The organism is Pseudomonas sp. R19M (assembly GCF_050312585.1).
GTDB lineage: Bacteria > Pseudomonadota > Gammaproteobacteria > Pseudomonadales > Pseudomonadaceae > Aquipseudomonas > Aquipseudomonas palleroniana.
The window spans coordinates 1-97034 of sequence record NZ_JBNPJV010000076.1 but is presented as its reverse complement, the minus strand read 5'-3'; the positions used below and the strand labels follow the sequence as shown (position 1 = coordinate 97034).

82 protein-coding genes are annotated in these 97034 nt (G+C 61.6%); 19 read left to right on the top strand and 63 right to left on the bottom strand.

Going from position 1 to position 97034, the window contains the following annotated elements:
- The first annotated feature begins 138 nt into the window (after positions 1 to 138).
- From ACQRBT_RS16580 to ACQRBT_RS16565, 4 genes are all read left to right on the top strand, one after another.
- Positions 139 to 1428 carry a M18 family aminopeptidase gene (locus ACQRBT_RS16580; RefSeq protein WP_060755982.1) on the top strand — a complete coding sequence of 430 codons (1290 nt, stop codon included), beginning with the start codon at positions 139 to 141 and terminating at the stop codon, positions 1426 to 1428.
- 232 nt (positions 1429 to 1660) lie between these two features.
- The gene (locus ACQRBT_RS16575; RefSeq protein ID WP_162492707.1) at positions 1661 to 1828 is read left to right on the top strand and encodes a hypothetical protein; all 168 of its coding nucleotides are present in this window, start codon (positions 1661 to 1663) and stop codon (positions 1826 to 1828) included.
- A gap of 72 nt (positions 1829 to 1900) precedes the next feature.
- Positions 1901 to 4066: a mechanosensitive ion channel family protein gene (locus ACQRBT_RS16570; protein WP_161549152.1), complete on the top strand. Its 2166-nt coding sequence runs from the start codon at positions 1901 to 1903 to the stop codon at positions 4064 to 4066.
- 16 nt (positions 4067 to 4082) lie between these two features.
- Positions 4083 to 5420, top strand: a complete 1338-nt coding sequence (locus ACQRBT_RS16565) for an amidohydrolase (protein WP_412047548.1) — start codon at positions 4083 to 4085, stop codon at positions 5418 to 5420.
- 68 nt (positions 5421 to 5488) lie between these two features.
- Here ACQRBT_RS16565 and ACQRBT_RS16560 read toward each other — a convergent pair whose 3' ends face one another.
- The 5 genes from ACQRBT_RS16560 to ACQRBT_RS16540 form a co-directional block, all read right to left on the bottom strand.
- A complete protein-coding gene (locus tag ACQRBT_RS16560; RefSeq protein WP_028617283.1) occupies positions 5489 to 5713 on the bottom strand; it encodes an MbtH family protein in 225 nt (74 codons plus the stop codon).
- A gap of 82 nt (positions 5714 to 5795) precedes the next feature.
- The gene (locus ACQRBT_RS16555; protein ID WP_412047547.1) at positions 5796 to 7190 is read right to left on the bottom strand and encodes an aspartate aminotransferase family protein; all 1395 of its coding nucleotides are present in this window, start codon (positions 7188 to 7190) and stop codon (positions 5796 to 5798) included.
- 145 nt (positions 7191 to 7335) lie between these two features.
- On the bottom strand, positions 7336 to 8103 hold the full coding sequence (locus tag ACQRBT_RS16550; RefSeq protein WP_104994401.1) for an N-acetylmuramoyl-L-alanine amidase: 768 nt from the start codon (positions 8101 to 8103) through the stop codon (positions 7336 to 7338).
- Between the two features lie 125 nt (positions 8104 to 8228).
- On the bottom strand, positions 8229 to 9548 hold the full coding sequence (locus tag ACQRBT_RS16545; protein ID WP_060755986.1) for an ATP-binding protein: 1320 nt from the start codon (positions 9546 to 9548) through the stop codon (positions 8229 to 8231).
- Positions 9548 to 10240 (bottom strand): response regulator, encoded by a 693-nt coding sequence (locus ACQRBT_RS16540; protein ID WP_060755987.1) that lies wholly within the window; start codon positions 10238 to 10240, stop codon positions 9548 to 9550. Before ACQRBT_RS16540 ends, ACQRBT_RS16545 begins: the two co-directional genes overlap by 1 nt.
- 175 nt (positions 10241 to 10415) lie before the next feature.
- Here ACQRBT_RS16540 and dsbD point away from each other — a divergent pair, with 175 nt between their 5' ends.
- The 3 genes from dsbD to dsbG are packed head-to-tail and all read left to right on the top strand — an operon-like array spanning position 10416 to position 13734.
- Positions 10416 to 12146 carry a protein-disulfide reductase DsbD gene (gene dsbD, locus ACQRBT_RS16535; RefSeq protein WP_412047546.1) on the top strand — a complete coding sequence of 577 codons (1731 nt, stop codon included), beginning with the start codon at positions 10416 to 10418 and terminating at the stop codon, positions 12144 to 12146.
- Complete coding sequence (locus ACQRBT_RS16530) at positions 12146 to 12997, top strand: TlpA disulfide reductase family protein (protein WP_060755989.1); 852 nt, start codon at positions 12146 to 12148, stop codon at positions 12995 to 12997. The genes dsbD and ACQRBT_RS16530 overlap by 1 nt, the downstream gene beginning before the upstream one ends.
- Positions 12973 to 13734, top strand: a complete 762-nt coding sequence (dsbG, locus tag ACQRBT_RS16525) for a thiol:disulfide interchange protein DsbG (protein WP_161549147.1) — start codon at positions 12973 to 12975, stop codon at positions 13732 to 13734. Before ACQRBT_RS16530 ends, dsbG begins: the two co-directional genes overlap by 25 nt.
- A 75-nt stretch (positions 13735 to 13809) precedes the next feature.
- Here the strand turns inward: dsbG and ACQRBT_RS16520 are convergent, their stop codons facing one another.
- From ACQRBT_RS16520 to ACQRBT_RS16510, 3 genes are all read right to left on the bottom strand, one after another.
- The gene (locus tag ACQRBT_RS16520) at positions 13810 to 16482 is read right to left on the bottom strand and encodes a hypothetical protein (RefSeq protein WP_412047545.1); all 2673 of its coding nucleotides are present in this window, start codon (positions 16480 to 16482) and stop codon (positions 13810 to 13812) included.
- Positions 16483 to 16627: 145 nt separating this feature from the next.
- Positions 16628 to 29515 carry a non-ribosomal peptide synthetase gene (locus ACQRBT_RS16515; protein ID WP_412047544.1) on the bottom strand — a complete coding sequence of 4296 codons (12888 nt, stop codon included), beginning with the start codon at positions 29513 to 29515 and terminating at the stop codon, positions 16628 to 16630.
- 51 nt (positions 29516 to 29566) lie between these two features.
- Complete coding sequence (locus ACQRBT_RS16510; RefSeq protein ID WP_104994406.1) at positions 29567 to 30319, bottom strand: thioesterase II family protein; 753 nt, start codon at positions 30317 to 30319, stop codon at positions 29567 to 29569.
- Positions 30320 to 30622: 303 nt separating this feature from the next.
- Between ACQRBT_RS16510 and ACQRBT_RS16505 the strand changes: the two genes are divergently transcribed.
- Positions 30623 to 31174 carry an RNA polymerase factor sigma-70 gene (locus ACQRBT_RS16505; RefSeq protein WP_060755994.1) on the top strand — a complete coding sequence of 184 codons (552 nt, stop codon included), beginning with the start codon at positions 30623 to 30625 and terminating at the stop codon, positions 31172 to 31174.
- 2 nt (positions 31175 to 31176) lie between these two features.
- Here ACQRBT_RS16505 and ACQRBT_RS16500 read toward each other — a convergent pair whose 3' ends face one another.
- Complete coding sequence (locus ACQRBT_RS16500) at positions 31177 to 31965, bottom strand: substrate-binding periplasmic protein (protein ID WP_090369562.1); 789 nt, start codon at positions 31963 to 31965, stop codon at positions 31177 to 31179.
- Between the two features lie 91 nt (positions 31966 to 32056).
- Positions 32057 to 32680, bottom strand: a complete 624-nt coding sequence (locus ACQRBT_RS16495) for a TetR/AcrR family transcriptional regulator (protein WP_060755996.1) — start codon at positions 32678 to 32680, stop codon at positions 32057 to 32059.
- 152 nt (positions 32681 to 32832) lie between these two features.
- Between ACQRBT_RS16495 and ACQRBT_RS16490 the strand changes: the two genes are divergently transcribed.
- The 8 genes from ACQRBT_RS16490 to ACQRBT_RS16455 all read left to right on the top strand — a co-directional run bounded on the left by ACQRBT_RS16490 (position 32833) and on the right by ACQRBT_RS16455 (position 41924).
- Complete coding sequence (locus ACQRBT_RS16490; RefSeq protein ID WP_412047543.1) at positions 32833 to 34611, top strand: acyclic terpene utilization AtuA family protein; 1779 nt, start codon at positions 32833 to 32835, stop codon at positions 34609 to 34611.
- Between the two features lie 12 nt (positions 34612 to 34623).
- Complete coding sequence (locus tag ACQRBT_RS16485) at positions 34624 to 35496, top strand: SDR family oxidoreductase (RefSeq protein WP_244385368.1); 873 nt, start codon at positions 34624 to 34626, stop codon at positions 35494 to 35496.
- Between the two features lie 4 nt (positions 35497 to 35500).
- Positions 35501 to 37117: an acyl-CoA carboxylase subunit beta gene (locus ACQRBT_RS16480; RefSeq protein WP_412047542.1), complete on the top strand. Its 1617-nt coding sequence runs from the start codon at positions 35501 to 35503 to the stop codon at positions 37115 to 37117.
- Positions 37118 to 37133: 16 nt separating this feature from the next.
- Positions 37134 to 38291: a citronellyl-CoA dehydrogenase gene (gene atuD / locus ACQRBT_RS16475; protein ID WP_412047541.1), complete on the top strand. Its 1158-nt coding sequence runs from the start codon at positions 37134 to 37136 to the stop codon at positions 38289 to 38291.
- Complete coding sequence (locus ACQRBT_RS16470) at positions 38288 to 39049, top strand: enoyl-CoA hydratase/isomerase family protein (protein WP_412047540.1); 762 nt, start codon at positions 38288 to 38290, stop codon at positions 39047 to 39049. Before atuD ends, ACQRBT_RS16470 begins: the two co-directional genes overlap by 4 nt.
- On the top strand, positions 39046 to 40935 hold the full coding sequence (locus ACQRBT_RS16465; protein ID WP_412047539.1) for an acetyl-CoA carboxylase biotin carboxylase subunit: 1890 nt from the start codon (positions 39046 to 39048) through the stop codon (positions 40933 to 40935). The genes ACQRBT_RS16470 and ACQRBT_RS16465 overlap by 4 nt, the downstream gene beginning before the upstream one ends.
- Before the next feature lie 97 nt (positions 40936 to 41032).
- On the top strand, positions 41033 to 41575 hold the full coding sequence (locus tag ACQRBT_RS16460) for an exonuclease domain-containing protein (RefSeq protein ID WP_060756003.1): 543 nt from the start codon (positions 41033 to 41035) through the stop codon (positions 41573 to 41575).
- A gap of 64 nt (positions 41576 to 41639) precedes the next feature.
- Positions 41640 to 41924: a pyrimidine/purine nucleoside phosphorylase gene (locus tag ACQRBT_RS16455; RefSeq protein WP_060756004.1), complete on the top strand. Its 285-nt coding sequence runs from the start codon at positions 41640 to 41642 to the stop codon at positions 41922 to 41924.
- Positions 41925 to 41972: 48 nt separating this feature from the next.
- Here the strand turns inward: ACQRBT_RS16455 and ACQRBT_RS16450 are convergent, their stop codons facing one another.
- Positions 41973 to 42779, bottom strand: coding sequence for an MOSC domain-containing protein (locus ACQRBT_RS16450; RefSeq protein ID WP_244385364.1), 807 nt, complete (start codon positions 42777 to 42779; stop codon positions 41973 to 41975).
- A gap of 195 nt (positions 42780 to 42974) precedes the next feature.
- Positions 42975 to 43901 (bottom strand): chemotaxis protein CheV, encoded by a 927-nt coding sequence (locus tag ACQRBT_RS16445; RefSeq protein ID WP_060756006.1) that lies wholly within the window; start codon positions 43899 to 43901, stop codon positions 42975 to 42977.
- Between the two features lie 554 nt (positions 43902 to 44455).
- Between ACQRBT_RS16445 and ACQRBT_RS16440 the strand changes: the two genes are divergently transcribed.
- From ACQRBT_RS16440 to ACQRBT_RS16430, 3 genes are all read left to right on the top strand, one after another.
- A complete protein-coding gene (locus ACQRBT_RS16440) occupies positions 44456 to 44905 on the top strand; it encodes a hypothetical protein (protein WP_178126874.1) in 450 nt (149 codons plus the stop codon).
- Between the two features lie 355 nt (positions 44906 to 45260).
- Entirely contained in the window at positions 45261 to 46154 is an 894-nt protein-coding gene (locus ACQRBT_RS16435) for a sensor histidine kinase (protein WP_060756007.1), read from the top strand.
- Positions 46151 to 46810, top strand: coding sequence for a response regulator transcription factor (locus tag ACQRBT_RS16430; RefSeq protein WP_244699900.1), 660 nt, complete (start codon positions 46151 to 46153; stop codon positions 46808 to 46810). Before ACQRBT_RS16435 ends, ACQRBT_RS16430 begins: the two co-directional genes overlap by 4 nt.
- Here the strand turns inward: ACQRBT_RS16430 and yegS are convergent.
- The 51 genes from yegS to ACQRBT_RS16175 all read right to left on the bottom strand — a co-directional run bounded on the left by yegS (position 46769) and on the right by ACQRBT_RS16175 (position 96761).
- The gene (gene yegS, locus ACQRBT_RS16425; RefSeq protein WP_090369542.1) at positions 46769 to 47689 is read right to left on the bottom strand and encodes a lipid kinase YegS; all 921 of its coding nucleotides are present in this window, start codon (positions 47687 to 47689) and stop codon (positions 46769 to 46771) included. The genes ACQRBT_RS16430 and yegS overlap by 42 nt on opposite strands.
- 200 nt (positions 47690 to 47889) lie before the next feature.
- Entirely contained in the window at positions 47890 to 48282 is a 393-nt protein-coding gene (locus tag ACQRBT_RS16420) for a DUF2802 domain-containing protein (RefSeq protein ID WP_060756010.1), read from the bottom strand.
- Positions 48283 to 48765 carry a chemotaxis protein CheW gene (locus ACQRBT_RS16415; RefSeq protein WP_060756011.1) on the bottom strand — a complete coding sequence of 161 codons (483 nt, stop codon included), beginning with the start codon at positions 48763 to 48765 and terminating at the stop codon, positions 48283 to 48285. It abuts the gene before it with no gap.
- Between the two features lie 79 nt (positions 48766 to 48844).
- Positions 48845 to 49651, bottom strand: a complete 807-nt coding sequence (locus ACQRBT_RS16410; protein WP_412047538.1) for a CheW domain-containing protein — start codon at positions 49649 to 49651, stop codon at positions 48845 to 48847.
- On the bottom strand, positions 49651 to 50439 hold the full coding sequence (locus ACQRBT_RS16405; RefSeq protein ID WP_060756013.1) for a ParA family protein: 789 nt from the start codon (positions 50437 to 50439) through the stop codon (positions 49651 to 49653). Before ACQRBT_RS16405 ends, ACQRBT_RS16410 begins: the two co-directional genes overlap by 1 nt.
- A gap of 50 nt (positions 50440 to 50489) precedes the next feature.
- Positions 50490 to 51377, bottom strand: coding sequence for a flagellar motor protein MotD (motD, locus tag ACQRBT_RS16400; protein WP_060756014.1), 888 nt, complete (start codon positions 51375 to 51377; stop codon positions 50490 to 50492).
- 193 nt (positions 51378 to 51570) lie between these two features.
- Positions 51571 to 52311: a flagellar motor protein gene (locus tag ACQRBT_RS16395; RefSeq protein WP_060756015.1), complete on the bottom strand. Its 741-nt coding sequence runs from the start codon at positions 52309 to 52311 to the stop codon at positions 51571 to 51573.
- Positions 52311 to 53438, bottom strand: a complete 1128-nt coding sequence (locus ACQRBT_RS16390) for a protein-glutamate methylesterase/protein-glutamine glutaminase (protein ID WP_060756016.1) — start codon at positions 53436 to 53438, stop codon at positions 52311 to 52313. Before ACQRBT_RS16390 ends, ACQRBT_RS16395 begins: the two co-directional genes overlap by 1 nt.
- A 49-nt stretch (positions 53439 to 53487) precedes the next feature.
- Complete coding sequence (locus tag ACQRBT_RS16385; protein WP_090369536.1) at positions 53488 to 55722, bottom strand: chemotaxis protein CheA; 2235 nt, start codon at positions 55720 to 55722, stop codon at positions 53488 to 53490.
- Positions 55723 to 55733: 11 nt separating this feature from the next.
- Positions 55734 to 56522 carry a protein phosphatase CheZ gene (locus tag ACQRBT_RS16380; protein WP_060756018.1) on the bottom strand — a complete coding sequence of 263 codons (789 nt, stop codon included), beginning with the start codon at positions 56520 to 56522 and terminating at the stop codon, positions 55734 to 55736.
- 19 nt (positions 56523 to 56541) lie between these two features.
- A complete protein-coding gene (locus ACQRBT_RS16375; protein WP_160385018.1) occupies positions 56542 to 56916 on the bottom strand; it encodes a chemotaxis response regulator CheY in 375 nt (124 codons plus the stop codon).
- 168 nt (positions 56917 to 57084) lie between these two features.
- Complete coding sequence (gene fliA / locus ACQRBT_RS16370) at positions 57085 to 57825, bottom strand: RNA polymerase sigma factor FliA (RefSeq protein WP_060756019.1); 741 nt, start codon at positions 57823 to 57825, stop codon at positions 57085 to 57087.
- Positions 57822 to 58655, bottom strand: a complete 834-nt coding sequence (gene fleN / locus ACQRBT_RS16365; RefSeq protein ID WP_003192912.1) for a flagellar synthesis regulator FleN — start codon at positions 58653 to 58655, stop codon at positions 57822 to 57824. The genes fliA and fleN overlap by 4 nt, the downstream gene beginning before the upstream one ends.
- 105 nt (positions 58656 to 58760) lie before the next feature.
- Positions 58761 to 60077, bottom strand: coding sequence for a flagellar biosynthesis protein FlhF (gene flhF, locus ACQRBT_RS16360; protein WP_161549132.1), 1317 nt, complete (start codon positions 60075 to 60077; stop codon positions 58761 to 58763).
- Between the two features lie 12 nt (positions 60078 to 60089).
- The gene (gene flhA / locus ACQRBT_RS16355) at positions 60090 to 62204 is read right to left on the bottom strand and encodes a flagellar biosynthesis protein FlhA (RefSeq protein ID WP_218580543.1); all 2115 of its coding nucleotides are present in this window, start codon (positions 62202 to 62204) and stop codon (positions 60090 to 60092) included.
- A 143-nt stretch (positions 62205 to 62347) separates the two neighbouring features.
- Entirely contained in the window at positions 62348 to 62551 is a 204-nt protein-coding gene (locus tag ACQRBT_RS16350; protein ID WP_244385359.1) for a cold-shock protein, read from the bottom strand.
- Positions 62552 to 62569: 18 nt separating this feature from the next.
- Complete coding sequence (locus tag ACQRBT_RS16345; RefSeq protein WP_372241678.1) at positions 62570 to 62782, bottom strand: cold-shock protein; 213 nt, start codon at positions 62780 to 62782, stop codon at positions 62570 to 62572.
- A 260-nt stretch (positions 62783 to 63042) separates the two neighbouring features.
- Positions 63043 to 64179 (bottom strand): flagellar biosynthesis protein FlhB, encoded by a 1137-nt coding sequence (gene flhB / locus ACQRBT_RS16340; protein WP_060756024.1) that lies wholly within the window; start codon positions 64177 to 64179, stop codon positions 63043 to 63045.
- Between the two features lie 3 nt (positions 64180 to 64182).
- Positions 64183 to 64968, bottom strand: coding sequence for a flagellar biosynthetic protein FliR (fliR, locus tag ACQRBT_RS16335; RefSeq protein WP_060756025.1), 786 nt, complete (start codon positions 64966 to 64968; stop codon positions 64183 to 64185).
- 7 nt (positions 64969 to 64975) lie between these two features.
- The gene (gene fliQ / locus ACQRBT_RS16330; protein ID WP_060756026.1) at positions 64976 to 65245 is read right to left on the bottom strand and encodes a flagellar biosynthesis protein FliQ; all 270 of its coding nucleotides are present in this window, start codon (positions 65243 to 65245) and stop codon (positions 64976 to 64978) included.
- A gap of 4 nt (positions 65246 to 65249) precedes the next feature.
- Positions 65250 to 65993: a flagellar type III secretion system pore protein FliP gene (gene fliP, locus ACQRBT_RS16325; RefSeq protein ID WP_060756027.1), complete on the bottom strand. Its 744-nt coding sequence runs from the start codon at positions 65991 to 65993 to the stop codon at positions 65250 to 65252.
- Positions 65993 to 66430 (bottom strand): flagellar biosynthetic protein FliO, encoded by a 438-nt coding sequence (gene fliO, locus ACQRBT_RS16320; protein WP_412047537.1) that lies wholly within the window; start codon positions 66428 to 66430, stop codon positions 65993 to 65995. Before fliO ends, fliP begins: the two co-directional genes overlap by 1 nt.
- Position 66431: 1 nt before the next feature.
- Complete coding sequence (gene fliN, locus ACQRBT_RS16315; RefSeq protein WP_104994424.1) at positions 66432 to 66899, bottom strand: flagellar motor switch protein FliN; 468 nt, start codon at positions 66897 to 66899, stop codon at positions 66432 to 66434.
- A 46-nt stretch (positions 66900 to 66945) separates the two neighbouring features.
- Entirely contained in the window at positions 66946 to 67914 is a 969-nt protein-coding gene (gene fliM / locus ACQRBT_RS16310; protein WP_090369530.1) for a flagellar motor switch protein FliM, read from the bottom strand.
- Between the two features lie 9 nt (positions 67915 to 67923).
- Positions 67924 to 68424, bottom strand: coding sequence for a flagellar basal body-associated protein FliL (gene fliL, locus ACQRBT_RS16305; RefSeq protein WP_060756031.1), 501 nt, complete (start codon positions 68422 to 68424; stop codon positions 67924 to 67926).
- A 133-nt stretch (positions 68425 to 68557) separates the two neighbouring features.
- Complete coding sequence (locus ACQRBT_RS16300) at positions 68558 to 69904, bottom strand: flagellar hook-length control protein FliK (protein WP_412047536.1); 1347 nt, start codon at positions 69902 to 69904, stop codon at positions 68558 to 68560.
- 116 nt (positions 69905 to 70020) lie between these two features.
- The gene (locus ACQRBT_RS16295) at positions 70021 to 70365 is read right to left on the bottom strand and encodes an Hpt domain-containing protein (protein ID WP_060756033.1); all 345 of its coding nucleotides are present in this window, start codon (positions 70363 to 70365) and stop codon (positions 70021 to 70023) included.
- 30 nt (positions 70366 to 70395) lie between these two features.
- On the bottom strand, positions 70396 to 72114 hold the full coding sequence (locus ACQRBT_RS16290) for an ATP-binding SpoIIE family protein phosphatase (RefSeq protein ID WP_412047535.1): 1719 nt from the start codon (positions 72112 to 72114) through the stop codon (positions 70396 to 70398).
- A complete protein-coding gene (locus ACQRBT_RS16285; protein ID WP_060756035.1) occupies positions 72111 to 72416 on the bottom strand; it encodes an STAS domain-containing protein in 306 nt (101 codons plus the stop codon). Before ACQRBT_RS16285 ends, ACQRBT_RS16290 begins: the two co-directional genes overlap by 4 nt.
- A gap of 84 nt (positions 72417 to 72500) precedes the next feature.
- Positions 72501 to 72950, bottom strand: coding sequence for a flagellar export protein FliJ (fliJ, locus tag ACQRBT_RS16280; protein ID WP_060756036.1), 450 nt, complete (start codon positions 72948 to 72950; stop codon positions 72501 to 72503).
- A gap of 3 nt (positions 72951 to 72953) precedes the next feature.
- The gene (gene fliI, locus ACQRBT_RS16275) at positions 72954 to 74312 is read right to left on the bottom strand and encodes a flagellar protein export ATPase FliI (protein WP_060756037.1); all 1359 of its coding nucleotides are present in this window, start codon (positions 74310 to 74312) and stop codon (positions 72954 to 72956) included.
- Positions 74302 to 75066, bottom strand: coding sequence for a flagellar assembly protein FliH (gene fliH, locus ACQRBT_RS16270; RefSeq protein ID WP_060756038.1), 765 nt, complete (start codon positions 75064 to 75066; stop codon positions 74302 to 74304). Before fliH ends, fliI begins: the two co-directional genes overlap by 11 nt.
- Before the next feature lie 10 nt (positions 75067 to 75076).
- Entirely contained in the window at positions 75077 to 76096 is a 1020-nt protein-coding gene (fliG, locus tag ACQRBT_RS16265; protein ID WP_060756039.1) for a flagellar motor switch protein FliG, read from the bottom strand.
- Entirely contained in the window at positions 76089 to 77867 is a 1779-nt protein-coding gene (gene fliF / locus ACQRBT_RS16260; RefSeq protein WP_060756040.1) for a flagellar basal-body MS-ring/collar protein FliF, read from the bottom strand. The genes fliG and fliF overlap by 8 nt, the downstream gene beginning before the upstream one ends.
- A gap of 16 nt (positions 77868 to 77883) precedes the next feature.
- Positions 77884 to 78213: a flagellar hook-basal body complex protein FliE gene (fliE, locus tag ACQRBT_RS16255; RefSeq protein WP_016972029.1), complete on the bottom strand. Its 330-nt coding sequence runs from the start codon at positions 78211 to 78213 to the stop codon at positions 77884 to 77886.
- Between the two features lie 131 nt (positions 78214 to 78344).
- Positions 78345 to 79721 carry a sigma-54-dependent transcriptional regulator gene (locus tag ACQRBT_RS16250; protein ID WP_161549127.1) on the bottom strand — a complete coding sequence of 459 codons (1377 nt, stop codon included), beginning with the start codon at positions 79719 to 79721 and terminating at the stop codon, positions 78345 to 78347.
- Positions 79722 to 79728: 7 nt separating this feature from the next.
- Positions 79729 to 80940: a sensor histidine kinase gene (locus tag ACQRBT_RS16245; protein WP_412047549.1), complete on the bottom strand. Its 1212-nt coding sequence runs from the start codon at positions 80938 to 80940 to the stop codon at positions 79729 to 79731.
- Between the two features lie 109 nt (positions 80941 to 81049).
- The gene (locus ACQRBT_RS16240) at positions 81050 to 82525 is read right to left on the bottom strand and encodes a sigma-54 dependent transcriptional regulator (protein ID WP_412047534.1); all 1476 of its coding nucleotides are present in this window, start codon (positions 82523 to 82525) and stop codon (positions 81050 to 81052) included.
- A gap of 169 nt (positions 82526 to 82694) precedes the next feature.
- Positions 82695 to 82991 (bottom strand): hypothetical protein, encoded by a 297-nt coding sequence (locus tag ACQRBT_RS16235; RefSeq protein WP_060756044.1) that lies wholly within the window; start codon positions 82989 to 82991, stop codon positions 82695 to 82697.
- 24 nt (positions 82992 to 83015) lie between these two features.
- Entirely contained in the window at positions 83016 to 83405 is a 390-nt protein-coding gene (gene fliS / locus ACQRBT_RS16230; RefSeq protein ID WP_106576450.1) for a flagellar export chaperone FliS, read from the bottom strand.
- A 144-nt stretch (positions 83406 to 83549) separates the two neighbouring features.
- Positions 83550 to 84956, bottom strand: a complete 1407-nt coding sequence (gene fliD / locus ACQRBT_RS16225; protein ID WP_412047533.1) for a flagellar filament capping protein FliD — start codon at positions 84954 to 84956, stop codon at positions 83550 to 83552.
- Between the two features lie 81 nt (positions 84957 to 85037).
- Positions 85038 to 85397, bottom strand: a complete 360-nt coding sequence (locus tag ACQRBT_RS16220; protein WP_060756047.1) for a flagellar protein FlaG — start codon at positions 85395 to 85397, stop codon at positions 85038 to 85040.
- Between the two features lie 75 nt (positions 85398 to 85472).
- Positions 85473 to 86915, bottom strand: a complete 1443-nt coding sequence (locus ACQRBT_RS16215; RefSeq protein ID WP_412047532.1) for a flagellin — start codon at positions 86913 to 86915, stop codon at positions 85473 to 85475.
- A 267-nt stretch (positions 86916 to 87182) separates the two neighbouring features.
- Entirely contained in the window at positions 87183 to 88112 is a 930-nt protein-coding gene (locus tag ACQRBT_RS16210) for a ketoacyl-ACP synthase III (protein WP_104994433.1), read from the bottom strand.
- A 277-nt stretch (positions 88113 to 88389) separates the two neighbouring features.
- Positions 88390 to 89973: a flagellar hook-associated protein 3 gene (locus ACQRBT_RS16205; protein ID WP_412047531.1), complete on the bottom strand. Its 1584-nt coding sequence runs from the start codon at positions 89971 to 89973 to the stop codon at positions 88390 to 88392.
- A gap of 14 nt (positions 89974 to 89987) precedes the next feature.
- The gene (gene flgK, locus ACQRBT_RS16200) at positions 89988 to 92024 is read right to left on the bottom strand and encodes a flagellar hook-associated protein FlgK (protein ID WP_198762719.1); all 2037 of its coding nucleotides are present in this window, start codon (positions 92022 to 92024) and stop codon (positions 89988 to 89990) included.
- A 10-nt stretch (positions 92025 to 92034) separates the two neighbouring features.
- Entirely contained in the window at positions 92035 to 93297 is a 1263-nt protein-coding gene (gene flgJ, locus ACQRBT_RS16195) for a flagellar assembly peptidoglycan hydrolase FlgJ (protein ID WP_412047530.1), read from the bottom strand.
- A gap of 4 nt (positions 93298 to 93301) precedes the next feature.
- Positions 93302 to 94411, bottom strand: coding sequence for a flagellar basal body P-ring protein FlgI (locus tag ACQRBT_RS16190; protein ID WP_161549168.1), 1110 nt, complete (start codon positions 94409 to 94411; stop codon positions 93302 to 93304).
- A 6-nt stretch (positions 94412 to 94417) separates the two neighbouring features.
- Positions 94418 to 95113, bottom strand: a complete 696-nt coding sequence (flgH, locus tag ACQRBT_RS16185; protein ID WP_060756053.1) for a flagellar basal body L-ring protein FlgH — start codon at positions 95111 to 95113, stop codon at positions 94418 to 94420.
- A 53-nt stretch (positions 95114 to 95166) separates the two neighbouring features.
- Positions 95167 to 95952: a flagellar basal-body rod protein FlgG gene (gene flgG, locus ACQRBT_RS16180; protein ID WP_060756054.1), complete on the bottom strand. Its 786-nt coding sequence runs from the start codon at positions 95950 to 95952 to the stop codon at positions 95167 to 95169.
- A 68-nt stretch (positions 95953 to 96020) separates the two neighbouring features.
- On the bottom strand, positions 96021 to 96761 hold the full coding sequence (locus ACQRBT_RS16175) for a flagellar basal body rod protein FlgF (RefSeq protein ID WP_060756055.1): 741 nt from the start codon (positions 96759 to 96761) through the stop codon (positions 96021 to 96023).
- Between the last annotated feature and the right edge of the window lie 273 nt (positions 96762 to 97034).

Sequence of the window (97034 nt, the reverse complement as noted above, 5' to 3'; positions counted from 1 at the left end):
AGTGTGTCAGTCACAGTTGAGTTAACTGAACCACCGCATTCGCGAGCAAGCCCGCTCCCACATTTAGTTCTGTGTCAGTTCTAGACACCGAGTCAAACCAATACGGTAAACTCCGCGCATTGCTGTCTGGAGCTATTTATGCGCGAAGCGTTGAATCAAGGCCTGATCGACTTCCTCAAGGCCTCCCCTACTCCTTTTCATGCCACTGCCGCCCTCGCCCAGCGTCTGGAAGCGGCCGGCTATCAGCGTCTCGACGAGCGCGAAACCTGGGCTACCGAAGCCAACGGCCGCTATTACGTCACTCGTAACGATTCCTCGATCATTGCCTTCAAGCTCGGCCGTCATTCGCCGCTGCAGGGCGGGATCCGCCTGGTCGGCGCCCACACCGACAGCCCGTGCCTGCGGGTCAAGCCCCAGCCTGAGCTGCAGCGCCAGGGCTTCTGGCAACTGGGCGTAGAAGTCTATGGCGGCGCCCTGCTCGCACCGTGGTTCGACCGCGACCTGTCCCTGGCCGGCCGCGTCACCTTCCGCCGTGACGGCAAAGTCGAAAGCCAGTTGATCGACTTCAAGCTGCCTATCGCCATCATCCCCAACCTGGCCATTCACCTGAACCGTGAAGCCAACCAGGGCTGGGCGATCAATGCCCAGACCGAGCTGCCGCCGATCCTCGCGCAATTCGCCGGTGACGAGCGCGTGGACTTCCGCGCCGTGCTCACCGAGCAACTGGCACGGGAACATGGGTTGAATGCCGATGTGGTGCTCGACTACGAGCTGAGCTTCTACGACACACAAAGTGCAGCGGTGATCGGCCTCAATGGCGACTTCATCGCCGGCGCGCGCCTCGACAACCTGCTGTCGTGCTACGCCGGCCTGCAAGCCTTGCTCACCAGTGACAGCGACGAAACCTGCGTGCTGGTGTGCAACGACCACGAAGAAGTCGGTTCCTGCTCCGCGTGCGGCGCCGATGGCCCGATGCTGGAACAGACCTTGCGCCGCCTGTTGCCCGAAGGTGATGAATTCGTACGCACTATTCAGAAATCACTGTTGGTGTCGGCAGACAACGCCCACGGCGTGCACCCGAACTACGCCGAGAAACACGACGCCAACCATGGCCCGAAACTCAACGCCGGCCCGGTAATCAAGGTCAACAGCAACCAGCGCTACGCCACCAACAGCGAAACCGCCGGCTTCTTCCGCCATCTGTGCATGGCCCAGGAAGTCCCGGTGCAAAGCTTTGTGGTGCGCAGCGACATGGGCTGCGGCTCGACCATCGGCCCGATCACCGCCAGCCACCTGGGTGTGCGTACCGTGGACATCGGCCTGCCGACGTTTGCCATGCATTCCATTCGCGAGCTGTGCGGCAGCCACGACCTGGCGCATCTGGTGAAAGTGCTGGGTGCGTTCTATGCGAGCCACGACTTGCCCTGATGCCTGATACTGGGGAAATGTGGGAGGGGGCGCGGTCACTGTGGGAGGGGGCTTGCTCCCGATAGGCCGCGCAGCGGCCTCAAAAATGGGCCTGCTATGCAGGCCATCGGGAGCAAGCCCCCTCCCACATTTTGATTTGGGTGAACCTGACCTGCATCATCTGCACTTTCTGCAATCCGACCTAGACTTGTCAGTATTCCCACTCCGACAAGGCCGTCGCCCCATGATCTCCATGTCCTCTTTCCACGCCATGCTTATCCCGATTCTGATCGGCATGATCATGCTGGCCGTGGGTTTCAACTTTCGTGACAAGCCCCTCGGCGTATTCGGCATGTGGATCGGCATGCTGCTGATCCTGGGTACCGTGGTGTACAAGATCCTCGCCAAACTGGCGGAATGACAAATGCACTCGCATTGGGCATAGCGGCCTCGTACACTCGGTCAATTCGTCGTTTCCAAGGTTGACCGCCTCGTGTTCTCCCGTCTGTTCGCCCTGCCCTGCTCTATCCTGATCGCCCTGCTCACGCTGTTGCCGCTGGCGCCTGCCCAAGCCGTGAGCTTGCCCGGCCTGCTGGGCAGCACCACCAAACCGCAACCCCAGGCCGAAGTGCCCCTGGGGCAGTCGCTGGATGAGGTGATCAAGACCCTGGAAAACGACCAGCAGCGCACTCAGCTGCTGAGCGACCTGAAGAAGCTGCGCGAAGCCACCCAAAAGGCTCAACCCGCCGCCGAACAAGGCGTACTCGGGCTGATCGGCGGCACCCTGGCGGGTCTTGAATCGCAGTTTTCCGGGGCCGACAGCCCGTTGGGGCGCTGGTCCAATGAAGTCGACCAGGCCAAGGATGAACTCGGCGCCCTGATGCTGCCGGCCAGCGAGTGGCTGCCGATCATTTTCGGCTTTGCCGTGATCCTGGCGGTCTGGAGCCTGCTGGCGGCGGCGCTCATCTGGCTCAGCCACCGCGTACGCGAACGTTTCGGCCTGCCGGAAGAACTGCCGCAACACCCGCGCACCTGGGACATGGTGCGTTTCGCCCTGCGCAAGCTGGGCCCCTGGATGATCGCCTTGATCATCACGGTTTACCTCAGCTACGCCCTGCCCTCGTCCCTGGGCAAATCCCTGGCGATGGTGCTGGCCTATGCGCTGGTGGTCGGCACCTGTTTCTCGGCGATCTGTGTGATTGCGTTCTCCGTGCTCGACGGTCCGCACCGCCACCGCGCCCTGTATATCCTGCGCCACCAGGCTTTCCGCCCGCTGTGGTGGATCGGCAGCTTTGCCGCGTTCGGCGAAGCCTTGAGCGACCCACGGCTGGTCCAGGCCCTGGGGCAGCACCTGGCTCATACCGCCGCGACCGTCGCCAATGTGATGGCGGCGCTCTCCACCGGCGTGTTTATCCTGCGTTTCCGTCGCCCCATCGCGCACCTGATTCGCAACCAACCGCTCTCGCGCCGCCTCACCCGCCGCGCCCTCACCGATACCCTGTCCATCATCGGCACCTTCTGGTATTTGCCGGCGCTGCTGCTGGTGGGCATTTCGCTGTTCGCCACCTTCCTGTCGGCGGGCGACACCAGCACGGCGCTGCGCCAGTCACTGTTGTGCACGGTGTTGCTGGTGCTGTGCATGGTGATCAACGGCCTGGTACGCCGCCACGCCCTCAAGCCGCAACGCGGGCACAAGCGTCATGCCTTGTACTCCGAACGCCTGAAAAGCTTCGTCTACACCCTGGCCCATCTGCTGGTGTGGCTGGTGTTCATTGAACTGGGCCTTCGTGTGTGGGGCCTGTCGCTGATCCGCTTTACCGAAGGCGACGGCCATGAGATCAGCGTCAAGCTGTTCGGCCTGGGCGGCACACTGCTGTTTGCCTGGCTGATCTGGATCCTCAGCGACACGGCCATTCACCACGCCCTGACCCGCTCGCGCAAAGGCCTGGCCAACGCCCGTGCGCAAACCATGATGCCGTTGATCCGCAACGTGCTGTTCGTGACCATCTTCATCATCGCCGCTATCGTCGCCCTGGCGAACATGGGCATGAACGTCACGCCACTGTTGGCAGGTGCCGGTGTGATCGGTCTGGCCATCGGTTTTGGTGCTCAGTCGCTGGTGGCGGACTTGATCACCGGCCTGTTCATCATCATCGAAGACTCCCTGGCCATCGATGACTACGTGGACGTCGGCGGCCACCTCGGCACCGTCGAGGGTCTGACTATTCGTACCGTGCGCCTGCGCGATATCGACGGCATCGTGCACACCATCCCGTTCAGTGAAATCAAGAGCATCAAGAACTACTCGCGGGAGTTCGGCTATGCGATTTTCCGGGTGGCGATCCCCTACAACATGGAAATCGACGACGCGATCAAACTGATGCGCGACGTCGGCCAAAAAATGCGCAACGACCCGCTGCAACGCCGCAATATCTGGTCACCGCTGGAGATTCAGGGGGTAGAAAGCTTCGAATCCGGCAGCGCCATCCTGCGGGCACGCTTCAAAACCGCGCCAATCAAGCAGTGGGAAGTGTCGCGGGCGTTCAACCTGTCGCTCAAGCGTCATCTGGATGAAGCCGGGCTCGATCTGGCGACACCGCGCCTGAGTGTGCAGGTGGTCACTGCCGGCAGCGTGCAGGAGAAAGATCCACAACAATAAAGAGGGAGAGCTCCTTATGCGTTTAACCGGTCTGACACACCCATGGGTTTTCGGCGTGTTGTGCGGGGTCGCCAGCAGTGCGGTGATTGCCGCCAGCGGCGGCCAGGAAAGTGCCCGGGAAGAAATCGCCGCCCAAGCCAAAATACTCGAACCGGTGTTGCTGGAAACCCGCCGCGATCTCCACGCCCATCCCGAGCTGGGCAATACTGAACAGCGCACCGCCGAACTCGTCGCCGGGCAACTGCGCGACTTGGGCCTTGAGGTCAAGACGGGCGTGGCGCGCACCGGTGTCGTCGGCATCTTGAAAGGCGCCCTGCCCGGCCCGACCGTGGCGTTGCGCGCCGACATGGATGCGTTGCCGGTCAAGGAAGTCGCCGACCTGCCGTTCGCCTCCAAGGCCAAGGGCACCTACCTGGGCAAGGAAGTCGACGTGATGCACGCCTGCGGCCACGACGCCCACACCGCCATCTTGCTGAGCACGGCGAAAATCCTCAGCGGTATGCGCGACCGCCTGCCCGGCACCGTTGTGTTCTATTTCCAACCCGCTGAAGAAGGCCCGAGCGACTTCATCCCCGACGGCAAAAACACCTGGGGCGCGAAGATGATGGTGCAGGAAGGCGTGATGAAGGCCCCCAAGCCGGACGCGGTGTTCGGCCTGCACGTGTGGGCCGGCGTGCCCGCCGGGCAGATCGCCTACCGTCCCGGCCCGACCCTGGCCAGTTCCGATGACCTGCGCATCAAGATCCTCGGCAAACAGACCCACGCCGGCCGCCCGTGGGACGGCATCGACCCGATCACCGTCGGCGCGCAGACCATCGTCGGCCTGCAAACCGTGGTCAGCCGCCGTACCGACATCTCGTCATTCCCGTCGGTGGTCAGCATCGGCACCATCAATGGGGGGACGCGCTATAACATCATTCCCGAATCGGTGGACATGAGCGGCACGATTCGCTCCTACGACTACGGCATTCGCCGGAAGCTGCACGCGGATGTGCGTCAGACGGTGGAGAAAATCGCTGAAAGCGGGGGCGCCAAGGCCGAAGTCACGATCATCGAGAAATACGACCCCACCATCAACAACCGGGCCCTGACCGAAAAGATGCTGCCAAGCCTGCGCTGGGCGGCCAAGGATGATGTGGTGCAAGGCCCGTTGGTGGGCGGTGCCGAAGACTTCTCGTTTTATGCCAAGGAGGCACCGGGGCTGTTTGTGTTCCTGGGAGTGACGCCACGGGATCAGGACATGAGCAAGGCTGCGCCGAACCATAACCCGGGGTTCTTTGTGGATGAATCAGCGTTGGTGGTGGGCGTGAGGACGCTGGCGTCGTTGGCAACAGACTACCTGTACACCCGCTGAAACACTGCTGTGGCAAGGGAGCTTGCTCCCTTGCCACAAAAGCCACTTCCCACAGGGGATGCGCTGGATCAGCCGGCCAGCGCCGCACCGTCCATCTTCTGGCGCAGGCTCAGCGGGCGCATGTCGGTCCAGACCTCCTCGATGTAGGCCAGGCACTCTTTCTTCATGCCGCTCTTGCCCACGGTGCGCCAGCCTTCCGGCACGGCCTTGTAGTCGGGCCAGATGGAATACTGCTCTTCATGGTTGACCACAACCTGGAAGAGGATGTCGTCGCGGTCGAATACTGAGGTCATTGCTGTTCTCCATCGCTCAAAGGCTGGCTGCGCACCACGCGCAGCGCTGATATCTGTAGAAACGTACCAGGCGTACGAAAAATTAGACGCCGGCGAGCGCTGCCACCACGGCACGCCCGAAGATCTCGGCCACACGGTCGATCTCGGCAGCGGTGATCACCAGGGGTGGCAGGAAACGCACCACGCCGCCATGACGGCCACCCAGCTCCAGGATCAGACCGCGCTTGAGGCACTCGCGTTGTACCAGCGGTGCCAATTGACGGTGTACCGGTGGATGGCCCTGGATATCGAGTGTGCCGTTCGGGTCCACCAGTTCCACCCCGAGCATCAACCCACGCCCACGAATGTCACCCAATTGCGGCACATCCCGTTGCAGGATGCGCAGGTGTTCAGCCAGGCGTTCGCCCATGGCGGCGGCGTGGCCGGCCAGGTCGTTTTGCTTGAGATGGCGCATCACTGCCGAACCTGCCGCCATCGCCATCTGGTTGCCACGGAAGGTCCCGGCATGGGCGCCCGGCAGCCACGTGTCGAGCCAGTCGCGATACACCACCACCGCCAACGGCAGGCTGCCACCGATGGCCTTGGACATCACCACCACGTCCGGAATGATGCCGGCGTGCTCGAAGGCAAACATCTTGCCGGTACGGCCGAAGCCGCTCTGGATCTCATCGACGATCAGGGCCACCCCGGCCCGTTCGGTGATGCGCCGCAGGCCGCGCAGCCAGTCGAGATCGGCGGGAATCACCCCGCCTTCGCCCTGCACCACTTCGACAATCACCGCGGCCGGCAGCGCTACGCCGGCTTCCGGATCATTGAGCAGGTTTTCCAGGTAATGCAGGTTGACCCGCACGCCTTGCGCACCGCCCAGGCCGAACGGGCAGCGGTAATCGTAGGGGTATGGCAGAAACTGCACGCCATTGGCCAGCAAGGCGCTCAACGGTTTCTTTGGCCCCAGGCTGCCCATCAGGCTCAGTGCGCCCTGGCTCATGCCGTGATAACCACCCTGGAATGACAACACCGTATTGCGGCCGGTGGCGGTGCGTACCAGTTTCAGCGCGGCTTCCACCGCATCCGTGCCGGTCGGCCCGCAGAACTGGATTTTCGCTTCCCGCGCCAGCGCCGGCGGCAGCAGGCCGAACAGGTCCTGCACGAATTGGTCTTTGACCGGGGTGGTCAGGTCGAGGGTGTGCAGCGGCAGTTCATCGCTGAGTACCTGTTGAATGGCCTCGATCACCACCGGGTGGTTATGGCCCAGTGCCAGGGTGCCGGCACCGGCCAGGCAATCGATGAAACGCCGCCCCTCCACGTCCTCCACATAGATGCCCTTGGCGCGCTTGAGTGCCAGCGGGATACGGCGTGGGTAACTGCGGGCGTTGGATTCCTGTTGGCGTTGGCGGGCCAGCAGTGGCGTTTCCTCGAAGTGGTAGAGGGTTTCGTGCAGTTGGGTGTCTTCGGTGCGAATGGTGGCGACGGACATTTCTCGATCCCTCAATACGCGGGTGGGGTGAGCAGACGGGTGATCCGTGGGTCTACGGATGGCATGTTCTGAAGACGCACCAGCGGCGGGGGGATTTAGGGGAACGCAGTGCTTATCCGTTTTTCGGTAACGCCCGTCCCGACCATCAGATCCCCCGGTACCGCTCATTCAACGCATACAGAACCGCACACGTTTCCCCATCCAGCTCCCCGCGATAATCCCGCGACCGAAAGTGCATCTGAAATGCCCGGGTGCGCTGTTCAAATGCCTGGCGATTCTTCGCCGGCGCATAGCCATAGCGCTGGAAAGCCCGTTCCACCTCGACCTCCGGCGGCAGCCCGAGGCAAAACCGGCGTTGGTACATGGCCCGCGTCGCCTCATCGAACCAGGCGCCGATCCCCGCTTCATACAAGCACCGCCAAGGCAGTTGCGGCCCCGGGTCACGCTTGCGCCAATATGCCACATCCGAATGGCCCAGCACGTCGGCCGGCCCGATCTGTGGGTAGCGCCCCAGAATGTCACCCAACAAGGCAATCAACATATCGACCTGCGCCGCCGGGTATGCCGGAAAAGTAAACACGCCGCCGTCATCGCGCGCCAGGTTGACGATCTCGATGCCAATCGCCCGGCTGTTGAGATTATCCCGCCCTCCCCAGTGGCTTGCACCGGCATGCCAGGCGCGCTTGTCTTCGGGTACCAGGCGAAATACGCGCAACTCGTCATAACCGCTGGCGCGATAGCCGGGCTCATTCGGGTCGGGCAACAAATAGTGCGCGCTGACACCGCCCTGGGTCAGCGTATTCAGGGATGAGCCGAACGGCGCCGCGGTGTAATGCAGCACCACCTGCCGCACGGGCTCGCCGTGACGTTCATTGAAATCCTTGGAAGGGAAACTGCTATCGATGATCAACATAAGGACCGTCCTTTTTCACTACAGGCCGAATCATTCAGCCCGTTCGAGCACAAAAAAATTACCGCCATCCTGAAGCGCTCAAGCTCAGGCGGGCGGTAACTATTTGGCACTTGAAAAAGAACGGCTCAGCGCCGCAGTGGCATCCCCAAGTCGACGCGCAGGCCATCCGGCCGGCTGTCGAACTTCAACGAGCAGGAACAACGCTGGACGATGGCCTGCACAATTGCCAGGCCCAGGCCGCAGCCCTCGCTGTTGCCGTTGCGCCAGAAACGTTGCGTCAGGTATTGCAGGTCCTCGCTGGAGATCTGTTTGCCATGGTCACGCACCCGGAAGATCACGTTATCGGTCGCGGTCAGCACGCTCAGCTCCACCCGCGTATCCGCAGGCGTGTGACGCAGGGCGTTATCCAGCAGGTTGCGCAGCGCCGCAACCGCCAGGCCCACCGGCATTTCAACCGGGGTGGCCGAGAGGTTGTCGGGCAGGATCAGGTCGATACGCCGGTTGTCACCCGCATTGGCGTCCTGGATCGCCAGGCGTGCGACTTCCTCGGCACTGGAGTGCATGCCGTCATCGAACGACAGGTTGCCCTCCACCCGCGCCAACAGCAGCAGTTGCTCCAGGGTACGGTGCAGGCGGTCAGCGCCTTCCTCGGCATGGGCCAGGGACTGGTCGCGGGCCGCGCCTTCGGTCATGCGCGCCACCTGCAGGTGGGTCTTGATCGCCGTGAGCGGGCTGCGCAGCTCATGGGCGGCGTCGCCGGTCAGACGGCGTTCGCGCTCGATGGTCTTGGCGATGCGTTGCAGCAGTTGGTTCTGGGTGTCGAGCAGCGGCTTGAGTTCGCTGGGCAACGGGTGGATCTGCAGCGGTTCAAGGGAGTCGACACTGCGGCGCATCAAGGCATCACGCATGCGATTGAGCGGCACCAGGCTCTGGCCGATGCCCAGCCACAGCAGGCACAGGCAACCCAGCAAGGCCACACCGACCGGCACGGACGCCGCCAGCAGGATCGACAGGTTCAACGCCTCGCGCTCCACCTGGCGGTCGGCGGTGGTGATCAGCAGGTCGCCACGGGACAGGGTGAAACTGCGCCAGCTCACACCGTCGATGACCTGGTCGCGAAAGCCGCTCTGGCGCGACTCCAGCCCTTCATCCGGGGTGGTATGGCTGCGTGCGAGGATCTCGCCCCGCAACGAGCTGACCTGGCAGGCCATGCCGCCCGGTACATTCAGTTGTTCGGTGCGCAAATGTGCACCGCCACTCACACTGGCCAGGCCCGGCATCTGCTCGGTCAGCCCCGCCACCATGCGGGCCGATGCCACCAGGCGTTGGTCGAGGGAGAACATCATCTGGTTGCGCAGATCGTTGAGCATCCAGGCGGCCGCCAAGGCCCAGATCAACACAAAAGCGGCGCCCAGCTTGAACGTCAGGCGCAGGCGCAGGCTCATCACGAAGCGTTGTCTCCCGCCGCCGGGCCGTCATCCGCCGTGCCCAGGCGATAGCCCAGGCCGCGCACGGTCTCGACGATACCGTTACCCAATTTGCGCCGCAGGTGATGGATATGCACGTTCAACGCGTTGCTTTCCAGTTCATCGTTGAAGCCGTAGACGCTGTCCTTGAGCTGTTCGCTGGAGAGCACGCGGCCCTTGTTGTGCAACAAGGCTTGCAACAGCGCCTGTTCGCGACGGGACAGGTCCACCGGCTGGCCGCCCAGGAAGGTCTCGCGACTGCTCGGGTCATACGCCAGCCGGCCATGTTCGATCAGGTTGACGCTGCGCCCCGCCACACGCCGCAACAGGGTTTGCAGACGGGCGGCGAGTTCGCGCAGGTCGAAGGGCTTGAGCAGGTAGTCATCGGCGCCGGCTTGCAGGCCGTCGACGCGGTTGGTCACCGAATCGCGCGCGGTGAGGATCAGCACCGGGATTTCCAGGCCCTGGCTGCGCTGTTGCTGCAACAGCTTGAGGCCGTCTTCATCGGGCAGGCCGAGGTCGAGCACCATGATGTCGAACGTCGCCGCCTTGAGCATCGCCCGCGCCGCCGCGGCCGAAGCGACGCGCTCGACGGTGAAACCCTGGGCGGTCAGGCCGGCCACGATACCGCTGGCGATCAGTTCGTCGTCTTCACAGACCAGTACGTGCATGCTGAACCCTTCATAAAAGATGGGGAGATTAAAGGCTGGGCGGATTAAGCGCAGATTATGCCGTGAAAAGAGGCGCGCTCAGACTTTCCCTACACTCTAGAATAGCGCCGGTTAATCATCGGTTAATCAACGCCACACATTGTGTGCCTCACTTGCATCGAACTAAGGCTTGACCATGCGGCATCTGTTTACCTTTTTGCTGGTGTTGTTCGCGGGGTTCGCCCAGGCTGCGCCGGGCAGTAATCCTTTCGAGACCAAACCCGACTTCCTCCCGGTGGGCAAAGCCTTCACGTTTACCTCCGAGCGCCTGGAAACTGGCGAGACCCAGCTATATTGGCAGATTGCCGACGGTTATTACCTGTACAAGCAGCGCATGAAGTTCGACGGCCTGGCCGACAAGCCCGCGCTGCCGCAGGGTGAAGCCCATAGCGATGAGTTTTTTGGCGAGCAGGAAGTGTATCGCCAAGGCCTGGAAGTGAAGATCCCGGCGGGTGTCACCGGCCAGGTCAAACTCGGTTGGCAGGGCTGTGCCGATGCCGGCCTGTGCTATCCGCCGCAGTCGATCACCGTGGATCTGGGCGGTAACCCTGCCGTTGCCGCCACCACCCAGGCCCAGGACCAGAGCCTGGCCAGCGGCCTGCAACAACGCAGTCTGGGCTGGAGCCTGCTGGTGTTCTTTGGCTTGGGCCTGCTGCTGGCGTTTGCGCCGTGTTCGTTGCCGATGTTGCCGATCCTCGCCGGCCTGGTCGTCGGCAGCGGCGCCAGCCCGCGCCGGGGTTTTGCCCTGGCCAGCAGTTATGTGGTGTGCATGGCCCTGGTGTATGCAGCGCTCGGCGTGTTGGCTGCGCTGCTTGGCGGCAACCTTGCCGCGTTGCTGCAAACCCCGTGGATCCTGGGCAGTTTTGCCGCGCTGTTTGTGATCCTCGCCCTGCCGATGTTCGGTTTCTTCGAGCTGCAACTGCCGGCCTTCCTGCGTGACCGCCTGGACAACGTCAGCCGCCAGCAAAGCGGTGGCAGCCTGGTGGGCGCGGGCATGCTCGGTGCGCTGTCCGGCCTGCTGGTGGGGCCGTGCATGACCGCGCCGCTGGCCGGCGCCCTGCTGTATATCGCCCAGAGCGGCAATGCGCTGCACGGTGGCCTGATTCTGTTCGCCATGGGCATCGGCATCGGCGTGCCGCTGTTGCTGCTGGTGACGGTGGGCAACCGCTTCCTGCCCAAGCCAGGCACCTGGATGAATGTGCTCAAGGGCATCTTCGGCTTCCTGTTCCTGGGCACCGCCGTGCTGATGATCCGCCCGGTCATCAACGAAAGCCTGTGGCTCGGCCTGTGGGGCGCACTGGCGCTGGTCATGGCCTACTGCGGCTGGATATTGGCCCGCGAATACGGGCTGGCCGCCAAGGTATTGGGTGCAGGCTCGCTGGTGCTGGGCCTGTGGGGCGCGGTGCTGGTGGTCGGCGCGGCCGGTGGCAGCGATGACCTGTGGCAACCGCTGAAGGTCTATAGCGGCTCGCGTGCCGCCGCCGCAACGACTGGCCATGATACGTTCATGACCATTAACGACCCGGCCGTGCTGCAAAGCCAGCTCGACGCCGCCAAGGCTCAAGGCCAATGGGTGCTGGTGGACTACTACGCCGACTGGTGCGTGTCGTGCAAGATCATGGAAAAACAGGTGTTCGGCAAACCTGAAGTCATGGATGCCCTGAAAGACGTACGCCTGCTGCGCCTGGACGTCACTGCCGATAACGCGGCGAGCCGCGCCCTGCTCGGCCGCTACCAGGTGCCGGGGCCACCCAGCTTCGTGTGGATCGGCCCGGACGGTGAAGAACGCCGCGCCCAACGCATCACAGGCGAAGTGGATGCCGCCGGCTTCCTGCAACGTTGGACACACACCCGGGACGCGCTCTGATGCTGACCCTGACCATCGGCACCTTCGCCATTGCCCTGAATCACATCCTGTTGATCAGCGCGCTGATTCTCGCCACTTTGGTGGGTTGGCGCGTGGCCAAGCGTGGCGGGGAAAACCCGGAATCCGTGCTGTTCAGCCTGTTCCTGCTGGGCATGCTGGTGGCACGCGCCAGCTTTGTGCTGATGTACTGGAACGAGTACCGCAACGACTGGTTGCAGATGGTCGACCTGCGCGATGGCGGCTTTCTCGCCTGGCCCGGCGTGATCGCGCTGGTGCTCGGCGCGCTGGCCTACGGTTGGCGTCGCCCGCCCCTGCGTAAACCACTGAGCGCCGGGGTTATCACCGGGCTGGTGTTCTGGGGCATGGGCAGTATGTCCTTGAGCCTGTACGACAAAGGCGCGCAGTTGCCGGACATCACCTTGCGCAATGCCAATGGCGATGTGGTGCAACTGGCTGATTACAAAGGCGGCCCGCTGGTGATCAACCTGTGGGCCACCTGGTGCCCACCGTGTCGCCGCGAAATGCCGGTGCTGGAACGCGCCCAACACCAACGGCCCGACGTGACCTTCCTGTTCGTCAACCAGGCCGAAAGCATGCAAAGCGTCAGCACCTTCCTCGCCACCCAGGGCCTGACCCTCGACAACGTGTTGTTTGACGCCAGTGGCCGCCTCGGCCAAGCCGTAGGCTCCATGGCGTTGCCGACCACCCTGTTTTATCAAGCCGATGGGCGGCTGATCAACAGCCACCTGGGCGAGCTGTCCCAGGCCAGCCTGGCCCGCGCCATGGAACCCTTCGACTCAGCCCCTGCCGCCACAAGGAAACCGACATGCCAAGCCTCCGCCACCTGCTGACCCTGCTGCCATTGACCCTGGCCGCCGCCATGGCCCAGGCCGAAGACTGGCCGGCGCCGATCAAACAGATCGAAGCCAAGGGCGCCAAGATCCTCGGCAAGTTCGACGCCCCCAGCGGGCTCACCGGCTACGCCGCGCAATACCAGAACCGCGGCATGGCGCTGTACCTGACCGCCGACGGCAAAAGCGTGCTCGCCGGCAACCTGTACGACGCCCAAGGCAACGACCTGAGCAGCGCGCCCCTGGAAAAACTCGTATACGCGCCGATGGCCAAGGAAGTCTGGGCCAAGATGGAACACAGCAACTGGATTCAGGACGGCGATAAAAACGCGCCGCGTATTGTCTACCTGTTCAGCGACCCCAACTGCCCCTACTGCAACATGTTCTGGGAACAGGCCCGCCCGTGGGTAAAAGCCGGCAAGGTGCAGCTGCGCCACATCATGGTCGGCATCATCCGCGAAGACAGCCCCGGCAAGTCGGCCGCCCTGTTCGCCGCCCAGGACCCGCAAAAAGCCCTGGCCGAACACGAAGCCGCCGGCAAGGGCAGCAAGTTGCAGGCGCTGGACAAGATCCCGGCGGCGATCGAGGCCAAGCTGGATGCCAATATGAAATTGATGGATGAGTTGGAGTTGTCGGCCACTCCGGCGATTTTTTATCTGGATGACAAGGGCGGGTTGCAGCAACAGCAAGGGGCACCTTCGCCGGAGAAGTTGGGGAAGATTTTGGGTAGCAAATAATCGTCCCATCCCCCCAATGCAAAACGCTCCTGCCAATGACAGGAGCGTTTTCTCCTTCAGTACTTGATCGCAGCCCTATAGGTACTCCACCTTGAGTTCCGTCATACCAAAGTCGTTACCGTCCGCCCCTGAGGCAACCAACGTATGAACTTGCAATACCATTGATGAGCCAGTGGCTACAAAGGTCCCCTCTATTTTTTTCCAAGACATTGAGAAGGTACTTGACGCAAGGTAGTTTCCATTAACCACCAGTGCCAATACTGGCAGTGGCGCTGCCCCGTTATAGGAACAGCCGAGCATGCTGAAACGGTAACTGCGCCCGACCTCAAGTCCAGTGAAGTTTTTATATAAAACGACGCCAGAACTGCCTGAACTGAGTGTGCCGTTGGCTATGCAATACTTACCAAGTTGGTATGAGAGTTGGTTTTCGCCTTGACTCGCAGGCCCGTCAAGCCAGCCATTGCGGCCGTTGCTGAACGGCGTGAAATCGTAGTACGACGATTGGAATATCAAACTCAACGACGGGAAAATTACCGTGTTACTTTCACTCGCACTACCGTCTGGAGTGCTATTGAACGTGAAGGTTAATCGAGAGCCGTGCTTCAAGACCGCCAAGTGCGATCTTGGCACTATATCTTTCATCCCCTCACTGACGTTTGTCACTGCTTTTGCCAGATACACATTGAAAGCGTAAGGACTGCCATTTTGGCGTGTCCCGACACCGCGCATCCAGCCTTTTTGACCAAGCAGAATGAACCACCATTTCTCTACCTCAATATCTGCGTTCCCGACGAACGTACCCAAGCTCAGGATGCCGTCCTGAGTCGCAACGGGTACTGCCTGTCGTACCACGGGAGTCGGTAACCGGTGGGGAATACCGACTTTCAGCCGCAAATCTTCCGAAGTGGCCAACTTGCAGGCACTGCTAACCGTGTAATTGATTGTGACCGTGGTACCGATAGCTTCAATCACTGCTTCACGCGGTAAATGGAAGTTTACAGGCCCTGGTCTGGTGCCCGGCTTGGGCACCACTGGCCAACAGCTGCCATCCTTTTTCAACCAGCAAAGGCTGATTTCCTGCCGGTGGCTCATACGCTGAAAATCGACGACGACATCTACACCTTCGCGGCCATTGTAGGGTTCCAAGTCATCCTCCACCGCCTGCACGACTTTGGGCTTGCCTAATTGCAGGTCCTCTTGAGTAATATTGAACGTTGTCGTCGGCGCGTCGATGGCCTGTGCGCGATCAGTGACACCACAAAAGCTCGCCGCAAAGTGCAATTTAAAATCGCTGCAATCTGCGAGCTCTTGTAGCGCTGCCCTCAGGATGGGTGTATCAACCCCATGCATCTTCCAATCATCCGTGACAGGCGCTCCCATCAGTATGTCGATACGATGGTCGTTGCCGTCTTCATCTTCACCTGTGATCCACATCCAGCAGCATTCCGAGCATGCAGCGTAGCCCCAGACAGGTACAAAAGCTGTCGCGTCACCCGCGAAGGTATTCAGATCCAACGTGGCAAGGGTTGCGTCTTCAATCTCCGCCGCAGATAGCAGAGGGGCCATTACGTTGACCACCCTTTCAGGTGATGATTGTACTGCCTCACTATTGGGGAACTGAATGGTGTAGGACAGCGTCATCGGTTTGTTGAAGAAACAGGCGACAACACAGGATGGCAACTTGGCGGACGCCAGCTCCCCACCTTCATCAATCGTGACACAGCCGAGCGGCTCCGGTCCGTAACCGACCCCACTCGCATAGAAACAAACCTTATCCTGCGCATATGTATCCAGGTTAGCGGCGTCTATATCACCACCCCCCTTGGTGAGTTCGGGGTTAAGGCACCATTCTTCGTTGTAGGGCACCGACTGCCGAAGATGTGGAGGCGGCAAGTTTTTAAGCACATTATCCACAATGAAAGCAGCAGTTCGGCGCTTTTGGATTTCGAGAGCGTTTTCGGGCAGGAGCGTCTCCAAGTGAGGAGGAACAGGAGCAGGAGGCTTGGCCGCAAGTTTACTGGTGAGCCAGCCACACTGGAGGGTTAGCGACCGCCATGGCTTACGTCGTGCCAGCCAGCCACGCGCTATGGGAAATTGGAGTATGTAGCCCGGAGTTGCCTCTTCAGGAGTCAATTCATGGCCATTAGTCACAGTGTAGAAAACGTGCTTGAGGGCGTCCTGCTCGGTGGCAGCGGTGCAGTAAACTCTATCGCCCGCTTTGGCAAGAGGGGGCACCGGCACGAGGACGGTTTCATCGTCTGGGTGATCGTGCATGTCATAGGTAGGCGTGTTATTTACATTTTTTTCGTGTAGCAAATATGGAGCGAGTGCCTCACTTTCACTGGCTGAGTAAAACGATATTCCCACTTCCTTGACCGACGATGTAGCCGCCTGCCCTTGCGACTTCCCTTCATAGGAAATGAGAGCCGTGAACCCCATGAGTGGCGTCAGGTAATCTAGAGGGATGTCTATCTTCCTGGCGCCCGCCTCACCGCTTGAATCTACAAGATCCTCCAGCACCAACTCAGGCGCCTCCTTTGCGCGGAACTTGACGGTGATAGTCGAACTGTCCATTCGCAAATCAACGGTCAGATATGAACCCGGCATATTGGGGGGCGTAACGGTGCTATCCACCTCACTGGAAATGAGTGGGGCATCCACTTCCAGAGCCTTGGGTTTGACCGATTTGGACGTTTTCACAACGACCGGATCTGAAGGGACTTCGTGCGTTGTTTTTTCTTTTGTCATGACAAGAACTCCTTGTTCCATGGGAAATCCCCTCAAGTCAGAGACCGAGGGGTTTCCTCAAGTGAGCCCTTTTGACATCCGCCTGCCTACTGTCAGAATTGACAGTTCCGACACAACGTCACGCTATATCCGACTAACGGCCGCCTCACAATCCCTCCAATTCCGCCATCAGGTCACTCAACCGATCCACCTTCTCGGCACTGATCTCATTGGCCGCCAACCCGTCGATATATTCAGCCAACTCCGCAACCGTACTGCACTCGAACATCGCCCGCAGCGGCACATCGCGCTGCAAGGTCTTCTGCACCCGCGAGGCAATTTGCGTGGCCAGCAATGAATGCCCGCCCAGTTCGAAGAAGTTGTCCTGCACCCCCACCCGCTCAACCTTGAGGACCTCGGCCCAGATCCCGGCCAGGGTGGTTTCCAGTGCGTTGCGCGGTGCCAGGTAGTCCTGGCTGTGCAACTGGCCGATGTCCAGCGCCGGCAGGGCCTTGCGGTCGAGTTTGCCGTTGGCGTTGAGCGGCAGGCGGTCGAGCCAGAGCCAGTGCAGCGGCACCATATATTCCGGCAGTTCGGCGCGCAGGCGCTGCTTGATGCGGTCCAGGCGCTCGCTGGGGTTGAGGCTTTCGTCAGCCGCCACCAGATAGCCGACCAGATGCTTGCCGTTGACCCCTTCCTGCACGCCGACGGCCGCGTCGCGCACTTCGGGTTGCTCATGCAGGCGGGCTTCGATTTCACCCAGTTCGATGCGGTAGCCGCGAATTTTCACTTGATGGTCGATACGCCCGACGTACTCCAGCACGCCGTCACTGCGACGGCGCGCCAGGTCGCCGGTGCGGTACAGCCGCTCGCCCGGTGCGCCGAAGGGGTTCGGCACAAATACCGGGGCCGTGCGCAGCGGATCGCCGACATACCCACGCCCGACCCCCGTACCCGCCACGCACAACTCACCGACCGCGCCCTGCGGCACCAACTCCAGCGCACCATCCAGCAGGTACAAACGATTGTTGTCGGTCGGCGTGCCTATCGGCAGATAGGTGCCACGGGTCGACGCCAGGTCGACGCGGAAAAACGCGACGTCATCCGAACACTCCGCCGGGCCATAGGCGTTCACCAGCGCAATCTCGGGATAACGCTGCAACCACTGGTGCGCCAGCTCCGGTGGCATCGCTTCGCCGGTCGGCAGCATCCAGCGCAGGCCGTCGAGGCTGATGCGATCCTGGGCGAGCATGCCCTGGATCAGTGACGGCACGCTCTCCAGCACCGTGATGCCTTGCGCCTGGACATGCTCCAGCAAACCGTGCGGATCATGGGCCAGCGTGTTCGGCACGATGTCCACCCGTGCGCCAAACAGCGGCGCGGTGAGGAACTGCCATACAGAAATATCGAAGCTTTGCGAGGCGGTCTGGGCGATCACGTCCGCCTCACTCAGTTGCAGGTACGGCACCTTGCTCAACTGGTTATTGAGCATGCCGCGCTGTTCGACCATCACGCCTTTGGGCAGGCCGGTGGAACCTGAGGTGTAGATCACATACGCGAGGCTGTCCGGGCCGCTGTAGACACCTGGGTTTTCTCCACGGCCCGGAACGTCCTCCCATACCAGCAACGCGCAATCGGTGCCCTCCAGCAGTTCGATGGCCAGTTCGCGACACGCCTCGGTGCACACCAGCAGCGGTGTGCGGCTCAAGTCGATAATGCTGCGCAGACGCTGGCCCGGCAGCCCGGGGTCCAGCGGCAGGTAACCGGCACCGGCCTTGAAGCTGCCGATGATCATGCCCAGCAGGTCAAGGCTGCGTTCGGCCAGCAACGCCACCGGTTGATCCAGGCCGACACCCGCCGCGATCAGCGCGTGCCCCAAGCCATTGCCGCGACGGTTCAACTCGGCATAGGTCCAGCGCTGCGCCAGGCAACTGGCGACAATGCGTTGTGGATGGGCTGCCACCTGTTCTTCGAACAGCTCGATATAGCTGCGTTCCAGCGGGTAAGCCTGCTCGCTCTGGTTACAGCCCTGCACCAGGAACTCGCGCTCTTGCGCGCCGATCAGGGGCAGCTCGGCCATGTCGCCATGGAAGCCCTGCACCAGCGCCAGCAGCAAGCGCTTGAACTCGCCAAGCATGCCTTGCACGGTGGTTTCATCGAAATAACGCTGGTCATAGGACAGGTGCAAACCGAGGTCATCGCCGGGGTAGCACACGGCGGTCAGCGGGAAGTTGGTGTGGGTGCGGCCGGAGTCCGACGTGGCGTTCAGGCTTTGCGCATGGTCCAGCACCGAGACTTCCACCGGGGCGTTTTCGAACACGAACAGGCTGTCGAACAGCGGCTGGCCCTTGGGCAGCTCGCTGTGTTCCTGGATCGTCACCAGCGGCAAGTACTCGTACTCACGCAGTTGCATGTTGCTGTCGAGCAGGTCGGTCAACCATTGGCGCACGCTGCAAGGCTGGTCGTCCTCGGGCAGTTTCACGCGCAACGCAATGCTGTTGATGAACAGGCCGACAGTGCGTTGCATCTCGGGCATTGCCACCGGGCGGCCGGCCACGGTGACGCCGAACAGCACGTCACGCTCACCGCTCAGACGCCGCAACACCAAGGCCCATGCCGCCTGGGCGAAGGTATTGACGGTGAGCTGGTGGGCCTGGGCCAGTTCGCGCAATTGCGCGCCGTCGCGAGCCTCCAGGCGGGTGTAGCAATCGCCGACCACCATGCCGCCGCTGTGGCCCGCGTGTTCACGCAGGAAGGGGCGGTCGCTAGGGATCGGCGTGGTGCGTTCAAACCCCTTAAGGTTCTGCTGCCACCACTGGCGCGCCTGGTTGAGGTTCTGGCGTTGCAGCCAGGCAATGTAGTCGCGGTAGCGCGGTGGCGTCGCCAGTTGCGCGTCGCGGTGCTCGCCCAAGGCCGTATAGATCTCGAAGAAGTCATTCATCAATAGCGAACGGCACCAGGCATCGATGAGGATGTGGTGGTTGCTCATCATGAACCAGTAGTGCGCTTCACCCACGCGGATCAGGCGCAGGTGGAACGGCGCCTGGTTGAGCAGATCGAAACCGGCTTCGCGTTCGGCCTTGAGCAAGGTTTGCAGACGCGGTTCCTGTTGCTCTTCGGCATCGTGGCTCCAGTCCAGGTATTCAATCGGTGTGCTACCCGGCTTGTGGATCACTTGCAGCATGTCTTCGCCGACGTTCCAGCAGAACGACGCGCGCAAGGCTTCGTGACGGGCGATCACCGCCTGCCAGGCCTGGGCGAAACGCTGCGGGTCCAGGGCGCTGTTGATACGGTAGCGGTCCTGCATGTAGTAGAGACCGGTGCCCGGCTCCAGTAGGGTGTGCAGCAACAGGCCCTCCTGCATCGGCGTCAGCGGGTAGACATCCTCGATGGCGTTGGCTGGCACCGGCAAGCCATCCAGTTGCGCCTGGGTCAGGTGCGCCAGGGGGAAGTCGGACGGCGTGAAGCCACCGGCATCGTCCTTGAGGCAGTGCACGATCAGGCGTTGCAATTCGGCCAGGTAGCCCTCGGCCAATTCGCGGATGGTCTGGCGGTCGTGACGCTCGCGGCTGAAGGTCCAGCGCAGGACCAGTTCCCCGCCATACACCTGGCTGTCGACGCTCAACAGGTTGGGCAGCGGCGCATCCGGGTCATGGGCAACACCTGCCGACTCGTCCAGTGGGTGGAACAGTGCATCGGCACCAAAGCTCTGGTCGAACTGGCCGAGGTAGTTGAAAGTGATCTCGGCGCTCGGCAGCGCAGCCATGGCCTGCTTGCACAGGTCGTCCGCCAGGTAGCGCAGCACGCCGTAACCCAGACCTTTGTGCGGCACGCCGCGCAGTTGCTCTTTGATGGCCTTGATCGAAGCACCCGGCTCTTCAAGTGGCGTCAGGCGCAACGGATAGGCACTGGTGAACCAACCGACACTGCGGGTCAGGTCGATCTCATCGAACAGGCTTTCGCGGCCGTGGCCCTCCAGTTGGATCAGCGCCGAGGCGTGGCCGCTCCAGCGGCACAGCACGCGGGCCAGGGCGGTCAGCAACAGGTCGTTGACCTGGGTGCGGTAGGCGCTCGGGGCCTGTTGCAGCAATTGAAGCGTGTGCTCGGCATTCAGGCGCACACTGACGGTATCGGCATCGCGATTACGCAGCGAGCCGTGTGCTCGATCCACCGGCAACGCCACCTCCGGGCCTGCCAGCCGGGCCTGCCAAGTGCCCAGTTCTTCACGCAACGATTCGCTGCCGGCATACGCTTGCAGGCGTGCCGCCCAATCCCTTAGCGCACTGGTCTTGGCCGGCAGGCCGACGGACTGGCCATCGCTCAGTTGGCGATAGACCGTTTGCAGGTCTTCAAGCACGACGCGCCACGACACACCATCCACCACCAGGTGGTGAATCGCGATCAGCAGGCGCTGTTGACCTTGCGGACCATCCACCAGCAAGGCACGCAGCAGCGGCCCATGGGCCAGGTCGAGGCTGCGCTGGGTGTCGGTGAACAGCGCCGTGCATTGGTCCATATCACGCACGTGCGCCTGCATCAGTACGCCGCCTTCGGGCACCGCCAAGTGCTCGGCGTGCCATTGGGCATCGCGCGCGGTGAAGCTCAGGCGCAGGGCATCGTGGTGTTCCAGTACTGCCAACAGCGCTTGCTCCAGGCGGTGCGGATCGAGCAATTGCTGCGGCGCAAGCAACAACGCCTGGTTCCAGTGCTGGCGATTGGGGATATCGGTATCGAAGAACCAGTGCTGGATCGGCGTGAGCCCGGAACTGCCGGTCAATACGCCCTGCTCCGCCTTGACCTGCTGCGAACGCGTGGCGATGGCGGCCAGGGTGCGGACCGTCTGATGCTGGAACAGGTCGCGAGGGCTGAAATGAATGCCCGCCTGCCGCGCACGGCTGACCACCTGGATCGACAGGATCGAATCGCCGCCCAGCTCGAAGAAGTTATCGTCCAGCCCGACCTGTTGCACGTTCAATACCGCGCACCAGATCGCCGCCAGGGTTTGCTCCAACTCGCTGCATGGCGCGACATACTGTTGGCGGTTGGCCTCGGGGTCCGGTTGCGGCAAGGCCCGACGGTCGAGCTTGCCATTGGCGGTCAACGGCATGCTGTCGAGCACGATCAGGTGCGCGGGCACCATGTAGTCCGGCAATTGCGCCTTGAGGTGAGCCTTGAGCGCGTCACGCAAGCTGGCGTGCTCGGCGTCGCTGACCAGATACGCCACCAGTTGCTTGCCGCTCGGCGAATCCAGCGCCAGCACCACGGCTTCGCGCACGGCCTCGTGCTCCAGCAGGCGGGTTTCGATCTCGCCCAGCTCGATACGAAAGCCTCGCACCTTGACCTGATGGTCGATACGCCCCAGATACTCCACCTCGCCATCGGCGCGTTGGCGTACCAGGTCACCCGTGCGATACAGGCGGCCACCACGACCAGCAAACGGATCGGCCACAAACCGCTCCGCGGTCATGCCCGCGCGCTGGTGGTACCCCAGGGCCAGGCCGGCACCGCCGACGTACAACTCGCCCGTCGCACCTTGCGGCACCAGGGCCAGGTCGGCGTCGAGAATGTACGCCAGGCGGTCACCGATGATGCTGCCGATCGGCACACTGCCGGCGCCCGCCTCCAACTGCTGCGGCGCCAGGCTGGCCAGCGGCATCACCACGGTTTCGGTCGGGCCATAGGCGTTGAAGAATACCTGCGGCTGGAACGCCGCCCGAATGCGCTGCAAGTGCTCGCCGGTGAGCGCCTCGCCGCCGGTGATGCACATGCGCACCGGCAAGGTCTGCTGCTGGGTGGCCAGCCATTGCGCCAACTGGCTGCCGTAACTCGGCGTGAAGCCCAGGATGTTGATGCGATGGGTGCGGATCAGTGCGCAGATTTCCTCGGCGTCCCACTGGCCCTGGGCGCGCAACACCACCTGTGCACCGCTGAGCAGCGGCACCAGCAGACGCTCGGTGGCGGCGTCGAAGTTGATCGAATAGAAGTGCAGCTCGCAGTCATCCGCACGCATCCCGAAACGCTCGATCACCGCCCGGCAATGCATGGCGATTTCACCATGGCACACCACCACACCTTTGGGTTTGCCGGTGGAGCCGGAGGTGTAGATCAGGTACGCCTGATGCTGTGGCAGGTTGAGCAATGGCGGCTCGGTCGCCGGATAGTTGGCCAGTACCGGCAAGTCCTCTTCCAGGCACCAGCACGCCAGCGTGGCCGGCAACTCGCCAAGGGCTTCGAACATCGCCGCATCGCTGAGCAACAGGCCAATGCCGCTGTCTTCGATCATGTAGTGCAAACGGTCGAGCGGGTATTCCGGGTCCAGCGGCACATAGGCGCCGCCGGCCTTGAGAATTGCCAGCAGGCCGATGACCATTTCCAGCGAGCGCGGCAGCGCCAGGCCCACGCGCACCTGTGGGCCGACACCGCGCTCGCGCAGCATCCAGGCCAGGCGATTGGCGCGTTCGTCCAGTTCGCGGTAGCTGAGGGTCACCCCGGCAAAGGTCAACGCGGGCGCATCGCCCCGCTTCGCCGCTTGCTGGCTGAACAGCGTGTGCAGGCACTGGTCGAGACGATGTTCACCCGCCGCAACGCCCAGGCTGTGCTGCAATGCACGTTGCTCAGCAGCGCTGAGCAGCGGCAGTTCGCTGAGGCGTTGTTGCGGATCGCCGATCAAGGCTTCCAGCAGGTTGCGCCAGTGCTCGGCCATGCGCGCGATACGCGGCTCGTCGAACAGGTCGGTGCTGTAGGTCAGGCAGCAACCCAGGCGCTGGTCGAGGTCGGTGACTTCCAGGTTCAAGTCAAACTTGGTGGCGCGGGCATCGTTGGCCAGGTACTCGACGGTCATGCCGGCCAGTTGGCGGCTTTGCTGGAACTCCCAGCGCTGCACGTTGCACATCACCTGGAACAACGGGTTGTACGCCGCGCTACGCGTAGGTTGCAGGGCTTCCACCAGATGGTCGAACGGCAGGTCCTGATGGGACTGGCCCTCGATCACCGTATGGCGCACCTGCTCGAACAACTCGCCGACACGCATTTGCCCGTCGAGTTGGCAACGCAAGACTTGGGTGTTGAGGAACGCACCGATCAGCCCTTCGCTTTCCGGGCGGATACGGTTGGCTACCGGCGCGCCGATGCGCAGGTCGGTCTGGCCGCTGTAGCGGTAAAGCAGCACGGCCAGGGTGGCGGTCATGGTCATGAACAGGGTCAGGCCGCGCTCGGCATTGAAGGCACGCACGCGAGCGGCCAACGCATCGCTCAGGTCGAAGCGGTACAACTCACCCTGGTGGCTTTGCACCGGTGGCCGTGGACAGTCGGCGGGCAGTTCGAGCAAGGGGTGCTCATGGCCCAGTTGCGCCGTCCAGTAATCCAGTTGACGCTGGCGCTCACCGGATTCCAGCCACTGGCGCTGCCAGACGCTGTAGTCCAGGTATTGCACCGGCAACGGCGCCAGCGGCGAATCGCGCTCGTCGATGAAGGCTTCATAGAGCGCGCTGAGTTCACGGGCGAAGATGTCCATGGCCCAGCCTTCGGTGACGATGTGGTGCAGGGTCAGCACCAGGTAGTGTTCCTGCTCACCGGCCTTGACCAGGCAGGCACGCAGCAACGGCCCGGTTTCCAGGTTGAAGGGCGTGTGGGCTTCATGCTCGGCCAGTTGTTGCAGGCGTTGCTGGCAATCGGCTGGAGTAAGCGCAGAGAAATCCCGCCAGTCCATGCGCAGGCCGGTCTGGCGCGAGACCTTCTGATACGCCACGCCATCGACACTCGGGAAGGTGGTGCGCAGGGTTTCATGGCGCATGATCAGGGCTTGCAACGCCGCCTCGAAACGCCCCACATCCAGCACACCGCGCAGGCGCGCCATGCCGCCGACGTTGTAGGCCGGGCTGTCCGGTTCCATCTGCCAGAGGAACCACATGCGTTGCTGGGAATAGGACAACGGCACCGGCACGCTGCGGTCGACCCGGGCGATGGGAGCTTGCTGGTTGCGATGGCCCGCCGCCTGGATCAGCCCCACCTGCTCGGCGAAAGCGCCCAACTCGCTGGCTTCGAACAAGGTGCGCAGCGGCAGTTCGACGTCACACGCCTGGCGGGTGCGGGAAATGATTTGCGTGGCCAGCAACGAATGCCCGCCGAGGGCGAAAAAGTCATCGCGCAGGCCGATACGGGGCAGGCCCAGCACTTCGCGCCAGATCGCTGCTATCTGCTGCTGCAACGGGGTCTCGGGTTCGATGTGTTCACGCAGCTGCCACACCGGCTCCGGCAGCGCACGCCGGTCGACCTTGCCGCTGGGGCTCAGCGGCAGGGCATCCAGGCGCATCAGCAGCGCAGGCACCATGTATTCCGGCAGCTCGGCGGCCAGGGCGGTTTTCACGGCCTGCTCGTCCAGCCCGGCCGGCGCGGTGTAATAACCGATCAGCTTGGCCTCACGCACCAGCACCACGGCCTGGGCAATGCCCTCTTGGGCCAGCAGGCGCGCTTCGATTTCTTCAGGCTCCACACGGAAACCGCGCAGCTTGACCTGTTGATCAAGACGCCCCAGGTATTCCAGCACACCGTCGGCGCTCCATCGGGCGCGGTCACCGGTGCGATACAGGCGGGTGCCGTGTTGGTCTGCGACAAAACGCTCAGCCGTCAACCCGGCGCGGCCGAGGTAACCCCGCGCCAGGCCGATACCACCGATGCACAACTCACCCGGCACACCCAATGGCACCGGGTTGAATTGCTCGTCCAACACGCGGCAGATCACGTTGCCCAAGGGTCGGCCAATCGGCGAGCGCTCGCCGTCTGCCACATCGCAGTGCCAATGGGTGACGTTGATCGCGGTTTCGGTCGGGCCATAACGGTTGTGCAATTGCACGGCCGGCCATTGCGCCAGCACCCGGTTGCGCAGTTCGGCAGGCAACGCCTCGCCCCCAGAGAACACGCGACGCAGGCTGGTGCATTCACGCGCCAGGGGCTCGTCGATAAACAGCTGCAACAGCGCCGGCACAAAGTGCAGCGTGGTCACGCCGTGCTCTTGCACCAATTGTGCGATGCGCTGCGGGTCGCGATGTTCGCCGGGGCCGGCCAGCACCAGCCGGCAACCGGTGATCAGCGGCCAGAAGCACTCCCACACCGACACGTCGAAACTGATCGGCGCCTTTTGCATCAGCACGTCGGTTTCATCCAGGCAATAGGTGGCCTGCATCCACTGCAAGCGCTCGGCCAGGGCCGCATGGGTATTGCCCACGCCCTTGGGCTGGCCGGTGGAGCCGGAGGTGTAGATCACATAGGCGAGGTTGTCGCCGTTGAGGTGCAAGCCCGGCGCCTGGCTCGGCCAGCTGTCGAGGTGCAGGCTGTCCATGGCGATCACGCACACGCCGTCGGCCGCCGGGAGTTGCTCGAGCAAGGCGGTCTGGGTCAGCAGCAGTTCGACGCCGCTGTCGTTGAGCATGTAGGCCAGGCGCTCGGCGGGGTAGTCCGGGTCCAGCGGCACATAGGCGCCGCCCGCCTTGATGATCGCCAACAGGCCGATCAGCAGCTGCGGCGAACGCTCGGCGGCGATGGCCACGCACACATCCGGGCCAACGCCTTTGTCACGCAGGTAATGCGCCAGGCGGTTGGCCTGGTTGTGCAGTTGGGCGAAGCTCAGGCTGCCGTCCTGCCAGACCAGCGCGGTGTTGTCCGAAGCCTGCTGGCTGAACAACTCGGGCAGCCAGCGGGTGGCCGGCACGCACGGCGCCTCACTCCAGGGAGCCTGCTCGTTGGTGTGCATCAGCGTCAGCTCACCAATGGCCCGCTGCGGCTGCTCGCACACCGCGTGCAGCAGGTTGATGAAGTGCTCGGCCAGGCGCTGGACGGTGCGGCTTTCGAACAGCTCATCGGCGTAGTCGAACGACAGGCTCAGGCGCCCATTGCGGTCTTCTTCGCTATGCAATTGCAGGTCGAACTTGGCTTCGCGACTGTGCCACGGCAACTCATCGGCCAACATCCCCGGCAAGCGGCGCAAAGCGCTCAGGTCACGTTGCTGATGGTTGAACATCACTTGGAACAGCCCTTGCTCACGGGCTTGCGGGAAGGCTTCGAGCAACTGCTCGAAGGGCAGATCCTGATGGGCCTGGGCTCCCAGCACCGTGTCGCGAGTGGCGGCCAACAGCTGATCGAACGGCAGGCGCCCCTCCAGCTCGGCGCGCAGCACCAGGGTGTTGATGAAAAAGCCGATCAAACCCTGGGTTTCCTGGCGCGGGCGGTTGGCATTCGGCACACCGATACGGATATCGCGCTGGCCGCTGTAGCGGTGCAGCAGGCTTTGGAACGCCGCCAGCAACAGCATGAACGGCGTCGACTCGTGGGCCTGGGCGGTCTGGCGAATCGCTTCGCTGAGGCCCGCGCTCAGGCGCACGCTATGGCGCGAGGCGCTGTGACGCTGCTGCGCGGAGCGCGGATGGTCGGTGGCCAGGCTCAGGGCCGGGTGCTCCTCGCCCAACTGCGCCCGCCAGTACGCCAGTTGCCGCTGGCCTTCGCCCTCGGCCAACCATTGGCGCTGCCAACTGCCGTAGTCGGCGTATTGCAGGGCCAGCGGCGGTAGTTCCAGGGGTTGGCCCTGAGTGGCGGCGGCATACAAGCGGGAGAATTCGTCGATCAGGATGTTCAGTGACCAACCGTCGGCGATGATGTGGTGCAAGGTCACCAGCAAGTGATGATCTTCATCGTCCAGGCGCACCAGGGTCACCCGCAGCAGCGGACCTTTCTCCAGGTCGAACGGCGCGCGCGCCTGGTCTTCACGAATCTGTTGGGCACGGGATTCACGCTCGGCAACCGGCAGGTCGCTGAGGTCGATCCGTTGCAGGTCGAACTCGGGGCTTTTGTCGACACGCTGGAACGCCTGGCCGTCACGCTCGTAAAAGCGTGTACGCAGGGCTTCGTGGCGCTGGACCAGTTGCGCAAAACTGCTGCGCACCGCGTCTTCATCCAGCTCGCCACGCAAGCGCAGCCCACCGGGAATGGTGTAGGCGCTGCTGTGAGGGTCCAACTGCCAGGTGATCCACAGGCGGTTCTGCGCCAGCGATTGGGGCAACTCGTCCTGACGTGACAGGGCGTGAATCGCGCCTTGGGCAACGCCACCGTCCTGTTGCAATTGCGCTACGTCGGCGGCAAACGCCGACAGGGTCGGCGCTTCGAACAACAGGCGCAGATTCAGCTCCAGGCCCAGCACTTCACGCAAGCGCGCCACCACCTGGGTAGCGGTAATGGAGTTGCCGCCGAGCAGAAAGAAATGGTCATCCGCCGCGACTGTGTCGACCTGCAACTGCTCGCACCAGATCGCTGCGATCTGCTGTTGCAGCGCCGACTCCAGCGCCGCATCACTGGTCTGGGCTTGCACCTCGGGGAACTGCGCATAGCGGTCGAGGCTGCCATCGGCGTGGCGAAGCGCGCACGCCGCACGCTGCAGCTTGCCGCTGGAGGTCTTTGGCAAGGCGCCGGGGTTGAGCAGCACCACCACGCTCGGGGCTTCCTGGCAGGCCTCGGCCACGGCTTGGCGGATGGCCTTAATCAGCGCCTCGGGCGCCAGGATTTTCTGCACGCTGCGGCTGATTTCAGCGGCGATGCCGATACCCTCCAGGCCCTGATGCTGTACCGCAAATGCAGCGACCCGGCCCTTGCGTATGCCTTGCACTTCGCGCTCGAGGGTTTGCTCGATGTCCTGGGGATACAGGTTGTGGCCGCGAACGATCAGCAGATCCTTGAGCCGGCCGGTGATGTACACCTCGCCGTCGCGAATGAAGCCCAGGTCACCGGTGCGCAGCCAGGTACGGCCGGCCTGTTGCACAAACGTCTTGGCGGTGGCTTCGGGGTTGCGCCAGTAACCGTGGGCGATGCTCGGCCCGGTGGCCCAGAGTTCGCCGACGTGGTTATCGGCTAACGCCTTGAGCGTGTGCGGGTCAGCGATCAGCACCGCATGTTCCGGTTGGCTGGTGCCGCAACTCATGATCGCACTGCCATGCCCTGGCTCAGCGCGGTTGGCGGCCAGGGCCTGTTCGTCCATGCGCATGGCCGGGATGCCCTGCCCTCGCGTGCCGCCGGCGACAAACAAGGTCGCCTCGGCCAAGCCGTAAGAGGCAAAGAAATGGTTTGAAGAGAAACCGCACGCCGCGAACTTCTCGGCAAAGCGCTCCAAGGTGTCGAGGCGGATCGGCTCGGAACCCGAGTACGCCACGCGCCAGCGGCTCAAATCCAGGCGCTCCAGGGCTGACTCGCTGACCCGCTCGCTGCACAGTCGATAGGCGAAATCCGGCCCGCCACTGATGGTGCCGCCGTATTCGCTGATCGCTTCCAGCCAGCGCAATGGCCGCCCGAGGAAATAGGCCGGCGCCATCAATACACAGGGCACGCCGCTGAAAATCGGTTGCAGCAGCCCACCGATCAGGCCCATGTCGTGGTACAGCGGCAGCCAGCTGACAATCACGTCATCCGGGTTCAGGTCGATACCAAACCCGCGCCGGATCAGCACTTCGTTGGCCACCAGGTTGCCGTGGCTGACTTGCACGCCCTTGGGCAACGCCGTGGAGCCGGAGGTGTATTGCAGGAAAGCGATGTCGTCAGCCTGCAATTCAGGCTCGATCCAGCCGTCGGCGACCGCGCTATCCAGGTTGTCGACGCTCAACACTGGCGGCGCATTCTCGATCCGGGCCAGGCCATCGGCGAGGCTGGCGATGGTCAGCAGCAGGCGCGGCTCGGCATCCTTGATGATCGACAGCAAGCGTTCCTGGTGATGCCGGCGCGTGGACTCCGGCGGGTAGGCCGGCACCGCGATCACCCCGGCGTACAGGCAACCGAAGAACGCCGCGACGTAATCCGGGCCGCTGGGGAACAGCAGCACCGCACGTTCACCCAGTGCCGCATTGGCTTGCAAGGCGGCGGCGATGGTGCGGGCACGTTGGTCCAGGTCACGGTAACTGAGCACTACGTTGTGCTCGGCGGACTCGGCGAGGAAGCGCAGGGCGACCTGGTCCGGGGTCTGCGCGGCGCGACGTTGAAGGGACTGGACCAGGGTGCGGGGAAGTTCGAAGGCGTCCATCATGGGGTTCCTGCCTGAAATCGGCTTACGGGAAAATCGAAAATTGGAAAGCGTTCAGCCGGCGATCCGCTGCCGCGTCGTGCCAGTGCGCCAACGGCTCAGGTGCTCATCGGCATAACGACGCAGGCAGCGCAGCACGGCGCTTTCGTGCTGCACGAGAAAGAAGTGATGGCCGTCGAACATGTCCAGGGAGAAGCCACTGGCGGCATCGATCTGCCAGTCCAGCAACTGGTCGGCACGCACGCTGTCTTGCTTGCCGCCGAACACATGGATGGGCATGCCCAGCGGCTCGCGCTCGCCATACTTGAAGCTGCCGCACAGCAGGAAATCGGCGCGCAGGATCGGCAGCATCAACTGCATCAATTCAGGGTTGGCCAGGGCTTCTTCGGCGGTGCCCTGTAGCTCACGCAGGCGGGCGAGCAATTGTTCGTCGGTCTTTTCGATAGCGTATTCACTGACATCGCGACGGGCCGGGCCAGCCGTGCCAGAGGCGAACAACGCCAGTGGCGCGGGCACATCGCGCAGGCTTAGCGCATGGGCCAACTCAAAGGCCAGCAGGCCACCGAGGCTATGACCGAACAGCGCGTAGGGGCCATCCAGGTGGCGGCTGATTTCATCGGCAAGCTGGTCCGCCAATGCCTTGATATCGCGCTGCAACGGCTCGTCCATGCGCATGCCGCGCCCCGGCAACTCCAGCGGGCACACTTGCAGCCAGTCCGGCAGGGCACGGCGCCAGCGGGTGTAAACCGAGGCGCTGGCGCCCGAATGGGGCAGGCAGAACAGGCGCAGTCGGGTGGGTGTGCTCATGGTTTGAGGACTCCCCACTGAAACACGCTGTTTGCACGGTAAAAACCCATTTCGCCCTCCTGCGGGTGCTGATCCTTGGCCGTTTCGCTAACGGACCTGTCACCCATGAGAACGGACGGAGCCGGTAAATAATTAGTCGCCCGGGACGCGCGAGACGCGGTTCACACCTTGCAGAAAGGCATAGGATTAGTTCTTTCTCTCATTTGACAATAATTATCATTAAGCATAATTTGTTGCCCGATGTGTAGGAGGCTTCAGCACGGACGCCCTCCCCTAACCTCTTTTGCGACAAGGTGAATTTCCATGACGGAACCAGTATCCACAGGCAGGTGCGACTCACCGCTTCTCCAGGCATTCGTCGACAATCGACTGATCCTGGTGAAGATTGCGGCCAGAATTACCGGCTGTCGCTCCCGCGCTGAAGACGTCGTGCAAGACGCCTTCTTCCGCTTGCAGTCAGCGCCGACGATCACTTCATCGTTCAAGGCCCAACTGAGTTATCTGTTCCAGATCGTGCGCAACCTGGCGATCGACCACTACCGCAAGCAGGCGCTGGAACTCAAGTATTCGGGACCGGAAGAGGAAGGTCTGAATGTGGTGATTCACGGTGCCTCACCGGAAACCTCGCACATTAATTTCAACACCCTGGAAAACATCGCCGACGCCCTGACGGAGTTGCCCCAGCGCACCCGCTATGCGTTCGAGATGTACCGCCTGCACGGCGTGCCGCAAAAGGACATCGCCAAGGAGCTGGGCGTATCGCCGACCCTGGTGAACTTCATGATCCGGGATGCGCTGGTGCATTGCCGCAAGGTGTCGGGCAGCCACAGCGATACGTTTGCGCGGCGGGTGTAGGTTCAGGGCACCGGCATCACATCGATGCGATACGGCTCGAAAATCTTCAGCATCTGGCCGTTATCGCGCAAATGCTTGAGCAACGCGGCGAACGCCTCCCCGGTGATCGGCGCTTTCGGCCGCAGCAAGGCGTAGTGGTGATACACCTGGTCGATACGTTCCGAGACCAGGAATTTCCCCGCCATGTCCGCATTGCGCACCATGAAGTCACTCAGGTACGAACGCGTCACCAGCGCGATATCGGCACGCCCGCGCACGACCATCAGCAGGTTGCTGTCATGGGAATAGGTCAGCGTGGCGTTGAAGTGTTCGGCCAGGTATTTGGGGTCGGCGTTGAAGTTGGCGAAGGCGTAGTGATAACCGCTGAACACCGCGAGGCGCTTGCCGGTCAGGTCGGCGAAATAACGCTGGTCGCGCTCGGGCTCACGCTGGGCGACGAAAATTTCCGCATCCTCCAGGCCCATGTCGACACTGGTGTGAGGAATATCCTTCCAACCCCAAGCAGGGTTTTCGAAGATCGCCATATCGACCCGGCCCTGCTCGAAGTCCCTGAAACGCCGGGGGATCGAGGTCGGCACCAGTACAAACTGGTAGTCGCTTTGCAACGTGTTCAGGGCTTCCACCAATTGCGGCAGTATCCCGGTGTCGGCCCCTTGTTCGGGACGCACGGTGTAGGGCGGAAAATGCGCGGCACCGATCCTCACCAGTTGCGCAGCAGAAGCCGGCATCCAGCCTCCGGTGCCCACGGCCCATAATGTAAGTCCTGCAGCCAGCCGCCATGGCGATAACATCAAGGCACACACCGTTTAAACTCTGATATCAGTAAGCTAGGCGTTTTTCTCAGGCGAGACAACTTTCGTCGCCAAATTAACAGCTTGCGCCTCAATCGGACTTCAGCACCATCAGCAGGGCTTCGTCAGCCAATTGCTCAAGTGTCAGGCTGCCCTGGGCACGAAACCAGGTGGTGGTCCAGGACAAGGCACCGGTCAGGAAGCGCCGCGTAATAAACACATCCCCCTTGATGTACCCGGCGGCCTTCGCCTCCTCCAGCACTTGCAGCCAGATATTTTCGTACACATCGCGCAGCGCCAATACCCGGGCCTGGCCTTCGGCCGACAGCGAGCGCCATTCGTAGACCAGCACCGCCATGGCCTCGCCACTGCCGCCCATGATCGACTGCAATTCGCAGCGGATCAGCGCCAGCACCCGTTCGCGCACGTTGCTCGCCTCCTCGAGGGAAGCACGCATCATCGCGGTGTTGTAGTGGATGGTTTCCTCCATCACCGCACGCAGAATCTCGTCCTTGCTCTTGAAGTGATGAAAGATGCTGCCGGACTGAATGCCCACGGCGCCGGCCAAGTCACGCACCGTGGTGCGTTCAAAGCCCTTGTTACGAAACAGGTGAGCCGCGGTTTGCAGCAATTTGCCCCGGGCGCTGTCGGGGTCGGTCAATTGGCCGCCATCGACCATGGTGCGCATCACCCGCTGGGCTTTGTGCTCATCCATGCTGCTCTCCTTTATTTCTACTAACGTCTTGGGCGGCAATTTAGGCTGTGACCGCCACCCAAGCAAGCGCTTGGGCAGAACTTGTGTCGGGAGTTTACAAACCAAGCGCTTGCTTGGTAGTCTCGACCCAGCCATTCGAGGAAGGATTTCTCATGAGCAAGACGGTTCGTATCGGCTGCGCCAGCGCTTTCTGGGGCGATACCAGCACGGCTGCCGCCCAGTTGGTGCAGGGCGGCGCGCTGGACTACCTGGTGTTCGACTACCTGGCGGAAGTCACAATGTCGATCCTCGCCGGGGCGCGCTTGAAAGATCCCCAGGCCGGCTACGCCACCGACTTCGTCGAGGTGCTCACGCCACTGTTGGCCGAGATCCAGCGCCAGGGCATCCGCGTGATCAGCAACGCCGGCGGCATCCATCCACAAGCCTGCGCTGCGGCGCTCCAGGCGGCCTGCGATGAAGCCCGGCTGCCGCTGAAAATCGCCGTGCTGCTGGGCGACGACCTGCAACCCCGGCTCAAGCAACTGCACGGCGTCACCGACCTGTTCAACGGCGCGCCGCTGCCGCCGGCCTGCGTGTCCGCCAACGCTTATCTCGGCGCTCCCGGCATCGTCCAGGCGCTGGCGCTGGGCGCCGATATCGTCATCACCGGCCGGGTGGTCGACAGCGCCGTGGTCAGTGCCGCACTGGTGCATGAGTTCGGCTGGTCCTGGCAGGACTATGACCGCCTGGCCCAAGCCGCCCTGGCCGGGCACATTATCGAATGCGGCGCACAGTGCACCGGCGGCAACTTCACCGATTGGCGCGACGTGCCGGACTACGAACACATCGGCTTCCCCATCGTCGAGGTGAGCGCCGACGGCCAGTTCACCGTGAACAAAGTCGAGGGTACGGGCGGGTTGATCAGTGAACTTAGCGTGGCCGAGCAACTGCTGTATGAAATCGGCGACCCGCGTGCGTACCTGTTGCCCGATGTGATCTGCGATTTCAGCCAGGTGCGCTTGCAGCAACAGGGCAAAAACTGCGTACGCCTGCACGGCGCCAAGGGCTTGCCGCCGACTGCGCAGTACAAAGTCAGCGCCACTTACCTGGATGGCTTTCGCTGTACCGCCAGTTGCCTGCTGGCCGGGATCGATGCGGTGGCCAAGGCCGAGCGCGTCAGCCAGGCAATCATCAACAAGACGTCGGAGCTGTTCAGCCAGCGCGGTTGGGGGCCCTACACCGAAGTGAATATCGAACTGCTGGGCAGCGAAGCCACCTACGGCGCCCACGCCCAACGCCACGACAGCCGCGAAGTGGTGGTGAAACTCGCCGTGCGCCACCCGAACAAGCAGGCATTGCTGCTGTTCGCCCGTGAAATCGCCCAGGCGGCGACCGGCATGGCACCGGGCCTGACAGGCATCGTCGGTGGGCGACCTTCGGTCTACCCGTTGATCCGACTGTTTTCGTTCCTGGTCGACAAAACCGCGTGTGAGCCGCTGATCGAATGCCAAGGTCAACGCCACGCCTGCGCGTTACCGCCCGTGCATGCGCTCGCCACGCCGGCCGCACCGCTTGATCCACCCAAGCCTCAAGGCCGCGCAGATGCCAGCGTACCGCTGGTGAAACTCGCCGTAGCGCGCTCCGGGGACAAGGGCAACCACAGCAACATCGGCGTGATCGCCCGCGACCCCGAGTACCTGCCGTGGATCGCCGAAGCGCTGACCCCGGAAGTGATCGTCGATTGGATGAGCCATGTGCTCGATCCCCTGCATGGCCGCGTCGAGCGCTGGTATTTGCCAGGCAGCCACAGCCTGAATTTCCTGCTGGAAAACGCCCTGGGCGGCGGTGGTATCGCCAGCCTGCGCATCGACCCGCAAGGCAAGGCGTTTGCCCAGCAACTGCTGGAAATCCCCATTGCCGTGCCGCAGCACATTGCCGATCAACTTCGCTAAAGGACCGTTGCCGTGGCCTTCGACTCGATCTTCAAAGCCAACCTGTTCCAAGGGCAAACCGTGATTGTCACGGGAGGCGGCAGCGGTATTGGCCGCTGCACCGCCCATGAACTGGCGGCCCTGGGCGCCCAGGTAATACTCGTGGGGCGCAAACCGGAAAAACTCCAGGCAGTAGCGGCGGAGATAGCCCAGGACGGTGGCAACGCCCACTGGCAGGCTTGCGACATTCGCGATGAAGCGGCGGTCAAAGCACTCGTCAGCCAGCTCATCGGCGAGCACGGGCCGATCCACGGGCTGGTGAATAACGCCGGCGGCCAGTACCCATCGCCACTGGCCTCGATCAACCAGAAAGGTTTTGAAACCGTACTGCGTACCAACCTGGTCGGCGGCTTCCTGATGGCCCGTGAAGTGTTCAACCAATCCATGAGCCAGCACGGCGGCGCCATCGTCAACATGCTCGCCGACATGTGGGGCGGCATGCCTGGCATGGGTCACTCCGGAGCGGCCCGTTCGGGTATGGACAACTTCACCAAGACCGCCGCGTTCGAATGGGGTTACGCCGGTGTGCGGGTCAATGCCGTGGCGCCGGGATGGATTGCCTCCAGCGGCATGGACACTTACGAAGGCGCGTTCAAGGCGGTGATCCCGACGTTGCGCGAACACGTGCCGCTCAAGCGCATCGGCACCGAGTCGGAGGTCAGCGCCGCCATTGTGTTCCTGCTCAGCCCCGCCGCGGCCTTTATCAGCGGCAGCACCCTGCGCATCGACGGCGCCGCCAGCCTGGGCAGCCGCGCCTGGCCGCTGCACAAGGCGCAGCCACCCAGCGCGTCGTTCAATGGTTTCCATCGTGCGTCTGTGCCCGATGTGCTCAAGGCGGAGCAATAACACCATGCCGGTGATCGAAACCCAAATCGACGTCCATAGCCCGCAATTCGCGCAAAACCGCGAAGCCCTGTTGGCCAGCCTTCAACAACTGCACCAACTGCAACAGCAGCTGCTGAGCAAAGCGCAGGAGGCCAAACCCAAGTTCGAGCGGCGCAACCAACTGCTGCCCCGCGAACGCCTCAACCTGCTGCTGGACCCCGGCGCACCGTTCCTTGAACTGGCGAGCCTGGCCGGCTACAAACTCCACGATGACAAGGACGGCAGCGCCGCCGGCGGTGGCTTGATCGCCGGCATCGGCTACGTCAGTGGCGTGCGCATGCTGGTGGTGGCCAATAACAGTGCGATCAAGGGCGGGACCATTTCCCCCACGGGCCTGAAGAAATCCCTGCGCCTGCAACAGATCGCCATGGAGAACAAACTGCCGGTGGTGACCCTGGCGGAAAGTGGCGGCGCGAACCTCAACTATGCCGCCGAGATTTTTGTCGAAGGCGCCCGCAGCTTTGCCAATCAGGCACGCATGTCGGCCATGGGCTTGCCGCAGATCACCGTGGTGCATGGCTCCGCCACGGCGGGTGGGGCCTATCAGCCCGGGTTGTCGGATTACGTGGTGGTCGTGCGCGGCAACGCCAAGCTGTTCCTCGCAGGGCCGCCTCTGCTCAAGGCCGCCACCGGCGAAGTGGCGACCGATGAAGCCTTGGGCGGTGCGCAAATGCATGCGCAAACCGCCGGCACGGCGGAGTACCTGGCGGAAAATGATGCGGACGGCGTGCGTATCGTGCGCGAAATCGTCGCCCTGCTGCCCTGGAATGACCGACTGCCGCCCGCCCCGAAGCGGCCTTACACAGAACCGTTGTATCCCATCGACGAACTGCTGGGGTTGATCCCCGACGACCCGAAAAAGCCCTACGACGTGCGTGAAATCCTCGCACGCCTGGCAGACGGCTCCGCCTTTCTCGAATTCAAGGGCGAGTTCGACGCCCACACCGTGTGCGGGCACTTGCACATCCAGGGCCGTGCGCTGGGCGTGATCGGCAACAACGGCCCGATCACGCCCAAGGGGGCCAGCAAAGCCGCGCAGTTTATCCAGCTATGCGACCAGAGCCGCACACCGCTGCTGTTCCTGCACAACACCACCGGCTTCATGGTCGGTACCGAATCGGAGCAGCAAGGCGTGATCAAGCATGGCGCGAAAATGATCCAGGCCGTGGCGACGGCGCGGGTACCTAAACTCACGATTGTGGTCGGCGGCTCCTACGGTGCCGGCAACTACGCGATGTGCGGCCGCGGCCTGGACCCAAGGTTCATCTTCGCCTGGCCCAACAGCCGCACGGCGGTGATGGGCGGAGCGCAGGCCGGCAAGGTGTTGCGCATCGTCACCGAAGCCAAGCAACTGAAAGACGGCCTGGTGCCCGACCCCAAGGTGCTGGCCATGCTGGAACAGGTCACCGCACAGAAACTCGACAGCCAGTCCACTGCGCTGTATGGCAGTGCCAATCTGTGGGATGACGGGCTGATAGACCCCCGCGATACGCGCACGTTGCTGGGGTTGCTGCTGGATATCTGCCACGAAGCCGAGGTCAGGCAGTTGCAGCCCAACAGTTTTGGCGTGGCGCGTTTCTAACAGGAGAACAACAACAATGATCTTCACCCAGGAACACCAGGAACTGCGCCGCACCGTCCGTGCCTTTGTCGACCGCGAGATCAACCCGCATGTGGATGAATGGGAAAAAGCCGGGCGTTTTCCCATCCACCACATCTTTCGCAAAGCCGGCGAGCTGGGCCTGCTGGGCATTTCCAAGCCTGAGGCATTCGGCGGCATGGGCCTGGACTACAGCTATTCGATTGTCGCCGCCGAGGAATTCGGCACCATTCGTTGCGGCGGTATTCCCATGTCCATTGGCGTGCAAACCGATATGTGCACCCCGGCCCTCGCCCGCTTCGGCTCCGATGAATTGCGCGACGAGTTCCTCCGACCAGCCATCAGCGGCGAACAAGTGGGCTGTATCGGCGTTTCGGAAACCGGCGCCGGCTCCGACGTAGCCGGGTTGAAAACCCATGCACGCAAGGACGGTGGCGACTACGTGATCAACGGCAGCAAAATGTGGATCACCAACTCCCCCAGCGCCGACTTTATCTGCCTGCTGGCCAACACCTCCGACGACAAACCGCACATCAACAAGTCGCTGATCATGGTGCCGATGAACACGCCCGGCATCCGTGTCAGCCCGCCCCTGGAAAAACTCGGCATGCACAGTTCCGAGACCGCGCAGGTGTTCTTCGATGACGTGCGCGTGCCCCAGCGTAACCGTATCGGCCACGAAGGCGCGGGCTTCATGATGCAGATGCTGCAATTCCAGGAAGAACGCCTGTTTGGCGCGGCCAATATGATCAAGGGCCTGGAGCACTGCATTGACAGCACGATCGACTACTGCAAGGAGCGCCAGACGTTCGGCAAGGCTTTGATCGACAACCAGGTGATCCACTTTCGCCTGGCTGAATTGGCCACCGAAATCGAATGCCTGCGCGCCCTGGTGTACCAGGCCACCGAGCAATACATCAAAGGCCAGGACGTCACGCGCCTGGCCTCCATGGCCAAGCTCAAGGCCGGGCGCCTGGGGCGCGAGGTCAGCGACAGTTGCCTGCAATACTGGGGCGGCATGGGCTACATGTGGGACAACCCGGTGGCCCGCGCCTACCGCGACGTGCGCCTGGTGTCGATCGGCGGCGGTGCCGATGAAATCATGCTGGGCATCCTCTGCAAACTGATGGGCACCTTGCCCGGTAAAAAGTCATGAACACCCTGTTGCTCGAAGCGCATCACGGCGTGCTGCATATCACCCTCAACCGCCCCGAATGCCGCAATGCGATGAGCCTGGAAATGGTCAATGAACTGCGCACGGTGCTGGCAGGGCTGGACAGCCAGATACGGGCGTTGGTGATCACAGGCGTCGGCGGGCATTTCTGTGCCGGCGCGGATGTGAAGGACATGCTCCACGCCGGCGATCAGTTACAGGCGTTGAATCGGGCGTTCGGCACGCTGTTGCAGCAAGTTGAAGCGCTGCCGCAAGTGGTAATCGTGGTGTTGCAAGGCGCGGTGCTGGGCGGCGGGTTTGGCTTGGCGTGTGTGAGTGATATTGCGATTGCCGATCATCAGGCGCAGTTCGGCTTGCCGGAGACCCGCCTGGGCCTGCTGCCGGCGCAGATAGCGCCGTTTGTGGTCAAGCGAATCGGGCTGACCCAGGCACGCCGATTGGCGCTGACGGCGGCGCGGTTTGATGGGATGCAAGCTGAGCGGTTGGGCGTGGTGCATTTTGTCGAGACGGATCCGCAGGCCCTGGCGCAGCGCCTGGATGAGGTGTTGGGCGAGGTGCTCAAGTGCGCACCCGGGGCGAATGGACGGACCAAGGCGCTGTTGCTGGCCAGCGTGGATGAGCCGCTCGAGAACGTATTGGATCGGGGGGCACAGTGGTTTGCCGAGGCCGTCAGGGGGGAGGAAGGGATCGAGGGGACACAGGCCTTTGTACAAAAGCGCCAGCCAGGGTGGTGCAAATGATGTCATTCAGCAAAATCCTGATCGCCAACCGCGGTGAGATCGCCTGCCGTATCCAGCGCACCGCCCAAGCCCTGGGCTACCGCACCGTGGCCGTCTACAGCGACGCCGATGCCGAGGCGCTGCACGTCCTGATGGCCGACGAAGCCGTCAACATCGGCCCCGCTCCCGTACAACAGTCTTACCTGGACATCCCGGCCATTCTCGATGCCGCCAGGAAAACCGGCGCCGACGCCGTCCACCCCGGCTACGGCTTCCTCTCCGAAAACGCCCGATTCGCCAAAGCCTGCCTGGAGGCCGGCTTGACCTTCATCGGCCCCAGCGTCGAGGCCATCGAACTGATGGGCAGCAAACGCCTGTCCAAACTCGCCATGCTCGACGCCGGTGTGCCCTGTGTTGCGGGCTACCAAGGCGAGCAACAAGACAACGCCACGCTACAACAGCAAGCCAACCGCATTGGCTACCCGCTGATGATCAAAGCCAGCGCCGGCGGCGGCGGGCGCGGCATGCGCCTTGTGCAGGATGCCGACGCCCTGCTGGAGAATCTGCACACCGCCCGCTCCGAAGCCAAAAACGCGTTTGGCAGCGACGAACTGATCCTCGAACAAGCGTTGATCGAACCGCGCCACGTTGAGATCCAACTGTTCGGCGACCAACACGGCAACCTCATCTACCTGGGCGAGCGCGACTGCTCGATCCAACGCCGTCACCAGAAAGTCATCGAAGAAGCCCCCTGCCCCATCATGACGCCCGCGTTGCGCCAGGCCATGGGAGAAGCCGCCCTCAAGGCCGGGCGCGCGGTGAATTACGTGGGTGCGGGCACCGTGGAATTTTTGCTCGACCGCGACGGCCGGTTCTACTTCCTCGAAATGAACACCCGCCTGCAGGTGGAACACCCGGTCACTGAACTGATCACAGGCCTGGATCTAGTGGACTGGCAGTTGAAAATCGCCGCCGGCGACCCGCTGCCGCTGGAACAGGCCGATGTGCGCCTGAGCGGCCACGCCATGGAAGTGCGCCTGTATGCCGAAGACCCGGCCCAGGGCTTTGTGCCGCAAACCGGCGAGGTGCTGCGCTGGGAGCCGGCCGCCGGTGTGCGGACTGACCACGGCGTACTGCAAGGCCAGCGCATCAGCCCGTTCTATGACGCGATGCTCGGCAAGATCATCGCCCACGGCACTACCCGTGAAGAGGCCCGACGCAAGCTGCTGCGCGCAGTGCAAGACACCCTTCTGCTGGGCGTGACCACCAACCAACGGTTGCTGGCCGACCTGCTCAAGCATCCGGATTTTATCGCAGGCGATTTCAGTACCGGCTTTATCGCCGAGCACTTCAGCGAAGTCCCGCCTCAGGCCGCGACAAAAGAACAACTCGCGCTGGCCGTCGCGCTGTTTTATCAACACAGCGCCAGTGCGCATGCACCGGCTCTGGCGGGCTGGAGCAACAATCCCAGCGCCAGTGCGCCTTGGGCCTGCCGCCTGGAGGTCAACGGCGAAATCCACAACGTCAGTGCCGCCCCCCTGCAACTCAGCACCGATGGCGGGTATGCCACCCTGGAACTCGACGGCATTCGCCGACGTGTCGCCTACCACCTTGAGGGCACCCGGTTATGGCTGCCGGGTCTCAGCATTACCCACTGCACCCAGCCAGTCGCCGGCCGCCAGACGAGCGCCGGCAGCGGCACGGTCAAAGCGCCGATGGACGGTGCCATTGTCGACATCCGCGTGAGCGCCGGGCAAACCGTCACCAAAGGCCAACTGCTGCTGGTGCTCGAAGCGATGAAAATGGAGCATCCGCTCACCGCCGGCATCGATGGGGTCATCAAAGGCGTGCAGGTGATGACCGGCGATCAGGTGCGCAATCGCCAAGTGCTGCTGGAGATCGAATAGCGGCAGCCCTGGGCCTCGATGAAAAAACAGCGCGGAACTACAAGGTCACGCTACGCTCTATCCCCATCAGGAAACAAAGAGTACGGGAACCTGCGCGATGCCTCATTGGCTGATTATTGACCTTGAAGCCACAACGGATGAAGGCGGCTGGCCCGTGACGGAGATGGAAGTCATCGAGATCGGCGCCAGCCTGGTCAACCGCCAGGGCCGTGAACTGGATCATTTCCAGCGCTTTGTGCGGCCGCTGCGTCGCCCCTTGCTGACGCCCTTCTGCCGCCAACTGACCCATATCACCCAGGCCAATATCGATGCTGCCGCCCCGCTCAGCGAGGTGTGGCCACTGTTCGAGCGCTGGCTGGGCCAGCATCAGACACGCCTGGAAGGCTGGGCCAGCTGGGGCGACTACGATCGCGTGCAACTGGAACTGGAATGGCAGCGCAATGACCTGACCAGCGTCCTGGCGCAAACGACCCACGTCAATCTCAAGCAGCGCTTCGCCAAGGCCCGGCGCCTGGACAAGCCGCTGGGGCTCAATGGCGCCCTGCAATTGGCGGGGATGCAGTTCCATGGCCAGCAACATCGCGCGCTGGAAGATGCACGCAACACCGCGCGCCTGCTGCCGTTGATTTTGCCGGTCTAGGCAGCTCCTCCGGGCTTGGGCATACTGGCCGACCTTTCCAGACCCTTTTTCCGAGGATTCACCCATGTTTAAAGTCAATGAGTACTTCGACGGCACCGTCAAGTCGATCGCTTTCGGCACCGCAGAGGGTCCGGCGACTATCGGCGTGATGGCCCCGGGTGAATACGAGTTCGGCACCGCCCAGCGTGAAATCATGCACGTGGTGTCCGGCGCACTGACCGTCAAACTGCCGGAAGCCAGCGAGTGGGAAACCTTCGCCGCCGGCAGCCAGTTCAACGTACCGGCCAACAGCAAGTTCCAGCTGAAGGTCGCGGTGGACACCGCTTACCTGTGCGAATACCGCGGCTGAGTTTCAGCCCGACAAAAAAATGCCCGTCTCGCAGGAGACGGGCATTTTTTATTCCAGGATCGTGACCGGCATGCCGACTTCGAGATAGCCGATGCCATCGTTGACCAGGTTCTGGCCGAACATCGCGCCACTTTCCGTCTTGCGATAGCTATCGAGCGTGGCGAAAGGTTCGCGGTCGGCGCTACGCTCGCCGGTGGCGGGGTCGATCGTAGTGAGAATGCAGCGTGAACACGGTTTGACCACGCGCAACTCGATGTCGCCAATGCGCAGGCGCTTCCAGCCGTCTTCGGCAAAGGCTTCCCCCCCTTCGATCACCAGGTTGGGACGAAAACGCAGCATCTCCATCGGGCGGCCAACGTGCCGCGAAAGATCGTCCAGAGAGCCCTGGCCGATCAGCAACAGCGGGTAGCCGTCGGCAAACGCCACTTGATCGTCGTCGTTGCCGAACCCCGCCTCGGTGGTACGGGCGCGGGCCAGCGGCATCTGCACCAGCCGCGTGGGCTTGCCGATAAACTCACTGACCCAGGCGGCGGCCGCATCCCCGGCATCCGGCACGCGCAAGGTATCGCGCCAGATGGTCACGCCGCGCAACTCGGCGTCACTGCCGGGCAAGGCCACCTCAAGCGACGCAACGCCTGGGGTGCTGAGGGTCAAGCCACCGGCTGCGTTCCACAGCGCCGATAGCTGGCTCATCTTCGCCACCGCCCGTTGCGTCAGGAAACGCCCACTGGCCTCGTCCACCAGCATCCAGCGTCGGTCCCCTTCCAGCCCCAGTTTATCCAGGCCGATCCGCTGCAAGACCTCGGCCTTGCCGGACTTCAAAGGGTAACGGTACAACGCGCTGAGACGAAGCATGAGCCTGCTTTCCTGGAGGATAAAGCGCCACCCTATACGAGCAGGCCCCCAGAATCAAAACCCCCTTGTAGTGAGCGGGCTCGCCCCGCGCTGGGTGGCAAAGCCGCCCCAACAAAGACGCCGCAGTATTTCAGGATGAACGAGGTGCCTGGATTTGGGGCGGCTGCGCCCCCCAGCGCGGGGCAAGCCCGCTCACTACAGATCCAGCGTCAGGCGTTGGCGGACTACGTCCACCAGTTTGTCCGGCTGGAACTTGGACAGGAAGTTGTCGCAGCCGACCTTCTTGACCATCGACTCGTTGAAGCTGCCCGACAGCGAGGTGTGCAGCACCACATAGAGCCCGCGCAAGCGTGGATCGTTGCGGATCTCGGTGGTCAGGCGATAGCCGTCCATCTCAGGCATTTCGGCGTCGGTGAAGATCATCAGCAGTTTGTCGGTCATCACCTGGCCGCTGTCGGCCCAGGTCTTGAGCATATTCAGGGCCTTGAGGCCGTCGCTGGCGATGTGCATCTTCACGCCGAGCTGCCCGAGGGTGTCGCGCAGTTGCGCCAGGGCGACATTGGAGTCATCCACCAGCAGTACTTCGCGGCCACGGGCGCGTTCCAGCACCGGGTCTTCGAGTTTTTCCCGGGAGACCTTGGCGTTATACGGCACGATCTCGGCGAGGACTTTTTCCACGTCGATGATTTCCACCAACTGATCATCGACCTTGCTGATGGCGGTCAGGTAATGCTGACGCCCGGCGCTGGTCGGTGGTGGCAGGATGGCTTCCCAGTTCATGTTGACGATACGGTCCACGCCGCCTACCAGGAACGCCTGTACCGAGCGGTTGTACTCGGTGACGATAATGGTGCTGTCGGGCCCCGGCACCAGCGGGCGCATGCCGATGGCCTGGGACAAGTCGATCACCGGCAGGGTCTGGCCACGCAGGTTGACCACGCCACACACGAATGGATGGCGCTGGGGCATCAGGGTCAGCTTGGGCAGTTGCAGGACTTCCTGCACCTTGAACACATTGATCGCGAACAACTGCCGCCCGGCCAGGCGAAACATGAGAATCTCCAGGCGATTCTCACCCACCAGCTGCGTGCGTTGATCTACGGTGTCGAGAATGCCGGCCATTAAAAGCTCCTGATGTGCGCGTTGAATTCACGCTGAGAAATTGTGCAACTCAGTTAAGACTAGTTATCGGCGGCAATCGCCAGACCTTGACCCCAGTAAAATGCCACGTAAATCAGTTGATGTCACACTGACATCATGGTTTACTGAATTGCGCCTTCATCCGGCATTGCCGCAACGTCGCGCGACACCCGAATCGACTTAGGGTTCCATCGTATAAGGGATTCCCCTATACACAATCAGGTCCAACCTGATATTCGCGATATCTAATAGCCATTAATGTGACGCCATTCTCATTGCATGAATGGAGTCAGGCTTTTGTTTGCCACACCAAGCCCACATCCCACGGGTCTTCCAGGCACTCTGTCGGCGGCAACTAAAGTTGTGCAATCGCCCCGGACAGCGAGGGCCACGCGCGGCTTTTGTGGTCAATTCAATAACGTTCCTACTGCAATCTCAGAACCGACCTACAGATTCCAGTCATATTTCAGCAGTAGTTTTACGCCATTCACCCGGTGCGACATCTCATCACCCGACCTTATGTTGCGGAGACTTACATGATGAATAGCGCAAACGAATGGCAAACCACACTTCCCGAGTTCCTGCTGGAAGCCGAAATGCTGCTGGCCAAATCGGAAGAGTGCTTGAGCCACCTGCATTTGATTCGCAACGACAGCGATGCCATCGACTGCATGAAAGCCAGCCTCGCCAAGCTGGCGGAAAAAGCCGAAGGTCTGGCATTGCAGGCGATCAGTGAATTCTCCAGGCATCTGCAATGCCTGATTGCCAACGCCGTGAACCCCATGCAATTGCATGATCAGGCACTTGACGCCCTGCACGACTGCCTGACGCTGCTGGCCTGGCAACTGGAGTTGATCGACACGCGTACCGGCGAACTGGCGCTGGATGAAAGCGAACAAACAACGCTGATTGCGACGGTCACCTTGCAAATCCCACAAAAAGACTTCGGCAATAAGCCACAATCACGTTCGCACCACACGGTTTGAGCAATGACCAGGTCGTATTTAATCGGTTAGTTATCTAAAAACGACCTTGGGTTAGTCGGTCGAGGCGATCTTGCGCGGCCGATATATCAATTAGCCATGTCTGCAACCCGGTTCATTAATACAACTACTCACTCACTTTGAACTCTGGGATTACCACTCAGGGTATTGGCTTGGTTAATAAGCCAATCGAGCGAGGCGCCAGGCGACCGACGGTAATAGTGGTGGTACTATGCCCCGCTCGAAGTGACTCAACTTCATCATGTCCAAAAACGATTCGGCACCGTATTCCAAACAAAGGCCTGTCACCCCCCATGACCGGCTTTCCCGCAGCGAACCTTCATTGGCTCCATCCGCTATGTACGCCAGCCTCAAGTCACTCATCACAAGGTCCGTGTCCCGCAGCAATGCCCGCCGCCTGGTCCTCGCCTTGTGCCTGTGCTCGTTGCTGGTCAGCCTGTGGGCCTATAGCCACAACGCCCCCCTGCCGCTCTCGATCCTTCTGCTCAACCTCATCACCTTGATCGTGGTGGGCGTTCAGCAATGGCACTCGCGCAAATCCATCAAGTTCCAGCCCCAGGAACTGGCCGACCGCCTGCTGCAAGTCCAGGAAAACGAACGCCACCGGCTCAGCCGCGACCTGCACGATGACATCGGCCAATTGCTGACCGCCGCCAAACTGCAAAGCGAATGGCTCAAGCGCCGACTGCCGGACGACCTGCAAAGCCAATGCACGGTGCTATGCAATACCCTGAATGAGACCCTGGCCAAAGTGCGTGACGTATCGGCGATTCTCAACCCGCGCCAGTTGGCCAGCCTGGGCCTGGAAGCCAGCCTGCGCGCGCACCTGCTCAAGACCCTGGAAAACACCCCGATCCACTGGAGCCTGGAATGCCAGCAACGGTTGACCGGCATCCCCGAAGAAATGGCCGTGGCCGCCTTTCGCATCACTCAGGAAGCGGTGACCAACATGCTCCGCCACGCCCAGGCGCAGAACCTGCGGGTGCGCCTGCAGCGCCTGCCCGAAGGCTTGTCGCTGATGATCTGCGATGATGGCCGTGGCTTTTCACCCGCGCCCAACCCGGGCCTGATGGGCCAGCGGGGCATGGCCGGCATGGTCGAACGGATCGATCAACTGGGAGGCTCTTTGTCCGTCAACAGCCAACCCGGCCAGGGCACACGGATCGACGCACTTTTCCCCTGGGCGCCCCGCGCTCTCGAACGGGCCAGCGCCCCTAAGGCTCTTGAGTGACTTGCACACTACTCCTGGTGGATGACCACGCTCTGATCCGGGCCGGCGTGCGCGCGCTGATCCAGGATATCCCCGGCTACACCGTGATTGGCGAAGCCGACGATGGCGCGCAAGTGCTGGAGGCCTTCAGCACCTTGCAGCCGGACATCGTGCTGCTGGACCTGTCGATGAAACACACCGGTGGCCTGGATGCCTTGCAGCAGCTCAAGGCGGCCTATCCCAAGAGCAAGGTGCTGATCCTGTCGATGCACACCGACCCCGAGTTGATCATGCGCGCGCTGGAGTCCGGCGCCCACGGCTATCTGCTCAAGGACACCACGGCCAACGAGCTGGAACACGCCTTGCTGGCCCTGCGCAACAATGAGCGCTACCTGAGTCCCGCCATTGCCCACACCGTGATCAACCAGGCATTGATCCGCAGCCAGGGGCCGTCCTCTCCCGTCGCCCACAACCACACCCTCACGGCACGCCAGCTGGAGATCCTGCGCTTGATCGTGCGCGGCAAATCCACCCGGGAAATCGCCCAGGGGCTGGGCTTGAGCATCAAGACGGTGGAAGCCCATCGCTCGCAGATCATGAAGCGCCTGCAGATCTACGACGTCGCCGGCCTGGTGTTATTCGCCGTTCGCGAGCAGATCATCAGCCTGGACGACTAGGGGCGAGCCCAGCGGCAAGTGCACGCGCAAGGCCTTGGGCAACGCACTGAAGCGCAAATCGTCGCCCTGCAGCGGTTCGCCATCCAGGTTGATGTACAACCCTTCGGCCACCTTGATTTCGACCCAGGGCAAGCGTGCCCGCACAAACATATTGTCCAGGCCCCAGCCGTCACTCATCAGGGTCAGCAAAGTGCCGACCACTTCCTGGGGCGCCGGCAGAATGCTGATATCCAGCAAGCCATCATCGGCCAACGCGCCCGGGCACAACACATGCCCACCGCCCGCTTGGCGACCGTTGCCGATACCGAGCGCGAGCAGATCACCTTTCCAGTGAAAGCCGGGGCCTTCCAGCTCACCATAGGCCGCCTTCAATTCGCTGAATCGGGTCAGGCCGGTGAACAGGTAGGCGGCGCCGCCCAGGACCTTTTTCAGGTCTTCCGAGGTATTGGCGGTGACCTGGCTGCCGAAGCCGCCAGTGGCCATGTTGAGGAAGATTTGCCCGCCGGCCTGGCCGAGGTCGATTGCCCGAGGTGGCACGTCCAGCAGTGCCAATGCCTGTGCAGGTTCCAGCGGCACGCCGGCGGCGCGGGCAAAGTCGTTGGCGGTGCCCAGGGGCATCAGGACCAGGCTGGCGTCGGTCTTGGCCCGGGCCATGGCTTCGGCGACGTCACGCAGCGTACCGTCGCCGCCACCGGCGATGATGTGGGTGTAGCCGTCAGCCAGGGCTTCATTGACCAGGCGTTGGGCGTCGCCGCCTTCCCATGTGACCCGCACGGCCAACTCATCACCCTGCTCGCGCCGAGCCTGTACGGCCGCGCGCACGTCCTCGTTCAAGGCTTGTTTGCCGTGAAGGATCAATAGAGCTTTGGGGCTGGTCATGGGTGGGTGACTCCAGGGGTTGAGGGTTCCTGAAGGATGTGGACATTCGGTGAGGGGGAAAAAGTCATTGGGTGAGGGAAATTAATTCGTTGGGCCCGAACAACGACACTGTACGAGGGGGGCTGCCGATAAGGGTGGGCCAGTGGATGAATCGGGTGCCTGACCCACTGCAATCGGGAGCAAGCCCCCTCCCACAGGCTTCAGCTCTTGTGAAGCTTGCTCATCAACTGCGCCTCCGCCTGGGTCAACCCACACGACTGCGTCAGCTCATCCACCGTAGCGCCCATGCCGACCAACTTCGCCGCCTGGGCGAACGACAAGCTCGTCGGGTCACGCTGTTCAATCTGCGCCAGCTTGTCCGGCAATGGCCCGAGGATGGCGCGCAGTTCATGCACCTCATCCCCCACCTTCACCGTCGTTTGCTGGAAGTGATCAACACGCTTGACCAGATCGATGATGCGTCGGTCACGCAAGGCATCGCGCTCAGCCTGCTGCTGGGCCAATTCCCGTTGCTGGCGCAGGTAGCGCAGCAGGAAAGCCAAAGTCCCAGCCCACAACAGGGCCAGGACAATCACCGCCGCCTCGAAGAACAATCAGATGCTCTCCAGTTCCGACCATTCTTCTTCGCTCATCATCTTGTCCAGCTCAACCAGAATCAGCAGCTCGTTGTTCTTGTTGCATACGCCCTGGATAAACTTGGCGGATTCTTCATTGCCCACGTTCGGCGCGGTTTCCACTTCCGACTGGCGCAGGTAAACCACTTCCGCCACGCTGTCGACCATGATCCCGACCACTTGCTTGTCGGCTTCGATGATCACGATACGCGTGTTGTCGCTGACTTCGACCGTGTCCAGGCCAAAACGCTGGCGGGTGTCGATCACCGTCACCACGTTGCCGCGCAGGTTGATGATGCCCAGCACATAGCTTGGCGCCCCCGGAACCGGAGCGATCTCGGTGTAGCGCAGCACTTCCTGCACGCGCATCACGTTGATACCGTAGGTTTCGTTGTCCAGTTTGAAGGTAACCCATTGCAGGATTGGATCTTCCGAACCTTGTGCGGACGCTGATTTGTTCATGCTTAGAACCCCTTCAATGCCGGCTCAACCGGCGTGTGTGCTTCGCTAACCGCATTCGCATGCGGGCCTTATTGTTCAATCAACTGCGCGGGTGCGCAGGCATCGACTTGACGGCACCGCTGGCGATCAATTCGGCCAGTTCGGCGACGTCGAGCAATGCGCACATATGTTCGATCACGGTGCCTGCCAGCCAGGGTCGTTGGCCACGGTGGCTGCGCCATTTGATTTCGTTCGGGTCCAGGCGCAACGAGCGGCTGACTTGATGCACCGCCAACCCCCATTCGTAGCCCTGCACCGAGATCACGTATTGCAAGCCCTGGCGAAAATCGTCGCGGTAGCGATCGGGCATCACCCAACGGGCGGTATCCAGCACTTTGAGATTACCGGCCTGGCTGGGCAGGATGCCGAGGAACCAATCCGGTTGCCCGAACAACGGTGTCAGTTCCTGGCCTTCCAGAGAATAGATCGAACCCAGGCACACCAACGGCACCGCCAGGGTCAGCCCGGCGACATCGAATAACAGGCATTCGAAGGGCTCGGCGGCCCAGTATGGGCGGCCGTCACCGGTGTCCGGCGGCGGTGTGATGCTCGGTGGCAGGTGCACATCTGCAACGGGCTCAACCACGACCGGCTCGACCGGCGCCACAACCGGCACTGCCGCCACGACCGGCACCACCACAGGGGCGACCACGACATGGGCGTCACGCGCCTGCTCTTCCAGTACGGCCAGCTGGAATTCATCCAGCATAGTGTCTGCGGCGATGGCCGGTTCAAGTTCCAGCAACGGCTCCGGCAAGGGTTCCTCAGTCGCATCCTGCAGCAAGGCGTCCAGGTAGGACTCCAGTGCCAATTGCGGCCGGGTCTTGAGTTTGACAGGACGGTTCATCAAGCCACCTGCGCTACAAGCTGCTGGGCCAGCAGGTGCTTGAGCAACGCACGATAAGCCAGCACGCCACGGCTTTTGCCATCGAACTGCGAGGGCGTCAGGCCCGCACGGCTGGCGTCACGCAAGCGCGTGTCGACCGGGATGTAGCCATTCCAGATGGTGTCCGGGTAGGCATCGCGTAATACCCGCAAGGTGCCGAGGGACGCTTGGGTACGGCGGTCGAACAAGGTCGGCACAATGCAGAACGGCAGCGCCTGTTTACGCGAGCGGTTGATCATCGCCAGGGTACTGACCATGCGCTCCAGGCCTTTGACGGCCAAGTGCTCGGTCTGCACCGGGATCACCAGTTGCTGGCTGGCCGCCAAGGCGTTGACCATCAGCACGCCGAGCAACGGCGGGCTGTCGATAATGGCGTAGTCGAAGTCCTGCCACAGCTGCGCCAGGGTCTTGGCGATCACCAGGCCCAGCCCGCTCTGCCCCGGCGACTGGCGCTCAAGGGTCGCCAGCGCGGTACTGGAGGGCAGCAGGGAAATGCTTTCGTTACTGGTGGGCAGCAGCAATTGCCCCGGCAAGTCGCTGGGTACGCTGCCCTTGTGCAGGAACAGGTCGTAGCAACTGTGCTCCAGCGCATCCGGGTCGTAGCCGAAATAGCTGGTCATGGAGCCATGGGGGTCGAGGTCGACCACGACCACACGCTTGCCCGCTTCGGCCAGCAAGCCGGCTAAGGCGATGGAGGTGGTGGTCTTGCCGACTCCACCTTTTTGATTGGCAACTGCCCAGACTCTCATTCGGTTGGTTCCTCCCGGTGGGCAAAAGCGCGACCGAGACATTGCATCAGTTATTGAGCCAGTGACGGGGAATTGACGCTCCCCTGCCGAACCGGCGGCTTGACCACAGGCGGTGCAGTTTGTGTGCCAGCCCGCCTCAATGCCGCATCCGGTGTTGCATTAGCCGTTCCCGTACCCGTCAGGCTACGGCGTACATCGAGGTTGCGCGACACCACCAATACCACACGGCGGTTACGTGCGCGGCCTTCGGCGGTCGCATTATTGGCCACCGGCTGGAATTCACCATAGCCCACCGACGCCAGGCGCTCAGGGTTCACACCCTGCATCGCCAGCATGCGCACGATACTGGCGGCACGGGCGGATGAGAGCTCCCAGTTGGTCGGGTACTGCGCGGTGTTGATGGGGAAATTGTCGGTAAAGCCTTCGACATGGATCGGGTTTTCAAACGGTTTGAGAATCGCCGCCACCTTGTCGATGATGGTGAACGCCTGATCGCTGGGCATGGCATCGGCGCTAGCGAACAGCAGGCTGGAATTAAGCTCGATCTCCACCCACAGCTCATTGCCGCGCACGGTCATCTGGTTGGACTTGATCAGGTCACCGAACGCGGCGCTGATATCGTCGGCGATGCTTTTGAGCGGGTCGCTGGTGCCGCCGATACCGGCGGCGACTTCATCGCTGTCGTTGACCAGCGGCTTGGCCGGGGTCACGGTCTTGGGTCGTTCATCACCGATGGGAATCGGCTTGATCGAGCGATCGGTGTCGTTGAACACCCCGATCAGCGCCTGGGAAATGACCTTGTACTTGCCTTCGTTGATCGACGAGATGGAATACATCACCACGAAAAACGCGAACAGCAAGGTGATGAAGTCCGCGTAGGACACCAGCCAGCGCTCATGATTGACGTGTTCTTCAGGCTCGCGACGGCGACGGCTCACAGGCAGACACCTCTCTGACCAAGATTGACCGCTTCATTGCGATTGTGGCGAGCGAGCTTGCTCGCGCTGGGACGCGACGCGGCCCCAAAACCAGGCGACGCGCTCCATCTGAAGAAATAGGTAGGCTGTATTGGGGCTGCTTCGCAGCCCAGCGCGAGCAAGCTCGCTCGCCACAGGTTGATAGCCATCGCCATCAATCCATGAAGCCCTGGAGCTTCAATTCGATGGAGCGCGGGTTCTCGCCCTCGGCAATCGACAGCAAACCTTCCAGCAGCATCTCCCGGTAACGTGACTGACGCATGGCGATCGACTTGAGCTTGCTGGCCACCGGCAACAGCACCAGGTTGGCACTGGCCACGCCATAGATGGTGGCGACAAATGCCACGGCAATGCCGCTGCCCAATTGCGACGGATCGGCCAGGTTGCCCATGACGTGAATCAGGCCCATCACCGCACCGATGATGCCAATGGTCGGCGCGTAGCCGCCCATGCTTTCAAAGACTTTGGCCGCGTTGATGTCACGGCTTTCCTGTGTGTAGAAATCCACTTCGAGGATGCTGCGGATCGCTTCCGGTTCGGCGCCGTCCACCAGCAGCTGCAAGCCTTTGCGCGCGTAGCTGTCGGGCTCGGCATCGGCCACGCCTTCCAGGCCCAGCAGGCCCTCCTTGCGCGCGGTGAGGCTCCAGTTGACCACACGATCGATGCCACCGAGCAGGTCGATACGCGGTGGAAAAATGATCCACACCAGAATCTGCATGGCACGCTTGAACGAGCTCAGGGGCGATTGCAGCAAGGCTGCGCCCACGGTGCCGCCGATCACGATCAACGCCGCCGGGCCGTTGGCCAAGGCGCCGAGGTGGCCGCCTTCGAGGAAGTTGCCGCCGATGATCGCGACAAACGCCAGGGTGATACCGATCAAGCTCAACACATCCATCAGAGGCAGGCCTCCGCCAGATGCTTGCCGATGTCGTCCAGGCTGTACACGGCGTCGGCCAGGTCGGCCTTGACGATGGCCATGGGCATGCCATAGATCACGCAGCTGGCCTCATCCTGGGCCCAGACCGTGCTGCCCCCCTGCTTGAGCAGACGTGCGCCTTCACGACCGTCGGCGCCCATGCCGGTGAGCACCACCGCCAGAACTTTGTCGCCGTAGGACTTGGCCGCCGAACCGAAGGTGATATCCACGCACGGCTTGTAGTTCAGGCGTTCATCGCCCGGCAGGATTTTCACCGCGCCACGGCCATCCACCATCATCTGCTTGCCACCCGGCGCCAGCAACGCCAGGCCAGGACGCAGGATGTCGCCGTCTTCGGCTTCCTTGACGCTGATGCGGCACAGCTTGTCCAGGCGTTCGGCGAAGGCTTTGGTAAACGCGGCGGGCATATGCTGCACCAGCACGATCGGCGCCGGGAAGTTGGCCGGCAGTTGGGTCAATACGCGTTGCAGGGCGACCGGGCCGCCGGTTGAGGTACCGATAGCCACCAGCTTGTAGGCTTTGCGCTTGGGCGCGGGCGAATGAGCGCTCGGCGCCGAAGCACGGACGGGAGCCACGGCGGGCCGCGCCACTGGCGCAGGCGCCGGACGCGCGAATGAGGAACTGGTCGGCGCAGGTGCCGCCACTGGCGCAGGTGCAGGTGCAGGCGTGCTGAACAGGCTGCGGCGGTTGCTGCGGGAAATGCTGTGCACCTTTTCGCACAGCATCTGCTTGACCTTCTCGGGGTTGCGCGAGATGTCTTCGAAATTCTTCGGCAGGAAGTCCACCGCACCCGCGTCCAGCGCATCCAGGGTTACCCGGGCACCTTCATGGGTCAGCGACGAGAACATCAATACCGGGGTCGGGCAGCGTTGCATGATGTGGCGAACTGCCGTGATGCCATCCATCATCGGCATCTCGTAGTCCATGGTGATCACGTCCGGCTTCAACGCAATGGCCTGATCAATCGCCTCTTTACCGTTGGTGGCCGTGCCGACCACCTGAATGGTCGGATCGGCGGAAAGAATTTCCGAGACGCGGCGGCGGAAGAAACCCGAATCGTCCACCACCAGGACCTTGACTGCCATAAACACTCCGTTAGGTGGGGCGGGCACGATTGCCCAACCCCCACCAGAATCAAATACGCCGAGCGGCGTAACGCTTGAGCATGCTCGGAACATCGAGAATCAGCGCGATCCGACCGTCACCGGTGATGGTCGCACCCGACATGCCCGGGGTTCCCTGCAGCATTTTGCCCAAAGGCTTGATGACCACTTCTTCCTGGCCCACCAGTTGATCGACCACAAAGCCGATACGCTGGGTGCCCACGGACAGGATCACCACGTGGCCTTCGCGCTGCTCTTCATGGGCAGCCGACGCAACCAGCCAGCGCTTGAGGTAGAACAGCGGCAGCGCCTTGTCACGCACGATCACCACTTCCTGGCCATCCACCACATTGGTGCGCGACAGGTCGAGGTGGAAGATCTCGTTGACGTTGACCAGCGGGAACGCGAACGCCTGGTTGCCCAGCATCACCATCAGGGTCGGCATGATCGCCAAGGTCAACGGCACCTTGATCACGATCTTCGAGCCCTGGCCCTTGGTCGAGTAGATATTGATCGAGCCGTTGAGCTGGCTGATCTTGGTCTTCACCACGTCCATGCCGACGCCACGGCCAGACACGTCGGAAATCTCGGTCTTGGTCGAGAAGCCCGGGGCGAAGATCAGGTTGTAGCACTCGGTGTCGGTCAGGCGGTCGGCGGCATCCTTGTCCATCACACCGCGCTTGACTGCAATGTTGCGCAGGATGGTCGGGTCCATGCCCTTGCCGTCATCGGTGATCGACAACAGGATATGGTCGCCTTCTTGCTCGGCCGCCAGAATCACCTTGCCGCCGCGGGACTTGCCCGAGGCTTCACGTTCTTCAGGGGTTTCGACGCCGTGGTCGACTGCGTTGCGCACCAAGTGGACCAGCGGGTCAGCCAGGGCCTCGACCAAGTTTTTGTCGAGGTCGGTTTCTTCCCCCACCAGCTCCAGGTTGATCTCTTTCTTGAGCTGGCGCGCCAGGTCACGAACCAGGCGCGGGAAGCGGCCGAAGACTTTCTTGATCGGCTGCATCCGCGTTTTCATCACAGCGGTCTGCAGGTCGGCGGTGACCACGTCGAGGTTCGACACGGCCTTCTGCATCGACTCGTCGCCACTGCTCAGGCCCAGGCGTACCAGGCGGTTACGCACCAACACCAGCTCGCCGACCATGTTCATGATGTCGTCCAGCCGCGCCGTGTCCACGCGCACCGTGGTTTCAGCTTCGCTGGCCGGCTTTTCGGCCACTGGTGCAGCGGCGGCACGCGCCGGTGCAGGCGCTGCAGCGGCCGGCGCAGCAGCAGGAGCCGGCTTGGCGGCAGCAGGTGCAGGTGCAGGTTTCGCCGCTACCGGGGTAGCGGTCGCAGCCGCCGCCGGGGGTACTTCACTGAACTTGCCCTTGCCGTGCAATTCGTCGAGCAAGGCTTCGAATTCGTGCTCGGAAATCAGCCCGTCGCCGGCTGGCTGCGCACTGGCAGGCGGCGTAACAGGCGGCTTGGCAGCCGTCGGCGCAGCCGCTGTCGCGGCAACTTCCGGCAGGGCTTCGGCCGCGAACGTGCCTTTGCCGTGCAGTTGGTCGAGCAACGCTTCGAATTCGTCGTCGGTAATGTCGGTGCTGGCCGGGGCCGCAGGCGCTTCGGAAGCTGCAGCAGGCGCCACGGCATCGGCGGCGAACTGGCCCTTGCCATGCAACTGGTCGAGCAAGGATTCAAATTCGGCGTCGGTGATGTCTTCGCTGGTCGGCACGGCAGCAGGTGCCGCCGGAGCTTCGGCTTCGGCCTTCGCCGCACTGAGGGAGTTGAGCAGTTGCTCGAACTCGCTATCGGTCACATCCGGCTCAGGTTCGGCAACCGGTTCCGGTTCCGGGGCGGCTTCCACCGCCGGCGCGGCCGAGGTGTCGGCAGGCTCTGCGTAGCGCGCCAGGGCGGCCAGCAGCTCGGGCGTGGCGGCCGTGATCGGCGCGCGTTCACGGACCTGGCTGAACATGCCATTGACCGCATCCAGGGCTTCGAGAATCACGTCCATCAATTCCGAATCAACGTGACGCTCACCCTTGCGCAGGATGTCGAACACGTTCTCGGCGATGTGGCAGCACTCCACCAGCTCATGGAGCTGGAGGAAGCCGGCGCCCCCTTTTACAGTGTGAAAACCGCGAAAAATTGCATTGAGCAGGTTCGCATCATCCGGGCGGCTTTCCAGCTCGACCAGTTGCTCGGACAGTTGCTCTAAAATTTCGCCGGCCTCTACAAGGAAATCCTGAAGGATCTCTTCATCGGCGCCGAAGCTCATGTGGGTGCTCCTTAGAAGCCTAAACTGGACAGCAAATCGTCTACGTCATCTTGACCGGATACGACGTCTTCACGTTTATCGGCATGAATCTGCGGACCTTCACCCTTGGCGAGATGTTTTTGTGGATCTTTTTCCGAAAGGATCGCTGCGCGGTCATGTTCGATACCGGCAAAGCGGTCGACCTGGCCGGCCATCAGCACCAATTTGAGCAGGTTGCTTTCCACTTCGGTGACCAACTGGGTCACACGCTTGATCACTTGACCGGTGAGGTCCTGGTAATCCTGGGCCAGCAAAATGTCGTTGAGGTTGCTGGAAACCGTACGGTTGTCCTGCTCACTGCGCGACAGGAAACCTTCAACCCGACGCGCCAATTCACGAAACTCTTCGGCGCCCACTTCGCGGCGCATGAAGCGGCCCCAGTCAACGCTGAGGGCCTGGGCTTCGTTGGCCATGCCGTTGACCAGCGGCGTGGCGTTTTCCACCAGGTCCATGGTGCGGTTGGCCGCCGCCTCAGTCAGCCTGACCACATAGGACAAGCGTTCGGTGGCATCGGTGATTTGCGAAATTTCTTCGGCCTGGGGCATGTGCGGGTCAATCTGAAAATTGACGATCGCACTGTGCAGCTCACGTGTCAGCTTGCCCACTTCCTGATACAGGCCGCGGTCACGCGTCTGATTGAGCTCATGGATCAACTGCACCGCGTCGCCGAACTGACCTTTTTCCAGGCTTTCGACCAACTGGTGGGCATGTTTTTTCAGAGTCGACTCAAAGTCTTTCTGTGATGATTCTGTATGCTCCATAGCTCCCCCTGCGATGGCGTTAGCCGTGGATGCGCTCGAAGATTTTTTCGATCTTCTCTTTCAACGCCTGTGCAGTGAATGGCTTGACCACGTAACCGTTGACCCCGGCCTGGGCGGCTTCGATGATCTGTTCACGCTTGGCTTCGGCGGTCACCATCAACACGGGAAGGCTGCGCAATTTTTCGTCGGCGCGCACGTGGCGCAACAAGTCGATACCGGTCATGCCCGGCATGTTCCAGTCCGTTACCAGAAAGTCGATGCTCCCACTGTTGAGGATCGGGATCGCCGTAAGGCCGTCATCCGCCTCGACCGTGTTGGTGAACCCAAGGTCACGCAACAGATTTTTTATGATCCGCCGCATCGTTGAGAAGTCATCAACGATGAGGATTTTCATGTTCTTGTCCAATTCGACCTCCAAGCAGTCTTAAACGCGCCCAGCACCTGGACGCGCCATTTCAATCAACAGGCGTTACACAACAAAGGACTGCCCAGGGCACCACGGCACGACCCCGCAAAAGCCTTCGACTTTCGCGGCGCGTCTACAGTGTCCCCACACTGCCTGTCAGCGCGCGCGCCACTCCCCCAACCGCCCCCGCAAGCGGGCTGCGCACTGGCTATGCAGCTGGCTGACACGCGATTCGCTGACCCCCAGGACCTCACCGATTTCCTTGAGGTTCAGCTCTTCGTCGTAGTACAGCGCCAACACCAGTCGCTCACGCTCCGGCAAATTGGCAATCGCGTCCGCCAACGCCCTCTGGAAACGCTCATCTTCCAGGTCACGCGACGGTTCGAGATGTGCACTCGCGCCGTCCTCGTGCAGCCCTTCGTGTTCGCCGTCCTGCAACAGGTCGTCGAAACTGAACAGGCGGCTGCCCAAGGTATCGTTCAAAATCCCGTAATAATCATCGAGACTCAATTGGAGTTCGGCCGCAACTTCATGATCTTTAGCGTCACGACCGGTTTTTGCTTCAATTGCGCGAATGGCATCACTGACCATTCGCGTGTTGCGGTGTACCGAACGCGGCGCCCAATCCCCTTTACGGACCTCATCGAGCATCGCGCCACGGATACGGATACCCGCATACGTCTCGAAACTCGCACCCTTGCTCGCGTCATATTTGGTCGACACTTCGAGCAAGCCGATCATGCCGGCCTGGATCAGGTCTTCCACCTGCACACTGGCCGGCAGGCGCGCCAGCAAGTGGTAGGCAATGCGCTTGACCAAGGGCGCATAACGCTCGATCAATTCGCCCTGGCTGTCACGTGCCGATTTCTTGTAAAGGTTATAGCCGCTGGCTGTCATAGCACCGGTCCTGCGCTCGTCTGATGCACCAATCGCTCGACGAAAAACTCCAGATGCCCCCGCGGGTTGGCAGGCAACGGCCAGGTATCGACCTTCTGGGCAATAGCCTTGAACGCCAACGCGCATTTGGAACGAGGGAACGCTTCATAGACCGCACGCTGCTTTTGCACGGCCTTGCGCACACACTCGTCATAGGGAACTGCGCCAACGTATTGTAAGGCGACATCGAGAAAACGGTCCGTGACCTTGGTCAACTTGGCGAACAGATTCCGGCCTTCCTGCGGGCTTTGGGCCATGTTGGCCAGCACGCGGAAGCGGTTCATGCCGTAGTCACGGTTAAGCAGTTTGATCAGAGCATAGGCGTCGGTGATCGAGGTGGGTTCGTCGCAGACCACCAGCAATACTTCCTGCGCGGCGCGCACGAAGCTGACCACGGATTCGCCGATCCCGGCGGCGGTGTCGATCACCAGCACATCGAGGTTGTCGCCGATATCGCTGAACGCCTGGATCAGGCCGGCGTGCTGCGCCGGGCTCAGGTGCACCATGCTCTGGGTGCCCGAGGCGGCAGGCACGATACGAATGCCTCCGGGGCCTTGCAGCAGCACATCGCGCAGCTCGCAACGGCCCTCGATCACATCGGCGAGGGTGTGTTTGGGTGTCAGCCCCAGCAGAACGTCCACGTTCGCCAGGCCCAGGTCAGCATCCAGCAGCATGACGCGACGGCCAAGTTCTGCCAGGGCCAGGGACAAATTCACCGACACGTTAGTTTTCCCGACGCCACCTTTGCCGCCGGTCACCGCGATCACCTGTACAGGATGCATGCTGCCCATTTTATTTCTTTACCTTGTCTTGCTTAGACGCAGGCTACACGGCTTGGTCGCGTGAATCGCTTGCAGACCATCAATGTAGATACATTTCACAGTGCTCATCCTGCCTCACCCCACCCGTTTTGCCGGGTTGTGGTAAAGGTCGGCGAACATATCAGCCATCGCTTCCTCGCTAGGCTCTTCTTGCATTTGCACGCTGACAGCACGGCTGACCAACTGATGACGACGCGGCAGATGCAAATCATCTGGAATCCGCGGGCCATCGGTCAGGTAGGCAACCGGTAATTCATGACCGATAGCCAGGCTCAACACCTCACCCAAGTTTGCAGTTTCGTCTAGTTTGGTGAGGATGCAACCCGCCAGGCCGCAACGTTTGTAGCTGTGGTACGCAGCGGTAAGAACCTGTTTCTGGCTGGTGGTTGCAAGCACCAGGTAATTTTTCGCCTTGATGCCACGCCCGGCCAGGCTTTCCAGCTGCATGCGCAGCGCCGGATCGCTGGCTTGCAGGCCGGCGGTGTCGATCAACACCACGCGCTTGCGCAACAGCGGGTCAAGGGCATTGGCCAGGGACTGGCCCGGGTCGACGTGGGTCACCGGCACATTGAGGATGCGCCCCAGGGTCTTGAGCTGTTCCTGGGCGCCGATACGATAACTGTCCATGCTCACCAGCGCGATACTCGACGCGCCGTACTTGAGCACATACCGGGCGGCCAGCTTGGCCAGGGTGGTGGTCTTGCCCATGCCGGCCGGGCCGACCATGGCGATCACGCCGCCCTCTTCCAGCGGTTCGAGCTCCGGGGTGACGATCATGCGGGCCAAGTGGGCCAGCAACATACGCCACGCCTGGCGGGGCTCTTCGACCTCGGTGGTCAGCGCCAGCAGGTCGCGGGACAGCGGGCCGGACAGGCCGATACGCTGCAAGCGACGCCACAGGTTGGCCTGGTGCGGCTTGCTGCCTTGCAACTGTGTCCAGGCCAACGAACCCAACTGCACTTCGAGCAGTTCACGCAGGCCGTTGAGTTCAGAGCGCATCGAGTCGAACACGCGCTGGTCGACCGCAGCCGCCGGGGCCGGCGCTGCGGGACGTGGCGGTTCAACGAAGGTCGGCTCGACCAGCGGCTCGGCGGCCGTCAGCGGCAGGCCGGCGAACAATTGGCGATTGGTGGTAGCGTCGCTGTCGCCACGCATGCTCAGCTCGGCCTGGGCCGACACAATGCGCGAGGCGGTCTTGCGCAACTCGTCTTCGAGTTCCATGTTCGGCACGCGCGGCGCCAACGCCTGGGGGGTGTAATCCAGGGCAGCCGTCAGCTCGACACCGCCGGCAATGCGACGGTTACCGATAATCGCGGCATCGGCGCCCAGCTCATCACGGACCAGTTTCATGGCCTGACGCATATCGGCGGCGAAAAAACGCTTAACTTGCATAACCCACTACCCTCAGCCGTTGGGCCCTACTGTCGCGACGATAGTCACTTGCTTGTTGTCAGGAATTTCCTGATAAGCCAAAACGTGCAAATTCGGTACTGCCAGGCGTCCGAACCGCGACAACATCGCTCGAACCGGGCCCGCCACCAGCAGAATCACCGGATGGCCCGCCATTTCCTGGCGCTGCGCCGCTTCGATCAACGAACGCTGGAGTTTTTCAGCCATGCTCGGCTCCAGCAGAACGCCCTCTTCCTGGCCTTGTCCGGCCTTCTGGATACTATTGAGCAATATTTGTTCCAACCTGGGCTCCAAGGTGATCACAGGCAGCTCAGACTCAATGCCTACAATGCTTTGCACGATGGCACGGGACAAGCCGACGCGCACGGCGGCCACCAGAGCGGCAGTATCTTGACTCTTGGCGGCATTGTTGGCGATGGCTTCCGCGATGCTGCGAATGTCGCGCACCGGCACTTGCTCGGCGAGCAACGCCTGCAGCACTTTGAGCAACTGCGACAGCGACAGCACCCCCGGCACCAGCTCTTCGGCCAGTTTTGGCGAGGCTTTGGCCAGCAACCCCATCAATTGCTGGACTTCCTCATGGCCGATCAGCTCATGGGAGTGCTTGTACAGAATCTGGTTAAGGTGGGTGGCGACCACCGTGCTGGCGTCCACCACCGTATATCCCAGGGATTGCGCCTGGCTGCGCTGGCTGACTTCGACCCACACCGCATCCAGGCCGAAAGCCGGATCTTTGGCGGTAATGCCATTGAGCGTACCGAACACCTGGCCGGGGTTGATCGCCAGTTCGCGGTCCGGGTAGATCTCGGCTTCGGCCAGGATCACACCCATCAGGGTCAGGCGGTAGGCACTGGGGGCCAGGTCGAGGTTGTCGCGGATGTGTACGGTCGGCATCAGGAAACCCAGGTCCTGGGACAACTTCTTGCGGACCCCCTTGATGCGCGCAAGCAACTGGCCGCCCTGGTTACGGTCCACCAGAGGGATCAGGCGGTAGCCCACTTCCAGGCCGATCATGTCGATCGGGGTCACGTCGTCCCAGCCAAGCTCCTTGGTTTCCTGGGCGCGGGCCGGCGATGGCAACAGTTCCTGCTGACGGGCGATTTCCTGCTGAGCCAGGACCTTCACCTGGTTCTGCTTGCGCCAGAACAGGTAGGCAGCGCCAGCCGCCATGGCCGCCATGCTGAGGAACGACACATGCGGCATACCCGGCACAATGCCCATGATCGCCATAATCGCTGCCGCCACCGCCAGCGCCTTCGGCGAGGCGAACATCTGGCGGCTGATCTGCTTGCCCATGTCTTCGGAACCCGAAGCACGGGTCACCATGATGGCTGCGGCTGTGGATAACAACAGTGATGGCAATTGCGCCACTAAACCGTCACCAATGGTCAACAAGGCGTAGACCTTGCCCGCATCACCGAACGTCATGCCGTGCTGGAAGATACCGACCGCCATGCCGCCGATCAGGTTGATGAACAGAATCAGCAAGCCGGCAATGGCGTCACCGCGCACGAATTTGCTGGCACCGTCCATGGAACCGTAAAACTCGGCTTCCTGGGCGACTTCCGCACGCCGCGCCTTGGCCTGGCCCTGGTCGATCAGACCGGCGTTGAGGTCGGCGTCGATAGCCATCTGTTTGCCAGGCATTGCATCGAGGGTAAACCGCGCGCTCACCTCGGAAATTCGTCCGGCACCCTTGGTCACCACCACGAAGTTGATGATCATCAGGATCGCGAACACGACGATACCGACCACGTAGTTACCGCCGATCACCACCTCACCGAAGGCCTGAATCACCTTACCGGCGGCGGCGTGGCCGTCCTGGCCGTGCAGCATCACCACCCGGGTAGACGCCACGTTCAGTGCCAGGCGCAACAGCGTGGCAACCAGCAGGATGGTGGGGAAAACCGCGAAGTCCAGGGGCCGCAGGGCGTAGACGCACACCAGCAGCACCACGACCGACAGGGCAATGTTGAAAGTGAAGAACACGTCCAGCAAGAACGGCGGCATCGGCAACATCATCATTGCCAGCATCACCAGCAACAACAATGGCACACCCAGATTGCCCCGCGAGAGGTCAGTCAGGGTGCCACGGGCCGTGCTGAGCATTTGAGAGCGATCCACCGGTATTCCTCGTGTCCCTTGAAGCAAAGTTTTGACGCCGGGAGGCGTCCTGCAGGCCGGGTTGCAAGAAGCCTTCCAACTTTTGCTTCAAGGGACAGATCGCCCTCAGCGAGGGCATGTTGCCGGATTTACGCGGGGCGCACGTTTTCCGCCTGAGGGCCTTTTTGCCCCTGGGTTATTTCAAACTCCACTTTTTCACCTTCGCCAACGGTTTTGAATCCTTCACCTCGAATCGCGGAATAGTGGACAAAAACGTCAGCCCCGCCACCCTCCGGAGTGATAAAACCGAAGCCTTTTTCCGCGTTAAACCATTTCACAGTGCCTGTTGCCATCGCCGTTCTCCTGACTTATCACTCAAGAACTCGCGGGATAACCCTGACGCCGACTGCATAAATGCCGTCGGGTCGGTGTATCCCCTGAAACTCCACGTGCTGGCCCACCGCGAGCCGAATGCAGCGCGAACCGATGAGATCCACTTTCACGTCGTCCTCACCTTTCAGGGCAATCAAACCTTTTCCGGAGTGCGGGTCATAAGATTTGACCTTGCCTCTGAGTAGTTTCAAAACCATTCTCCCTGCATCTCGTTTACAGCCTGCGCGCAGTGCTTGAGGCAATAGAACCGCGAGGGGGCTTTGCTGACTACTGTCAAAGTTGACAGGTGGCGGGCATTCACGACGAGTGGTATGAGCCCGCGCTTCCTGTAGGAGCAAGCTTGCTCGCGAAGGACGTCAACGAAGACGCGGGAAAGCTGGAAATACGAGGGGTCTTTGAGTTTTTCGCGAGCAAGCTCGCTCCTACATGATTTGGCGCATTAGCGTGGCTTTCAGGAATCCCGACGCAATTCCGGCGGAATCGGGAGGTCCTTGAGCGGGTCCGGACGCTTGCCCTTGCCCGCTCGGTATTGGCGGATCTGATAGACATACGCCAGCACCTGGGCCACGGCCAGGTACAACCCGGCGGGAATCTCTTGATCGAGATCGGTGGAATAGAAGATCGACCGCGCAAGCGCCGGCGACTCCAGCAGCAGAATGTCGTTGGCCACGGCGATTTCGCGGATTTTCAGGGCCGTGAAGTCGCTGCCCTTGGCCAGCAGCATCGGCGCGCCGCCCTTCTCCGGGTCGTACTTGAGCGCCACGGCGTAGTGAGTCGGGTTGGTGATGACCACGTCGGCATCGGGCACCGCCGCCATCATCTTGCGCTGGGACATTTCGCGTTGCAGTTGGCGGATACGTTGCTTGACCTCGGGTCGCCCTTCCTGGTCCTTGTGCTCGTCGCGCACTTCCTGCTTGGTCATCAGCAGTTTCTTGTGGCTTTCCCACAGCTGGATCGGCGCATCCACCGCCGCAATGATGATCAGCCCGCAGGCCATCCACAGCGCACTCCAGCCCACCACTTGTACGCTGTGGATGATGGCTGACTCCAACGGCTCGTGGGCGATGCGCAGCAAGTCGTCGATATCGGACGACAACACCGTCAGCGCCACGAACAGAATCAGGATGAATTTGGCCAGCGCCTTGAGCAACTCAACCAGTGCCTTGCCGGAAAACATACGCTTGAGCCCCGGCCCCGGGTTCATCCGGCTGAACTTGGGCGCCATGCTGCCGGCGGCAAACAACCAGCCACCCAAGGACACCGGACCGATCAACGCCGCCAGCAGCAGCGTGATCAGCACCGGCTGCACCGCCAGCAGGGCGATCTTGCCCGAGTGCAGCAGGTACAGGCCCATGGCGCCGGGGCTCAGCAACACCTCACGGGGCAAGGCGAAGTTGAGCTTCATCAGCTCCATCAGGTCCAGCGCCAGGCCGCCGCCGTAGATCAACAGGCCACCGGCGCCGGCCAGCATCACGGCGAGTGTATTGAGCTCTTTGGAGCGGGCAATCTCGCCCTTTTCCCGGGATTCCTTCTTACGTTTCTCCGTGGGGTCTTCTGTTTTGTCCTGACCACTCTCGCTCTCGGCCATGGCTCAGCGCGCCCGTGCCAGATCACGTAAAAACTGCAAGGCGTCGGTCGCCAGCGGTTGATACTGATTGAGAATGTCAGCCATGCCGACCCAGAAAATCCCCATGCCCAGCACCAGGGTCAGCGGGAAACCGATCGAGAAGATATTCAACTGCGGCGCCGCACGGGTCATCACCCCAAACGCGATGTTGACCACCAGCAGCGCGGTGATTGCCGGCAGCACCAGCAACAGCGAAGCGCCCAGCACCCAAGTCAGGCGACCGACCAACTCCCAGAAATGGTTGACCACCAACCCCGAACCCACCGGCAAGGTCGTGAAGCTCTCAGTCATGACCTCGAACACCACCAGGTGGCCGTTCATTGACAGGAACAGTAACGTCACCAGCATGGTCAGGAACTGCCCGATCACCGCTGCCGACACGCCGTTGGTGGGGTCGACCATGGACGCGAAGCCCATGCCCATCTGGATCGAGATAATTTGCCCGGCGATCACAAACGCCTGGAAGAACAGGGTCAGCGAAAAGCCCAGCAATGCGCCGATCAGGATCTGCTCGGCAATCAGCAACAACGCGCTGAGGTCCAAGGCATTCACCGGCGGCATCGGCGGCAGCCCGGGGACAATCACCACGGTAATGGCAACGGCGAAATACAGGCGGATACGTCGCGGGACCAAGGTGGTGCCGAACACCGGCATGGTCATCAGCACCGCCGTCACGCGAAACATCGGCAAGATGAAAGACGCCACCCAGGTACTGATCTGGGTGTCGGTCAAAGCCAACACGGATTGCATGGGCAGGTCAGCCGATCAACTGCGGAATACTGCCGTACAACTGCAGGATGTATTCCATGAAAGTGCGCACCAGCCACGGGCCGGCGACAATCAGGGTGACCAGCATCACCAGCAGGCGCGGCAGGAAGCTCAAGGTCTGTTCGTTGATCTGGGTCGCGGCCTGGAACATCGCCACCAGCAGGCCGACCAGCAGGCTCGGCACCACCAGCACGGCGACCATCATGGTGGTCAGCCACAGCGCTTCACGGAACAGGTCGACCGCAACTTCTGGAGTCATCGCGCTATACCCCTCCGAAACTGCCGGCCAAGGTGCCGATAATCAGCGCCCAGCCGTCCACCAGCACAAACAGCATGATCTTGAACGGCAACGAGATGATCAGCGGCGACAACATCATCATCCCCATGGCCATCAACACACTCGCTACCACCAGGTCGATGATCAGGAACGGGATGAAGATCATGAAGCCGATCTGGAACGCGGTCTTCAATTCGGACGTGACGAACGCCGGCACCAGGATGGTCAACGGGGCCTGATCCGGGGTGGCGATGTCGGTACGCTTGGACAAACGCATGAACAGCTCAAGGTCGCTGGAGCGCGTCTGCGAGAGCATGAAGTCCTTGATCGGCCCCTGGGCCTTGTCGATCGCGTCCTGGGCGGTGAGCTTTTCCGCCAGGTACGGTTGCAGGGCTTGCTGGTTCACCTTGTCGAACACCGGCGCCATGATGAACAGCGTCAGGAACAAGGCCATGCCGGTGAGGATCTGGTTCGACGGCGTCTGCTGCAGGCCCAGGGCCTGGCGCAGGATCGAGAAGACAATGATGATCCGCGTGAAGCTGGTCATCAGCATGACAAACGCCGGGATAAAACTCAGCGCGGTCATGATCAGCAGGATCTGCAGGCTGACCGAATACTCCTGCGCCCCGGCGGCATTGGTGCCCAGCGTGATTGCCGGGATCGACAACGGGTCGGCGGCCCACGCCAATGGCGCAGCCAGCAACAGCATGAGCGTCAATAAAACGCGCATTACTTCTTATCCTTCTGATCCTTGCCCAGCAACTCCATCAGGCGCTGGGCGAATTCTGGCGTGGCGGCCTCGGTCTTGGCCGCTTCCACCGGCGTCTTGAGCACATGCAGCGGGGTGATGCGACCCGGTGTGATACCCAGCAGAATCTGCTCATCGCCGACCTGCACCAGCACCAGGCGATCACGCGGGCCAAGGGCTCGCGAGCCGATCATCTCGATGACCTGACCATTGCCCGGGCCGATGCGCTGCACGCGGCGCATCAACCAGGCCAGCACAAAAATCAAGCCGACCACCAGCAACAACCCCAGCACCAGCTGGGTCAACTGGCCGCCGATGCCACTGCTGACCACGGGGGCCGCCGCCACTTGCGCGACCGGCTCCGTCGCCAGGGCGCTCAATGGCAGCGCCAGTAACAGTCCCGCCATCGAAGACTTCATATCAGCGCAACTTCTTGATGCGTTCGCTCGGGCTGATCACGTCGGTCAGGCGAATACCGAACTTCTCGTTGACCACCACCACTTCGCCGTGGGCAATCAATGTCCCGTTGACCAGCACGTCCAGCGGCTCACCGGCCAGGCGGTCGAGCTCGATCACCGAACCCTGGTTGAGTTGCAGCAGGTTGCGGATGTTGATTTCGGTACTGCCCACTTCCATGGAAATCGACACCGGGATGTCGAGGATCACGTCCAGGTTCGGCCCGTCGAGGCTCACCGGGTTGTTGTTTTTCGGCATGCTGCCGAATTCTTCCATGGGCAGGCGAGTGCCGGCGGATGAGCTGGCGGCGTCGGCGGCCAGCAGCGCGTCGATATCGTCCTGGCCTACATCGCCGGTCTCTTCCAGGGCTGCCGCCCATTCGTCAGCCAGAGCCTGGTCTTCGGCGGAAGTGTTTTCGTGTTCGGTAGCCATTACATGTCCTCGGCGAAGCAAACATTCATCAATAAATTAGGGCGGGTCAGCGGCGGTTGATCGGTTCGATCACTTGCAACGCCAGGTTGCCCTTGTGGGAACCGAGCTTGACCTTGAACGATGGCACACCATTGGCCCGCATGATCATTTCTTCGGGCAAATCCACCGGAATGACGTCCCCCGGCTGCATGTGCAAAATGTCGCGCAGACGCAACTGGCGACGGGCGACGGTGGCGTTCAGCGGCACGTCGACATCCAGCAGGTCTTCGCGCAGGGCCTTGACCCAACGCTCGTCCTGGTCGTCCAGGTCGGACTGGAAACCGGCGTCGAGCATTTCACGCACCGGCTCGATCATCGAATACGGCATGGTCACGTGCAGGTCGCCGCCACCGCCATCGAGTTCGATGTGGAAAGTGGAGACCACAATGGCCTCGCTGGGGCCGACGATGTTGGCCATGGCCGGGTTCACTTCCGAGTTGATGTACTCGAAATTGACTTCCATGATCGCCTGCCAGGCTTCCTTCAAGTCGATAAAGGCTTGCTCCAGCACCATGCGCACCACACGCAATTCAGTCGGGGTGAATTCACGGCCTTCGATCTTGGCGTGACGGCCGTCGCCACCGAAGAAGTTATCCACCAGCTTGAACACCAATTTAGCGTCAAGGATGAACAACGCGGTGCCGCGCAACGGCTTGATCTTGACCAGATTGAGGCTGGTGGGCACGTACAGCGAGTGCACGTACTCGCCGAACTTCATCACCTGCACGCCGCCCACCGCCACATCCGCCGAGCGGCGCAGCATGTTGAACATGCTGATACGAGTGTAGCGGGCAAAACGCTCATTGATCATTTCCAGGGTCGGCATGCGTCCACGGACGATGCGATCCTGGCTGGTCAGGTCGTAGCTTTTGATGCTGCCGGGCTCGGCAGCCATGTCGGTCTGTACCAGACCATCGTCGACGCCATGCAACAGCGCATCGATTTCATCCTGGGACAGCAGGTCTTGCACGGCCATGTCGTGATCCTACTGCAATACGAAGTTAGTGAAGAGCGCCTGCTCGACCACGACTTTGCCGAGCTCTTTCTGGGCCACTTCCTGCACACTGGCAGTGACCTTCTGACGCAGCATTTCCTGGCCCACAGGGGTGGCCAGGGTGTCGAAGCTCTGCCCGGAGAACAGCATCACCAGGTTGTTGCGGATCACCGGCATATGCACCTTGAGGGCGTCCAGATCTGCCTGGTTACGCGCCAGCAAGGTGATGCTCACCTGCAGGTAGCGTTGATGACCGTTCTGATTGAAGTTGGCGACAAAGGCCGGAAGCATCGGCTCGAAGATTGCCGGTTGCTTGACGTTAGTGGCGGTTTCGGCGGCGGGGGCCGGTTTGCTGGCACTGCTGTGCATGATGTACCACGTGCCGCCAACAGAGGCGCCAATGGCCAGGAGCAGGCCCAGCACAATCACCAGGATCAGCTTGAGCTTGCCTTTGCCTGCGGGTGGAGTTGCTGCGTCGTCGCTCTTCGCCATGCCAATAATCCGTCACTATTCGGGGATTCATAGATCTACGGAAAGGCAAGAGCAAGTGTTATGCCAGAGTTGTCTGCCATGCAGGCCCAGCACATCAAAGTGGGAGCAAGCCCCTCCCACAGTTGGTTACGAATCAGGCGTAGTAATCAACCGCGCTGGACCCGATCACGCTGGAAATGACGGGCGCCGCTGTTTCAGCCACGTCGATGTGCCCACTACTCTCGCCGCTGTCCCCGCGCCTGCCACTGCCACTCAAGCCGGCCTGGGCCTGAGCCTGAGCTTGTTGCTGCTGCTCCTGGCCACGGGACTGGTCGGAAACGTTGACGTCCACCTGCCCCATGCCCTGCTGGGCAAACATCTCCCGCAAACGTCCAGACTGGCTTTCCAGGGCCTCGCGCACCACGGCATGGCCGCTCATGAACTGGACCTGAGCCTGTTGGTCCGGCGTCATGTTGACCTTGATATCCAGGCGCCCCAGCTCTGCCGGCTGCAATTGGATCTCGGCCGACTTGAGGCCGGCGCTGGACAGGTACATCACGCGATTGACCACTTCTTCGGTCCAGCCGCTCTGGTGCATGGCCAGCGGCGCATTGGCCACCGGCGGCAAGGCGTTAGCCGTTTTCGGCGTGGCGGCCTGGGTCAGCGCGGCCAGGCGGTTGGCGAAGTCATCGACGCGGGTATCACTGCTGGCCTCTTTCAAATCCTTGAGGCCACTGTCGATCAGCCCGCTGAAGGCTTTGTCACCGCCATCGGTGCTGTCCTTGGTGGCCTGTTGATCGACCATTGTCGCCAGGCCGGCCGCGAAACTCTGCGCAGCGGTCGGTTGGTCCTGGGTCGGCGCCGATGGGGTTTTCTGCGGCGCCTGGCTGCTGGCCGACACGTGCCCGCCCTGCTCCATTGCCAAACGCACGGTCGGCATCGAGTCCAGTGGGTCGGCCGACGGATCGAACGCCGGCTGCGGGGTGTCATCCGTCGCCGCGACGGGTGCGGCAACCACCGGCTGGGCCTTGTCATCCTTGGCCGCGGCAGCAGGGGCCGGGGTTTCCACAGGAACAGGCACAGCTACCACCGGTGTGACGGCGGCAATCACCGCCGGGTCGACCACGGGGTCAACGGGAGGTTGCTGGACCAGGGACGGGTCGGTGGGCTTGGCGTCGTCACTGCCGGCGCTGTCATCGGACTTGGCCGGCGGGTTGGCAGGCAAGGGATTGCCGCTATCGGCAACCGCTGGCTTGCTGGCGGCAGGCTTGTCGTTGCTATCCACCGACGAGGCGCTGCTAACCGAAGGCTTGTCACGGGTGGATTGGGTCGGGGTGTCGCCGCTCTTCACCGACGGCTTCGAACCTTGGCTGGCGAACACTTGAGCAAAGCCAGGGCCCTTGTCCTGCGGGGCCGCAGCAGCTGCCACAGGTGTAGCGGCGGGCGCTTGAGGCTTGGCTGCGGGGGCAGCCTGGAGGAGCGAGTTGGGGGCGACTGGCATAGGTAAAGGTCTCCACTGCACAGGGGTCGGGGATGCTGTGCCAGGAGGTAGAGCAAGAGTCGGGCCAGGTTTGTGTCTGTGCCTGCGCAGGACGTCGACTTACGCTTCTTTAACAGCTAAAGCCCAAACCGCTGCTTCTCCGACTCATACATAGGCCGAACCAGAGCAAACTCACGGTCAATCTGATCCACCAGCGCCCCCAGGTCCGCCGTCGCCCCAACCGACTCCACTTCCAGCCGCTGGCACAGCTGCGCCAACCGTACCGCCCCGAGGTTGCCGCTGCTGCCCTTGAAACTATGGGCGATTCGCCCCAGCGCCTTGGCGTCATCGCGCGCCTTGCGCAGGGCTTCGACGCGCTTCTGCGAGTCGTCAAGGAAGGTGTCGAGCAACTTGGGGTACTCGCTCTCCATGACGTCCTGCAAACCCGACAGCACTTCAGGGTCCAGATGAATCTCAGCCACTTGCTCGCTCCTTGATCAAGAATCGGCGGATTATGCCAGAGCCTTCCAGCAAAACTCCACGCAGACACTGCGCCCGCCGTCCGTCCAGCGTACATCGCTGCTCAGCTGGCGCACCAGGCTCAAGCCTCGACCAGACAGACGGTCCAAATCCAGGGGCCGCTTCAGCACCTGATCCACGTCGAAGCCTGGGCCACTGTCTTCGACGCGCAGGATCAGCTTGCCGCCCGTGGCGGTCGGCATCACTTGCATATGTACCCGCACATGACCGCTGTCCAGTTGCGCCAGGCGCTCATTGCGCTGACGGTAGTAGTCGGCGAATCCCTGGGCGTCGCGCTTGAGCTGCGAGTCCAGGCCCAGCACGCCGTGCTCCAACGCGTTGGAATACAGCTCGGCCATCACGCTGTAGAGCGCCCCGCTCTGCTCACGCAGCCCCTGAATCTCCAGCAGCAGCTGCAACAGGTAAGGCAAGGGGTTGTAGCATTTGAGGGTCTGGGCGCGAAATTCGAAGCTCACCGACCAATCCAGGGGGCATGGCTGATTGCTGTCGGCGTATATGGGCTCGGCCGCACGCAACGGCTGGCCGGGCTGCAAGGTGATTTCCACCATGCTGACATCATCGCGCGCTTCACCACGAAAGGCCGCCAGGGCCTGTTCAATCTCTTCGAACAGGCGGTCGGGCTCGCGGTTGGCGGCGAATACCTGCTGCAGGCGCTCCGCGCCGAACAGTTGGTCGTTGGCGTCGGCAGTATCCAATACGCCATCGGAGAGCAAAAACACCCGGTCGCCGAGGGCCATGGGCAAGACCTCAATGCGGTCATCGAACGTCTCCACCGACAGCACACCCAACGGCAAGTGCCGCGACATCAACGGCGTGCACCTGCCCGTCGCGACCTCATGCACATAACCTTCCGGCATGCCGCCATTCCACACCTCGACCACGCGCCGCTGTGCGCTCAGGCACAACAGGGTGGCGCAGCAGAACATGTCCACCGGCAGGATGCGTTTGAGCTTGGCATTCATCTCCCGCAGGATCTGCACCAGCTCGTAACCCTTGGCAGTCATGCCGTAGAACACTTCCGCCAGGGGCATGGCACCCACGGCGGCAGGCAGGCCATGCCCGGTGAAATCGCCGAGCAGCACGTGCATGTCGCCAGACGGTGTGTACGCCGCCAGCAACAGGTCGCCATTGAACAGTGCATAGGGTGATTGCAGGTAGCGAATGTTCGGCGCGGCGTTGATGCATCCCGAATGGGCGACCTTGTCGAACACCGCCTTGGCCACCCGCTGCTCTTGCAGCAGGTACTCATGATGCCGGGCGATCTGATCGCGCTGCTGAAGGACCGTGGCCTGCAGGCGCCGCAAACGGTCCATGGCATTGATCTTGGCGGCCAGGATCAGTGGGTTGTAGGGTTTGGGCAGAAAATCATCCCCGCCGGCATCCAGGCACTCGGCCAGGTCGGCGCTTTCGCTGAGGGACGTAAGAAAGATCACGGGGACCAGCGCTTCCCCCGCCAATTGCTTGATCCACCGCGCAGCCAGGAAACCGTCCATCACCGGCATCATCGCGTCCATCAACACCAGTTGAGGTCGCTCACGCGCAAACACCTCAACGGCTTCCTCGCCATTGGCTGCGGTGAGCACGTGATGCCCCTGGCGCCGCAAGATAGTCGCCAGCAGCAGCCGGTCGGTATCGCTGTCCTCGGCGATCAGGACAGTCAGCGGCTCGGACATCGGGGCCAGGACTCTCAATTGATGTCGAACAGCTTGTCGAAGTTAGAGATGGCGAGGATCTTTCGCACGTCGGGACTGCAGTTGATCAGCGTGACCTGCGAGTCGTCACCGCCTGCGTGGTCACGCAACAACAGCAGCATGCCCAAGGCCGAGCTGTCCAGGTAGGTGGCTTCTTTCAGATCGACGGTGTAGGCGTCGGGGACCTTGTAGAAACGCTCGTAAGCCTCACGAAAATGCTGGTGGCTGCCGAAGTCGAATCGGCCCTTGATTGCGATCGTCAACTGCTTCCCATCCAGGGATACTTCTGATGTCACCGACATACGACTGCTTCCTTGTCATTGGCCATGTGTAACAAGGTTTAGCAGGCGAACCCGATCTCGGCAAATGCAGGAGCAGCCCCACACCTAATACTGCGACTGACGGGGCAGACGTTGTGACAGCTCATCCAGCAACTTTTGCTCGCGCTTGTCCTCAATCGCCCGTGCTTCGTCGATATAGCGCTGCACCAGCTTGCGCAGGCCCTCGACCCGGGCAAACGCCTGCTGCCAGCTTTCGCGGGCCTTCTCAAGGTTGTTCTGGTGCCAGGCCAGGCTTTGGCGCTGCTGGGCGACCGCCGTCTCCAGCTGATTGAGAAAGCCCTGATAGCCCATCAACCACTGGCCGGACACCCCCTGGCTGCCGCGCTCGATCCACTGTTGCTGGTATTCGCCGCGAAAGCGCTCCAGGTCGCCCAGCTTGCTTTCCGCCAGGCGGACCTGACCTTGAAAATAGCCCAGGCGCTGGGCGGCGGTCTTTTCGGCCTTTTCGGCCATGTCCACCACCGGCGCCAGGCGTGAAGAGCGGGTGCTGGCCATGGCTTAGCCGCCTGGCGCCGGGGCGAAGATCGAGCCGAGGTGCGCTTCGCTTTCACCCATGCTGATTTTGTCGTTGAGCCCCTGGCGCAGGTAGGTCACCAACTGCGGTTGCAGGGCGATCGCCAGGTCGGTCTCGCGATCCCCGCCGGCCACATAGGCGCCGACGCTGATCAGGTCGCGGCTCTGTTGATAGCGCGACCACAACTGCTTGAAATGCTGCGCGCGGGCCATGTGCTCCGGCGTGACCACCGCCGGCATCACCCGGCTGATCGAGGCTTCGATGTCGATGGCCGGGTAGTGCCCCTCCTCCGCCAGGCGCCGCGACAGCACGATGTGGCCGTCGAGCACACCTCGCGCCGAGTCGGCGATCGGGTCCTGCTGGTCATCGCCTTCGGACAACACGGTATAGAACGCGGTGATCGAACCACCGCCCGCCTCGGCGTTACCGGCACGCTCGACCAGCTTGGGCAGCTTGGCGAACACCGACGGCGGATAACCCTTGGTGGCTGGCGGCTCGCCGATGGCCAGGGCGATTTCCCGCTGGGCCTGGGCGAAACGAGTGAGCGAATCCATCAGCAACAGGACGTTCTTGCCCTTGTCGCGAAAATACTCGGCGATGCGCGTGCAATACATGGCGGCACGCAGACGCATCAAGGGCGCGTCATCCGCTGGAGACGCCACGACCACCGAGCGCTTGAGGCCCTCTTCACCCAGGCTGTGCTCGATGAACTCCTTCACCTCGCGGCCCCGCTCGCCGATCAACCCGACCACGATAATGTCGGCCTCGGTAAAGCGCGTCATCATGCCCAGCAAGACCGATTTACCCACCCCCGTACCGGCGAACAGGCCCAGACGCTGGCCGCGGCCGACCGTCAATAAACCGTTGATGCTGCGAATGCCCACGTCCAGCGGCACGCTGATGGGGTTGCGATTGAGCGGGTTGATGGTGGGGCCATCCATCGGCACCCAGTCTTCGGCCTTCATGCCGCCCTTGCCGTCCAGGGCGCGTCCGGCGCCGTCGAGCACGCGCCCCAGCATGCCCATACCCATCGGCAGGCGCCCGGTGTCAGCCAGCGGCACCACGCGGGCGCCCGGGGCAATGCCCGCCAGGCTGCCGACCGGCATCAGGAAAATCTTGCTGCCGGAGAACCCCATGACTTCCGCTTCGACTTGCACCGGGTGGTAGCTGTCGTCGTTGATCACCATGCAGCGGCTGCCCATGGCGGCGCGCAGGCCCTCGGCTTCGAGGGTCAGGCCCACCATGCGCAACAGGCGCCCTTCGAGGATCGGCTGGCCGGGCAACTCGGTGGCCTCGGCGTAGCTGCCCAGGCGCTTGGCGAAGCTGGTGCGATCAAGGCGCATCAGGGGCGTCCAGGTCTACGCTCAGGTCAGGTTCGGCCGGATGCAGGGCCTGCTCATGGAGTTGATCGAAGAGCTTGGCCATGATCTGGGTGATACGGGTTTCCACCGTCGCGTCGATGCGGCTGTGCTCAGTCTCGACCCGGCAACCGCCAGGCTGCAACGTCGCGTCTTCAACGATGCGCCAGGTTTCTTCATGGCGCTCGCGCAAGGCTTTGACCTGCTCGAAATCCTGCGGGTTGATGTACAGCCGTACATTGCCGACGCCCAACGGCAGCAGCTTGAGGGCTTCGCGCATCACGCTTTCGATATGGCTGGAGTCGAGCACCAGTTCGCGCTGGATCACTTGGCGGGTCATGTGCTCCACCAGGCGGACCATGGCTTTTTCAAGCTGGGAATCCTGCTCGGCGATCGGGTCGAACAGGCTGCTCATCAAACGCTCAAGGCTGGCGAGCTGGACGCTCAGCGCCGCCTCGGCTTCCTGGCGGACTTTGAGGGTGGTACTGCGAAAACCGTCTTTTTCCCCCGCCGCGAAGCCCTCGTTGTAGGCTTCCTGGCGGATGGCCTCCAACTCTTCGAGCGTCAGTGGCTGGACTTCCTCCAGCGGCACTTCTTCCATTTGCACGGGGGGCTCTTCGACCGGCTCAGGCTCGGGTTCCGGTACATGCGGATCGAAACTGGGCAACGACCAGATATCGAACCCGCCGACGTCCCGCGCGCGAATCAGATCGCTGGGCGCCTCATCTTTGCTCGACATGGGACGCGCCTTAGATCATTTCTTCGCCGCCCTTCCCGCCGAGAACGATTTCTCCGGCTTCGGCCATACGGCGGGCAATGGTGAGGACTTCCTTCTGGGCGGTTTCCACGTCGCTGACGCGTACCGGGCCTTTGGCTTCCAGGTCGTCGCGCAACAGTTCGGACGCACGCTTGGACATGTTCTTGAAGATCTTCTCCTTGACGTTGTCGTCGGAGCCCTTGAGCGCCAGCACCAGGACGTCCGAGGACACTTCGCGCAGCAACGCCTGGATGCCACGGTCGTCGACATCGGAGAGGTTGTTGAACACGAACATGAGGTCTTCGATCTGGCCGGACAGGGTGTCGTCGATCTCGCGGATCGAGTCCATCAACTGGCCTTCCATCGAGCTGTCGAGGAAGTTCATGATGTCGGCCGCACGCTTGATACCGCCCAAGGTGGTGCGCGAGGCGTTGGAGTTGCCCGAGAACTGCTTCTCCAGAATCGTGTTGAGTTCTTTCAATGCCGCCGGCTGCACGGTGTTCAGCGACGACACACGCAGGATGATGTCCAGGCGCACTTTATGGTCGAAGTGGCCGAGGACTTCACCAGCCTGGTCCGGGTCGAGGTAAGCCACGACGATCGCCTGGATCTGCGGGTGTTCGTAGCGGATCACGTCGGCAACGGCACGCGGCTCCATCCATTTCAGGCTGTCGAGGCCGCTGGTGTTGCCGCCGAGCAGGATGCGGTCGATCAGGCCGTTGGCCTTGTCTTCGCCCAGCGCCGAGGTCAGCATCTTGCGGATGTAGCTGTCGGAGCCGACGCCCAGGCTGGTCTGGTCGCCGACGATCTCGACGAACTCGCTCATCACCTGCTCGACTTGCTCGCGGTGCACGTTACGCATCTGCGCCATGGCCACGCCGACGCGCTGAACCTCTTTGGGCCCCATGTGGCGCAGCACTTGGGCGGCGTCGGTTTCACCCAGGGACAGCAGCAATACCGCCGCCTTGTCGACCCGGGTGAGCTTGGCAACAGCGGCTCGATTATCACTCATCTGCGTTGATCCACTCTTTCACGACCTGGGCCACACGACCCGGATCTTCTGCCACCAGACTTTTGATTGCGTTCAACTGAGCGTCATAGCCTTCGCTCGGGCTTGGCAACAGGATGCTTTGCGGGCCGCCCAGGCTGACGCGGTCGTTGGCCAGTTCGCCATCCAGGCCGCCCATACCACCCAACTCGACGTCGCTGCCACCGAAGGCCGCCAGTTGTTTCTTGCCGTTGCCGGTAATGTTGTTGAGCACCGGACGCAGCACGCCAAACACCAGCACCAGGATGAACAACACGCCCAGCACTTGCTTGACGATGTCCCAGAACCACGGCTGAGTATAGAACGCAGGATCGGCGATCACCTCTCCCCGTTCGGCGGAGAACGGCATATTGATCACGCTGACGCTGTCACCGCGGCTGGCGTCGAAACCGACAGCGTCCTGCACCAGGCGGGTAAAGCGCGCCAATTCGTCGGCGCTCCAGGGCGCGCGGGTCACCGCGCCGTCAGCCGGGTTGACCTTGACCTGGTCATCGACCACCACCGACACCGACAGGCGGTTGATTTTGCCCTGTTGCTGCTTGGTGTGGCTGATGGAACGGTCGAGCTCGAAGTTCTTGGTGGACTGGTTACGCTTGTCCGCCGGGTACGGGGCGAGCATCGGCTGGCCGGTGGCCGGGTCCATGATCTGCTGACCATTGGCGTCCAGCAGCGGCTGGCCAGGCTGAATCGCGCCGGCAGTCGCGGCAGCGCCACCGGTGGTTTGCGGTGCCGACGCCGGGGCCGGAGGCTGGTTGCTCAAGGCGCCCGGTACCCCTTGCGGGCCATTGCTGGCGGTGCGTTGTTCGCTGGTGGACTGCTCGCTACGCAGGGCGGGCTGGTCGGGGTTGAACTGTTCGGAGGTCGACTCGACGGCACTGAAGTCCACATCGGCGGATACTTCAGCCTTGTAGCGGTCATTGCCCAGCACCGGTTGCAGGATATTGTGCACACGCTGGGTGAGCATGCTTTCCATGCGGCGGCTGTAGTCGAACTGCTTGCCGGCCTGGGTCAACGCCGAGTTCTCGGCCTGGTCGGACAGCAGGTTGCCCTTCTGGTCCACCACGGTAATTTGCGACTTGCTCAATTCTGGAACGCTGGTGGCCACCAGATTGATGATCGCCAGGACCTGACCCGGCTCCAGGGAGCGACCGGCAAACAGCTCGACCAGTACCGAGGCGCTTGGCTTGCGTTCGTCACGCACGAACACCGAGCTTTTTGGGATCGCCAGGTGCACGCGGGCACCCTTGACGTTGTTCAGGCTGGAGATGGTACGCGCCAGCTCGCCTTCCAGGCCGCGACGGTAGCGAGTGGCTTCCATGAACTGGCTGGTGCCCAGGCCCTGGTCCTTGTCGAGGATCTCAAAACCGATGTTGGCGTCGGACGGCGTCACGCCGGCGGCAGCCAGCTTCATGCGCGCGCGGGCGACGTCGTCGGCCTTGACCAGCAAGGCGCCGGAGTTGGGTTCCACGGTGTAGGCGATGTCGGCGGCGGCGAGGGTTTCCATGATCTGCTTGGAATCCATGCCCGCCAGGCTGCCGTAAAGCGGCCGGTAATCGGGTTGCTGCGACCACAACACCACGGCAAAACCAATCGCCACGCTGGCTGCCAGGCCGACCAACAGGCCCACCTGACGCAACATGGTCATTTCGGAAAGGTTTTCCAGGAACGACAGGCCAAACAGCGGCGGCTTGCCGTCTGCCTTGGCGGGTGCGTTGTCCACGACTGCTTCTGCCATGACTTAAATCTCGTCCTTAAACCGGCATCTGCATGATGTCTTGATAAGCTTGAACCAGCTTGTTACGCACTTGGGTCAAGGCCTGGAAGGAAACACTGGCCTTTTGCGAGGCGACCATCACATCGGTGAGGTCCACGCCGCTTTTACCGATTTCAAAGGCGGTGGCCAACTGGTTCGACGCTTGCTGGGTATCACTGACTTTGTTGATTGCCTGACCGAGCATGTCGGCAAAACTGCTTTGGCCCAATTCCGGCGCGGGCGCGACGGATTTCGGTTGAGCCATGGCATCCATTTGCATGGAGCGCATATCCAACATCAACCGATTGAACTCAATACCCTGGCTCATGACCTTCTCTCTCTGACGACCCGCAATTTTTTGACACTACGCAGCGGTTACTACAGGTGGTAGCAACAAGGGTGCCAGATCCGTGGCGACTCGTAAGAAAAGGCGACAAGCCATGTCAGCCCAAGTATTTGTCAGGTAGCGAAAAGATACGCTTCCACATCCATACCGGCGTCACGCATCTGTGCCAGCTTGTAGCGCAAGGTGCGCGGGCTGATGCCCAAGCGCTCGGCGGCCTCTTTGCGACGGCCACGCTCGGTACGCAAGGTGTCGATGATCATCTGGAATTCGCGGCGCCGCAGATCATCCCCCAGGGCACCGCCGGTTTCGGCTTCAGCGACCACCGGCGCGAGCGCCAGGGTGGGCAACGGTGCCGCCGCACTGCCCATGGCCAGGCAGAAGTCTTGCGGCTGGATCAGCCCGCCCTGCTGCAAAATCAGCGCACGCTGGATCGCGTTGTCCAACTCCCGCACATTACCGGGCCATGGATAGCCGATCAGGCAAGCCTGGGCTTCAGCCGACAGCCGCGCCTGGGCATGCTTCATTTTTTTGACGTGGTTGTTCAGCAGGCGCTCGGCCAGCGGGATGATATCGGCCGGACGCTCACGCAACGGGCGCCAGGCCAGCGGAAAGACCGAGAGCCGATAGAACAAGTCTTCCCGGAACCGCCCCGCCGCCACTTCGCCCGCCAGGTCGCGGTTGGTCGTGGCCACCACGCGGATATCCAGCTGGATCGGCTTGCGCGCACCGACCCGCTCCACCTCACGCTCCTGCAACACCCGCAGCAGCTTGGCTTGCAGGCCCAGAGGCATTTCGGAAATCTCGTCGAGCAAAATAGTGCCGCCATCGGCCTGTTCGAACTTGCCGGCCTGGGCCGCGATGGCGCCGGTGAACGAGCCCTTTTCATGACCGAACAGGGTGGCTTCGAGCATGTTGTCGGGGATGGCCGCGCAGTTGATCGCAATAAAGGGTTGCTTGGCACGACTGGACTGCTGGTGGATATAACGCGCCAACACCTCCTTGCCGGTGCCGGACTCGCCGGAAATCAACACGGTGGAGTCGCTGCGCGCCACCCGTGCGGCCAGCTCCAGCAATTGAGCACTGGCCGGTTCAAAGGCAATCGGGCCTTCGCTTTCGACGGCAGGCATCACCCCCAGGGCATGCCGGGCAACCAGTTCCATCAAGGCTTTGGGCTCGAAGGGCTTGACCAGGTAATCAGCCGCGCCCTGACGCATGGCGTCCACCGCGCGCTCCACCGCGCCATGAGCGGTCATCAGCAATACCGGCAACTGCGGCTGACGCGCGCGCAGCAGGCCGAGCAACTGATGACCGTCCATGCCCGGCATGTTGACGTCGCTGACCACCAGGCTGAAAGCCTCTTGCTCGACCGCCTCCAAGGCTTCCTCGGCAGAACCGACCGCCCGGTAGTCATGGCCCGCCAACAGCAGCGTGTCAGCCAATGCTTCACGCAGGGCGCGATCGTCTTCCACCAATAAAACCTTGATAGCCATAGCTTCGTTACTCCGCACTTGCCGGGCTGGTAAACAGCGGCAAGGTCATCAATGCACAGGTGCCACGCCCCAATCGGGAGTGCAGGTGCAATTCTCCCTGATGGGCACGTGCCACCGCCTTGACTACGGTCAGGCCGAGGCCGGTACCGTTGGTCTTGGTGGTAAAAAACGGTTCGCCCATCCGTTGCAGCACCACAGGGTCGATGCCGCTGCCGCTGTCGCTGATGCACAACCGCAGGTTTTGCTCGCGACGGTAGAGATGCACCTTGAGCCGCGCATCCGCGCCGCTGGCCTGGATGGCGTTTTCAATCAGGTTGAGCAAGGCACCCACCAAGGTGTCGCGATTGCACAGCAATTCGCCGAGATGGCTATCGCACTGCCAGCGCACATTGACGTCCTGGATATGGGTGGCGGCCGCCGATTGCAGCGATTGCATCAGCTCTGCCGGCGTGACGCGGTCGGTCAGCGGCAATTCGCCACGGGCAAACACCAGCATGTCGCGCACTTGATGCTCCAACTCGTGCAGGCGCTCCTTGAGGCGCCCGGCAAATCGCTGGTGGGTGGCGGCCGGCAACTGCTCATCAGTCAAATGACTGGCGTAGATCAGCGCCGCCGACAAGGGCGTGCGGATCTGATGCGCCAAAGAAGCGACCATCCTGCCCAATGACGACAAGCGTTCATGACGGGCCAACTGGTCTTGCAGGTGACGGGTTTCCGTCAGGTCGTTGAGCAGCACCAACTGTCCGGGCTCGGCGTCCAGGGAGCGGGTGGCAATGGACAGGCGGCGCCCGTCTTTCAGGGAAATTTCGTGGCCGTCATCTTCACGCGGGGCAAAGCAGCGGGTGATGACTTCTCGCCACAACTCGCCTTCCAGCGGCAGGCCGAGCATGTCGCAGGCGGCCGGGTTGGCTTCGCGCACACGCCCTTGGTCGTCGATGACGATCACGCCACCGGGCAACAGGTCGAGGAGGTTTTGCAGACGGTTGGCCAGGCGCTCTTTTTCCGCCAGCTCTTCCATGCGTTGCGCGCTGACTACCGCCAGTTCGCCCTTAAGCTCGGAAACCCGGGCTTCCAGCAGGCTGTAGGAGTCGGTCAGTTGGCTGGACATCTGGCTGAACAGAGAAAACGCCTGCTCCAGGCCCTGCCGGCTCTGCTGCTCTACAGATGGGGCGCCCCCCGCAAGTTCGGGGGACGAAGATAATTGGGCGGCGTGGGGCATCATGCTCTCTCGCTGGCTGACCGTCAGTTAAACGGAACGTTGCGAGGGCTGTAGCAATACCCGTGCCGAAAAAAAACTACTGGAATTTCAGTAGTTTAAAAAACAGGCGTCAATCATCCGCCTGTTCGTCACCTTCTTTGCGACTCATACCGTACTTGCGCATCTTCTCCACCAGGGTGGTACGACGAATGCGCAGGCGCTCGGCGGCCCGCGCGACGATGCCATTGGCGTCGTCCAGGGCTTGCTGGATCAAGCCTTGCTCGAGGTTACCGAGGTAATCCTTCAGGTCCAGACCTTCCGGCGGCAGCATGGCTGTGGCGCCGAAGTCCGGGGTATGGCCATTGATGGCCACGCGCTCTTCCATGTCGCTGCGCAGGCTGTCCACCAACTGCTCGTCTTCGTCGTCGACGTAGCGGAATTTTTTCGGCAACTCGACCACGCCGATCACACCGTAGGGGTGCATGATCGCCATGCGCTCGACCAGGTTGGCCAGTTCACGCACGTTGCCCGGCCAGCCGTGGCGGCACAGGGACATGATCGCAGCAGAGTTGAAGCGAATCGAACCGCGCTTTTCGTGCTCCATGCGCGAGATCAGCTCGTTCATCAGCAACGGGATATCCTCGACGCGCTCACGCAGCGGGGCCATCTCGATCGGGAAAACATTGAGGCGGTAGTACAGGTCTTCGCGGAAGCTGCCCACCTCGATCATGCTTTCGAGGTTCTTGTGGGTGGCCGCGATGATGCGTACATCGACGCTCTGGGTCTTGTTGCTGCCCACGCGCTCGAAGGTGCGCTCCTGCAACACGCGCAGCAATTTGACCTGCATCGGCAGCGGCATATCGCCGATTTCGTCAAGGAACAGAGTGCCGCCATTGGCCAGTTCGAAACGCCCGGCACGGCTGGTGATTGCGCCGGTGAAAGCGCCCTTCTCGTGGCCGAACAATTCGCTTTCAAGCAGCTCCGCCGGGATCGCCCCGCAGTTGACCGGCACGAAGGGCCCGTCGCGGCGCTTGGAATGGTAGTGCAGGTTGCGTGCGACCACTTCCTTGCCGGTGCCGGACTCACCGAGGATCAGCACGCTGGCGTCGGTGTCTGCCACTTGCTGCATCATCTGGCGCACGTGCTGGATCGCACGGCTGGTGCCCACGAGGCTGCGGAACAGGTTGGGTTCGCGGTGACGGCCACGCTCACGGGCTTGGTCGTACATCTCGCGATAGACCTGGGCGCGGTGCAGGGAATCGAGCAATTTGCTGTAGCTGGGCGGCATTTCCAGGTTGGAAAGCACACGGCGGCGCTGGTCTTCCGGCAGGTCCATGGAAGAAATATCGCCCATCAGCAACACGGGAAGGAACTCATCCCAGGTTGACAGTGTCTTTAACAAGCCCAAAACAGCGCCAGGAGCGTTTACCGTCCCGATCAGCACACAAATGACTTCACGGCTCGACGACAGCGAGCTGACCACCTGCTGCCAATCATGGCTGCCGCAGGGCAAATTTTCTTCACCAAGAAAATTTAAAATCACCGCTAAATCGCGGCGACGGACGCTATCGTCATCAATCAGCAGAATTTTGGTTTCACGCCACATGCAATAGCAACTTCCCTAGTAAAACTTCCTGCCCCAAAGTGAGGGCAATCTAGACGGCTGTAAGACTTCTTACCCTATAGACGTCTGAAATCTGAAAACAGCACTAGTTAAGTCAAAAATGCTGGCACAGTCAAATATATGACGCACCGTTCGGACCAACAGAGCCCGTTCAGCCGAACAGATGGTAAACCTTCGACGCACTTTCCGCTCGATTGATCTGCGACATCTCTTCGAAAATCGCCTGGCGTTCGCCAGTCGTCACCTCAAGCAACTGCTGATAAACCGCCAGCAGGCTTTCCAGCTTTTCCCGCAAGGCATCTTCGTCAACCGGCACATTGTTGAGCGCCTCATCGATTACCGCACGGCAACCCAGATCCAGCTCACCAATGGCATCCCAGTTGCGCTCAGCCAGGGCATCGACCAAAGCGTCGCGGGTCTCGTCAATCCGTTGCAGGGCGTGGCTCATGACATCATCCTCAGGCCCAAGGGCCTACAGTGTTGCAATACCGTCCCAGCCTTCCTTGAGCGTAATCATCAGGCCGGCTACTTCGTCGATCATGGCGACATCGCTCTTGCTGTTGGCTTCCAGCAGGCGCGTAGTCATATAGGCGTACAGATTATCAAGTTGCTGCAACGCGGCCGGATCGTCGGTTTTCTCCGGGTTCAGGCCGTCACGCAAACCGATCAGAATGTCGATCGCCTTGCCCAACAGCAGGCCTTTTTGCGCGATATCACCACGAGCCATGGCGCCTTTGGCCTGAGCCATGCGATCCAACGCGCCTTCCATCAGCATCTGCACCAAGCGATGCGGGCTGGCTTCGGAGATTTGGGCATGGGAATTGACCTTCTGGTATTGGCGAAGGGCTCTCATGGGATTCATGTTTCTACCTCGTGACAGGCAACAGCTAAAAAGAATGGGCTCTGATTATTATGTCGACGGCGTCGCAAAAAACTTTAAGCCGACGGTCTGGCGAAGGGCACGCCCGAACAAGGTAATCACCTTGCCGGGCGACCTCAGTGAGGATCAACTGGTCTTCGGATTATTCAGTGCGTTAAGTGTGGTCATGACGCTGGAGCGCTGGCTGGTAAGCTGAGCGACCAGGTTGTTCATGGTGGTGTACTTGGCCGTCAGGCTCGTCTTCAACGCAGCCATACGCGCCGTCAAAGTATCCTGCTGGGTTTGCAGATCCTTGATGTTGCTCGACAGCGTCGACGAACGCGTAGCCAGAACCCCGGTACCACTCAGCGCATAGCTGTCGGTCGCGGACTTCATGCGCGCAAGCAAACCCGTGTCACCGTTGAAGATACCGCCGATGTCGGTAGGATTGGTCAGCACTGCGGCATTGAAGATCTTGTCATCGATACTCAGCTTGCCGGTTTTCTGATCCGTATTCACACCGAACTGGGCCAGGGATTTCAACGCCCCTGTCCCGCCCATTGCGTTCAACTGAGTACGGATGGCCGACTGCAAAGTGCGCATGGTGGCATCGCCCGTCAAGGCAGAAGGCGTTGTGGAACCATCGGCATTCGTGGTGACGGCGGTCTCGGTGTTGATCGCAGTCATCAACGCGTTGTAGGTGTCGACAAACCCTTTGACCGAACTCTTGAGGGTATCGTTGCTTCTTGCGACGGTAATGGTCGAAGCCACACGCTGGGGATTCGGATCTCCAGCAGTCGCGCCCGTCACCAGCGGTGACACGGCTGTCAACTTGATGCTGACACCACTGATCGCATCGGTCAGGGTATTACTCTTTGACTCCTGAGCCGTACCGTCAATGGTGTACTTCGCGTTCTGTGGAGCGCTACCGACGACCGACGTACCGGCTTCCAGTCCAGAGCTGCCCCCCACTGTAATATCAGTACCGACGCCAGTATTGGTCGACGTGAGCACCATACGAGAGCCGGTGGAGTCAGTCAGGATGTTGGCACTCAAGCCCGAACTGCTCAGCTGTGCGTTGATCGAGTCCCGCACCTGCTGCAAGGTGGCGCCCGGTGGCACGCTGACAGCGTAGTTCTGGCCCGACTGCGAAATCGTCAGCGACGTGGCTGTGGTGCCTTTATTGACGACTGTGTTCGCACCGCCAGCATAAGTCTGGGTCGCAATCTTCGAGGCCGTCGCCAATTGGTTGACCACCAACTGATAACTACCCGCAGAGGCACCAGCACCCAAGGTGACGCTGGAAACAGTGGCATCCGATGTGGTTGCCGTCAGGCCGCCGATACTGGCGTCCTTGGCCATGTTGTCCATGGCTCCACGAAAAGCGTCGAGCGCCGCTTGAATTTTGCCGATCGAGGACAACTGGGCAGTCGACGTCTGCGTCTGCTTGTTGATCTGCGACTGCTTGGGTGCCTGTTCCGCGTTCACCAATGCCGTCACGATAGCTTGGGTATCGATGTTCGTAACTGGGCCGCTAACCGATATATCACCCATGACTGTTCTCCTGATACGGGGGCTGGCGCTTTCTTGACGGACGACGCCTCAAGCAACGACAGCAACAAAATTCATGCCAGCTCAGACTTTCGCGTCAAACAGCACGCTACTGGCGTCGTGAAGGCTTTGCGCGAGCTTCAATGCGGCTTCCGAAGGAATCTGTCGGATCACTTCACCGCTGTCGGTCGCAATGACTTTGACCACCACTTGATGGGTAGAGTCGTCGATTGAAAATTCCAGGTTGCGCTGGGCATCCTGAACAAATTTGCGAATATCCGCCACCGCCTGTTTAAGGTCGGACGGTTTCGAGTCCTGCTGGGTTTCGACCGCGGCAACCGCAGGCTTGACCTTGGTTGTCTGCGAGTCGTTGCTCACAGGGGCAGGCGCGCTCTGCGGCGGCGCCGCAGGATAAGACAGGTTTAACTTGACGCTCATGTCCATGTCCAGTCACCTCATCACGCAAAAGACAAAAGGGCACGTAAACGCGCCCTTCCGTCAGTCATCTACCCATGGCTATTACTGAAGCAGCTTCAGTACAGCGGAAGGCAGTTGGTTGGCCTGGGACAGGATCGCAGTGGAAGCCTGTTGCAGGGTTTGTTGCTTGGTCAGCTGAGCGGTTTCAGCAGCGTAGTCAACGTCCTGGATCTGACCGCGAGCGGCAGTGGAGTTGTCGGCGATGCTGGTCAGGTTGGCCACGGTGTTGTCGAAACGGTTTTGTACAGCACCGAGACCTGCACGCTGGGAGTCGATGTCGGAGATCGCCTGGGTGATCACGTCAATCGCGTTTTGCGCGTTGGTAGAGGTGGTTACGTCAGTGTTGTTGACGGTGGTTTTCGTCGAGTTCGCAGCAGTACCCGCAGCGTTGAACAAGCCAGTAGTACCAGCACCGTTCAGCGAGTAGCTGGTGGACGAGTTCAGCGAAACCTGGCCAGTTGCGATGATCGCGGTAGCGGCCAAGGCAGTAGCAGTACCGAATGCGCCGTTACCGCCTTTGGTAGCAACCGAGATACCTGCAGCACCGCCGTCGCCAGCGTTGAAGGTCAGGTTCTCACCGGTGTCGGACTTGACCGACAGGGCGTTGGTCGACGAATCGTAGTTAACGCTGATGCCCAGCTTGGCAGCGTTGGACTTCAGTTGGTCAGCCAGGTCGGAAGTGCTGGTCACGCCAGTGAACTGAACTGCGGTACCGCTGCCCACTTGCAGAGTGAAGTTGGCGTTCGGAGGAGTAGCAGCAGCAATGGTAGCCGCGTTCACAGTGAACTGGGCTTCAGTGCTGGCGGTAGCGCTCAGGCCGCCGACAGCGCCGTTCATTTGAGCAGCGATCTGCTTAGCGGAAGCACCGGCAGCAATGGTCACGTTAGCAGTCTGGCCACCACCGGTAACGGTGATAGCACCACCAGCGACGCCGGTTGCGGATGGCGTCAGGGCCTGGGTTTTCAACTGTTGCGAACCGATGTTGTTGGCCGCTACGTTACCGATGGTCATGTCGATGGTCTGGTTGGCGTTAGCGCCGACCTGGAACGAAGTAGTACCGAAAGAACCGTCCAGCAGGTTCTTGCCACCGAAGGTGGTGGTGGTAGCAATACGGGTCAATTCAGCAGTCAGAGCTGCGTATTGAGCCTGGTTCGACTTGCGGTCTTCAGCGCTTGGCGAGCCGTTGGCGGATTGCAGAGCCAGGGTACGCATGCTTTGCAGGATGTTGGTGGACTGCTGCATCGCGCCTTCAGCGGTCTGGGCAATCGAGCTACCGTCGTTGGCGTTTTTGATCGCAACGCCCAGGCCGTTGATCTGGCTGGTCAGACGGTTGGAGATCTGCAGGCCGGCCGCATCGTCTTTGGCACTGTTGATACGCAGGCCGGAGGACAGGCGCTGCATGGAAGTTTGCAGAGCGTTGGACGCGTTGTTCAGGTTTTTCTGAACGTTCAGCGATGCAAGGTTGGTGTTTACTGTTAATGCCATGACGAAATCCTCGTGGGTGGTGTACTGCGGCTTCCGGCCCTGGCAACCGCCGGGTGTGCCTAGAGAACCTTCGTAATAGTTATCGTCGTGAAGTCAGGTTGCTTGAGGACTTTTTTGATTTTTTTTACTAGCACGATGCCACCCCTTGCAATTCAAGCATTTACGCTAGCCCAATCGCCAGCAATTACCAGGTTTTCTGGCGTCAAATAAAAAACGCCCAGGCTTTTTTCAAGCCTGGGCGTTTTTGTGTGCGGTGCTATCAGGGCATCACGAACGATAGAGAATCGCCGAACCCCACGACAACCCCACTCCAAAGCCGCTGATGGCGACACGCTTCCAGCTGCCGTCCAGCATGTGCTTTTCCAGCAACAGCGGAATACTCGACGACACGGTGTTACCGGTCTCGACCATGTCCTTGATGAACTTCTCAACCGGTGCATCTTCGAAACGCCGGGCCACCGCGTCGACAATCGCCGCACTGCCCTGGTGAATACAGAAGGCATCGATTTCGTCAGCTGCAAGCTTCGACTCGTCGAGCAACTCGTGCAAATGCGCCGGCACCTTGAGCAAGGCAAAGTTGAACACCTGGCGACCATTCATGAAGAACACGCCGTCGCTGACCTTCAGGTGTGGCGCACCGGAGCCATCGGTGCCGAACTTCGACTTGCCCAGTAACCACGGTGCATCCTCGCCCATCCAGGTGGCGGTGGCAGCATCGCCAAAGAGCATGGTGGTGTTGCGGTCTTCCGGGTCGACGATCTTCGAATACGGGTCGGCGGTGATCAGCAGGCCGTTTTTCAGGCCAGTGGCTTCCATGAAGCCCTTCATCGCATAGATACCGTAGACGTAGCCGGAGCAGCCCAGGGAGATATCGAACGCGGCCACATGGGTCGGCAGGCCCAATTTGTCCTGGACGATGGCGGCCGTGTGCGGCAAGCCTTCCTCGTCGCCGTTCTGGGTCACGACGATCAGCGCGTCGATGGATTCGCGCTTCAACTGCGGGTTGTTGGCAAACAGAGCGTTGACCGCCTCGACGCACAGGTCGGAGGTTTCCTGCGCAGCATCCTTGCGTGGCAGGAACGCCGAACCGATCTTGCCAATGATGAAATCTTCATCCTTGGCGAATTTGGCGCCCTGGGCGTAGTTATCCACCCCGTCTGCCGGCACGTAACTGGCGATGCTTTTTATGCCAATCATTGTGGCTTCCCAATACTAAATAGCTGGAGAACACCCCTGGGACTGCGCCCGGAGTGCTGACAATAAAGGGGAAAACCCCGTAAAAAACTCGCTGAAAGCCGCCCCGCAAGGACCCTGTGACGACTTATCCTTTTCACACGATACAGTGAAGATGCGCTTAATGACTCACAGGTCACTCAATTTTGTTCGCTTTGTGCAAAACCGCGCAACGTTCCTGACACCCGAAACGAAAACGGCCCACCCTGTTGCCAGGGTGGGCCGCTGGTCTGGACGCCGATTACATGCGGCTGAACAGGCTTAACTGGGAGATTTTCACGAAGGCCAGCTGCGAGGCCTGCAACATGGTCTGCTGCAAGGTCAGGTCAATGGCCGCCTGCCCCATGTCCACGTTGGCCAGCGACGACATGGTGGTGGTGTTGGCCAGGCCCAGGCTGGTGTTTTCCTGGCTCTGGATATCCAGGGCATTGTTACGCGCACCGATGGAGCCACGTACCTGGTCGATCTGCGCGGTCGCATTCGCCAGGTTGGCGATGCTGGTATTGACCACGTCCTTGAGCTGATTCATCGACACCTGGCTGCCATCCGACGGCGTTTCCAGGGCCTTGCGTAACTGGCCCAGGGTATCCAAGGCATTCATGTTCTTGTTACTGGTAGCGCCGACCGAAAACTGGTCGCCGGCACCCGGCGTGCCACTGATGCCGAAGGTCACCCCGGCCGTGGTGACCGAAGTGGCACCGGCGGCGATGGTGCCACTGGCAATCGCCTTGCTGTCAGTGCTGTAAGGCTGGGCGAACACCTGGTAATCGGTACCACTGGTGAACTTGATCACCGCACCCGAGTTGGGAAAGGTGCTGGCATACGCCGCCTGGTCCGTCACACTGCCGCCGGTCAGCTGCGCCGTGGACGGGTTGCTGGCCGTGCGCGAGACACTGAACGTATCCGGCTTGCTTTCCAGGGTGAACACCTTGCCGGCCACCAGCGCATCCGAAGCGGCACCGGGCGCGACACTCGCCCCCAGGTTCAGCGAGATGTCGAACTTGACCCCACGCAGGTTGACGCTGGAAGCGCCCTCCTTGGTCGCGTCAAACGTGCCGTTACCGGGGATCTCGGACGTCACGTCGTTACCGTCCTTGTCGGTCACGCTGTATTGGGTGCTGCTGGCGAAGGTCAGCTTATACGGCTGGCCGTCGGCAAAGCTCTTGATGTAATTGGTGCTGGAGGTGACCAGGCCCGCCGAAATCGCCACCTTGCCGTCATTGACCGCCGGCGGCAACAACGTGGTCTGGGTACGACCGGTGTTGGACGAACTTTCGAGCAGTGCCTTGCCGGTATCGCCCATGGCGATCGACAGGTTGCTCGATACCTGCAGGCTCAGCGGCGTCTCATCACCCTGGTAGGTGTAGGTGCCGTCGTTGTTGCGCGTATAGGGCGGCGTGTCGGTCTTGGACCCGGAGAACATGTAGTTGCCACTGGAGTCCTTGCTGTTGAGCAGGCCCAGCACGTGGTCTTCAAGCGCGCCGACCTTGCTGGCCAGCGCCTTGCGGTCGTCATCGCTGAGGCGCTGGTTACCGGCCTGCAGCGCCAGCTCACTGGCCGACTGCAACGCAAGGTTGATGCTCTGCAGTACCGTTTCTTCGTTACCGAGCGAGTTCTGCAAGGTGGTGATGTTGCCGTTGAACTGGCCCAGCATGTCCTTTTGCTGCTGCAACATCAGCAATTGGGCGGCCGCCACCGGATCATCCGAGGCAGTTTGCACGCGAATACCGGAACTGGCCTGGTCCTGAGCCTTCACCACGCCCGAATAGTTATCCTGGTACTTGCTGGAGCTGGTGTCGAAATACTGCTGTGTAGAGATACGCATCGTTCCAGACTCCTTTAAAGGGCGTTGATCAGCGTGCTGAAGGTTTCTTGCGCGGCCTTGATGATCTGCGACGACGCGGTGTAGTACTGCTGGAACTTGATCATGTCGCCCGCCTCCTCGTCCAGGTTGACCTGGGACACCGAGTTGCTGGCCGCCTTGTTCGCCGCCAGCAAGGCGCCGGTGGCGGTGGTGTCGGTGTTGGCCTGGGCGGCCTTGGAGCCCACCTGGGACACCAGCCGGCTATTGGCGCTGACCAGGCTCACGCCCGCGTTGCCATCCACCGCACCCACCGTCGCCTTGGTCTGCAAACCCAACAACTGCTGGGCGTTGCGACCATCGGAGGTGGCGCCGCTGTTGAAAGAAAAGGTCGTGCTGTCGCCATTGGCCGGCGTGCCGGCCACCGTGGTATCGAAGTTGAAGCTCTTGCCCGGAATCAGCGCCCCAGTGGCATCGCGCATGGGCACATTGATGCTGATCTTGTTGCCCTGGCCCGGGATGATGCTGCCGGTGCCGATCGGGTTGCCTTGTGCATCGCTGACGGTATATGGCTGGGTACCGTCCGCCGCCGGCTTGCCGAAGACCATCTTCACCGGCATCGAGTTTTCGATCCCGGTGCGCAATTGCGCGGTCGCGGCACCACCGTTGATATCAATGGGCACGGTCAAGGTAGGCGGTGTGAACGTGCCGGCGCCAGTGTTGGTCTTGCTGGCATTACCAGCCAAGGGTGCCGCAAATGCGAGCTTGTTCGGATCCTTGAGTTGGACGCCGATATTACTGGCACCCGTGGCCGTCGGGCTGACTTTGAAACTGTCACCGGCCGCTACGGGACCGGCGCCGTTCAACGCCAGGGTAAAACCATCAATCACCGGCGGCGGCGTGGTCGTGGTGTCGAAAGAGCCCATCGCCTTGCCGTCCGAACGCACCACGTTGTACAGGTTGCCGCTGGTGAAGGTGACCTTGTAGTCGAAGGTCGACAGCTTGCTGGTGTCGGTAATCGTCACATTCAGATTGCCGGAGCCTGCACTGTTACCCGCAGCCGCCTGGCTGCGCTGGGCAATGGTGGCCGCAGTGTTGATATCACTGAACAGCGAGGAGCCGAAATCACTGTTCAGGTCCAGGCCCTGCCCCAACTGGGTGTTGACGCTGTCGGCGGTAGCAATGGCGATGCGCCCCAAATCGTTGATGGCCGGCATCAGCACATCACCGCGATAGCGCAACAGGCCACCAATGCTGCCGCCGGAAATCACCGAACCGATGTCCATCGGCGTATCGCCCATGTTGAGCTGGATGGTGTACTGGCTGTTATCGGTCTTGCTCGGTACCGCTGAAATGGTATTGGCAATATTGCCCTCCACCAGCGACTGCCCAGTGCCGGTGGTGATACTGAACTGGCCGTTCTTCTCGGTGGCAGTGACGCCAATCAGCTCATTGAGCGAACGCACCGCCTCGTTACGCGCATCCAGCAGGTTGGCCGGTGCGCTGGTCGATGATCCCTGGGCGGTTGTGATCTGGTTGTTGAGCGAGGCGATCGACGACGTCAGCTTGTTGACCTGATCACTCAGCGTACCCAGTTGGCTGTTGATGCCTTCTTTCTGCTGGGTCAACTGTGTGGAAATCGAGTTGAAGCGGTTGCTCAAGGTCTGCGCGCTGGTCACCAGCAGTTGCCGCGCGGAAACATCGCTCGGCGTGGCGGCGGCGGTTTGCAGGGATGAAAAGAATGCACTGAGCGCGGCGGACATACCCGTGGATTTGTCCGACAGGGTTTTGTCGATCGCCGCGGCCTGGCCCGCGTACGCGGTGGCATCGCTGTTGAGCGCGGTACTGCTCTGGTAGGCGGCCCCCAGAAAATCGTTATAAATGCGGCGCACGTCCGCCAGGGTCGTACCGCTGCCGATGAACACCCCACCGTACTGGTTGTTGGCGCTGGCGTTCTGGGTGGTCTGCTGGCGCGAGTATCCCGGAGTATTGACGTTGGCAATGTTGTTACTCAGGACCGACAACGATCCTTGAGAGGCGTTAAGCCCTGACATCCCGATACTGAGCAAACTCATGATTCAGACCTTATAAATGTGTGGTCGCGCCCGCGGCAGCGTAATTCTGGTAACTGTTCATCGTTTTAGCGATCTGCGAAATCTTGCTGGCGTAGTCCGGGTCGGTTGCATATCCGGCTTTTTGCAACTCGCGTACAAACCGCTCCGGGTTGTCGGCTGATTTCACAACTTCTTTATAGCGATCATTGCTTTGCAGCAATGTCACGAGGTCATGGAAGCTGTCCTGATAGGAGTTATAGGAACGGAACTGCGCCGTTTCCTTGACCATCGCGCCATTGCGAAACTCGCTGGTGATCGCGCGTGCCTGGCCACCCTGCCAACTCTGGCCGGCCTTGATACCGAACAGGTTATGGCTGCTGCTGCCGTCTTCGGCGCGCATCACCGATTTACCCCAACCGGTTTCCAGGGCGGCCTGCGCCACCAGGTACTTCGGATCGATACCGATACGCGCCGCCGCCGCCTTGGCCATCGGCAACATGGTGGCGACGAACTCATCCTGCGAACTGAAGGCTTTCTTTGCCGGTGCCAATGGCGGCTGGGCGATGGCACGGCCATACACCTGCATGCGCCCGCTCGGTACGGCGAAGCTGCGGGCGGCACTGTTGACCACGTTGTCATCGGCAGCGCTGTTGCGCAGCGGCGCAGTCTTGGCGACGGCTGCGACCTCCGTACTCGGCACGATGCCCGCCAGCAAGCGATCGGTCAGCTTGCTCGGCAAGGCAATACGGCGCTGGTTCATCAGCTCCATATCATTGGCGTGGCCATTGCTGCCTTCCGGCACCGCCACACGGTAAGCCCACAAAGGACGCTGGCCGTTGGAACGACCCAATGGGCCGTCCGCTTGCGTACCCGCGGCAATTTCAGTCGGCACATCGACCTTCTTGACCGGCGCATCCGCTGCCGGGCCTTGCAAGGTCGCCGCCTGGGCGTCCACCGGTTTGTTCTTCTGCATCTGGCGCATGAGCACGTCGGCCAGGCCGATACCGCCCCCTTCGCGCGACAGCGAGACCGCCAGTTGCTGGTCGTACATTTCCTGATACTGCTTGGCCGCCGGGGTGTTCATCGGGTTGTCCTTGCCCAGGGCGTCGGTGGCCGAGCGCATGGACTTGAGCATCTCGTTCAAGAACAGCGACTCGAACTCCTGCGCCACTTTGCGCATGTTGCCGTCGCTGTTCTTATCGCCCACCTTGAGCTGGTTAAGCCGGTTCAGGTCGGAGTAAGCCCCCGAGTCCGCCGTGCTGCTGATCCCACTCTTGCGCATATCCATGGCCATGGCCTCAGATCACGATCAGGTCGGCTTGCAAGGCGCCGGCCTGTTTCAGAGCTTCAAGGATTGCCATCAAGTCGCCGGGCGCTGCGCCCACCTGGTTCACCGCACGGACAATCTCGTCCAGGGTGGTGCCGGGGCCGAACTTGAACATCGGCTTGGCTTCTTGCTGAGCATTGACCCGAGAACGGGGCACCACCGCCGTCTGGCCATTGGACAATGGCCCAGGCTGGCTGACGATCGGGTCTTCGGTGATGGTCACGGTCAGGCTGCCATGGGTCACCGCCGCCGGCGACACCTTGACGTTCTGACCGATCACGATGGTGCCGGTACGCGAGTTGATGATGACTTTGGCCACCGCCTGGCCCGGGTCGACTTCCAGGTTTTCCAGGATCGACAGGTAATCCACGCGCTGGCTCGGGTCCAGCGGCGCGGTCACACGGATCGAACCACCGTCGATGGCCTGGGCCACGCCAGGGCCGAGCATGTCGTTGATCTTGTCGACCACGCGCTTGGCCGTGGTGAAGTCGGAGCGGTTGAGGTTCAGGGTCAGGCTGTTACCCTGGTTGAAGCCGCTCGGCACGGTACGTTCCACCGTGGCGCCGCCAGGGATGCGCCCGGCCGACGGCACGTTGACGGTGATCTTGGAGCCGTCGCGGCCCTCGGCGTCAAAGCCGCCCACCACCAGGTTGCCCTGGGCGATGGCGTAGACGTTGCCATCGATACCCTTGAGCGGCGTCATCAGCAAAGTGCCGCCGCGCAGGCTTTTCGAGTTACCGATGGACGATACGGTAATGTCGACCACCTGCCCCGGCTTGGAAAACGCCGGCAGGTCGGCGCTGATGGACACCGCCGCCACGTTCTTCAATTGCACGTTGCCCGAGCCCGGCGGCACCTTGATGCCGAACTGCGAGAGCATGTTGTTGAAGGTTTGCAGGGTGAACGGCGTCTGGGTGGTCTGGTCACCCGTGCCATTAAGCCCGACCACCAGGCCGTAACCGATCAACTGGTTGGAGCGCACGCCGGAGATACTGGCGATGTCTTTCAGGCGCTCGGCCTGGGCGACTGCGCTCAGGGACAGCAACAGTGCTGCCGCCATCAGCTGTTTGAGTTTCACAATGACCACCTAGAAAGGGAACAGCGGGCTAAGGAAGAAACGGTCGAACCAGCCCGGCTGACTCGCATCGGCAAACGAACCCGTGCCCGAGTAGGTAATGCGCGCATCGGCAATCCGCGTCGACGACACGGTGTTGTCGGTGGAAATATCATCGGCCCGCACCATGCCCGCAATACGCACCAGCTCGTCACCGGTGTTGAGGGTCATCCATTTCTCGCCGCGTATGGCGATGATGCCGTTGGGCAATACGTCGGCCACGGTCACAGTGATCGAACCGGTCAAGCTGTTGCCCTGCCCCGCCGCACTCTTGCCGTTGGTGGCGCGGTCACCGGAATAACCGGCGTTCAGGCTCAGGTCACCGCTGCCCAGTGGGTTGTTGGTATTGGGCACACCCCCGAACAACGAGGTCAGGCCGATGCTGGTCTTGCTGGTCTTGCCGACCTGCGAGTTGGCGTTCTTGCTGGCCTGGGTCTTCTCGTTCAGGGTGATGGTGATGATGTCCCCCACCCGGAATGCCTTGCGGTCGCTGTACAGGTTCTGTTCAAAACCGGCCTGGTAGATCGAGCCATTGTTGGCCGCCGCCGGCAACGGTGTACGAGGCAACACCGGCGCGTAGTACGGGTCATTGGGTTTCGGCGTCGGGGCGACACAGCCCGCGAGCACGGCGATCCCACTCAATGCCAGAACAGAAACATAGCGATTCATGACCCTTACCTCACGGTGTTGCAGGCGCCCTCAAGAGCGCCCCATAGACTTGATTACAGATTCTGCGTGACGAACGAGAGCATCTGGTCGGCAGTGGAAATCACCTTGGAGTTCATCTCGTAGGCGCGCTGGGTGGTGATCATGTTGACCATCTCCTCAACCGTGCTGACGTTGGAGGTTTCCAGAGTGCTTTGCAGGGTGGTACCAAAACCGTTCAGGCCCGGGGTGCCGATTTGCGGCGCGCCGCTGGAAGCGGTTTCCAGGAACAGGTTGTTACCCATGGCTTGCAAGCCGGCGGGGTTGATGAAGTCCGCGGTTTGCAGGTTGCCGATCACTTGCGACGCCGGGTTACCGGCCACGGTGATGGACACGGTGCCGTCATTGCCCACGGTGAAGGTCTTGGCGTTGGCGGGAACCACCACGGCCGGCTCCAGCGCGAAACCGTTGGCGGTGACGATCTGGCCGTTGGAATCGAGGTGGAACGTACCATCACGGGTGTACGACGTAGTGCCGTCCGGCTGCAGGATCTGGAAGAACCCACGGCCATTGATGGCCATATCCAGTGGCTGACCGGTTTGTTGCAGGTTACCGGCATTGAAGTTCTTCTGGGTGCCGACGATCTGCACACCGGTACCCAATTGCAGGCCCGACGGCAGCTCGCTGTCCTGGGTCGATTGAGCACCTGGCTGGCGCTTGATCTGGTAGAGCAAGTCCTGGAACTCGGCGCGATCACGCTTGAAACCCGTGGTCGACACGTTGGCCAGGTTGTTGGAAATGGTGGTCAGGTTGGTGTCCTGGGCAGACAGGCCTGTTTTGGCAACCCATAGAGCCGGAAGCATGTTGTTCTCCTTCGTGCGCCTGTTTGTTGGCGCCGCGTTGCAAAATTAGTCGTCAGTCGTCGCCGGCTTCAGCTCATCGATAGAACGCGAGTCATGGCCTGGTCGTCTTCCTTGGCGCTGTTCATCATCTTGATGTGCAGCTCGAATTGTTTGGAAAGCGCCAGCACCGAGGTCATCTCTTCCACCGCATTGACGTTGCTCGCCTGCAGGAAACCCGAGGTCAGCCTGACGTTCGCGTCAGCCTGGGCCGGCTTGCCGTCCTTGGTGTGGATGGTGCCATCGAGGGCCTTGGTCATGTTCTTGAGGTCGGGCTGAACCATCTTGATACGGTCTACTTCCGCCATCACCCGTGGGCCTTCGCCCATGGCGCGGATACTGATGGTGCCATCGGCGCCCACTTCGATTTTCTGTTGGGGCGGCACGGCAATCGGGCCACCGTTGCCCATGATCGGCATACCGTTGCCGGCCCGCAGCACGCCCAGCGCATCCACATTCATGCTGGCGCTGCGCACGTAGGCTTCGCCGCCATCCGGGGTTTGCACGGCCATCCAGCCGTCGCCGCTGACGGCCACATCCAGGTCGCGGCCGGTTTCGATCATGGCGCCCGGGGAAAAGTCGGTGGCAGGCCGCTCGGTCATCGCAAATGCCCGTGCGGGAAAGCTGTCACCGAACACCGGCATCGAACGCGCCTGCTCCAGGTCACGTTGGAAACCATTGGTGGAAATGTTCGCCAGGTTGTTGGCATGGGCCTTCTGCGCCAGTGCATTCTGGCTGGCGCCGGTCATTGCCACATAAAGGTACTTGTCCACGCTCTTTCCTCTTTCTGACGGACGCTTGCCGCCCACCGCTGTACTGACGAGGCTTAAGCAATTTGCGAACCAACTTTTAAAAAGAACCTGAAGTCCAGGCGGGGCGGGGGTTTTCGGGGGTGTCTTTAAAATTCAGGATCAGGGAGTAGTCGGAAAAACGGCGGACTTATGCCGCCTGCGGCAAGCGCCGGTCTTATCGGCGATAGAGATCAAATGTGGGAGCGGGCTTGCTCGCGAATGCGGAGTGTCAGTTAGCACATGTGTAACTGGTCC

What these genes read in the sequence shown, in the direction of transcription:
- ACQRBT_RS16405 (WP_060756013.1), bottom strand. Translation starts at nt 50,439, where the DNA reads ATGAGAGTCTGGGCAGTTGCCAATCAAAAAGGTGGAGTCGGCAAGACC.
- ACQRBT_RS16495 (WP_060755996.1), bottom strand. Translation starts at nt 32,680, where the DNA reads ATGGATGAGCACAAAGCCCAGCGGGTGATGCGCACCATGGTCGATGGC.
- ACQRBT_RS16300 (WP_412047536.1), bottom strand. Translation starts at nt 69,904, where the DNA reads ATGCCAGTCGCCCCCAACTCGCTCCTCCAGGCTGCCCCCGCAGCCAAG.
- ACQRBT_RS16510 (WP_104994406.1), bottom strand. Translation starts at nt 30,319, where the DNA reads ATGAGCACACCCACCCGACTGCGCCTGTTCTGCCTGCCCCATTCGGGC.
- dsbD (WP_412047546.1), top strand. Translation starts at nt 10,416, where the DNA reads ATGCGGCATCTGTTTACCTTTTTGCTGGTGTTGTTCGCGGGGTTCGCC.
- fliE (WP_016972029.1), bottom strand. Translation starts at nt 78,213, where the DNA reads ATGAGCCAGGGTATTGAGTTCAATCGGTTGATGTTGGATATGCGCTCC.
- ACQRBT_RS16550 (WP_104994401.1), bottom strand. Translation starts at nt 8,103, where the DNA reads ATGTTGATCATCGATAGCAGTTTCCCTTCCAAGGATTTCAATGAACGT.
- ACQRBT_RS16455 (WP_060756004.1), top strand. Translation starts at nt 41,640, where the DNA reads ATGTTTAAAGTCAATGAGTACTTCGACGGCACCGTCAAGTCGATCGCT.
- flgH (WP_060756053.1), bottom strand. Translation starts at nt 95,113, where the DNA reads ATGAATCGCTATGTTTCTGTTCTGGCATTGAGTGGGATCGCCGTGCTC.
- flhF (WP_161549132.1), bottom strand. Translation starts at nt 60,077, where the DNA reads ATGCAAGTTAAGCGTTTTTTCGCCGCCGATATGCGTCAGGCCATGAAA.
- ACQRBT_RS16395 (WP_060756015.1), bottom strand. Translation starts at nt 52,311, where the DNA reads ATGGATGTGTTGAGCTTGATCGGTATCACCCTGGCGTTTGTCGCGATC.
- fliJ (WP_060756036.1), bottom strand. Translation starts at nt 72,950, where the DNA reads ATGGCCAGCACCCGCTCTTCACGCCTGGCGCCGGTGGTGGACATGGCC.
- ACQRBT_RS16445 (WP_060756006.1), bottom strand. Translation starts at nt 43,901, where the DNA reads ATGGCCGGCATTCTCGACACCGTAGATCAACGCACGCAGCTGGTGGGT.
- ACQRBT_RS16375 (WP_160385018.1), bottom strand. Translation starts at nt 56,916, where the DNA reads ATGAAAATCCTCATCGTTGATGACTTCTCAACGATGCGGCGGATCATA.
- flhB (WP_060756024.1), bottom strand. Translation starts at nt 64,179, where the DNA reads ATGGCCGAGAGCGAGAGTGGTCAGGACAAAACAGAAGACCCCACGGAG.
- ACQRBT_RS16415 (WP_060756011.1), bottom strand. Translation starts at nt 48,765, where the DNA reads ATGAACAAATCAGCGTCCGCACAAGGTTCGGAAGATCCAATCCTGCAA.
- ACQRBT_RS16500 (WP_090369562.1), bottom strand. Translation starts at nt 31,965, where the DNA reads ATGTTATCGCCATGGCGGCTGGCTGCAGGACTTACATTATGGGCCGTG.
- ACQRBT_RS16215 (WP_412047532.1), bottom strand. Translation starts at nt 86,915, where the DNA reads ATGGCATTAACAGTAAACACCAACCTTGCATCGCTGAACGTTCAGAAA.
- fliP (WP_060756027.1), bottom strand. Translation starts at nt 65,993, where the DNA reads ATGCGCGTTTTATTGACGCTCATGCTGTTGCTGGCTGCGCCATTGGCG.
- ACQRBT_RS16245 (WP_412047549.1), bottom strand. Translation starts at nt 80,940, where the DNA reads ATGCCCCACGCCGCCCAATTATCTTCGTCCCCCGAACTTGCGGGGGGC.
- ACQRBT_RS16490 (WP_412047543.1), top strand. Translation starts at nt 32,833, where the DNA reads ATGAGCAAGACGGTTCGTATCGGCTGCGCCAGCGCTTTCTGGGGCGAT.
- fliO (WP_412047537.1), bottom strand. Translation starts at nt 66,430, where the DNA reads ATGAAGTCTTCGATGGCGGGACTGTTACTGGCGCTGCCATTGAGCGCC.
- flgK (WP_198762719.1), bottom strand. Translation starts at nt 92,024, where the DNA reads ATGAGTTTGCTCAGTATCGGGATGTCAGGGCTTAACGCCTCTCAAGGA.
- fliS (WP_106576450.1), bottom strand. Translation starts at nt 83,405, where the DNA reads ATGAATCCCATGAGAGCCCTTCGCCAATACCAGAAGGTCAATTCCCAT.
- ACQRBT_RS16545 (WP_060755986.1), bottom strand. Translation starts at nt 9,548, where the DNA reads ATGAGCCTGCGCCTGCGCCTGACGTTCAAGCTGGGCGCCGCTTTTGTG.
- ACQRBT_RS16210 (WP_104994433.1), bottom strand. Translation starts at nt 88,112, where the DNA reads ATGATTGGCATAAAAAGCATCGCCAGTTACGTGCCGGCAGACGGGGTG.
- fleN (WP_003192912.1), bottom strand. Translation starts at nt 58,655, where the DNA reads ATGGGCAGCATGCATCCTGTACAGGTGATCGCGGTGACCGGCGGCAAA.
- atuD (WP_412047541.1), top strand. Translation starts at nt 37,134, where the DNA reads ATGATCTTCACCCAGGAACACCAGGAACTGCGCCGCACCGTCCGTGCC.
- ACQRBT_RS16460 (WP_060756003.1), top strand. Translation starts at nt 41,033, where the DNA reads ATGCCTCATTGGCTGATTATTGACCTTGAAGCCACAACGGATGAAGGC.
- fliD (WP_412047533.1), bottom strand. Translation starts at nt 84,956, where the DNA reads ATGGGTGATATATCGGTTAGCGGCCCAGTTACGAACATCGATACCCAA.
- ACQRBT_RS16505 (WP_060755994.1), top strand. Translation starts at nt 30,623, where the DNA reads ATGACGGAACCAGTATCCACAGGCAGGTGCGACTCACCGCTTCTCCAG.
- ACQRBT_RS16380 (WP_060756018.1), bottom strand. Translation starts at nt 56,522, where the DNA reads ATGGAGCATACAGAATCATCACAGAAAGACTTTGAGTCGACTCTGAAA.
- ACQRBT_RS16530 (WP_060755989.1), top strand. Translation starts at nt 12,146, where the DNA reads ATGCTGACCCTGACCATCGGCACCTTCGCCATTGCCCTGAATCACATC.
- fliQ (WP_060756026.1), bottom strand. Translation starts at nt 65,245, where the DNA reads ATGACTCCAGAAGTTGCGGTCGACCTGTTCCGTGAAGCGCTGTGGCTG.
- ACQRBT_RS16520 (WP_412047545.1), bottom strand. Translation starts at nt 16,482, where the DNA reads ATGACAAAAGAAAAAACAACGCACGAAGTCCCTTCAGATCCGGTCGTT.
- ACQRBT_RS16435 (WP_060756007.1), top strand. Translation starts at nt 45,261, where the DNA reads ATGTACGCCAGCCTCAAGTCACTCATCACAAGGTCCGTGTCCCGCAGC.
- fliF (WP_060756040.1), bottom strand. Translation starts at nt 77,867, where the DNA reads ATGGCAGAAGCAGTCGTGGACAACGCACCCGCCAAGGCAGACGGCAAG.
- yegS (WP_090369542.1), bottom strand. Translation starts at nt 47,689, where the DNA reads ATGACCAGCCCCAAAGCTCTATTGATCCTTCACGGCAAACAAGCCTTG.
- ACQRBT_RS16390 (WP_060756016.1), bottom strand. Translation starts at nt 53,438, where the DNA reads ATGGCAGTCAAGGTCCTGGTGGTGGACGATTCGGGTTTCTTCCGCCGC.
- ACQRBT_RS16235 (WP_060756044.1), bottom strand. Translation starts at nt 82,991, where the DNA reads ATGAGCCACGCCCTGCAACGGATTGACGAGACCCGCGACGCTTTGGTC.
- fliN (WP_104994424.1), bottom strand. Translation starts at nt 66,899, where the DNA reads ATGGCTACCGAACACGAAAACACTTCCGCCGAAGACCAGGCTCTGGCT.
- ACQRBT_RS16560 (WP_028617283.1), bottom strand. Translation starts at nt 5,713, where the DNA reads ATGACCTCAGTATTCGACCGCGACGACATCCTCTTCCAGGTTGTGGTC.
- ACQRBT_RS16480 (WP_412047542.1), top strand. Translation starts at nt 35,501, where the DNA reads ATGCCGGTGATCGAAACCCAAATCGACGTCCATAGCCCGCAATTCGCG.
- flgG (WP_060756054.1), bottom strand. Translation starts at nt 95,952, where the DNA reads ATGCTTCCGGCTCTATGGGTTGCCAAAACAGGCCTGTCTGCCCAGGAC.
- fliL (WP_060756031.1), bottom strand. Translation starts at nt 68,424, where the DNA reads ATGGCGAAGAGCGACGACGCAGCAACTCCACCCGCAGGCAAAGGCAAG.
- ACQRBT_RS16220 (WP_060756047.1), bottom strand. Translation starts at nt 85,397, where the DNA reads ATGGACATGAGCGTCAAGTTAAACCTGTCTTATCCTGCGGCGCCGCCG.
- ACQRBT_RS16565 (WP_412047548.1), top strand. Translation starts at nt 4,083, where the DNA reads ATGCGTTTAACCGGTCTGACACACCCATGGGTTTTCGGCGTGTTGTGC.
- flgJ (WP_412047530.1), bottom strand. Translation starts at nt 93,297, where the DNA reads ATGGCCATGGATATGCGCAAGAGTGGGATCAGCAGCACGGCGGACTCG.
- ACQRBT_RS16205 (WP_412047531.1), bottom strand. Translation starts at nt 89,973, where the DNA reads ATGCGTATCTCTACACAGCAGTATTTCGACACCAGCTCCAGCAAGTAC.
- ACQRBT_RS16580 (WP_060755982.1), top strand. Translation starts at nt 139, where the DNA reads ATGCGCGAAGCGTTGAATCAAGGCCTGATCGACTTCCTCAAGGCCTCC.
- ACQRBT_RS16250 (WP_161549127.1), bottom strand. Translation starts at nt 79,721, where the DNA reads ATGGCTATCAAGGTTTTATTGGTGGAAGACGATCGCGCCCTGCGTGAA.
- ACQRBT_RS16240 (WP_412047534.1), bottom strand. Translation starts at nt 82,525, where the DNA reads ATGTGGCGTGAAACCAAAATTCTGCTGATTGATGACGATAGCGTCCGT.
- ACQRBT_RS16470 (WP_412047540.1), top strand. Translation starts at nt 38,288, where the DNA reads ATGAACACCCTGTTGCTCGAAGCGCATCACGGCGTGCTGCATATCACC.
- ACQRBT_RS16385 (WP_090369536.1), bottom strand. Translation starts at nt 55,722, where the DNA reads ATGAGCTTCGGCGCCGATGAAGAGATCCTTCAGGATTTCCTTGTAGAG.
- ACQRBT_RS16410 (WP_412047538.1), bottom strand. Translation starts at nt 49,651, where the DNA reads ATGAACCGTCCTGTCAAACTCAAGACCCGGCCGCAATTGGCACTGGAG.
- fliI (WP_060756037.1), bottom strand. Translation starts at nt 74,312, where the DNA reads ATGCGCCTTGATCGCACCAGCTTCGCCAAGCGCCTGGGCAGCTACGCC.
- ACQRBT_RS16450 (WP_244385364.1), bottom strand. Translation starts at nt 42,779, where the DNA reads ATGCTTCGTCTCAGCGCGTTGTACCGTTACCCTTTGAAGTCCGGCAAG.
- dsbG (WP_161549147.1), top strand. Translation starts at nt 12,973, where the DNA reads ATGCCAAGCCTCCGCCACCTGCTGACCCTGCTGCCATTGACCCTGGCC.
- fliR (WP_060756025.1), bottom strand. Translation starts at nt 64,968, where the DNA reads ATGCAATCCGTGTTGGCTTTGACCGACACCCAGATCAGTACCTGGGTG.
- ACQRBT_RS16350 (WP_244385359.1), bottom strand. Translation starts at nt 62,551, where the DNA reads ATGGCAACAGGCACTGTGAAATGGTTTAACGCGGAAAAAGGCTTCGGT.
- fliM (WP_090369530.1), bottom strand. Translation starts at nt 67,914, where the DNA reads ATGGCCGTGCAAGACCTGCTGTCCCAGGATGAAATCGATGCGCTGTTG.
- flhA (WP_218580543.1), bottom strand. Translation starts at nt 62,204, where the DNA reads ATGCTCAGCACGGCCCGTGGCACCCTGACTGACCTCTCGCGGGGCAAT.
- ACQRBT_RS16555 (WP_412047547.1), bottom strand. Translation starts at nt 7,190, where the DNA reads ATGTCCGTCGCCACCATTCGCACCGAAGACACCCAACTGCACGAAACC.
- fliG (WP_060756039.1), bottom strand. Translation starts at nt 76,096, where the DNA reads ATGAGTGATAATCGAGCCGCTGTTGCCAAGCTCACCCGGGTCGACAAG.
- ACQRBT_RS16285 (WP_060756035.1), bottom strand. Translation starts at nt 72,416, where the DNA reads ATGTCGGTGACATCAGAAGTATCCCTGGATGGGAAGCAGTTGACGATC.
- ACQRBT_RS16540 (WP_060755987.1), bottom strand. Translation starts at nt 10,240, where the DNA reads ATGCACGTACTGGTCTGTGAAGACGACGAACTGATCGCCAGCGGTATC.
- fliH (WP_060756038.1), bottom strand. Translation starts at nt 75,066, where the DNA reads ATGTCGAGCAAAGATGAGGCGCCCAGCGATCTGATTCGCGCGCGGGAC.
- fliA (WP_060756019.1), bottom strand. Translation starts at nt 57,825, where the DNA reads ATGACAGCCAGCGGCTATAACCTTTACAAGAAATCGGCACGTGACAGC.
- ACQRBT_RS16440 (WP_178126874.1), top strand. Translation starts at nt 44,456, where the DNA reads ATGATGAATAGCGCAAACGAATGGCAAACCACACTTCCCGAGTTCCTG.
- ACQRBT_RS16465 (WP_412047539.1), top strand. Translation starts at nt 39,046, where the DNA reads ATGATGTCATTCAGCAAAATCCTGATCGCCAACCGCGGTGAGATCGCC.
- ACQRBT_RS16575 (WP_162492707.1), top strand. Translation starts at nt 1,661, where the DNA reads ATGTCCTCTTTCCACGCCATGCTTATCCCGATTCTGATCGGCATGATC.
- ACQRBT_RS16515 (WP_412047544.1), bottom strand. Translation starts at nt 29,515, where the DNA reads ATGATGGACGCCTTCGAACTTCCCCGCACCCTGGTCCAGTCCCTTCAA.